The organism is Acinetobacter sp. YH12235 (assembly GCF_013417705.1).
Classification (GTDB): Bacteria; Pseudomonadota; Gammaproteobacteria; order Pseudomonadales; family Moraxellaceae; genus Acinetobacter.
The window spans coordinates 1-115343 of sequence record NZ_VPDL01000001.1 but is presented as its reverse complement, the minus strand read 5'-3'; the positions used below and the strand labels follow the sequence as shown (position 1 = coordinate 115343).

The window sequence follows — 115343 nt, the reverse complement described above, 5'->3', positions numbered from 1 at the left end:
CAAACAGCTACAAACGGAAGTCAATAAATCAAAAGATATCGAACTGGAGCTACAACTCAGCAATCAACTACTAGAGCAGAAAGTTCGTGAACGTACTTATGATATTGAACAGATTAATATTGATCTGAAAAACCAGCAGCAAAACCTTGAACTGACTCATGAAATCGCCGGTATCCGTCCATGGGACTGGAATATCAAAGACCGCAGTATTTTGCTGACCAATCATAAAGATGAGAAGGTACAACGGAAATCCAGTGAGCATCATTTGCAGTTACAACATATGATTCATCCCGATGATCTGGCTGCATTCAAAAGCAATATGAAACAGCATCTGCGTGGGAAAACTGAGCGCTATGAAGTAACTTACCGGATTCAGCAAGCGCCGGGAGTCTGGAGTTGGGTACATGATGTAGGTCGGGTGATCAGTCGCGATCCCGAAACTCACCGTCCTTTACGCATGGTGGGAATTTTGCGTGATATTCAACAGGAACGTAGTTCTCAAGAACGCCTGAAACTGGCAGCCAGTGTAATTGAGCAAGCAGCTGAAGGGATCTTCATCCTAAATGATGAATTACGTTATATCGAAGTGAACCCTTATTTCGAAAATTTGTCCGGTTTTGAACGTAATGAAATTCTAGGTAAATATCTGTTTGATATTACTGCAAGTCATAAGTCACAGCAGCGCAGCATTCATTCCAATATCATCAAGCAAGTCGTGAAAATCGGTTCCTTTGATGGCGAACTGAGTGAAAAATTCCTGTCCGGCAAAGAAATGCCACTCTGGTTGCATATCAATGCGATTACCGATGATGAAGGCCGTATCACCCATTATATCGGCATTGTCTCTGATCTGACTGAGCGTAAATTACAGGAACAGCGCCTGTCTTATCTGGAAAATTACGACACACTGACTGATTTACCGAACCGTTTTTACTATAACTACCAGCTGCATCAATATCTGATGACGCAAAAAGATTCCATCAAGAAAATGGCGGTGATCCGACTCAATATCGACCGTTTCCGTCCATTGAATGAATACCTGTCTAATAATGGTGGTGATGAGCTGTTGCGTCAGGTGGCACAGCGCTTACGTCTGACTAATGCTGAAGCCCTGTTTGTGGCCCATCTAAATGGTGACGATTTTGCGATTCTGTATGAAATCTCGCATATTCGCCCGTCTGTACAGGAACACTGTCAACGAATTGCTGAAGCCTTCCAGGCTCCTTTCCATATTTTTGGACAAGATTATGTGATTACCCTATCGATGGGCGTGGCCTTCTATCCGGATCATGGTCGTCAGCTAGATTATTTGAATAACTGTGCTGAACAGGCGCTGAGTGAAGCCAAAAATCTCGGCGGGAATACTATCCATTTCTACTCCAATGAAAATACAGCTTTGCTAGAGCAAGGAATTTTCATTGAACGCGATCTGCGTAAAGCCATCCAGAATGGCGAACTGATAGTTTATTATCAACCGAAAATTAATTTCAATGACCAGCATATTTATGGCTTTGAAGCTTTAGTGCGCTGGAAACATCCAGAAAAAGGCATCATCCCACCTAGCTTGTTTATTCCTTTAGCCGAACAGACCAGCCTGATTTCCGAGATCGGCCGTCTGGTGATTCAGCAAACTGCCAAACAGATTCGTGAATGGAATGATCTTGGCTTTCATAATATCTGTGTCTCTGTGAATATCGTGGCACAGCAACTGCGTCGTGGTCAGTTACTCGATGATCTGGATCAGGCCATTAGCGAAAACCAGATTTCTGGCACCAGTCTGGAACTGGAAATTACTGAATCTTCACTGATTGAAAACTCTGAATCTGTCAAAAATCTGCTGAACCAGATCAAGCAGCGCCAGATTAATATCTCGCTGGATGACTTCGGAACCGGTTATTCTTCTTTGTCCTATCTTGCCGATTTTCCTATTGACATTCTCAAAATTGACCGCAGTTTTGTCTCTAAAATTGGCGAACATAAACAGGAAGCGATTGTCAGCGCCATGGTTGCGATGGGTAAAGCCATGGGCATGACTGTCGTCGCTGAAGGTATTGAAACTGAAGAACAGCTGCAATATCTGCGTGATTTAGATTGTGATATTGCCCAAGGCTACTTCTTCTCCAAGCCATTGCCGGAACTGGAAGCAACTGCATATTTAGAACAGAATCGCGTTGCTGAAACTTATATATATCAAGTCTAAGTCTATATCTACCTCGAATAAGATTGTCGCAAAAATGGTCGACTTTGACTGGGCTAAGTGCTTAACAAATGTTATATTCAGAGCCATAAATGCAATTTTTTACCCGCTTTCTGGGTAATCTTTACAACGATAGAGATACAGATGGACGAACAATCTTTAAAGCAGCAGGCTCTTTACTATCACGAATTCCCTACTCCAGGAAAAATCAGCGTTACACCAAGCAAACAATTGGTCAACCAACGTGACTTAGCCCTTGCTTACTCGCCTGGCGTTGCCGCACCATGTCTTGAGATTGAACGCGATCCTTCAACAGCTGCACTTTATACCGCACGCGGTAACCTGGTTGCAGTGGTCAGTAACGGTACAGCAGTTCTTGGTTTGGGTAATATTGGCCCACTGGCGTCTAAACCAGTCATGGAAGGTAAAGGCGTACTGTTCAAAAAATTTGCGGGTGTTGATGTATTCGATATCGAAATTGCTGAAAATGATCCAGACAAGATTGTTGATATTGTCGCTTCTCTAGAGCCCACTTTTGGCGGGATCAACCTGGAAGACATTAAGGCTCCAGAATGTTTCTATATTGAACAGAAACTTCGTGAACGCATGAAAATTCCTGTGTTCCACGATGACCAGCATGGTACTTCAATCATTGTAGGTTCTGCTCTTCTGAATGCATTGCAATTAAATGGCAAAAAAATTGATGAAATCAAGATCATTGCTTCAGGTGCCGGCGCTGCTGCCCTGTCTTGCTTGAACTTGCTTTGTGCCCTTGGCGCGAAAAAAGAAAATATCATCGTTGCTGACTCACGTGGTCTATTAACAACTAAACGTGAAGGTCTGGACGAATCTAAAAAAGCATATGTACAAGACATTGATGCCTCTCAGATCGGTGACGTGATTGCAGGTGCAGATATGTTCTTGGGTCTTTCTGCAGCCGGTATTCTCACCAAAGAAATGGTGAAACTGATGGCCAAAGATCCAATTATCTTTGCCTTGGCGAACCCGGATCCAGAAATTCTGCCTGAACATGCACACGAAGTTCGTGATGACGTCATTATGGCGACTGGCCGTTCTGACTATCCGAACCAAGTGAACAATGCACTGTGCTTCCCTTATATCTTCCGTGGTGCATTAGACGTTGGTGCCACCACTATTAATGAAGAGATGAAAATTGCCTGCGTACACGCGATTGCACGTATGGCACACATAGAAGCAGATGCTGCATCTTATGGCGAAAAATCAGCTTCTTTCGGCCGTGATTACCTGATTCCTGGTCCACTGGATCAACGCCTGATTCTGGAAATTGCGCCTGCAGTTGCTCAAGCTGCAATGGATTCTGGCGTGGCAACTCGTCCAATTCAGGATTTCTCGGCATATCGTCAACGTCTGTCTGAGTTTGTTTACAACTCAGCCTTCATGATGAAACCAATCTTTGCACAAGCTAAAACAGATCCTAAACGTATCGCTTATGCAGAAGGTGAAGACCTGCGTGTACTTCGTGCTGCACAAATTGCAGTGGATGAAGGCTTGGCAAAACCGATTCTGGTAGGTCGTCCAGCAGTCATCGAAGCCAATATCAAGAAATTGGGCTTACGTCTTGAAGATGGTGTCAACATCACCATCGTAGATCAGGAAAAGAACCCGGATTACGAAAAATTTGCAGACGACTATTACAACCTGATGCAACGCAAAGGTGTAACGCCTGAATATGCACACCGTGAAGCGCGTCGCCGTTCTACCCTGATCGCTGCGATGCTGGTTCGTCATGGCATGGCGGACGGTATGTTATGTGGTACTTACTCAAGCTATGACATCCATCTGGACTTTGTCAGCAATGTCATCGGCAAACAGGATGGCCATAATACCTTCTTCACCTTAAACGCATTAATGCTTGAAGAGCGCAACCTGTTTATCGCGGATACCTACATCAACCGTAATCCAACGGCTGAACAGCTTGCTGAGATGACGATTCTGGCTGCTGAAGAAGTACGTCGTTTCGGTATTACTCCACGTGTTGCCCTACTTTCTCACTCTAGCTTCGGTTCAGACCAGCACGATGCCAGCGCACAAAAAATGCGCCGTGTATATGAAATCCTTTCTGAAACTGCACCTGAGCTTGAAGTTGAAGGTGAAATGCATGGTGATGCAGCACTGGACGAAAATATCCGTCAGTTTGCATTCCCGAACTCTCGTTTCAAAGGTTCTGCAAACTTGCTGATCATGCCAAATCTGGATGCAGCCAATATTTCGTTTAACCTGTTAAAAGCAACTTCAGGTAATAACGTGACCATTGGTCCTATCCTGCTTGGTGCTGCGAAACCTGTTCATATCCTGACACCAACTGCAACGACTCGTCGCGTAGTGAATATGACAGCGTTAACTGTTGCTGAAATTCAGGAAGCAGAAAAAAACGCGCTTTAAGGAATGTACGCATCAGCGTAACTTCTTGACTTGAGAAAACCTCTATTCTGTAGCATGATGCTTGTAAGAATAGAGGTTTTTTCATGCAAGTTTATTTAGTAGGCGGTGCAGTTCGGGATCATTTACTTGGACACCCCTATCACGAAAAAGATTATGTGGTTGTCGGCGCGACGCCGGAACAATTGCTTGCTAAAGGTTTTCAACCTGTTGGCAAGGACTTCCCTGTTTTTCTTCATCCTGAAACCAAAGACGAATATGCTCTGGCACGTACCGAACGCAAGTCTGGCTATGGTTATCATGGTTTCGAATTTTATACCGATATCAATGTCACCTTGGAAGAGGATCTGATCCGCCGTGACCTGACCATCAACGCCATGGCCATGGATGATTCAGGTAAGATTTATGATCCTTATGGCGGTCAAAAAGATCTGGCTGATCGTGTACTGCGTCATGTATCAGAAGCTTTTGTCGAAGATCCTTTACGTGTTTTAAGGATTGCCCGCTTTGCTGCGCGTTATCAACATCAGGGTTTTAGCATTGCAGAAGAAACGTTGGTGCTGATGAAGCAGCTGGCGGAATCGGGCGAGCTTAATGCATTGACACCTGAGCGGGTCTGGAAAGAAACCACACGCGCACTGATGGAACAGGATGCAGATGTGTATTTTGAAGTATTACGTAGTTGTGGTGCTTTAAAAGTACTGTTCCCGGAACTGGATGCCTTATATGGCATTCCGCAACGTCCTGAATATCATCCGGAAATTGACTGTGGTATTCATACCATGATGTCTTTACAGCAAGCCTGCCGCCAAAATTATACTCTGGATGTTCGTTTTGCAGTTCTGGTTCATGACCTAGGTAAGGCATTAACCCCTGTTGAAGAATTGCCACGCCATATCATGCATGAAGAACGTGGGATCAAACCGGTAAATGAGCTATGTGAACGTTTAAGAGTTCCAACTCATACCAAACAGCTGGCATTGGCAGTTTGTAAAGAACACTTAAAATGTCACCAGGCTTTTAACTTAAAACCTGGCACTTTATGGCGTTTATTACAGCGTCTAGATGTTTTACGTCGTCCTGAACGTGTTGAAGCGTTTGTACAGGCTTGTGAATGTGACTCCCGTGGACGTTTGGGTCTAGAAAATCGTGCTTATCCTCAGGCTCAATATGTGCTGGATGCCATGCAGGTCGTACGTAGCATTAAAGCACAAGACTTGCCTCCAGAGATTCAAGGTCCAGATATTGGTGAAATGCTAATTGAACGACGGATTGCGGCTTTAGCAGAACTGAAAGAACAGCATAGTGCCATACTTTAAACATCAGGCTCCTTCAAGGGGCCTTTTTTAATATCTGAAATCTCATTCATCTCGATTTTCTATATAGATAGCAATAATTCTTTGAAGCTACTGTGCACTTGCAACACTTCAGCAAAGTAAATATTGATTATGATTGATATTATTTTTAGCTAAGAATATGTCTAATGACTTATCTCATCCGTCAACTGGATCTTGAAAAAGACCTGTATGACGTTCATCAACTCACGATTCAGCTTGGCTATCCCTCTACGCTGAAAAATATCAAACAGCGTTGGGAGCATCTCCATCAAGACAGTCATTATCAGACACTAATTATTGAACAGGATTCACATGTGATCGGCTATGCCGGTTTTATTCAGGAATACACCTGGGAATTTGACGGTGGATATTTAAGGATTCAGGCTTTTATAATTGATCAGGCCTATCGTGGAAAAGGTATAGGCAAGCAATTAATGGCTGCTATTGAACAGATTGCAAAAGAGCAAGGCTTCAAGATGATTCAGCTCAACAGCGGAAATCGCGAAGAACGCTATCCTGCGCATGCCTTTTATCAAGGACTGGGATTTGACAGTTACAGTATTGGATTTCGCAAGCATCTGGAATGATCAGCCAGTCATAACCAGCTGATCAATCGTGGATTTAATTTATGAAATTTCAGCAGGGAAAGTAATCACTTTTTCCAATTTCATCTGATTGGTTGCAATCATCAACAAGCGATCAAGACCTAAGGCAATACCCGAACATTCCGGCATTTGTGGCAATGCCGCCAGCAAATACTCATCAATCGGCATGACATGCAAGCCAAGCGCTGCCCGTTCTGCATTATCTGCTTCAAAGCGGGAACGCAAAACTTCAGCATCAATCAGCTCATCATAAGCATTGGCCAGTTCCAGCCCTTCTATATACAGCTCGAAACGGGCAGCAACCAGCTCCCCATCTTCATCGATTCTGGTTTTAGCCAATGATGCCAGTTCCGGTGGGAAATCTGTCAGAAATACAGCCGCATCGAAACCCAGGCTTGGCTCGACCATATGCGAGAATAAAAGGTCGATATACCCTAAACGGTCATCCCCCAAGTCCAGATTGAGACCTACCCTGCGACAGCAATCTTTGAGTTGCTGCAAAGTGGCCTGTAAAGGATTGAGATCCAGGCGATCCATAAAGGCATGTTTATAGCTGAGCACAGTGGGGCGGATTTCTCCAAAACGTGCCTTAAGCGTCACATTTAACAGATCTGTCACTTCAAACATCAGATCTTTCAGACTAAAGGCCGGACGATACCATTCCAGCATGCTGAATTCACTATTGTGCTTGCGGCCGTGTTCATCATCCCGAAACACCTTACAGATCTGGTAAATCGGTCCACTACCACTCGCCAATAAACGTTTCATGGCAAATTCAGGTGAGGTCTGTAGATAATGTGTGCCGAGCTTACCCATGACATGACGCTGGGCCTGAATCGAAGCCAGGTGCACATCGGTCACACCAGCCTGAGATAAAATCGGTGTTTCTACTTCCAGCACGTCACGTTCAGCAAAAAACTGACGGAGCTGGGCATACATGTTGGCACGTGCTTTAATGGCTTTTAAGTCGCAGGTCGGTTGATAAGATACAATCTGACTCATGCCTTTGGCCCTCCATGAGCGGCCCATTCACGGCGTAAAGGATAAGTCTTGCGTAAATGATCAAATGCTTTCTGATCGACTTTGCCATCTTTTAAACAGGCACGCAGATTGGTATCATCACGGGCAATATCATAGATCTGGGTTAAATGCTGTTGTAGCGCCAGTTTTAAATCCTGGTTCTGGAAAAACTGTACACAGACAGGCAACTGGCTTTCAAACTGCTTATTAATCTCAAAGCCAAAAGTCTGGCAAAATGCCTCGTAAATCATTTGAGTACCGCGTGCCTTACCTTCCAGACTATAACCTGCAATATGCGGCGTCACCAAAGTAATCAGATTCAGCAGCTGTTCAGAAATTTCCGGTTCATGCTCAAAGACATCCAGTACCACCTGACGTTGAGTTGCCTGAATATCAGCAATTAGCGCCGCTTCTTCAATGACTGGCCCACGCGCTGAATTAATTAAAATGGCTTCAGGTTTCATTTGTCCAAGAGCATTAGCATTAATTAAATGATAAGTTGGATGCTGACCTGTTTTGGTTAAAGGTACATGAATGGAAATGGCATCTGCAGTTTTTAGCAGTTGTTCAAATTCAACCTGATGAACCTGATCGCGCTGCACAAAGGGATCGTAGGCAATCACATTCCAGTCCAGCAATTTGGCCATTGTTGCCAAACGCGAACCGACATTTCCTAGACCAATAATGCCCAAGGTGAATTCTTTATTTGCATTGATCAATTGGGGTTGTAAATATAATAAAGCCGTAATCACATATTCAGCCACTGCCTGTGCATTACAGCCGGGCGCATTGCTCCAGCGGATGTTCTGTTGTTCTAGTGCAGCAATGTCCAGATGATCTGTACCAATGGTGGCACTGCCGACGAATTTAATCTGACTGTCCTGTACGAATGCTGCATTGACTTTGGTCACGGAACGGACCAATAAAGCCTCGGCATCTTTTACATCTTCCGAAGTGAGAGTTCTTCCTGCACGATGCTGAATATCGCCAAATTCTGCAAAGAAATAATCGGTAAATGCCAGATTTTCATCTGCGACAATTTTCATAATCTGTTCCAACGCCTGAATCTGTCTATCATACCGCGTCAACCGGGATGTGACTATTTTCACTCAAGCTTTAGATGAATTCTTATAAACATAGAGATATAAAAAATGCCGAAGTCAAACATCACTTCGGCAAAGGAGTGTAATTGGAGTAAGAAAATGACGCAAGGTTAGGCGATTGAAAACCATACCCTGCACAAAAATGTTTCCTTTTTTAATTGGAGAATGCAGCAATACCTGTTTGCGCACGTCCTAGAATTAAGGCATGTACATCGTGTGTACCTTCATAAGTGTTCACCACTTCAAGATTAACCAAATGACGTGCCACACCGAATTCATCAGAAATGCCGTTACCGCCCATCATGTCACGCGCTAAGCGGGCAATATCCAGTGCTTTACCACAGTTATTACGCTTGATCAGTGAAGTACCTTCAACTGATGCAATGCCTTCATCTTTCATGCGGCCAAAACGTAAAGCCACTTGTAGACCTAATGCAATTTCAGTTTGCATGTCTGCCAGTTTTTTCTGGATCAGCTGATTCGCAGCCAATGGACGACCGAACTGTTTACGGTCCATGGTGTATTGATGTGCTGTATGCCAACAGAATTCAGCTGCACCCATCGCCCCCCAAGCAATACCATAACGGGCACTATTCAGGCAGGTAAATGGACCTTTTAGACTACGAATTTCCGGAAATGCATTTTCTTCTGGAACAAAAACGTTGTCCATCACGATTTCACCGGTGATCGATGCACGCAGACCTACTTTGCCATGAATCGCTGGTGCAGAAAGCCCTTCCCAGCCTTTTTCTAGAATAAAGCCACGAATATCACCGACATTGCCTTCAGGAGACACTTCTTTTGCCCAAACCACAAAGACATCAGCAATCGGACTGTTGGTAATCCACATTTTCGCGCCCGTCAGACGGTAACCACCATCGACTTTTTTGGCACGGGTAATCATGCTGCCCGGATCTGAACCATGATCTGGTTCAGTCAGACCGAAACAACCGATGTATTCACCGGTCGCCAGTTTTGGCAAATATTTCTGTTTCTGTTCTTCAGAACCAAATTCATTGATTGGCACCATCACAAGAGAACTTTGCACACTGGCCATTGAACGGTAACCCGAATCTACACGTTCTACTTCACGAGCAATCAGACCATAGCTGACATAGTTTAAACCTGCACCGCCGTATTGTTCTGGAATGGTTGGACCCAGCAGACCCAGTTCACCCATTTCACGGAAAATAGTGGGATCGGTTTTTTCATGACGGAACTGCTCTAATGCACGCGGCTGTAACTGCCCCTGACAATATGCACGCGCAGATTCCATGATCATGCGTTCTTCTTCAGTCAGCTGCTGCTCCAGTAAGAACGGATCTTGCCAATTAAAATAGACTTTGCTGGTTTTTTTCGTATCGACCATTTGATTCATAATATTCCCTGCCAATCCTTCATCTATTAGATGATGTTGTTTTATCCTTCAGATTGACTCTAGGCATGAATCATGACTTGTTCAAACGATAAATTAGCATGTAGCTATGCACTTTATGCATACCTTATATAAGTCGCTATTTCTAGAAATTATTTTCATAGCTAATTTGCCTATTTTTTATACCAAAGTCGTATAGTAGTATTAGATTGATATACCATTTATTGATATCTGACCATTTTAAGTTCAAGGAGGAACAGGTGCGTAGAAAAATACCTTCCCTGCAAGCGCTGATCTGTTTCGAAACTGCTGCACGTCATGCCAGTTATACCTATGCTGCACAGGAACTGTTTTTAACCCAAAGTGCAGTTTCACGCCAGATCCAGCAACTGGAGGAGTATTTAGGCACGGCTTTATTTACCCGTACGCGGCATGGTGTAGAACTCAATCATGCTGGACAGCAATATTTAAAAAGTATCACTCCGCATCTCAAAGGACTGGAACAGTCAACCCTAGACGTCATTACGCATCAAGGGCGCGGCGGTACTTTAAAACTGGGCGTAGTGCCTACGTTTGCGACTCGCTGGCTATTACCTAAACTCCAGAGCTTTAATCGGCTGTATCCTGAAATTACGATACATCTGGAAACCAGCACCCGCCCTTTTCTGTTTCAGGAACAGATTTTCGATGCTGCTATTTATGCAGGAACACCTCAACAGGTCGAACAATGGCCTGGTACGCATAGCCATTTTCTAATGCATGAAGATGTAGTTGCTGTCTGTGCACCTGACCTGATTCAACAGTATTTTCCTGATGCACAGAAGATTAATGACTACAGCTATGACTTAAGTGCTGAACAACTGGTTCAACTCCCTTTATTACAGCAAACCACCCGGCCGAATATCTGGGAAGACTGGTTCAAGCTACATCAGATCCAACATCCAAATCCTTTGCAGGGGCAACGACATGAACTGTTTTCTATGCTCGCTGTAGTGGCTAGCCATGGCATGGGAATGGCCTTGATCCCGCAAATGCTAATTGAAAAAGAATTAAAGCGACAGGAATTGGTGCTGGTATCCAGTAAGACCTTAGAAAAGAAACGAGGCTATTATCTGGTTCATTCCAGTCAGGAAAGCTCACCGCTGATTGAAAAATTTGTTGCATGGATACAACAGGAAATTCAAGGCAGCCTTCCATCTGAGTCTGAGCGCTATAAACCCCAATGAATAGGCAATAAAAAACCCCGATCAATGATCGGGGTTTTTCGTATCTGGCGGAAGCGGTGAGATTCGAACTCACGGAGGGGTATAAGCCCTCGTCGGTTTTCAAGACCGGTGCATTAAACCGCTCTGCCACGCTTCCATGGCCGCCATCATATAAATATTTCTGTTTCTTGGCAATAAATTTTCGCAAAACTTCTGTAAAAATCAGTTCATTCAGTTAAAAATCAGACGAAAATTTTAGAGTAGATAAAATTTTATACATAAGATTTAGGGGCTGATATTTTTATTTTCAGAATGAATTTAGCCTTAATGTTCACATCATTTTGAACAATGAAAATTTAAAATCATTTTAATGAGTTAAAAATAAAAACCCCGATCAATGATCGGGGTTTTTTATATCTGGCGGAAGCGGTGAGATTCGAACTCACGGAGGGGTATAAGCCCTCGTCGGTTTTCAAGACCGGTGCATTAAACCGCTCTGCCACGCTTCCATGGCCGCCATCATATAAATAAAAATTGCGCTTGGCAAATATTTTTCCAATTTCTCTGCATCAACTGCGCAAAATAAAATCAATTTCATTAATCTTCTGAATTTTCTGGCTTTTCATAGCGAATTGAATTGATAAACCAGAGTTTCTTGCCGGATGGTGTCATCACCTCAGCTTCATCATCTACTGACTTGCCTAACAGGGCACGTGCCATGGGTGAATCAATCGAAATATGCTGCGGATGATGATCATAAATTTCATCGACACCCACAATCCGAAGACTCTTCTGCTCACCCTGTTCATTTTCAATTTCGACCCAGGCACCAAAATAAACTTTGCCTTCCTGTTCAGGAGAAAAATCAACAATTCGCAGCTCTTCCAGACGCTTGCCCAGATAACGAACCCGACGATCAATTTTACGTAAAAGCTGTTTGTTATACTGGTAATCTGCGTTTTCCGAACGGTCGCCGAGACTGGCTGCCCAGTTCACTTTTTTGGTAATTTCAGGACGTTCCTCATGCCAGAGATTTTTAAGTTCTGCCACCAATTTGTCGTGTCCACCACGGGTAATCAGGTTAGATTTCATGTGTTTTAATTGCCAATTTTGAACCAGTTTTTAGACATTAAGAGCTTATTTTATTTGGAGTTTTAGGACAAGCCAGAATATGCAATTTTTTTCTTCAATAAATTTAATAACTTAAATTACATTTAAAAAATAAATTATGTACAAAATTTGACAATTCATTTTTTGATCTTTAATATGCACCCTACTTTTGGAATCGCTTATTTTTTAATCTATGTAGTTTTTCTACATATTTCCCGATCAATTTAGTCATTTTTGAATGACGTCATGACTGCCCAACCCTTATTGAATTTATCAAACTTTTAAAAGTTTCTGGCTAGTATTGGCTGTGATTTTTAGGGCATAAATTACTTGTAGCGGAGACAACATGCACAGTAGTTCAACCACTGGGTCGAGGCTTTGCCTTAGCTCTTTTATCTCTTCTCTCCCTGTAAAAGCACTGGTACTGAGTACGGCACTTATCCCCTTTCATAGTATCAATGCCACTAAAACCACATTTCAATATGATCATGTGGTCAATAGCAACAAACTCACCGTCGTCGCAGTTCAAAGTCCAACGACTGTGTTTCAGGATGGACAACATCAGCATGGTTTTGGTTATGACCTGGTTCGCAACTATGCCAACAGCCTGAATGTTAAGCTGGATTTTAAAACTGTTCCGGATAATGCCACGGCCCTGAAATGGGTAGCGCAGGGCAAAGCCAATCTGGCCATGACCACGACTGATCTGGGTACGATTGAACAACAGCGTTTAACGGCTTTTTCTGCCACTTGTGGTGATGAGTCTTCACTGGCCAGTAATGGACTGAATGCCAATCTGAATCTGGTATTTAAATCAGCCAGTGATCCCTTGAGTCAAACCGCCAGTGCTTTTGTATGTCAAGGCAAACAAAGCGGTGCGATCAAGCAGCTTGCATCCTTCTACAATCAGAATGTGGTAGAAGAACATTCTTGGGATGAAATTCAACAGGACCTGAACCAGCGACTCCCCACATACAAGGCGAGCTTCCAGAAATCTGCTCAGCAGTACGATCTGGACTGGCACCTGCTCGCCGCGATCGGTTACCAGGAATCCTATCTAAAGCCAAACTCCGTATCTCCCACCGGTGTCCGCGGTCTGATGATGCTCACAAGCTCTACCGCAAAAGCGATGGGGGTTAGTAACCGGACAGACCCAGGCGAAAGTATTGATGGGGGTGCCAAATACTATGACCAGATGCTGAGCCGTTATGAACATATCCCTTATCCGGATCGTAACTGGTTTGCTTTAGTTGCCTATAACATGGGCCCAGGTGCTGTGAATCAGCTGCAAAAACGTATTCAGGCCCAAGGCAAGAATCCGAATAACTGGGTAAACCTGTATGCTTATCTGGAACAGAATAAAGCCAGTAATGGTCGTTACCGTCAGGCCCTGCAATACGTGACCCGTATCCGTGCCTATCTGGAACACATCAAGACTACTCCACAGCTGGTGAATATTTAAGCCTGATCAATTTAAATCTAGTTATTCAGCCATAAAAAAAGCTTACCTCAGGGTAAGCTTTTTTTGTTACTACAGCTTTTTAGATCAAGACTATTAAGCTGTGGTATTTTCAAGTACTTTCTTGAACAGGTCTTTTTGTGCTTGGCTTGGCTTCGCTGTTTGCAATGCCATCAATTGAGACATATCGCCTTGCACCTTGATTTTACCTGTCATGAAGGCTTGCATTGCAGCCGCCATATCAAACTCAAGGAAAACTTTACGTAAGGTTTCACCATCCATGTTCAATGTTGTTTTCGCATTTGGAGATAAACCTTTTTTAATCGCGCCACCTTCCAAAGATAATTCTGTATTACCTGTAGTGTCTGCAACGACCAAATTAATTGCCAGATTCGCCAAAGCAGGTGGCAAATCCAAATCACCAGCTTGTGCAGTGAGCGTGTCTACAGTCGAAAACCAATCATCAGTTAAAAAAGCAGGCATGATCTTTCCTCAATTTATTTATTCATTTGTGTCGACTATCCAGACGACATCAGGTTGAAGCTATTATGCTTGTGACTTGTTATAACATGATCATTATGGCAAAGGCTAACGAATTTTGTACGCACCGTTCAATTTTTATAGTTCTTATCTTGTGTTATTTTTGATTCAGGCATCGGCCGTAGCCCATGCCTGTATCGGCTTAACTTTATATAGGTCGATTAGTCCGCTGCAAAGCCCAAATTGACCATATTGATGCGGCGGTTCTCACCTTCTACCGCCTCTTCAGTTGAACAGCTGCCTTTGAAATCGAATTCGCGCTGGCTATCCAGAATTTCAAAATCAAATAATTCGCGGTCAACTAACTGAGATGGTGAAACATTTTGCAAGGCACCAAAGATGCTGTGCAGACGTTTTGGATGTGCATTATCCCATTCACGTAACATGTCATTGATAATGGCACGTTGAAGATTTTCCTGAGAGCCACATAAATTACATGGAATAATTGGAAATTGACGCATCTGTGCATATTTGATGATGTCTTTTTCTTCCACATAGGCCAATGGACGAATCAGGATATTCTTTTTGTCAGAAGACAGCAGTTTTGGCGGCATGGCTTTCAGGCTGCCCCCATGGAACAGGTTCAGGAAGAATGTTGCCAAAATATCATCACGGTGATGACCCAGCGCCACTTTAGTCGCCCCAATTTCCTGAGCAAAACCGTACAAAGAACCACGGCGCAGACGTGAACATACTGCACAGTAAGTCTTACCTTCCGGTGTCAGTTTTTTGGTAATGCTGTAGGTATCTTTTTCCAAGATGTAATACGGAATGTTATTTTCTTCTAAATAACGCGGTAATACATCTTCCGGGAAACCGGGCTGTTTCTGGTCCAGGTTAACCGCCACCACATCAAAGTTGATTGGTGCAATGCGTTTAAACTGAAGGAGGATATCAAGCAAGGTATAACTGTCTTTACCACCAGAAATACACACCATGACCTTGTCGCCGTCTTCAATCATCTTGAAGTCGCGAATGGCATGTCCGACCTGGCGGCGAAGCTTCTTCAACAAACGGTAGTAGGCAGAGCTTGTTGGCAGTTCAGGTTTGAAATTAAATCCTTGCTCGGATTCAACTGGCGAGTACATAGACGAGAATAACCCATAAATAGAAATACCGCGCAATTTTAGCTGATTCGGTTCCGTATCGCATCAAAAGAATTTATTTTCATACAAATGCCATATTAGTTTCATTTTCATGTTTTATTTAGATTGATATATTGAACGATTTAGTTCAATTTTTAAGCGAGATGCTTATCTTTTGGACTTTTCCACAGTTGTCCACAAAAGCTGTGGATAACTTTGTGGATTGAAATGGACTTGACAACTTGTTCACCTCAAAATTTAAGGCTTTTCTTTAAATTGATCATTTTTTAATCAATTTATTTTATAATTAAAATCAATAACTTAAAGCTGTCAACCCTAAGGTTTTAAATTAAATAAAAAAAATATTTTAATGTTCAAAATATTGACAGCTGTTCCCGTTTACATACTCGTTTATAAATGCAGCGTATAAGGCTGTGCATTACGTAATTTTTTGTTAAACTCATCCATGAATTTTTCTAGCTTATTATTTATCAAATATAAACAATGAAAATAAAGACGTATTTCTTGGGGTGTCAACTGATCGGTAGCTTGCTTATGCTGGGCTGCAGTCATTTGGTGTATGCCGGCGAAACCATCTATCAGTTGCGTGATAAAAACGGCAGTACCTTATTGACCAATAAGAAGAGCCGTTATAATCATCTTCAGGTCGAAAAGAAGACTTATTATCCGGATAGCAATATTCATAGCTATAGTAACTGGGGCAGCAGCGAGTCGTCAGTTTTGCCTAGCTATAGCAAGAATAAGAACGCTTTTGATTCGATCATTCGTCAGGCCGCCCAGACTTATGGTGTGTCTGAAGGTTTAATTAAAGCAGTCATGCATACTGAATCCGGCTTTAATACCCATGCCCGCTCCCCTGTGGGTGCACAAGGTTTGATGCAGCTGATGCCGGCCACAGCACGTCGCTTTAATGTCAGCAATGCCTATGATCCTCATCAGAATATTATGGCGGGTGCTAAATATCTGGCTTGGTTATTAAAGCGTTTTAATGGCAATACCAGCCTGGCACTGGCGGGCTACAATGCCGGTGAAGGCAATGTCAGCAAATATGGTGGAATCCCGCCTTTCCGGGAGACTCAGGATTATGTACGCCGTGTGACCAGCCGTTATCAAAATCTGTATACTCATGGCCTGAGTGCAAGTACAACCACGTCTAGCACATCATCCAGTGAAGGTCGCATCATTGCCAGTTCAGCGAACTACTCCAATGATAGCAGCAGTACTTCACACATTCAGGCAGCCAAGTATCAGCGTCAGATTATTATGAATTCTGATGGCAGTTATACCGATGCACCGATGGGTTCTTATGCAACGGCGAATGCAACAGCAGCAGCTAAAATTTATTTAAGTGAATAAATAAATCAAAATCATTTGATTCTAAATAGCCTTAGCGAAAATGCAGCAAAAAATAAAGCTGTGTTTTGTGATCTAGGGCCATTTTTTTTCTTGAATTTTTAGTCATTTCACCCCATATTGATTTCAATGATTTTCATTTGCTAATCAGATTATTTTTTTATAATAAGAGGATTTCTCAATGATGCGGATTGGTTTGTTCTTGCTAACCAACCTCGCGGTACTGGTTGTAGCTGGCATTATCCTGTCACTCTTCGGTGTCGGTAGTTACCATGGCGCGGGTGGCTTGAATCTAGGCAACCTGTTGGTGATCTGTTTTGTGTTCGGTATGGTGGGATCACTGATTTCCCTGTTCATGTCTAAATGGATGGCGAAAAAAACAACCGGTACTGAACTGATTGACCCAAATGCCCCTCGTAACCAGGCAGAAGCATGGTTATTACAAGAAGTTGCGCAACTTTCTCAGCGCGCTGGCATTAAAATGCCGGAAGTGGGTATTTTCCCATCTTATCAGTCAAATGCCTTTGCAACAGGCTGGAACAAGAACGATGCGCTCGTGTCTGTGTCCACGGGTCTGCTTGAACGCATGAATAAAGACGAACTTCGTGCAGTACTGGCACACGAGATTGGTCACGTTGCCAATGGCGATATGGTGACACTGGCCTTGATCCAAGGTGTAGTCAACGCATTTGTCATGTTCTTTGCCCGTGTAGTTGGCGACTTTGTAGACCGTACGATCTTCGGTCGTGAAGAAGGTGAGGCACCGGGTATTGGCTATTTTGTGATTACCATTGTGCTGGATATCGTATTTGGTATTATGGCTTCAGCGATCGTGCTGTGGTTCTCACGCTACCGTGAGTATCGTGCTGATGAAGCAGGTGCACGTTTGGCAGGCAAACAGGCGATGATTTCAGCGTTATTACGTTTACAGGCGGAATCAGAAATGCCGGATACTATGCCGAAAGAAATGAAAGCCTTTGCAATTTCTGCTGGTCAGGAACAAGGTTTTAGTCTGGCGGCACTGTTCCAGACTCACCCAACGATTGAACAACGTGTTGCTGCTTTGCAACAACTCGATTGCCCTTAAGCAACGCATTGATTGCTTGATAGAAAAAAGCCTGCATTTGCAGGCTTTTTTATTAAGTTTAGGTTTATAAACCTTCAGGCTTTAAACCATTGAAAGAGCTGCATTGTGCCCCAGCCAATGGCCATAATTAACAGAATCAAAAAGAAAGTTCCTAAGATATCTGGTAGATGAATCCAGATCCAGGCCACCACAGGATTACGCCAGAAAGCAGATTGCTGTTGTCTGCGTTCCAAACTTTCATGCAGAAATGGATGTACCACATGATGATCGGTACGGATCTGGTATTCGTCCCGGATATGCTGATGCACAATATCCAGTGCCTTACGGCTAGGACGAATAAAAATATCAAATATTGTTCCTGCTACAGGAATAAAGCCGACCACAGCATCCATGACGGCCATTTTCAGGACTGGCTTTAATTTTTCACTTGGCACCCCGATCTGACGGGCTTTATAAATCGCATAACTGGTCAATACAAAACCTGCGATATCTCCAGCTACCGGAATGGTACTCAAAGCAGCATCTGCCCCGACGCCCTGCTTGGTAAATGGAATCCGTACCACCGAATCCATCATATTGGCAAACTTGGCCAGATCCCGCTCCAGACGAATGACATCCTGTTGGCTCAATTTATTTTTTTGTCCGGGATCAGGCATAGGTTCTTCCAGAAATGAAGCTGATGTAATTGAGCATAAAGTATTTTTTCTATTTAAGCTGTAATTGCTAGGTATTTAAAACAATAATTGAGAGGCAATAAACAAGTAAATAATCACCCCAGTGGCATCACAAATCGACGTTACCAGCGGTGCTGATGCACTGGCTGGGTCCATTTTCAGCTTGTTGAGAATAAAGGGTAAACTCATGCCAATCAGACAGCCCATCAGCACAATACCTAACATACTTAAAGCAAGTACGATGGCGACCATCCAGTCACCTCGAATATAACCCAAGATTGATACAGCAATGGCCATCGTTCCACCCAGACATAACGCAACCAAGGATTCACGACCCAGCAGGCTAAACCAGTCCTTAAACTGCACATTGCCTGTTGCCAAGGCACGCACCATCAAGGTGGCAGATTGCGAACCAGCATTCCCGCCGCTTCCCACCAACAATGGCAAGAAAAATACCAGCACAATATGGGTGGAAATAATATCTTCAAAATGGGCAATTCCGATTCCGGAGAGCAGACTGCCAAACACCAGAATGACCAGCCAGAATACCCGTTTTTGATACAATCTGAGAATCGGTGCGGTTTTCAGACTCAGTTCATTCAAAGGCGTCACTGCACCGGATTTTAAAATATCTTCAGTACTTTCTGCCTCTGCAATATCCATGGCATCATCATAGGTAATAATCCCGACCAGCTTCTGGGTCGCGTCGACCACTGGCAAGGCAATAAAATCATAATAGGCCAAGGTACGGGCGACCTGCTCCTGATCCTCATCCACCGTGGCATAGACTACATCTGTGGTCATGACCTCATTAATGGTAGCATCCGGCCGTGCCTGAATAATTTGCCTTAAGGAAATTACGCCGAGCAGATGCTGTTTCTCATCCACGATATAGATCAGATATAAAGTGTCATGATTCCCCGCAATATCACGTAGCGTTTCAATCGCCTCCGTCATGCTCAGTTCGGGAGCAAGCGTGACGAAGTCTGAACTCATTAATGCACCGGCTGTTTCTTCCGGATAAGCATGCAGCTCTCGCAGGGTTTGTAGCGACTGGGTAGATAATTTTCCAAGTAACTGCTGCTGCACTTCACAGGGCATCTGCTTGTATAAATCAATGAAGTCATCGGAATGCATGGCATCCATCAGACTGGCCAGTTGCTCCAGAGGAAATTGATAGGCCAGCTGGATTTGCATGGCCAGTGGTAAGTACTCCAGTACTTCTGCCTGACGTTCCAGCTGCTTGAAATGGTGACAGCGTTCTGCTGGTCCAAGCTCAGACAAAATTCTGGCCTGATCGGCAATATTTAGCTTTTGTAGAAGCTGATGAATATTATTTTCCCCTGTCAGCAGAGTCTCATGAAGTTGCTGTATTTTTTCTTGGTACTGCATTTCCCTACCATCATTCCATGCAGGTATGAAACATACCCGCCCTAGAGTGAGTATTCCTCATTTTCCTGATTGATTTGTATAACTTTATTTGTTGCTTTGACACGAAACAGGTTTCGGATTAACACATACATAAACGGGATAAAGAATAATACCAAAATAGTTGCAAAAATGACCCCGCCCAAAACGCTGGCACCAATTTCCTGACGGCTGATCGCACTGACCCCAGAAGCAAAAATCAAAGGAATCACTCCCGCAGCAAAAGCAATAGAAGTCATGAGAATAGGCCGTAAGCGCAAACTTGCTCCTTCTAAGGCTGCAGCTATAGCTGTTTTTCCTGCTTTCTCTGCCTGTGCAGCAAACTCCACAATCAGAATGGCATTTTTACAGGACAGACCAATCGTCGTCAGCAAGGCAATATGAAAAAAGATGTCATTGGCGAAACCAAAGACCCAGCAAAATAAGATACTGCCGCCTACGCCCAATGGAATGGCACTGATCACGGCCGCAGGAATGGTCCAACTTTCATATAAAGCGGTTAAACACAGGAAAATAAAGGCAATCGAAATCACATAAAGAAAAATCGCCTGACCGCTGCTACGCTTTTCTTCCAATGCGGCTCCGCTCCAGGCCAGATTCACGCCTTCCTGAGTATCTACCAATGTTTCAACATCCTGCATGGTCTGACTGGAAAACTTGTCCTTTGGAATCCCGGCATAGACTGGAACAGCGTTATAGCCCATATAGCGGTTAATACTGTTCGGCCCGCCCTGCCAATTCAGACTGCTAAACTGGTTAAATGACAGCATTTCACCTTTTTGATTGCGTACATGCCAGAAGGCCAGATCTTCAGGTTTGGAACGGTATTCTGCTTCACCCTGCATAATCACACGTTTAATCTGCCCGCGATCAATAAAGTCATTGATGTAAGTTCCACCCCACGCTGCGGCCAAAGTACTGTTTACATTTTGCTGAGGAATGGAATGCTTTAACACGCGTTCTGCATCAAGTTTGATATTCAGCTCAGCACTTTCTTTGGGTTGGTCCAGCTGTAAAAATTCAATCGATGATTTGCCTTGGGCACGCGCTTCAATCTGGCCAAATGCCTCCTGTAAAAATTCAGCTCCTTTATAATCCAGGTCTTGCAACCAGAAATCGACTACACGACCATTACTCGACATGGAAGGCGCCATAAAGAAAATTTGGGCATTGGCATGATTGGCAAAGTGTTTCTGTGCTCGATCGACAATGGCAAAGACCGAATCTTCAGGATTTTTACGTTCAGCCCAGTCTTTTAATACCACAAAGAGCTGCCCACGATACGGGCCTACACCAACGTTGTTGCCGCTATACCAGACGCCTACACTCTGAATGCGTTCTGATTCATGTTTCATTAAATAGTCTTGTACTTCACGCCCGACTTTTTCGACTTCTGAACGCGGTGCGTTGCCAGGCATGACGATCTGCCCCATGACAAAGCCCATGTCTTCGGTGGGCATCAAGCCTTCCGGCAAATGCTTATATACCCAGCCGCAGCCCATTATGCACACACCAAACAGTGCCAACATCGTGAATTTCAGACGCATGCTTTGAGCTGAAACTTTTTGGTAACCGGCATTGAGCTGATCCATGCCATGGTTAAAGCACTGCGCCCAGCGAGCCTGATGATGTTTGCGTTTGAGGAGTTGTGCCGCAAATGTTGGAGTAATGATTAAGGCCACGAATAAAGACAGCAACATCGCTACCACCAAAGTGATGGAAAATTGACGATAAATCACCCCAGTAATACTGCCAAAGAAAGCCATCGGGATAAATACTGCAGTAAGTACCAGCGTAATACTGACCAGTGCTCCACTCATTTCCTGCATGGATTTTAAGGCAGCCGCTTTGGCATCCAGATGTTCGTCCTGCATCAGGCGTTCAATATTTTCCACCACTACAATGGCATCATCGACTAGCAGACCAATGGCTAAAATCAGGGCAAATAAGGTAAAACTATTCAGAGTCATATCCAAGACATACAGCACTGCAAAGGTCGCCAAAACCACAATCGGAATCGTAACGGCCGGAATAATCGTGGCACGCCAGTTTTGCAGGAAGATAAACATCACCACAATGACCAGAATAATGGCTTCAACCAGAGTTTTAGCTACCTGTTCAATTGAGCTGGTAATAAATGGAGTTTTGTCCATGGTCATTTGCAACTGGTAGTGCGGTGGCAAATTGGCCTGAGCGTTTTTTAATACGTCTTGAATCTGTTTGGACACGGCAATAGCATTACTCCGCGGCGCCAAAGTAATCGATAAAGCTGAAGAGAGCTGTCCGTTAGTATAGTTAATGTGGTTATAACTTTCTGCACCTAGTTCTACCCGTGCCACATCTTTTAAATACAGCAATGAACCGGAATCTGTGGTTTTAACGATGATATTTTCAAATTCTTTCACACTGCTTAAATGTGAACCGGCACTGACCTTGGCATTGAGATATTGATCCTGCATCGTCGGCAAACCACCAATTGCGCCTGAAGCCAGTGGCGCGTTTTGAGTTTCAATGGCATTACGGATATCGCTTGGCATCAGGTTAAACTGGTGCAACTTATGCGGATTTAGCCAAATCCGCATGGCATAACCTGCACCGTACAGGTCAATTTCCCCTACACCTTCAATACGTGACAAACGCGGTTCGACGTGGACCATCAAATAATCTGAAAGTTCGGTAACACTACTCTGTCCACTCTCATCATATAAACTTAATAGTGCAAACTGGTCATACCCTGATTTATAAACATTGACTCCGCCCTGCTGCGTCTCTTCAGGTAAGCGGCTCAATACACCATTCACGGCGTTTTGAACCTGTAACTGGGCTTGATCAAGATCGACCCCTTGCTCAAATTGCAGCGTAAGTTGGGCCCGTCCCACCGAACTGCTGGAGTGAAAAGTTTCCAGACCTGCAATGCCTTTTACCGCCTGTTCCAGAATCTGGGTCACCGATTGCTCAACTGTTTCAGCCGACGCACCACGATAACCTGCGGAAACGCCTAAAGCTGGCGTATCCATATTTGGCATATGTTCAATGGGAATTTTTTGAAGTGCAAATACCCCAAGCGCCATCATTAAAATTGCAATGACCGCTGCAAACTTGGGACGATAAATAAAAAAGCGCGACAACATAAATTAGAAATCCCCATCAAATGCATCTTTAGAATGCACACGCCATGAATAGATGATTTCTATAGCAATTTTCACACCATGCTTAAATTTAAGCCAATCTTTACCTTTTTATTTCCGATAAAAAAATCCCCGTTATAACGGGGACTTTAGGAGGCTATATTTTCAAGTGATATTAGGTACGTGATTTCTTCGTCGTCATTTGGCGAATTAAAACGTACATAAATGGAATAAAAATCAGTACCAGTATCGTTCCGAAGATCACTCCACCAAAAACACTGATTCCAATCTCTCGACGACTGGCTGCACCAGCACCAAAAGCAAAGACCAGTGGCAGAATCCCAGCACCAAAGGCCAGAGATGTCATCAGGATTGGGCGCAAGCGCAGTGAAGCACCTTCAAGTGCAGCTTCAACTACCGATTTACCTTTTTCCTGAGCCAATGCCGCAAACTCTACGATTAAAATTGCATTCTTACAGGACAGACCAATCGTGGTCAGCAAAGCAATCTGGAAGTAAATATCATTCGGAAAATTTGCCAGAAAACTAAAAATGATATTCCCACCAATCCCTAGAGGAATAGCGGACATGACCGCAGTCGGAATCGTCCAGCTTTCATATAAAGCGGCCAGGCACAGGAAAATGAAACCAATCGACACCAGATATAACCAGATTGCCTGATTACTGGATTGTTTTTCCTCAAAGGATAAACCGCTCCAGACCACGTCAATGCCATCCTGTTCTGCCACCAGATTTTCAACATCTTGCATCGCTTCACCAGAACTGGAACCTTTGACCATATCCGCTTGCATTTGCAGCGAAGTATAGCCCATAAAACGGTTGACCACCTCAGGACCACCACTCCAGTCCACCTGAGCGAAATTACTGAAAGGCACCATCTCGTTCAGGTCATTACGTACATGCCATTGCGCCAGATCTTCAGGTTTGGAACGGAATTCTGCATCGCCCTGCATAATCACCCGTTTAATCCGGCCACGATCAATAAAGTCATTAATATAATTACCCCCCCAGGCCGCTGAAAGCGTACTGTTGATTGCGGATTGACTCAGACCATTGGCCATCGCCTGTTTCTGGTCAATATTGACTTTCAGTTCGGCTTTTTCCGGATTGGAACGCTTATCCAGATTTTCAAAGCTACTATATTGAGCTGCTCCAGCCTGCATATTCTGGAACTGCTCTTCCAGATACTGACGGCCATTACCGTTAATATCACGAATCCAGAAATCCAGGCCGTCGGTTTGCCCTAAACCATTCACTGAAGCCGGCATGCTGATATTGACTTGAGCATCGCGGTTACTGCGAAAATGCTTCATAGCACGTTCACGAATCGCCTGCGCGGTATTTTCTTCTCCAGCACGGTCATCCCAATGCTTCAAGGCAACAAAACCGGTCGCCAGGTTCTGACCGGTACCTGAGAAGTTACGGCCATAACGTAGCATGACCAAGTCGATATTGTCCTTTTCTTCTTCCAGAAAATACTGACGAATCTGCTCACCGACCTGAATGGTGTTTTTCATTGGCGCGCCTTCCTGCAGCCGGATTTGCAGATTCAGAATACCCTGGTCTTCACTCGGCAAAAAGCTGGTGGGTAAGGCGCGATAAAATAAAGCAAATACGCAGAGCAATCCGGCAAACAGCACCAGACTAATGGCCTTATGTTGTAGAGTGACATTAGAAACTTTCAGATAACGATGCTTCAAACCATCCAGTTTCTGGTTAAACCAACTCGCCCACTTGGCAGGTTTTGGATTTGGTTTTAGAATCAGCGCACAAAGTGCAGGTGTCAGAATCAGTGCGACCATCAGCGACAGAGACATCGCTGCCACGAGCGTAATCGAGAACTGACGATAGATCACCCCGGTTGAGCCACCAAAGAATGCCATGGGAATAAAGACCGCGGTTAAAACCAGGGTAATCCCGATCAATGCTCCGCTAATTTCCTGCATGGATTCCAGTGCTGCTTCTTTGGCTGTAAGCTGCTGCTCATGCATCAGACGTTCAACGTTCTCTACCACCACAATGGCATCATCGACCAGCAAGCCAATGGCCAGTACTAAGGCAAACAAAGTCAGCGTATTAATACTCAGTCCCAAAACATAAAGTACTGCCATGGTTCCGAGTAAAACTACAGGCACAGTTACAGTCGGAATTAAGGTGGCACGCCAGTTTTGCAGGAAGATAAACATCACGATGACGACCAGAATGACCGCCTCGAATAAAGTTTTAACGACTTCTTTAATCGATTCTTTAACAAACGGTGTATTGTCACGCGGATAGGCAATTTTATAGCCTTCCGGCAACTGCTGGGAGAGTCGCTCGATTTCAGCCTTGATCAGACTCGACGTCGCAATTGCATTGGCACCGGAGGCCAGTGAAATGCCCAGACCGGCAGAAGGATAGCCGTTGGTGGTGCTATATGACTGATAATTTTCCGCACCCAATTCAACCCGTGCAACATCTTTTAAGTAGATAAAGCTACCATCCCGGGCAGACTTCACAATAATATTTTCAAATTCTTCGACTGTTTTTAAACGGCTGCCTGATGTGACTTTGGCATTCAGATACTGATCATCGGCTGTTGGCAAGTCCCCAATTGCGCCGGCTGCCACTTGAGTATTTTGTGATTCAATCGCTGCCCGCACATCACTTGGCATCAGGTTATATTGTTTCAATTTTGCTGGATTCAGCCAGATGCGCATTGCGAACTGTGAACCAAAAACATCCACTTCCCCAATGCCATCAATTCGGGAAATATCCTGTTCCAGATGCGTGGTCAAATAATCAGACAGTTCAATATTGCTGCTACGCCGTGACTCATCATACAAACCGATGACCATATGGGTATCGCCAAGAGATTTGAAGACATTCACGCCCTGTCGCTGGACATCATCTGGCAAACGATTGAGAACCCCGTTAATCGCATTTTGAACCTGTACTTGTGCTGTATCTGGATCGGTACCATTTTCAAAACTGATGCTGATCCGGCTTCGACCTGAGGAATCACTGCTTGAGCTGAAATACAGCAAGCGGTCGATACCTTTAATTTGCTGTTCCAGCACCTGGGTCACGCTTTCTTCTACTGTTTCTGCAGATGCACCGGTATAGGTTGTTGCCACAGTAATACGAGGCGGTGCAATATCCGGATAACGTTCAACAGGTAAATTCATCACCGCAAAAAGTCCAATGGCCATGACTACAATGGCCAGCACACCTGCAAAAATAGGACGATGAATGAAAAACTTAGACAGCATAAGTCTGAATCACTTTGAATTTAATGAATTATGGAAAGCGTTGCATTATTGAGTCAGCTTAAGGATATTCAGGCAGTGGCCTAGAGAATGCAAGGCTTGATCACAGAAAAATATGTATAAAATTGAATCATGAAGAAAATATGAAGATTTTGCCTTTCATCTAGCTATTTCAACAATTTATAAGGTTATTATTTTTATTTTAGGCATAAAAAAACCCTGCTTGCGCAGGGTTTTTTTAGAATCGATTCAGAGCTGATTAAGCAGAGAATTGGTTCATTGTGTTTTTCGCATCGTCACCCGCTTTAAGCGCGTTGTCACCAGCGAAGATTTCTTTGTGGTCGTCACCGATGTCAGAACCAGCCATTGCTTGGTGTTTCACACAAGCGATACCACCGCGGATTTCTTTACGTTGTACGCCAGCAACATAAGCCAACATACCTTCAGAACCGAAGTAACCTTGAGCAAGCTCGTGAGTAGAAAGAGCAGCTGTGTGGTAAGTAGGCAGAGTGATCAAGTGGTGGAACACGCCTGCTTCACGAGAAGCGTCTGCTTGGAATGTACGTACTTTTTCGTCAGCTTCAGCAGCCAATTCAGAATCGTCGTACTCAGCGCTCATCAATTTAGCGCGGTCGTATGCAGATACGTCTTTACCTTCAGCAACCCAACGGTCGTACGCTTGTTGACGGAAGTTCAGTGTCCAGTTGAATGATGGAGAGTTGTTGTAAACAAGTTTCGCATTTGGCACAACTTCACGTACACGGTTAACCATGTGAGCGATTTCAGCTACGTTTGGAGTCGCAGTTTCGATCCAAAGAAGGTCAGCACCGTTTTGTAAGCTAGTGATACAGTCAAGTACAACGCGGTCGATCTGAGTGCCTTCACGGAACTGGTACAAGCCAGAAGCAAGACGTTTAGGACGGTGAAGTTTGCCATCACGTTTGATCAGGATTTCGTCTTCTTGTGCTTCAGAGATGTCAATTTCTTGAGTGTCTAAGTAGCTGATGTATTGAGAAGCGATGTCGCCTGGCTCTTTAACCACTGGGATTTTTTGAGTCAAGTCAGCGCCTTCAGAGTCAGTACGTGCAACGATGATACCGTCGTCAAGACCCATTTCAAGGAATGCATAGCGAAGAGCGTGGATTTTCGCGATGAAGTCTTCGTGTGGAACTGTAACTTTACCAGCTTGGTGACCACATTGTTTCGCGTCAGAAACCTGGTTTTCGATTTGAAGTGCACAAGCACCCGCTTCGATCATTTTCTTAGCTAGTAAGTAAGTCGCTTCTTCGTTACCGAAACCAGCGTCGATGTCCGCAATGATTGGCACAACGTGAGTTTGGAAGTTGTCGATTTGTGAAGTGATTTCAGCAGCTTTAGCTGTATCACCAGCGTCTTGAGCTTTTTTAAGTGCGCGGAACAGGTCGTTCAGTTCTTTCGCATCAGCTTGACGTAAAAATGTGTAGATTTCTTCGATCAATGCAGGAACAGAAGTTTTTTCGTGCATAGATTGGTCAGGAAGAGGACCGAATTCTGAACGAAGTGCAGCAACCATCCAGCCAGAAAGGTAGATATAGCGACGTTCAGTTGTACCGAAGTATTTTTTGTTCGCAATCATTTTTTGCTGAGCGATGAAACCGTGCCAGCAGCCTAGTGATTGAGTGTATTTGCTAGAGTCTGCATCATAAGCAGCCATATCACGACGCATAATCGCCGCTGTATATTTAGCAATGTCTAAACCAGTTTTGAAACGGTTTTGAAGTTGCATACGCGCAGCATCTTCAGGACTGATGTCTGCCCAAGTGTTACCGAATTTCGCTTTTAATTCGCGGATTGCATCAATCGCTGTTTGGTATGTAGTCATGATATATTCCTGTATTAATATTAGGATTTTTCTGCAACGAACCGCTCAAATCACACCCTCAATGACTTGTTCAGATTTTCGACGATCCGTTGGGATAGCTAAAGATTAGTGGGCTTCGAAAAATTAATCCAATATTCTGCAAGAATTATCATTATTTATTTAAAAAATATGTAGATGAAAGTCTAATTATATATTGATCAATTTTTTATAAGTTATTGTATTTTATATTTTATTTTTGAATTTTTGAAATTGGATTTTGTCTAAAACATCAGCAATAAGAGCAAAAAATATTCATTAGACTTAAGTCTTGCAAGACTTTAGCAGCGCCTAATTTCAGCAATTTTTGTTTATTTTATGAGCCTTAAAACCTAGAATACTTATTTCAAAAGAATTATTTTTCATTTATTTGTTGAAATATTTTTTATCAAACCTGGCACATTATTTGCTAATTCCCTCTGTTTCTTAGAAATACTTTTCTTTCGTTTCGAAGGCAGCCAGATTTCCTTTCTGCTCTTAAAAATAGAGAAGGATTCAGACTGGCAAAATCTGCGGTGAAAGAGACTCTAAAAAGGTATTTCAGTACAATCAGCTGGGCTTTTTTTCATCAGTTGCGTACACAAGCTATAGTAGTTATGGCATAATCCATATAATTTCATAATTTTATTTTCGGTATTTTTTTTATGAATCTGGAGCGGGTCGATCTTAATCTCCTCATTTATCTTGACGTACTTTTACGTGAAAAAAATGTCACGCGTGCAGCAGAACAACTTGGGGTAACCCAGCCTGCGATGAGTAACATTTTACGTCGCTTACGAAATTTATTTAATGATCCTCTCCTGATTCGCTCTTCTGAAGGTATGACCCCAACAGAACGTGCGCTAGAACTCCAACCTCGTATCCGTGACGCCTTAGCGGATCTTTCCATGATTCTGGAACCGCGTACCGAGTTCCGCCCTTATACTTCAAACCGTGTTTTCCGCATCATGACTTCAGATTATGCTGAAGCTACACTGGTACCACGCCTGGTGAAAGCATTACGTTCAGAAGCACCGAATGTGGTTCTCGACTTCTTAACCCCAAGTGATGTGTCCTATCGTGACATGGAACAAGGTAAAGTTGATCTGGCGATTAACCGTTTTAATGAAATTCCGCAAAGCTTCCATCAGGTACTGGTTTGGCGTGACAGCTTTTCTTGCCTGTTAAATAACAAGCATCCGGCTGCGGGCAACCTGAATCTGAAAAGCTATCTGGATGCACAGCATATCTGGGTATCGAAAACCGGTATGGGCGTTGGCTTTGGGGTAAACCCTGAGAAACAGGCGGGTCTCGGCTGGATTGATCAGGCTCTTGAACGTATTGGCCAAAAACGTAAGATTTCGGTATTTACCCGTCATTATCAGATGCCTGGTCTTCTGGCTGCCAATGTCGATCTTGTAGCAACATTACCGACCCGTATTGCACGTCTGCAAGCCAAAAACCAGAACTTACTCATTAAAGACCCACCATTCTATATTCCTGAGTTTGAATTGAAGATGGCGTGGTGTCCTTTATTGCATCATCATCCCGCCCATCGCTGGTTACGTCAGCTGATTCTATATGTAGCCCGTCAGATGATCGAAGAAGAAAATCGTGAATTTTTAATGAATAATTCGCAATTTTCGCATTATTGAATTGAATATTAGCTAAATTGCTCATTTTTAAGCTTATACTCTAGAGACTTGAGTTGCTTTATTTGTACCTCAAGTCTTTTTTTGTGTTAAAAATATTTTTAGCTAGATCATATTAATCCACAGGTGGATTCGTGAGCCTCTTTCAAAACATCGTGATTATCTTATTACTCATCGCGGGGGCCGGTTTTTTATCATTAACAGAAATCGCGCTTGCAGGTGCCCGTAAGGTCAAATTAAAAATTTTGGCTGAATCGGGAGATATTCGCGCTCAAAAAGTTTTAGATTTACAAGAAAACTCTGCTGACTTTTTTGCAGCTTCCCAAATCGGCTTAAACGCCGTTGCCATTTTAGGCGGTATTTTAGGTGAAGGCGCCTTCCGCCCTTATATCATCAATTTACTTTCCAGATTTTATCAAGGTCCCTGGACTGAAACGATTGCGTTCAGCCTGTCCTTCACTGCAGTTACTTCATTATTTATTCTGTTTGCGGACTTGATGCCGAAACGTCTGGCCATGATCGCTCCAGAAAAAATTTCTGTCTCGGTGATTAATCCAATTCAGGTATTTATCAAAATCTGTAAACCACTGGCCTGGTTCATCAATGCCATTGCGAACCTGTTGTTCCGCTTATTTAAAGTGAATACCATCCGAGATGATAATATTACCTTTGCGGATATTTCTGCGGTAATGGATGCGGGTGCTCAGGCAGGTGTGTTACAGAAACAGGAACATCACTTTATTGAGAACGTGTTTGAGCTTGAAGAACGTAATGTTCCTTCCAGTATGACGACTCGCGAAAATGTGGTGTTCTTTACCTTGAAAGAATCAGAAGCCAGTATTCGTCAAAAACTGGCTGAATTTCCTTATTCCAAGTTTTTGGTCTGTAATGAAAATATCGACGATGTGATTGGATATGTCGACTCCAAAGATATTCTGGTTCGTATTCTGAATAATCAGTCTTTACTTCAGTTAAATGAAAATACCATCCGTACGGTTCTAACCATTCCAGATACACTGACTCTATCTGAATTACTGGATCGCTTCCGTTCAACCAAGGAAAAGTTCGCCGTCGTTATTAATGAATATGCCTTGGTCGTAGGTGTGATTACCCTTTCCGACATTATGATTACCGTGATGGGCGACTGGGTTACTCCCCTGGAAGAAGACCAGCAGATCATTAAGCGTGACAGCAATTCATGGTTGATTGATGGCAGTACGCCCATTGAAGACATCAAACATGCGCTGGAAATTGATGAAATGCCAGATGAAGAGAACTATGAAACCCTAGCTGGTTTTATGATGTTCAAGCTGCGCAAGATTCCACGTCCTGCAGATATTGTGCTACATGCGGGTTACAAGTTTGAAGTTGTCGATGTTGATCATTTCAAGATTGACCAGTTACTGGTTACACGTATGCTGGAAGTGAAAAAGCCACCGACAGAAGAATCAGAATAATCTGGTTCTTCTTCAATTTTTTTAAAACTCCAAAAACAATAATAATGAGACTTTTATGAATATTGCTGCGTTACTCGCCTGTCTGAGTTTTTATTCGGCCTTATATTTATTCTATTTCTTCTTTATGCAAGATCAACAGCCTATATTTCTGATCCTAGCAATTGTGCTCATTTTACTTTCAATCTGGCTGACTCCCTATCCTTATGAGCGGCGTCGGCAAGGATTTGATTCGACTTTAAGAATAGGCGAATATTTTTATTATCCACTCATCACCTGGTGGCGGCTGTTTATCTTTCCTGTGCGTTGGCTGCTTTCCCTATTTTATTCTCATTAAAAAAGCACCCGAAGGTGCTTCTTTACATTCAATTCAATTTAGATTTTTGATAAAAGTGCTTCAAGGACTGCCTGATAATGGATCTGGATATCTTCCTGCAAAATTTTGTAGGTATTATCAAATTGCACCATTGGCCAGCCTTCTTTCCAGAATGGGAAAATATTATGTAAGTCATGAGTGACGACCGCATCTTCACGTAGAATCGCCTGTGCAATCTGTGCCAGTACAAAGGCAGTTTCCGCACCATCAATTGCAAGGTAATCAATACCACGTGCTTTTAAAATACGGATACGGTCTTTCTTATAGCGGATTTTTTTGATTTGGGCTTCATTCAGATTCAGGGCCAGAGAAACTGCTTCAACAAATTTTTCTTCAAATGACTGATTCAATACAACCAGCGCCTGTTTATGCGCTTCCTGACGACCCGCTTTACCACCCTGACGAATAACTTCTTTTGCTTCCGTATCTAGCTCATCATTCTTCATGGTTTGAAGGATGTCTAAAATTTCGATGTCGCTTAGCGTCGCAGGAGATTGATCAGTCATAAACTGTCCCTAAAAAATAAATATGCAATGGACTATTTTCGCATAAATCCTCACTAAAAAATTAAAATCTTTAGCTTCAACTCTAATAATTGCAAAATCCGGATCATCTCTATCATTCTGGCGTAAATTGGCTATAGTAGGCGGCAAGTTTCTTATTTACTTTTTATCATGCAAACCAAACAGATTGATCTTTTATTGCAGCAACTTAAACTGCTTTATCCCGCTGCCTTCAAAAGAAATTATCTGTTTTATGGCCAGATCAAGACCAAGGGTATTTTAAGTGATCTCAAGGAACTGATTCCCTGGGTGCTGGCTGCCATGATCTTTGTACCGATTAGCCTGGTTCTCAAAGATGTTTATTCCTCTAAGCTATCAACTGCCCCAGACTTTCAGGCGCAAGCTTATGCAATTCTGACTATTCTGTTATTTCTGATGCTGGTGGTTCCACTAGTGATCAAGCAGATCCGGCACTCTTCTCATTCCCTCTATCAGTTTTTAAGACATACACCGATTAAACTCACTGTAGTCATTGTGCTGGAAGCGCTGAATCTGGTTTTTCTACAAAGCAGTATGACCATGTGGATTCTATTCTTTTTCGGGATCAGTTTTGGTTTTGTACGGTTCTATAAAGAAAATATGTTCCGCCCTGCTACCAATAGCACTGAACAATATCAACTGCAGCAGTTACGTCGCATCTGTTTCTGGGCTTATCAACAAACCTGGAAACTACGTCTGAAATTATTTTTTCATTCCAAGCCGACCTCCCCAAATGAAGAATTGAAAAATCAGCTTCAGCACTATGCGGATTTACATACCCGCTTGTTTAAACTGGAACATGAGCAGTGCAAGAAGATTAAATACATCGATATCGATACTTATCTGGACGAGCACCTGTAAATGTTTTATGAATCACGGCCTGAAATAGAAAATTACATGACTTCTCACGCTTATCATCTAGCATTATGGATTTAATTTTTTAATTTAAACTACTGAATTGCTTGAAAATAAAGCAAACGTATTGAAATTTACTTGCCAAGCTTTATTTCGTCCTCTATTATTGCGCACATGCCCGAGTGGTGAAATCGGTAGACACAGGGGATTTAAAATCCCCCGCCCACAAAGCGTGCCAGTTCGAGTCTGGCCTCGGGCACCATTTTAATTCTGATTAGAATGGTGCAATGAAAATCTCCAGCATTCAGCTGGTTTTTTTTATGCGTGATTATCACCAATAGAATGTGCCCTTCCCATGTCTGCATCCCGTTCTTTTGATCTAGCCAGATTGCAATTACGCCATCCTGATGCATTCTTTTGCAGCCTCAGCTATGGCCGTTATAAATATTTGAACCAGACCACTGATCTCTATCTGTATTTACGTATTGGTATTCTGATCATGATCACAGGATTTTGTTGCCTGTGCTTTTCGCTGCCGTTTTACCCTGACTTTGTGACTTCAAAATATCAGGCGCTTAGTGCAGGTACTATTGTAATGATCGGCATGCTCTATCCTTATATCTGGCGCGCCCAGTTTCAGGCGAAATACAGTTCTGTTCGCTATGCCAAGCGTTTGCAACTCTGCCTGTATATGCAAACCCTGATTGCGATTCTGTCATTTATAAATTATCAGTATTTTCACTCAGCATTTATTACCTTGCCTTGTTTGGCCCTGCTTGCTTTCAGTAGCCTCGTACCGGTTTTAGTTGAGCCCTGCTTTAGAGTTTCGACTCGCAGCACCCTATTGGTACGTTTGCAGAAAATCCGTCAGCTGGCTTACTGGTCTTATCAGCAATCGCAAAGCAAAGAGCCGGAACCGGTGCCTTATCAAAAAGATTTAAAACAGTATTATCTGGATTTGCATCATAGCTGCATGCTGGAAGAGCAGAAATTACTGGATGAAATTCATTATAAAAATTTAAAAGACGTATTTTCAGATTATTAAAAAAAAGCCCTGTTTAACAGGGCTTTTTTTACCATTCGCGATTAACGACCAGTTCTTCCATTTCAATATCAAACAGACCCTGCTCTTGCACGACCATCATCATGGCCTCGGCAATATAGTCTGCGGCAGTATCATCCAGAGACGAATCCAGATCTTCAAACTGTGGCTTCATGGCATTGATGTCTGCCACAGTCTCATGGGCCAGCTGATATACATCCTGATCTGATAAACCGGATTTAGATACTTTTGAAGCAAAACGTTCGATGTGTTGCTTGATTTCTGCAACCAGAATATCGGGATAATATTCATCATCGAACATGGGGAGAAGTAAATCTGCAAACATTACAGGCACTCTAAAAGATGACAATCTAACTTAAGCGTGCCTGTATAGCACATTGCTGTTTAAAAGCCAAACAGCTTGTGCTCCTATATGTCTTTCAGCCCAGATTTAGGCATTTTGCATAGCTTTCCAGATTTTGATGGCGTCTGCTGTTACCTTGACATCATGTGCACGAACCATACAGGCACCTTGCTGAATGCTCAGCAAATGTGCCGCAGCCGAGCCTACTGCACGTGCTTGTGGTTCTGCACCATCTAGTGCAGCACCAATAAAACGTTTGCGGGATAAAGCAGACAAAATCGGATAGCCCATTTCTGTCAATTTATAAAACTCTTGCAACAGCTTTAAATTTTGCTGGGCATTTTTTGCAAATCCAAAACCAGGATCAATCATGATATGTTCAGCTTTAACACCCACATCTAGAGCATCTTGAACCCGTTGTGACAGTTCCCGAATCACATCCTGAGTCACATCATCATACTGATCCAGATTATTCATCGTAGTCGGCTCACCACGCATATGCATGATGATCACCGGAATATTCAGTTCTGCTGCCGTCTCTAACGCTTGTGGACGAGTGAGCGCGCGTACATCATTCCAGATATGTGCACCCGCTTTCACGGCTGCTTTAATCACTTCTGGCTGTGAAGTATCAATCGAGATGATCACATCATGCTTGGCCAGTTCTTCAACTACAGGCACAACACGACGGATTTCTTCTTCAACTTCCACGACTGATGCACCTGGACGTGTAGATTCACCACCCACATCAATTACGGTGGCACCATCAGCAATCATTTCCAGGGCTTTTACTACTGCCTGATCTTTCTGATTGTGCAGCCCCCCATCGCTAAAGGAATCCGGAGTCACATTTAAAATTCCCATCACATGCGGCTGAGACAAATCCAGTTTCAAATGACCGAAAGTCCAGATCTGTGGTCGTAGTGGCTTCAGCTGCATGGTTCAATCCTAGTTCACAATAACCCCGGTATTGTCTTATGGAAAGATCAATAAAGCAAAGCTCAATCTATTCAATAGCTAGATTTCAAAATAGTTCTTATTGGAATATTGCATCAGCTTGGATTGCAGTAACGCTTTTACATCAACCCATTCGCTTTTTAAAATACTATAGATATAACTATCTCTGAGTGTCATGCCATCTTTACGCAGCATATGACATCTAATGATGCCATCCTGTTTGGCACCCAGAGCTTCAATAGCTTTTTGACTTTTAAGATTCAGATGATCAGTCCGAAAGCCTACCACTTGAGCATTCAGCTCTTCAAATGCATGCTGCAGCAAAAGATATTTACAGACCCGGTTTACATAGGTTCGTTGATAAGGTTTGGCATACCAGGTAAAGCCAATTTCAACACGTGGAATTTCCGGCTTGATATCATGATAACTGGTAGTACCAATAGCGCGACCCGAATTCAGATCAATCACAGCAAAAGCCATTCTTTCACCTTTGGACTGCTGTTCAAAAGCTTGGGTAAAGTAGTGTTTAAGTTTATGTAGGTAAGGTACCGAATTATATAACACTTCCCCCAAGTCCCCTTCGGCACATGCATTTTCTAAGTCTGCAAAATGTTCCCAGCTCAGTGGCTCCAAACGTAGCTGATAAATACTAGATTCCAGAACAGGTAAAGTCATTCTTATTTTTACTCAGTGATTTTTATGAATTGACTATAGCATTCAACTAGATATGACAAAACAATGGCCATAAAAAAACCACCCGAAGGTGGTTTTAATTTTTAACTTAGTTCGCTGGTAATGGCGGAGGAGTCATTGGACCATCAGTCGGTGTTACATCAATCACTGGATTGTCTGAAACATAAACTTTAGGTGGTTTTGGCTCACGACCTTCCATAATGTCACGAATCTGTTCACGATCAATTGTTTCCCATTCAAGTAGCGCTTTCACCATGGCATGGGCAATATCTTTGTTGTTTTCAAGGATATCGCGCGCAACCTTGTATTGCTCATCAATAATGCGACGAACTTCCGCATCTACCTGTTGTTGGGTGGCCTCAGAAATCGTACGGGTACCAATGCTACCCATGAAAGACTGTTGAGAGTCATCTTCGTAGACCATGACACCTAACTTGTCTGACATACCATATTTGGTCACCATTGCACGTGCCATTTTAGTTGCACGTTCAAAGTCATTCGAAGCACCAGTCGACATCTGGTTAATGAAGACTTCCTCTGCGATACGACCACCGAACAGGATTGAAAGTTCATTCAACATTTTGTCTTTATAATGGCTAGTCTGGTCAAATTCAGGCAACTGCCAGGTGACACCTAATGCCCAGCCACGCGGCATGATGGTGACTTTATGCACAGGGTCTGTACCTGGAAGCATTTCTGCAACAATCGCATGACCTGCTTCATGGTAAGCCGTAGCACGACGTTCTTCTTCACGAAGTACCATCGATTTACGTTCAGGACCCATGTACAGTTTGTCTTTCGCATCTTCAAAGTCATGCATGTCGACTGTGTTCTTGTTACGGCGTGCAGCAAATAATGCCGCTTCGTTTACAAGATTGGCCAACTGTGCACCTGAGAAGCCTGGCGTACCACGAGCAAGAACTTTGACATCTACACCAGTAGTAGAAGGAAGTTTCTTCAAGTGTACATTCAGGATTTGCTCACGACCTTTAATATCTGGTAGACCTACCATGACTTGACGGTCGAAACGACCTGGACGAAGTAAGGCTTTATCCAGTACATCAGCACGGTTAGTTGCAGCGATGACAATAATGCCTTCATTGCCTTCGAAACCATCCATTTCTACCAGCATCTGGTTCAGAGTCTGTTCACGTTCATCATGACCGCCACCTGTACCTGAACCACGATGACGACCGACTGCATCAATCTCATCAATGAAGATGATACATGGCGCATGACGTTTTGCCTGTTCGAACATGTCACGTACACGTGATGCACCGACACCGACAAACATTTCAACGAAGTCAGAACCTGAGATACTAAAGAATGGAACTTTTGCTTCACCTGCAATGGCTTTAGCCAGCAAGGTTTTACCTGTACCTGGAGGACCCACCATCAGGACGCCTTTAGGAATAGTCGCACCCAAGCGTTTGAATTTTGCAGGATCTTTCAGGAAGTCAACAATTTCGACTACTTCCTGTTTTGCTTCATCACAACCCGCCACATCAGTAAATGTTACTTTGATCTGGTCTTCAGATAGCATTTTCGCTTTAGATTTACCAAAGCTCATTGGGCCATTCTTGCCGCCTGCACCACCACCCATGTTGCGCATAAAGAACATGAATAACAAAATGATTAGAAGTACAGGGAAACTTGCAATCAGCAATTGCATGAGCAAGCCTTGACGTTGAGGCGCTTCACCTTCAACGACCACATTATTTTTAATCAGGCTTGGCATCAGTTCTGGGTCTTGAACTGCCGGGCGAATGCTTTCAAACTCTGAACCGTTTGATTTTTCACCGCGAATTCTTTCGCCATCAATTGTAACTTGTTTAATTTGGCCAGCATTGACCGCGGCAACAAACTCCGAATAGTTCATTGTAGTCGGTTGATTGCGGTCACTGACGTTGCTGAAGATTAACACCAGCACACCCAGTATCACGAGCCACAATACGGCATTCTTAAAAAGATCGCTCAAAGCTTTATTTCCCATTCCAATCTAATTTGATCATGCCCTCGAAGGGTGACCTTAATCAATAAGCTGCAAATCAATTTGCAATAATGTAAAAACCTACAAAATGCACAATTTTTAACGTGTTGGCAAGTAAACTTTATTTCAAAGCCTTCTTGCGTCCCTGTCCGACCAGAAACACTTCTTTCGAACGGGCACGTGATGCAGCAGGTTTAATCGTCTTCAATACATCAAAACTGTTGACGACTTCTTTACGAAATTCATCAAAACCTGAACCCTGGAATACTTTCACTACAAACTGTCCTTTGGGACCGAGTACCTTGTTGGCAAAATCCAGAGCAAGTTCACATAAATAAATCTGACGAGGTTGATCTACAGCTCTATTACCTGATGTATTGGGGGCCATATCTGAAATTACAACGTCTACTGTGCGTCCGTTTAAAATATTTAACAATTTATCGAATACTTCTTGTTCACGGAAATCGCCCTGCAAGAAAGTCACATCAGGTAGCGCATCCATTTCTAAGATGTCTGATGCAATCACCAGACCTTTATCACCGACCAGTTTTCCGGCAATCTGGGACCAGCTTCCTGGGGCAGCACCCAAGTCCACTACCGTCATGCCGGGTTTGATAATGCCGTATTTTTCCTGAATTTCTAGCAACTTGTACGCAGCACGGGCACGATAACCTTCTTTTTGTGCTTTTTTCACATAAAAGTCATCAAGATGCTCTCTCATCCACGCACGACTACTTTTAGATAACTTTTGGTTGGTAATGCGTGTTGCCATAACTCTCTAAATAAAAAAAACTTCTAATGATTCATTGTACGGGAAAAACACATTTTTTGCAGTATACATGTGTATCTAAATCTGAGTATTCCGGTGTAATTTGCGATTATTTACAAGTGATTATTTCCTGAGAATTTACAGCGTTTATTTTTCGCTTTTGCTATACTAAGCCGTTTTAAAAATCAGGTTATCTCTCATGGCGTCTTTATCTATTCAGGAACGTAAGCGTTTACGTCAAATTGGACATGCATTAAACCCGGTTGTAATGCTTGGTGACAAAGGCTTAACTGAATCTGTAGTTGAAGAGCTAAATCGTGCCCTTAATGATCACGAACTCATTAAAGTAAAAGTGGTGGCTGAAGACCGTGAAGCACGTGCAGCACTCATTGCTGAACTTTCAGAAACTACAGGTGCTGAAGTGGTACAAACTATTGGTAAAATTGCGCTGCTTTACAAGAAAGCACCAAAGCAAAACCAGAAGTTATCCAATCTTGTCCGTTTTGCCCATCTTTCTAACTAAGTACAGGATTTATGGCCAGTTACGAACTCAGCGCATTTGATCGCCGTTTTCAGGCAATCTCATTGGTCGGTGCCATCGAACAGCAAAATCCATACAGCTTGAATGTCGGATTTTGGTTGCGCGATCCCAACCAGTACGTGCTGTGGCCAGAAATGGTTACTGCACATCCCCGTCGTAATTTTTTGTGGGAACAGACCTGCTTTGAAATCTTTATCGGGGTTCAGGGTGAAGATTATTATCGTGAAATCAATCTCTCTCCTTCTCAGGCTTGGCAAGCCTATCAGTTTGAGGAATATCGCTATCCGGAAGATATGCCGCCACCTGCTGCATACGATATCGAACTGAATCAGCTTAAACGTACCCATTATGGTCTGAATGTCAGTCTGGATCTGACCGAGTTTATGGTTGAGCATAAACTTAAATGGGCAGACCTGTTTATTGGTCTGACAGCAGTATTAAAAACCTCACAAGGTGATCAATACTTTGCGATGCAGCACAGCAGCCCAGAAGCAGACTTCCACAATAAACGGGATTGGCTGCATGTCTTTTAATGCAGATTAAAAGCATTTGCTGGATAACAAAGATATTAAAAAACGTGAGCATTAAAGTCTCACGTTTTTTTATGGGCTTTTCCGGCTCATCCGCTCAAAGTTCGCTGTTATAGCTTGAAGAAAATATTTTTCTGTATTTTCTCTACGTAGATTCAGGTCAATATTAAATTGAAATAATTAGCCTGCTCTCAACACTTAGGGCTGGCTACTTTAATAATAATTTAAACGATATTTAAGCTGATAGACTAAGAGTTCATTTTAATTGTTTTCGACATTTTAGTGATGTAAGCGGTAATTGTCCTGCACTGATTTTACCGCGGCATAAAAAATTACAGTTAACGTGAAGATGATCAGGATAATCGTTCCAAAAGTTAGTCCAAAGAATCCCAGACATAACATCATCACACCGAGATAAAGTGCACGCATCAACCAACTTTCCAGATTAAGCATCATAATCAGCGTCAGTAAACAAAGTACACCTACAAAATAATGCTGCTGCATCGTGACCCCCTTTCATTATTATTGTGAGTCCGTTTTGCCTCAAAAAGACAAAGGAGAACGTATCCAGTTCTCCTTTCATGCAATTTAAGTCAGCGTCTTCCCTTAACTCTTCAGCTCAGGGCTTTTTTCTGAACTTTCAGCTTTTACCATGGGTTTGACCTTTTTTAGAACTTCAATGGTACTATCTTTTGAGCGCTTGAATGTACCAGTCAGATGCTCTTTATGTTTGGTCGAGATCTGGCTGACATCTTCTTTCAGTTCCTTACCCATATTGGATAAGTCTTCAATGACTGCAGTAAATTCGGTTTTGATAAAGCTGGTTAATTCAGTCAGTTCTTTTTGCGAACCAAATAACTGCTCTTTCAAAGTATCGATCCGTTGCAACAGATCCTGTTTCAACTGACGTAACTGCTCCTGCACAGTATCACCCAGCTGTTTCGCTTCGACTTCAAGTTTCTCTTTGCTTTCTTCGATGGTTTCCACCACCTGTTCTTTGGCTTCAGCTGCTACTTTTTCAAGCTGTTCAGTCGTTTCTGAAACCACGGTATTGATCTTTTTCTTGGATTGGGAAGATTTCGCTGCTGTAGTCATGTGTCTTATTCCTATAGTTATATTACGACTCATCCATATTAGTAGTTTTGATAAAAATTAAGATTTGATTTGTTAGACAATTCTTAATTGCTTACATTTTTTTACGTTGTTCGTAAAACAGACTTTCAAGCAAAAAGCAAGCCATTTATCTCATACTTTTGCTGTAAAGCTATTGGACTTGGAGGGTGGTTCTGCGTATAATGCCGTGTTAAGTTCAAGCGAGCAGACATAGGAGGGTAGGTTTAAAAATTAACCTTCCTTTTTTTTCGTCTACTCGCTTTTTTACAGCCTAAATTTCAGGAGCTTTGGTTTGAGCACCCCAGCAATTTTAGCCCTTGCCGACGGAACTATCTTTAAAGGTACTTCAATTGGCGCATCGGGTTGTACGACTGGTGAAGTCGTTTTCAACACTGCCATGACTGGCTATCAAGAAATTTTGACTGATCCTAGTTATGCACAGCAGCTTGTAACGCTAACTTACCCACATATCGGTAACACAGGTTGCAACGAAGAAGACGCTGAATCAGGTCGTATTCATAAAGTATGGGCAAACGGTTTAATTATCCGTGACCTTCCTTTACTACATAGTAACTTCCGTGCGAATCAATCACTCGGTGATTATTTAAAACAGCACAATGTAGTTGCCATTGCTGACATCGACACGCGACGATTAACTCGAATTTTGCGTGATAAAGGTGCACAAAACGGTTGTATCCTTGCGGGTGAAAACATCACTGAAGAAGAAGCAGTCGAAAAAGCACGTGCATTCGGTGGTTTAAGTGGTTTAGACCTTGCGAAAGAATGCTGTGATCCGACCGGTTTCGAATGGACTGAAGGCTCATGGGCACTTGGCAAAGGCTTTACTCAACCTGAACTTAAATTCCATGTGGTTGCATACGACTACGGTGTCAAAACCAACATCTTGCGTATGCTCGCAGACCGCGGCTGTAAATTAACTGTGGTGCCTGCACAAACTCCTGCTGAAAAAGTACTTGCGTTAAATCCAGATGGCGTATTCCTGTCAAATGGTCCTGGCGATCCAGCTGCATGTGACTACGCAATTGAAGCTGTAAAAACAATTGTTGAAACAACTGAAATTCCAGTATTTGGTATCTGCTTAGGTCACCAGATTCTTGCTCTTGCATCGGGTGCTAAAACGGTAAAAATGCCGCACGGTCACCATGGCGCTAACCATCCTGTACAGAACATCGAAACTGGTACAGTGATGATTACTTCTCAAAACCACGGCTTCGCAGTGGATGAAAGCACCCTGCCTGCGGTATTGCGTGTGACTCATCGCTCACTGTTTGATGGTACAAACCAAGGTATCCATCGTACAGACAAACCTGCGTTCAGCTTCCAGGGTCACCCTGAAGCAAGCCCTGGTCCACATGACTGCGCACCATTGTTCGATCATTTCATCGAACTTATCGAAGCATCTAAGAAGTAATTAAGGAAGCATCATGGCTAAACGTACTGACATTAAAAGCATCTTGATCATTGGTGCTGGTCCGATCGTCATCGGTCAAGCATGTGAGTTTGACTACTCAGGTGCTCAAGCATGTAAAGCGCTTCGTGAAGAAGGCTACCGCGTTATTCTGGTGAACTCTAACCCAGCGACCATTATGACCGACCCTGCAATGGCAGATGCAACGTATATCGAACCGATTACCTGGCAGACTGTTGCAGCAATCATTGAAAAAGAACGTCCAGATGCTGTGCTTCCGACGATGGGTGGCCAGACTGCACTGAACTGTGCCCTTGCACTGGATGCCAACGGTATTCTTGAAAAATACAACGTTGAACTGATCGGCGCGACCAAAGAAGCTATCGAAAAAGCAGAAGACCGTAAACTGTTTGACGAAGCAATGCGTAAAATTGGTCTGGAATGTCCAAAAGCGGCTATTGCTGAATCAATGGAAGAAGCACTTGAGATTCAAGCGCGCTTCGGTTTCCCTGTGATTATCCGTCCATCATTTACGATGGGTGGTTCAGGCGGTGGTATTGCTTACAACCGTGAAGAATTCCTGGAAATCTGTGAACGCGGTTTCGACCTCTCTCCTACTCACCAATTATTGATCGATGAATCATTGATTGGCTGGAAAGAGTACGAGATGGAAGTTGTTCGTGACAAAAACGACAACTGTATCATTGTATGTGCGATCGAAAACTTTGACCCAATGGGCGTACACACCGGTGACTCGATCACTGTTGCGCCTGCACAAACACTGACTGATAAAGAATACCAGTTGATGCGTAATGCATCTTTAGCAGTTCTTCGTGAAATCGGTGTTGAAACGGGTGGTTCTAACGTTCAGTTCGGTATTAACCCGAAAGATGGTCGTATGGTAATCATCGAGATGAACCCACGTGTATCGCGTTCATCTGCACTGGCATCTAAAGCGACTGGTTTCCCGATTGCGAAAATCGCAGCGAAACTGGCTGTTGGTTATACCCTTGATGAGCTGAAAAACGACATCACTGGCGGTACAACTCCAGCATCGTTCGAACCAGCAATTGACTACGTTGTTACCAAGATTCCACGTTTCAACTTCGAAAAATTCCCGCAAGCTGATGCGACACTAACTACACAGATGAAATCTGTAGGTGAAGTGATGGCGATCGGCCGTAACTTCCAGGAGTCTGTGAACAAAGCACTTCGCGGTCTTGAAGTTGGCGCAACTGGTTTTGATGAAAAAATCGAAGTGGGTACTGAAGGTGCGCGCGAGAAGATTCTTCAAGAACTTAAAGTTCCAGGTCCAGAACGTATCTGGTATGTGGCTGATGCATTCCGTCACGGTTTCACGCTTGATGAAGTATTTGCGGCAACCAATATTGACCGCTGGTTCCTGATCCAGATCGAAGACATCGTTAAAACTGAAGAACAAATCAAATCTTTAGGTTTTGGTGATCTTAACGCTGACAATATCCGTTCATTTAAACGTAAAGGTTTATCTGACCACCGTATTGCCAACCTGATGGGTATTTCACAAAAACAATTCCGTAAGCACCGTTGGAATCTGGGCGTAACTCCAGTCTACAAACGTGTGGATACATGTGCAGCAGAGTTTGAATCTGATACAGCGTACATGTACTCAACTTACGATGAAGAGTGTGAATCTAATCCGTCTAACCGTGACAAGATCATGGTGATTGGTGGCGGTCCTAACCGTATTGGTCAAGGTATCGAATTCGATTACTGCTGTGTACATGCTGCCCTGGCAATGCGTGATGACGGTTATGAAACCATCATGGTGAACTGTAACCCTGAAACGGTTTCAACTGACTATGACACGTCTGATCGTCTGTACTTCGAACCGATTACACTTGAAGACGTTCTTGAAATCGTACGTACTGAAAAGCCGAAAGGTATTATCGTTCAGTACGGCGGTCAGACTCCACTGAAACTGGCTCGTGCTTTGGAAGAAGCTGGTGCGCCAATTATCGGTACATCTCCAGATGCGATTGACCGTGCAGAAGACCGTGAACGTTTCCAACAAATGATTCAACGTCTGCAACTTCGTCAACCTAATAACAGCATCGTAAAATCTGCTGAAGAAGGTATGGCAGAAGCAGCTAAAGTGGGTTATCCACTGGTTGTACGTCCTTCTTACGTCCTTGGTGGTCGTGCGATGGAAATCGTGTATAACGACGAAGAATTAAAACGCTACTTACGTGATGCTGTACAAGCATCGAATGAAGCGCCTGTTCTTCTGGATCACTTCCTTGATGATGCGATTGAAGTTGACGTGGACTGCGTATCTGACGGTAAAGACGTGGTGATCGGCGGTATTATGCAGCACATTGAACAAGCCGGTATTCACTCTGGTGACTCTGCATGTTCGATTCCTCCATATTCATTGTCTGAAGACGTGCAAAACGAAATGCGTCGTCAAACCATCGCTATGGCTAAAGAGCTTGGCGTTGTAGGCTTGATGAACGTTCAGTTTGCGGTGAAAGGCGATGACGTTTACATTTTGGAAGTGAACCCTCGTGCTTCTCGTACGGTTCCGTTCGTTTCTAAATGTATCGGTGAATCTTTAGCAAAAGTAGCTGCACGTTGTATGGCTGGCCAATCTCTTGAGTCTCAAGGCTTTACCAAAGAGATTATCCCTGCTCACTTCTCTGTGAAAGAAGCAGTATTCCCATTCAACAAATTCCCTGGTGTTGACCCGATCCTTGGCCCTGAAATGAAATCAACAGGCGAAGTAATGGGCGTTGGTAAAACATTTGGTGAAGCGTTCTACAAAGCTGTTCTAGGCTCTAACGATCGTTTACCAGGTCTGCCAACTGAAGGCGAAGTGAAACATGCATTCATCTCTGTACGTGATTCTGATAAACCACGTGCGGTAGGTATTGCGAAGCAGCTTGCTGACTTTGGCTTCAAGATTCTTGCGACTGGCGGCACATACGATGTAATTAAAGCTGCAGGTATTGAATGTGAACGTGTAAATAAAGTAACCGAAGGCCGTCCAAACATTGTAGACCGCTTGAAAAATGGTGAAATTCACCTCATTATCAATACCACTGAGGGTAAACAAGCTCAGCAGGATTCATTCTCGATCCGTCGCTCTGCGCTTCAAGGTAAGGTATACCATACCACTACCCTGAATGGTGCTGATGCTGTATGCCAAGCTTTAGCAATTAAATTGCCAATGGATGTATATCGTTTGCAAGATTTAACAGTAGGTTAATTCGTTACTGAGAAGTCCCGTCACCTTCTCGGTGGCGGGCTTTTTTTCATTTATAGACTTTCATTTTTATTACTGAGGGACAACTATGCAACGTTATCCTATGACTCCCGAAGGCAAACTTGCCTTAGAGAAAGAATTACACCAACTGAAAACTGTGGATCGTCCACGTATTACTGCAGCGATTGCAGAGGCACGTGAGCATGGGGATTTAAAAGAAAACGCGGAATATCATGCTGCGCGTGAGCAGCAAGGTTTCTGTGAAGGCCGTATTCAGGACATCGAAGGTAAACTGGGCGCTTGCCAGGTGATTGATGTTAAAGAACTGGAGCAAAACGGTCGTGTAGTTTTTGGTGTCACTGTGACTATTGAGAATCTAGACACTGAAGAACGCAAAACTTACAAAATCGTGGGTGATGATGAAGCAGACTTTAAGATCAACAAGATCTCTGTGAACTCTCCGATCGCGCGTGGCCTGCTGGGTAAAAACGAAGGCGACGATGTGAAAATCGTGACACCACAAGGTGAAGTCGAATACGAAATTGTAAGCGTTGAATATATCTAATTTTTAACTAGATATTTTAGGCTGTAAGACCCCTCAGATGAGGGGTTTTTTATTGAGCCTAGAAATTCCCATCGATTTTATTTTAAGAAGCCAGATGCCAAGGCTTCAAATGCCTGTAAAGCCTGAGGTAAGACCTGTGCAGGATCCTCACTAGAAGCGACCCATAGTGCTGCATTCATTGCTGCACCATTGAGCAAGACTGCCGCAGCAAGTGCATCAACTGGTTTTAATCTACCTTCAACCATTAACTGTTCTACGCATTCACGTGTCGACTGCAGGCATTTATTTTGACTTGGCCAATGTGCGGGGTCCCCTAATACTGCCGGACCATCACGTAGCACAATCCGTTGGAACTCAGCATTTAAAGCATGTTCGATATAGGTACGCCCTTCAAGCATCAATCCCTCCCATAGATCATCAGGCTGCTCCAGATGTTGCCCGGCATATTCAGCCATTTCTGAATCAATCTGATCGACCACGGCAGCAAATAAGCCCTTTTTATCACCAAAATGATGGTATAGCGCACCCCGGGTTAGCCCTGCTTCTGCCGTGAGCTTATCCATGGAAGTGTCCGCATAACCGTATTCAGCAAATGCACGACGTGCGACTTCTATGAGTTTTTTGCGGGTTTCCGCCATTTTTTGTTCACGTACAGACATATATTGTTTCCATCAGTATTGTGAAAATTTTAATTGACATACGCATCGTATGTCAATTATGTTTACATACGTTACGTATGTGAAAATTTAAACAGCTTTCTAAAATACGTATAAATTAAAATTGAGCGAGAATTATCATGACTAGAACTGCAATATTTCCCCAAAATCGCCATGCTTTGTATGAACAGCATGATTATTCTGCCGCAATCAAATCAGAAGATTTATTATTTGTTTCTGGTCAGGTTGGTAGCCGTGAAGATGGCAGTCCTGAACCTGACTTTGAGAAACAGGTAGAACGAGCTTTTGAAAACTTGGCTGCTACATTGGCAGCGGCTGGTTGTACTTTCGATGATATTGTCGACGTCACGACCTTTCACACCAATCCTGAACAGCAATTTGAAAGCATTATGAAAGTTAAAAACCAGATTTTTACGCAAAAGCCCTATCCGAACTGGACAGCTGTGGGCGTGACCTGGCTGGCAGGTTTTGACTTCGAAATCAAAGTCATTACGCGTATCCCTCAATCCGCTAAGACCATGTAAAACTTAACCCTGCAATCAGGTCTGTTATTGAATGGGATTGTTCTCCAGCTTGAAGATCAATTCGCTATAATGACGCATTAATTGTTATTGAATCCTAGTTATGGCTGAAAAGTTGATTAATTCCCCTGTGAACCATTGGTGTGAGTTCGAATTCCTCTCCAAAACGGTGAAGAATCCAAATATTCATATTAAGGGCAATTACAGTTATTACTCAGCCTATTGGGATCAAGGTTTTGAGCGTTGTGTGGTGCGTTATCTGCATGATAAGCCAGCTACACCAGAGAAGCCGATTGACCAGCTTTATATCGGGAATTTCGTCTGTTTTGGCGCAGAATGCGTAATTATGATGGGTGGTAACCAGTTACACCGAACAGACTGGATTTCTGCGTTTCCATTCGATACACGTAGTTTTGTGCCTGCAGGTGATACAGTCATTGGAGATGGCTGTTGGATTGGCTCACGTGCCATGATTATGCAAGGTGTAAAGCTCGGTGAAGGTGCTGTGGTGGCAACAGGTGCTGTCGTCACAAAAGACGTTCCACCTTATGCGATTGTAGGTGGCGTGCCTGCGAAAATTATTAAATATCGCTTCCCTGAAGAAGATATTAAGAAACTACTTTCTCTAAAGCTCTATGACTTAGATGAAAAGCAGTTTTTAAAAATGCGTGAGCAGTTGCAAACGGATGATGTTAGATCACTGCTACATGCCTTTACTGCGCTTGAATAAAAGGGATTAACGCCAAACTCCGCTGTTTATATTCGTCGATTTTATTATTCTTAAGCCAGTTTATATTCAAATAACTTAAACGCCATTCATAATAAGCCAATCCTACATCTCTATAGCTGATCTTAAGTACGGTCTCCTTCTGATCATCACAATAATTATTCTTTTTATCTTTCATATCTTTGTAGCAGGAAAGTCGATTCTGGTATTCGTAAAAAGGTAAATGCTCGAAGACCAGTTTTGTCTTTCCTTTTGGAAGTAATTGAATAAACTGTGCATTCTGTTCACCTGCATCATTTGAAACCCAGCCATGAATTAAGGCAATAGCATAACTATGCCGATAGAGTGGGTATAAGGCAGGATATATAAATTCTATACCACTCTTATCCTCTTCAAGCGCATAAACCTGTTGATACCTGGTTAGATCCCAATAATCAACGATTTGATACTTTCCAAGATGTTTTGAAAGCTGAATCATTTGTAAATTTTCATTAATTAAATAATATTTTTCAGCTTCAGCAATTTTAACTACCCAAAGTTTTGCACCACTCTCATCACAACTAAGTTTTATTTTCTGACAAATTGATCGTATTTCTGCTTTGGAAATACTTTTTTCTTTAAAAGGAAGTGACTTAATTGAATCTGCAGCAAAAACAGGTAAAGCAATAAAGAAAATCAGAGTTGATAGCATTAAATTTTTAATCATCATACATATTCTTGTTATTTGTTTTATTTTAACTATTGTAAGGCTTTTTAGATTTTTAACCAATGAAGCCACAAAACATTAGCTATAAAAAAAACCCACTCAATCGGAGTGGGTTTTTCAGAATATGGTGGCTATGACGAGACTTGAACTTGTGACCCCCGCATTATGAGTGCGGTGCTCTAACCAACTGAGCTACATAGCCTTAAACTGTGCGCGCATTATGGGATTTTCTGTAAATCACGTCAACCCCATATTGTGCTGTTTGATCAAAATTTGTTGAAGTGAGCCGATAAGCCGGGTTCTGTCGAGAACGATCATTCCTCTAGGCGTACAATCACTCATACGCTCAAGCGACCTACCCGGATCCAGCATGGGCCATGCCTAAAGGATCCCTATTTGGTCTTGCTTCCGGTGGGGTTTACCATGCCATGAACTGTTACCAGCCATGCGGTGCGCTCTTACCGCACCCTTTCACCCTTACCTCCGATTCCGATTGCTCAGAACCATAATGAAGGCGGTCTACTCTCTGCTGCACTTTCCGTCGGCTCACGCCGCCCAGGCGTTACCTGGCACCTTGCCCTATGAAGCCCGGACTTTCCTCCCCTGCTTCAATCACGGAGATCTCCACAGCAGCGATCGTCTGGCTCACTTCGAGCCGCATAGTACCAAATCTGGCGACTAATTGCTTGATGTTTTTTGAGCAGTCAGTTTTTCATACTTGGCCTGAAGCTCCTCACGGGTCTCGGCATGGTTCGGATCAAGCGGGATACAGTCCACAGGACAAAATAACTGGCACTGTGGTTTGTCGTGATGTCCGACGCATTCTGTACATAAGTCCGGGTTAATTTCATAGATGACGTCACCCATAAAAATTGCCTCATTCGGACAGACAGGTTCACAGACATCACAATTGATACATTCATCGGTGATATATAAAGACACTCTACCAACCTTGCTGAAGTTTACGCTCGAAGGCTTCAACCACGTTTGGCGGAACAAACTTGGTCACATCACCTCTTAAACGAGCAATTTCACGCACCAATGTGGATGAAATAAAAGAATATTGCTCTGAAGGGGTTAAAAATACCGCTTCAAAATGAGAATCCAGTTGACGGTTCATGTTGGCCAGCTGGAATTCATACTCAAAATCGGACACTGCACGTAAACCACGTAATACCGCTGTAGCATTCTGCTCGCGGAAGAAGTTCACCAGCAGGCCATCAAATCCTACAAATTCAACATTGTTCAAATGGCTTAATGACGTTTGGGCCAGTTCAACTCGTTCTTCCAGACTAAATACCGGGTTTTTGTGATGTCCGATTGCAATTGCAACTACAACTTCATCAAACATCTTTGCTGCGCGGGTCACCAAATCAATATGGCCATTGGTGATCGGATCAAAAGTTCCCGGATAAATTACACGAGTTTTAGTCATCCATTTGTACTCTGTTTATTGTGTAAGTTTCCATTTTAACAAAATCTTCATTTTTTAGTGAAGAAACTCCATCAATTTAAACACTTCAACTCAATAAAAGTTACGGTACAATAGCTACAACTTTGGAAGTGTCTGATTATGGCGAAAGCAACTGTAGTTAAAAAAAATAACGGCGGAACGATTGCTCTGAACAAACGTGCCCGTCACGATTATTTTATTGAAGAAAAATTTGAAGCTGGGCTTTCCTTGCAAGGCTGGGAAGTAAAATCCCTGCGTGCCGGTCGTATGAGTATTGTGGAGAGCTATATCACCTTTAAAAATGGTGAGGCGTTCCTGTTCGGCGCACAGATTCAGCCTTTACTGAGTGCATCTACCCATGTTGTCCCTGAAGCAACGCGTACCCGTAAACTGCTGCTGAAACGCCGTGAAATTGAAAAACTCATGGGCGCGATCAACCAGAAAGGTTATTCCTGTGTACCACTGGCCTGTTACTGGAAAGGCCCGCATGCCAAGCTGGAAATTGCGTTGGTAAAAGGTAAACAGTTACACGACAAACGTGCATCTGAAAAAGACCGTGACTGGCAACGTGATAAAGCGCGTATTTTCCATAAATAATGCCAGCAATAAAAAAACCTCCAATTGATGGAGGTTTTTTTTATGGATCGAATTAGGCTTTCAGATTCAGACGGGCCAGTGTCAAGGCAATATATTCACCAAACCAGATCGCGGTTTGTAAATCCCCTTCCGGTGGTGTCACTTCAACAGGCGCATTATCAGATTGGGTCATGAGACCCAGAAAGCTCGACATCCGATTCAGATCGGTCACTGCACGTCCTGTCGGCATTAATGGTAAGCCACTCCACAACATGCCATGCTGCATGGCAAATAAGTTGATTTGCTGCAGGACCGCCAACTTGTCGCCACTGAGTCCACCACCATTGGTAAAGGCTGCAGCCAGTTTACCCTGCCAGCTACGTGCCAGCCAGCGCTTGGACGACTGCTCCATAAATAACTTCATGGCAGAAGTCAGACTACCCATATAGGTCGGACAGCCAAATACAATTGCATCGGCAGCGTCCAACACCTCCCAATCCACCTGTTCCACATTCATCATATGCACCTGGACACCAGTTTTTTGTGCGCCTTCGGCAATGAAGTTTGCCACTTTAGCCGTGTGTCCATAAGGACTGTGATAAACAATCGCAGCAGATTGGGAAGATAGGGACATAACAATCAAAAACCAAGAATTTCAATCAAGTTTAACATTTTCATGCCATAAACACGAATGTTGCCATGCGTCCGGTTTTGGCTTCACGGCGATAGGAAAAATATTCATCCGCCTGACGATATGAACACTGATCGCCACCTAGAACAGTCTCAACACCCTGCTGCTGTAAGATGTAACGCGCAATCGCATACAGATCCGCATAGTATTTTCCGGCCTGTTCCCCTGCCTGAAATGCACTGTCCAGTTCAGGATATTTGGAACAGAAAGCTTCTTTTACTTCTGAGCCAATTTCAAAACAAGGCTGGCTGATCGCTACACCGAGCCACGCCCAGGTAGGCTTGGATTGCATCGCGGCAATGGTATTTTCAACGATACCGCCTGCCAGCCCACGCCAACCCGCATGCAGATTGGCTACTTCAGTGCCTTCAGCATTACCCAGTACCACAGGTAAGCAGTCTGCCGTCATCATCATCAAGGCATGGGCCTTGCGCTGTGTGACCAGGCCATCGCCGACCAATGCCTCGAAAGGCATCTGCTCATTGATGGTATGACAAATGGTGCTATGCGTCTGTGTCATCCAGGTAATTTTGTCCACACCAAAAGGCTGGAAGTCTTTCAACAGCTGGATGCGATGCTTCTGTACACGTGCAGCATCATCATTGACATGCAAAGCCAGGTTAAAGCCGGCCAGTTCTGGCTGGGCTGAAGGCTGTACCTGTTCATGATGAACACGGGTCTGACCCACATAAACGCCTTGAGGCAAACCTTGTACAAATTGCATGTCGCTTCCCTTTTTTTAATGACTGCTAATAGAATGAAAAATTAATAGGCCTTGTTTTCGCTACGCAGCACTTCAACCAGATTGGCGAAGTCTTCTGGCCACGGCGCATTAAAGGTCATTTCTTCTTTGGTACGTGGATGTTTCAGGCCTAGAGTCGCTGCATGCAGTGCCTGACGTTTAAAACCACGCAAGGTGTCATCCAGCAATTGCGAAGCACCGGCTGGCATACGCACACGTGGCATATAGACCTGATCACCCACCAGACCATAGCCCAGGTAGCTAAAGTGCACACGAATCTGGTGCGTACGACCGGTTTCCAGACGTGCCTGAATACGGGTGAAATGCTGGAAGCGTTCTTTCACATTGTAGTGCGTCACCGCTTCCTTACCGCCTGGCAGGACTGCCATTTTCACACGATCCACTGGATGACGTTTAATCGGTTCATCAATGGTACCGCCGGCAATGATGTTGCCATATACGATCAGGTCATACACACGGTAGACGGTCTTTTTCTCAAGCTGCTTGCTAAGCGCAAACTGCGCTTCCAGATTTTTAGCGACAACCAATAGACCACTAGTATCTTTATCGATCCGGTGCACTAAACCTGCACGCGCCAGTTCAGAAGATTTCGGATAATGATGCAGCAAGGCATTAACCAGCGTACCGGTCATATTGCCTGCACCCGGATGCACCACCATGCCCACTGGTTTGTTAATGACAATAATGTCATCATCTTCATAGACGATATCCAGTGGAATATCTTCAGGTAGGCTACGAGTTTGTGCCTCCAGTTCAACGTTTAAAGTCAGTGTTTCAAAACCGTCACTTTTAAATTTCGGCTTAACTGGTTGACCATTCACTAATAAATTGCCGTCTTTGATCCATTGTTTGAGCTTTTCTCGAGAAAAATCGCTCCAGACCATGGCCGCAATCTGGTCGATACGTTGCCCGATATAACTTTCATCCAATTGAAATTGCAACGATAAACGTGTTGCAGTTGCGTCTGAAGTATGGTTATCTGCATCCTCAGAATCTTCAAGTAAATTGAAATCAGTATCAGGGATATTAGAATTGGAAGATTGTGCTTGACTCATTTGCTCATTCAGACAAAAGTGGTTTAATAGTGCAATTGTAGCTCATTGCCCGTATTAACAGAGGAATTTTTATGTCGCTACCACATTATAAAATGACAATGCTTGCTGTGACGTTAGGCATTGCATCGGCAATGGTAGGCTGTAGCAGTAATCCAAAAAAAGAAGTCGTGGACAAAGGTCCAGAATCTAGCGAACAGGTTTATATCCAAAAAGCACAGAACGCGCTAGATCGCAAACAATATACTGATGCAGCAAAACAGCTCGAAGCACTGGAAACCTATTATCCAACCAGCCAGTATGCACCGCAGGCGCAACTGGAACTGCTGTATGTCAAATTCCAGCAAAAAGATTATGAAGGTGCAGTGGCACTGGCAGAACGCTTTATCCGTCTGAATCCGCAACATCCAAATGTCGACTATGCTTACTATGTCCGTGGCGTAGCGAATATGGAGCAGAACTATAATGGCCTGCTGCGTTATACCTCACTAAAACAGTCACACCGTGATGTGAGCTACCTGAAAGTAGCTTACCAGAATTTTGTCGATTTCATTCGTCGCTATCCATCAAGCCCCTATGCAGTAGACGCTGCACAACGTATGAAGTTTATCGGTCAGGAACTGGCAGAAAGCGAAATGAATGCGGCCCGTTTCAATATCAAGCGTAAAGCATATTTGGCTGCTGTTGAACGTGGTTTATGGGTAATTGAACACTATCCACAAACGCCACAGATTCCAGAAGCGCTGGCAACCGTTGCTTACGGCTATGACAAGCTAGGTGACAAAGCCACAGCACAGCAATATATCGAAGTACTGAAACTAAACTATCCAGGTCTAGTGAATGCCGACGGTACCGTGAACCTGCGTGCAGCACGTAGTGAAGGCAGCTTCTTCAATCGTGCGACTTTGGGTATTTTCGGTAAAGAAGCCAAAACCGTGACCGATACGTCTAGCCAATCATCTGAAGACCAAGCAGAAAAACGCAGTCTGACCAATCGCATGACTTTTGGTTTACTCGATCGTCCTAAAACCACTGAAACTGAGCTGCCTGAACCGACTGCTGAATAAGCCGACTGTTACAGGTGCATTTTTACAAAGGGCAAGTTATCATACTTGCCCTTTTGCATTTTCTGAGCCATGCTTGAACAAATTGTGCAAACAGGTTATACCAATTAATTCATTTATAGCGTTGGATGAATCATCCTACTCTTAATTTTCAATGATTTAACACCTAAATAACGCAGCACGAGAAGCTTAGCAAACCATGGCCATTCCTCAGCATACGATTGATCAGATTCTCGATCGCACCGATATTGTCGATGTGATTGGTCAATACGTGAAACTAAAAAAAACTGGCCGCACCTATTCGGGCTGTTGTCCTTTCCATCAGGAAAAATCACCTTCTTTTCACGTCTACCGTGACAAGCAGTATTTCCACTGCTTTGGCTGTCAGGCCAACGGCAATGCCATTCGTTTTTTAATGGATATTGGCAGCCGCAATTTCATTGAAGTGATGAAAGACCTGTCCAGCCAGACCGGAATTGAACTGCCTAAAGACAATAAAGATTCCAACCGCTTAAAATACAAACGCGAAGCCAAACCAAAACCGGTTGCTACGCCACCAGTAAAAACTGCGGATACATCTACAAATCCGACGCCTGAACAACCTGCTTATTTTGATCCATTTGCTGAAATTCAGGCACCTGAAGCTGAATTTTATACGGATGACCCTTTTGCTGCTTTTGAGCAAATGCCTGCAGCAGAAGCACAAGCAGATGGCAACTTATACGACCTGCTGGAAAATATCGCGCAGTTTTATGAGCGTCAACTACCCAACAGCCCAAGTGCCCAGCAATATTTTAAACAGCGTGGTCTGACCTCAGAAACGATTGCCTACTGGCGACTCGGTTATGCACCGGAAGACTGGCAACATCTGGAAAAAGCCTTTCCACAGGATATTGAAGGTCTCAAACTTTTAGGTCTGATTCGTACCAGCGACAGTGGTCGGGATTTTGACCTGCTCCGTGATCGGGTTATTTTTCCGATTCGGGATAGTAAAGGCCGTGTGGTCGGTTTTGGTGGTCGTGCACTAAATGACGAAATTAAACCGAAATACATCAACTCACCAGATTCAGAAGTTTTCCATAAAAACCAGTTATTGTATGGCCTGTATGAAGGTCGCAAGCAGAAAGCTCAAGACTGGCTGATGGTGGAAGGCTATATGGATGTCATTGCCTTGCAGCAATATGGCATTCATGGTGCAGTGGCTACTTTGGGAACAGCAAGTAATACTGATCACCTAAATATTCTGTTCAAGCAGAATAACCGGATTACCATTGCCTTTGATGGTGATGCGGCTGGACAAAAAGCGGCACGCCGTACTCTGGAAATTGCTCTACCCTTACTGAACGATGGGCGTGAGTTAAAATTCTTTGTCCTGCCGAATGACCATGACCCAGACTCCCTGATTCGTCGTGAAGGCATTGAAAATTTCCGCCGTCTGCTGGATCAGGCACCGCTGCTCTCTGACTTTGTCTTTGCCCATCTCACCCAGAATCACGACATTGCAACGCCTGAAGGTAAAAGTCAGGTGATGGGAGAGCTACGTCAGCTAACCGAATTATTGCCAAAAGCTGGCTCATTCCGTTATCTACTACAGCAGTTCTTTCGGGAAAAACTCGGTTTTAGCCGCAAATGGCAACCCAAAGTCAATAATGACGCCTCTCTAAGCTTTAGCACCAAAATTGATGCCGAAGAATATGTCATTGCGATTCTGTTGAATCATCCTTATCTGTATATTCATTTTGAACCACTACGTGCACTGGTCAGTGAAGATCAATTGCTATTCAAGATTCTGAATATATTTAATGTGATTTTTGATGAATTGCCGGATGATCCGGAATTGTCGACCTATTATGTACTCGGTGCCTGTGCTGCACATCATCATGAGTTACAGCATATCCTGCAACATGCCAATGTCAGCGATTACACCTCTTCTCCTGAGCAGGCAGACAAACTGGCGGCAGACTTCTCAATCAAGCTGCAATATCAATGCTTACAACACAAATTAAAATCGAAAAAGTTTAGTAGCATCGCGGAGATGAAAAATCTCAAGATGCGGATTTATGAAATTGATAAAAAACGTTCCATGACCTTACTCGAAGATTAAAAACCAAGAAATAAAAAAGGCGTTTATTTTAAACGCCTTTTAAATATCGGAAAGTTATTCCAACATCATTTTAATGTTTAACCTTACGGCGATGCTGAACCACGTCCTGCAAACTGTTCTGTAGCATTTCAAAATAGCTTGGATCTTCAGCTTTGGCAGCTTCACGCAGCATGATTGAGGTCGGATGCAGAAGTTTTTGGGTCAAACGATGCGAAAATTCGGCCAATACTGTTTCAGCACTTTCACCTTTGGCAATACGTTGCATAGCAGTTGCCAGTTCTTCCTGACGTAAGCTTTCCCCATAATCCCGGTAAGCATGAATCGTACTACCCGCCTCACTCACCTTCTGCTGGGTGATCAACTCAGTCGCCAGTTGATTGACCATCACTTCCGCTTCGACCGCTGCCTGACGACGCTGCGCCAGGTTTTCATCAATCACGCTTTGCAGATCGTCCACGCCATAGAGATAAACTCCATCCAGCTTTTCAACTTTTGGATCAATATCACGCGGTACAGCCAGATCGACCAACAGCATTTGCTGGTAACGGCGCTTCTTTAAAGCAGCTTTGACATCCGGATAGTGAATGACTTGATGCAAACTACCGGTACAACTGGAAATCACATCTGCACGATGCAAGTTTGCTGCCAACTGATCAAAATCAATAATCTCGACTTCTGCACGGTGGGCAATTTCCTGCGCCAGATTCTCTGCACGAGCACGAGTCCGGTTACAGATAATGATTTTTCTGACGCCCATTTCTGCCAGATGTTTGGCCACCAGACTGTTCATTTCCCCGGCTGCCACGACCATTACAGTTAACTGCTCAGGCCGGCTAAATACTTGCAATGCTAATTGTGCAACTGCATAGCCCATCGATACTGCATGACTGCCGACTGCTGTTTCCGAGCGCACACGCTTGGCCGCATAAAAGGCATATTCAAAGATACGATTCAGGTTTTGCGAAACGGTTTTAGATTCTTTGGCAAGAGAGAGTGCGGTTTTGACCTGTCCCAGAATCTGCGGTTCACCAAGCATCAGGGAGTCGAGACCACTGGCGACACGCATCAGATGAGTGACGGCTTGCGCATTCTCATAGCAATAAACATGATTCTGTAATTGCTTGGGATCAATACCATTGGTCTGGGCGAGCCAGTTTAGCACCATGTCGACATTGTCCGACATCGCGTAAACTTCGGTCCGGTTACATGTAGACACCACCACCATATCATTCAGTACAGGGTGCTGGCTTTGCTCGGCAAGTAAAATGCTTAACTTTTCAGGGTTAAAAGCAATCTTTTCGCGCAGCTCTACAGAGGCAGTTTGATGGTTGACACCCAATGCAAAGAAAGACATATCAGGTCATCATTTCACTAAATTTATGCTATTGTGCAACATCGGTGTCATAAAAAGCATTACTTGGATAAAGAAAAATTGCGTCTAACAACTAGCCGTATAAACGGCCCTACCATTAAGCAATATTCTACCACATTCTTGCTGGTGGTTAGCATGGCTTCAACTGCTCATCTTTATGCAGCAGAAGCAGTTTACCATGCAAATCAAAATTATGATGCGATAAAACAAAGTATGATAGCCGAGTTCGCACTCGCCTATCGCGATATTCCAAACGCTTTACACAACTATACTGTGCTGGCCATTAAAAGCAATTCCACCGCGGTTAAACAGCGCGCACTCAATATCGCCCTCGAACATGAAGACCTGAATGCAGCGCTGGATATTTCTACCCATTGGGTGGTTCAGGAACCGCAAGATGTTCCGGCGTTATTCTATCTGGCGCATATTGCCTTAAAAGCCCATGAGTATGAACTGGCGGCAGAAACGCTGGAAAAGATCCTGAAAATTGATGATAACGCCGATCTGGAAGAAATTCTGGCCGGGATTGCCCCGGATGAGCCGGATGACCGTGAATATTTAATTCAGGCTCTAAGTACTAGCAAAGCCAAAGACAATCCTTCGATTCTGGTGCTGGTCGCCGGTCTGGAAGCACAAAAAGGTCAGCTAGAACAGGCTCTCAATACCATCAACCGCGCCTTAAAAAAACGTCCAAAGTCGACTGGTTATATCCTGATGAAAGCCAATCTGTTGGCGGCATTGGGTGATGATGCGGAAACGCTGAAATGGTACGAGAAAGCCAGTCGCAAACATCGCAATAACATGGATATACGTCTGGCTGAGGTTAAATACCTGATCAAGCTAAATGAAGCTGAAAAGGCCTTACAGAAACTAGAAACGATCCTGAAAAAATCACCACAACACGAAGAAGCACTGTTTATTGCCGGTCTGACCAGTATTGACCTGCAGCAATATGAACGAGCTGAAAAATACCTGGTTGAGCTCCGTTATTCGGCTCAGTACCAGAATGAAGCCTATTACTATCTGGCGGTCAATGCAGAACGCAAACAGCATTATGAAACCGCCAAGGCGTATTACCGCCTGGTGGATGGCAGCCTGTATACGGTCTCACGACGCAATATCATTGCGATCTTTGCCGAGCAGGATAAACTGCATGATGCACTGCGCTTTCTGACTCAGGAACGGGTCAATTATCCGCAACATGCCAGTTTCCTGTATCTGGCTCAAGCGGATATTCTGAAACGCATGAACAATAAGAACGCAGCGATCCGAATTCTGGAAGAAGCCAGCAAAAACCTGCCGGATGATCCGGAACTGGTCTATGCTCAAGTTTTATTGCTAGATCCACATGAAGATCGTGATCAACTGGATCAGCTGTTAAAAACCCTGCTTAAAATCGAGCCGAATAGTCCAACCTATCTGAATGCTTATGCCTATACGCTGGCCCGTCAAAATCGCCGTCTGGATGAAGCACGGCGCTATGCTGAACAGGCACTGGAATACGCACCAGAACAGGCTTCTATTCTGGATACCTATGGCTATATCTGTTACTTGCAAAATGACTTTACCACGGCTGCCCAAGTCTTGCTTAAAGCCTATGAACTGAATCCAAGTGCAAAAATTGGCGTCCGTTATGCACGTTCGCTTTATATGAAAGGCGATCTACAACAATTCCATCAAGTGTTACAACAATTACAACAAAACCATCCAAATGACCCAGAATTAAACCAACTTAATTCGCTATTGTTAGCACCACAATCCTGAACGAGTCCATTCTTTTATGCGCAACATAAGTACTTTAGGCTGCTGTTTCATTGCTTCTACTGCCCTGTTCATGAGTGGTTGTCAGCAGATGGTGCAGCAAAAAGCGCCTGTCACGCCATCGGTACAGGCTGAAAACCAGTTCCAGCTGCAAGGTAAAATCGGGGTACGTACACCTCAGCAAAGCGGCAGTGCCTTTTTTACCTGGGTGCAGCAGCAGGAAGAGTTTGATATTGAACTGACTGGTATCTTAGGTGCCGGAAAAACCCAGATTTCAGGTACTCCTGGTCAGGTGACGTTGAATAGTGCCAAAACCGGCCTGATCAAGGCAGCAACGGCAGAAGAGCTATTGCAACGTGCAACCGGCTGGCAAGCCCCGATTAGTCATTTAGTTGATTGGGTACAGGCACGTCCTGCGACACAATCTGCCCAGATCCAGAAAGACAGCTCACAGCGTATCAGCCAGATTATTGAACAAGGCTGGACGGTAGATCTGAGTTATAACCAGCAGGCAACTGTTCCAAACCGCTTGATTTTAAAGCAGTCACTTGAGAATGGGGGTGAAAACCGTATTACAATGGTGATTCAAAACCGTTAACTGGTCTGACGCAAGCTTATGATGATTCGTGTTCCCGCACCTGCAAAACTGAATTTGTTTCTCCATATCACCGGTCGCCGTCCGGATAGTTATCACGAGCTGCAAAGTATCTTTCAGTTGATAGATTTGTGTGACTGGCTAGAGTTTGAGCAAACAGATGATCAGCAGATTCAGATTGAAGGTCTAGCCTCAGTCGATCTGGAACAGAATCTCATCTATCGTGCAGCGCAGATTTTGCAGCCTTATACCAAAACGCCTTCTGGTCTGATCATTCGACTAGAGAAGAATATTCCCATGGGTGCAGGTCTTGGTGGTGGCTCATCCAATGCAGCAACGACCCTGATTGTGCTGAACCAGTTATGGCATTGTGGCTTAAATTCTGAGCAACTGGCAGAGCTCGGCGTCAAGCTGGGCGCGGATGTGCCTATTTTTGTTCATGGTCGCAATGCCTGGGCTGAAGGTATTGGTGAACACTTAACATTCATAGACTTAGATCAAAAACAGTTCATTGTGTTAAAACCTGACTGTTTTATCAGCACTCAACAGCTTTTTTCACAAAAAACGTTGACAAGAGACACGAAGCCCTCTAAATTTTGCGCCTATCAGATAAAGCCATCTGATTTCGGAAATAACTTTGAGCCAGTGGCAAGAAGCCTATATCCAGAAGTCGATGAGGCAATGCAATATCTCGATCAATTCGGTGTTGCAAAGCTTACAGGTACAGGTGCTTGTGTTTTTATCGAAGTAACTGATGATATGAATGTGACCGACATTCTTGAGAATGCACCATGTAAATCTTACTTGGTGAACAGTCTACAAGAATCGCCATTACATCATTTCAAGGTTCAATAGGGGTATCGCCAAGTGGTAAGGCACCGGGTTTTGATCTCGGCATCCGTTGGTTCGAATCCAGCTACCCCTGCCATTATTCACCTGTAGATGTACTGTATTAGGGGTATCGCCAAGTGGTAAGGCACCGGGTTTTGATCCCGGCATCCGTTGGTTCGAATCCAGCTACCCCTGCCATCTTACAGTTCATCAAATCTAGGGGCGTCGCCAAGTGGTAAGGCACCGGGTTTTGATCTCGGCATCCGTTGGTTCGAATCCAGCCGCCCCTGCCATTTTCTCGAAAAAAGACAGAACATCATTTGCTGTAAGACTGTTAATTTACCTTGACACAATACCGCAAAAATATTAAAGTTCTGCCGCATTAGGGGTATCGCCAAGTGGTAAGGCACCGGGTTTTGATCCCGGCATTCGTTGGTTCGAATCCAGCTACCCCTGCCATCTACTTCCATACATACCAACCGCCAAGGGTGCTTCATGCCCAATCTTGTCGTTTTTAGTGGAACCGCGCATCCACAATTCGCTCAAAAAGTCGTAAGTCACTTACATATTCCTCTAGGCGCTGCCTCTGTAGGCCAGTTCTCTGATGGCGAAATCGCTGTTGAGATCACTGAAAATGTTCGTGGTAAAGACGTATTCATCGTACAACCTACTTGTGCACCGACCAACGATAACCTGATGGAAATCCTGGTCATGGCTGACGCGTTACGCCGTGCAAGTGCTGGTCGTATTACTGCCGTGATTCCTTACTTCGGTTATGCCCGTCAAGACCGTCGTCCCCGTTCAAGCCGTGTGCCGATTACTGCAAAAGTTGTTGCAGATATGCTGACCACTGTAGGTATTGACCGTGTGGTGATGATTGACCTTCACGCTGACCAGATCCAAGGTTTCTTCGATATTCCTGTAGACAACATCTACGGTACGCCAGCCCTGCTTGCTGATTTACGCCAACAACAGCATCATAACCTGATGGTTGTTTCTCCTGACGTAGGTGGTGTAGTTCGTGCTCGTGCTGTTGCGAAACAGATGGGTGATATCGACCTGGCGATCATCGATAAACGTCGTCAAAAAGCGAATGAATCACAAGTGATGCATTTGATTGGTGATGTGAAAGATCGTGACTGTGTGATCGTTGATGACATGGTGGATACTGCTGGTACGCTTTGTAAAGCTGCTGATGCGTTGAAAACTTTCGGTGCCCGCAAAGTAGTTGCTTACGCGACTCACCCAGTATTATCTGGTAAAGCACTTGAAAATCTGAAAAATTCTGTGATCGATGAGTTGGTAGTTACTGACACCATCCCTCTTTCAGAAGAAGCTTTAGCTCTTGGCAAGATTCGCCAGGTTTCAGTTGCAAGCATGGTTGCTGAAACAATTCGTCGTATCAACAACGAAGAATCTATTAGCGCAATGTTCGATTCTTATCTATAATAGTGCGCTGAATTTCCAAAGCCCTGCCATTTGGCGGGGCTTTCTATCACCGGATCGGTCGCAGGTCCGGTTCATTTAAAACTTAAATAGGATGTCTATCATGGCAAACTTCGTATTAAACGCAGAAGCACGTGAAGTAGCACAACAAGGGAAAGGTTCGAGCCGCCGCCTTCGTCATGCTGCTAAAGTTCCAGCGATCATCTATGGTGGCGAAGCTGCTCCTGTAGCTGTTTCTCTTGAACTTCGTCAGCTTGTTAAATTCTTAGAAAGCAACTCATTCTTCGAAGAAGTAATCGAAATTGATGTAAACGGTAAAGTTGAAAGCGTTAAAATCCAAGCGTTACAACGTCACCCAGCTAAAAACACTCCAATGCACGCTGACTTCAAACGCGCATAAGTGTTAATGGTGTAGATTAGTGTCAAATATTTCACTGATTGTAGGTTTGGGCAACCCAGGTTCTGAGTATGCTCAAACCCGCCATAATGCAGGCTTCTGGTTTGTAGAACGCCTTGCAGATCAATATGGCATTAACCTTAAAAAAGACCCTAAATTCAATGGATTCAGCGGTCGTGGCAATATCGAAGGTCAAGACGTCCGTCTCCTTCTACCTACAACATTCATGAACCTTTCCGGTAAAAGTGTTGTTCCTTTCGCCAAATTCTACAATATCGCACCCGAATCAATCCTGATTGCCCATGATGAACTGGATATGAATCCAGGCATTATTCGCCTGAAAACTGGCGGTGGTCATGGTGGACATAACGGTTTACGCGATATCGTGCCGCATATCGGTCCGAACTTTCATCGTCTACGCATTGGTATTGGTCACCCAGGTTCTAAACACCGTGTTTCTGGTCATGTCCTGAGTAAAGCACCAAGCAGTGAACAAGAGTTAATGGACGATGCAATTGCCCATGCACTTGCTCGCGCCAAAATGCTGGTGAACGGTGAAGTACAACAGGCAATGAATCAAATCAATGCTTATAAACCGAACTAAACATTCATAAATTGCTGGACAATTCCGCTTGCCTTGCTGGCCATTTAGGCGCAAAATGCGCAAGCCTACCCACTTATCCAGTGTCGTAGAAATTGATTCAACCATAAGATCAAAGTCTTAGGTCAACTAAGGGGACGCTAGCCATGCTATCTCGTTTATTAAAATGCAAAATTCATCGCGCTTTTGTTACACATGCAGAATTACACTATGAAGGTTCATGTGCAATTGATGGCGTTTTGATGGATCTAGCTGGCATTCGTGAATACGAAGAAATTCATGTTTGGAACGTGACCAATGGTAAGCGTTTTACTACTTATGCCATTCGTGGTGAAGATAATTCAGGGATTATTTCTGTGAATGGTGGTGCTGCGCACCAGGCTGATGTTGGTGATATCGTGATTATCGCAACATTTGGTGATTTCACTGAAGCCGAAGCCAATGCTCATAAACCACGTCTGGTTTATGCCAACCCGGATAACACTGTGAATCACACTGCAAATTGCATTCCGGTACAGGTTGCCTAAGCTGGTTCAACAAGATTCTCAAAAGCTCGCTTCTCGCGGGCTTTTTTATGGGCTGATTAAAATAAAACTAACGCCCCTGCCACCAGCTTTTTCGGTTCTCACAGTTTAAGGACTTAAGATTTTGATCTACCAGGTCAGCCAACAAAGTTTCTCCATTTTCTTTTAGCTTTAATTCGGCGAATTTAGCATTACGATAACAAGGCTCAAGTCCCTCAGCGAACATAAAACTGTTGGCAGCCGGATATAAGCCTTCAAAGGTATTCCGTGGATTTTTCAGGATTAGTCGCGCTGAGCGTGGCTGATCCAGCGCACTTCGATCAAAACTGGTTTTGACCACTTTTCCTTGCTCATCAAGCTGTACATAGCTTAGTACACGGGACTGGTTTTCAAAATCTTGAATACTGATTTTAGGTTCTGATTGTTCTGATCTATTCTCCGCTGCTAGTGCACTAAAATGCAGATCATAATTCAGCGCCATGTAATCTCCTTGCAGAATTGATCGCGGATCTACTGGTGCCAGCTCCACATAAATACTTTGGCTATCTCGAAGATGCCATTCATGTTGCGCAATCAATCCACAAAATAAGGCAATACTGAAAATAGCTAGATGCAAAGGAAGAAACTTTTTCATCTTGCCTCTCCTTGCTCATGTTGCAGTTTTGATGACTGCTTCAACATATATGCCAACAACAAGACCAGTATCCCAGAAGCAAAGATACTGATGCTTTTTAATAGAAAACTTAAGCCCAGATTGTAATACAGCATCCATAACCAGAAGATTAACAGCAAGATGGTTAAGGCCTGAATCAAGGACTGCTTATAAACAATGGCCCACGCCATAAGCAGCATAATAATAAAAATCTCAAAATAGCCCAACAGAATGAGTAAGATGCCAAATACAGGAATCAGCCAGAGCAATTTTTCAGAAAATTGCTGCCAGTTTTGCCAGATAAAACCAAGCAACAATAAGCTCGGAAGAACATAAAACAGCAGAACGTGGTCAAGGCTGATCTGCCCGATGCCCTGCCAGTGCTCTAATCCAGTCACAGATTGAACCACGGCTGAACCTGTCAGCATAGCAATGATCCAGAGCAGAATACTTTTCTGATAAATTGAGGACTGCCAATATCTAGCGGTTAGAATTAGCCCGATAAAAATGACATAGTTCAAGCTTAGGGCAAGCGTGATTACAATATCATCATGCTTAAAGGAATTCTCTAATGCCAAAACCACAATTGCTAAAGCATGAGCTATCAAGAGCTGTAAGGTTAGAATGAACCAGTGCATCCTTTTGATCACAGTCAGAGCCAGCATCATTAATTGCAACAGCCACACTATAAACAGACTATCGGTGAGCAGTTCCGTATGAATTAATACCGCAGCTTGCCCGCAAACCCAAAGACAATAGGCAAACTGACGTAGAAATATGGAATTCTTTTGACTTAATAATTTCCAAGCGATGCCAATAAAAATGAGACCTAAAACAATTGAAACTGCTTTCCAATAGGTCAGTAATAAGACTGCCAGAATAATTCCAGCTATCCATGCACCAAGTGCCAAAGGAATGACGGAGAATTTGGTTTGTGGAAAAATTTTCTTTAGGGCAAAACTGATCAGCGCAAACCAGCCAAAGATCAGCATTGCCAAGATAAATAAGCCCGCTGCTGAATTGGTAAGCTGATCGTCCACCAGTTCAAACAGCCATAGGCTCAAACTGGCAGCCAAGCCTGCAATCAGTAAAATGGTTTCTAGTGCCTGATGCTTACGATAAAAATAAAATGCAGCCCCTGCTGGTAGAACAACTGAAGAAGCCAGATAGATCAGCTGAAAATGATGGGTAAACTGCATCATGCTGCTGATCGAAATCATGATAATGAATGCAATAAACAGATATCGCAGTAACGAATAATAACGTATGGCAAAGGCAAAGCTGATGGCCGTCAGTAGATTCAAAGTCAGTAGATATAATCCTTCTGCCCGTATCATCCAGAAACTTTGCTTAAAGTAAAAATACAATGCCAGCTGACTGACCACACAAAGCATGGCAAAAACCCCGATATTTGGTCGATATAGCCACGGCAACAGCAATACGGCCCAGAGCAGAAATAACTGATAACTATCCGCACCAGTCTGATATATCTGCCCAATCACCACCAGACTTAAGCCCAGCATCAGGCCAGATACAGTATCCAGACTCTGTCTGATCCATTCCCGCTGATTAAAGTAAATGCTGGCTATTGCACTACAGAGTAAAACCAGCATTGGAATTGCTAACTGTACCTGATTCGGTAGCATCCACCAGTTCGCAGCCATTAAATACAGCAAACTGACTGCAATCAGCGCAACGCCCAAAATATTGAGATAACGCAAAACCTTTGCATCACAAAACAGCAAGGGAGAAAATGGATTATTATGGATCAGCTCGGTTTTCTTCATTGTCAGAATGATTGATCAATTTCTATTGTTAATAGCAACATAACATGTTTCCAGTTTTTTGCTAAAGGACTGTAGTAATTCAGATAATCTGTTTTGCTTATCTGAAATTCTGCAAATTCGTGACTGGCCAAACTATCCCATCTTTTAAAAATCAGGACTATAATGGCCCTACATCGCTTCAGGGCGGGGTGAGATTCCCCACCGGTGGTAATTTCAGGGTAGTAAATCTCTATTCCTAAATCAGCCCACGAGCGGTCAATTTCGATTGATCTGCAGATCTGGTGCAAATCCAGAGCCGACGGTATAGTCCGGATGAAAGAAGACGAAAGCAGTACACCCTGTTTTATGCCTGGCATGAAACTGTTTTGCTATAAGCCTATTTTCACTATGTCCTGAAATGTTCAATCGTACTTTTACTTTACGTGAGCGTTTCAATGTCAAGTTTGATTCAACCCGAAATTTTCTTTTCCGCTTTAGCTCCCGCTGAACAGCGCATCCAACAAGCACTCGAGGACATCCGCCAAGGCAGACCTGTTCTGGTGATGGATGACTTTGACCGCGAGAATGAAGCCGACCTCATCATTGCAGCAGAGACTTTGACTGTAGAAACCATGGCTCGTATGATTCGTGATGGTTCCGGTATTGTGTGCCTATGTCTGACTGATGAACTGGCCAATCATTTAGAACTGCCACCTATGGTGCAGGATAACTCTAGCCAGTTTAAAACTGCATTTACTGTCACCATTGAAGCTGCGGAAGGTGTGACGACTGGTGTATCTGCCAAAGACCGTACCACCACGATTAAAGCAGCCATTAAAGACGGTGCTGTCGCCAGTGACCTGAACCGTCCAGGGCATGTCTTCCCTTTACGTGCACGTGAAGGTGGTGTGTTGACCCGTCGCGGCCATACCGAAGGTACGATTGATCTTGCGCGTTTAGCTGGCTTGAAACCTGCCGGTGTTCTGTGTGAACTGACTAACCCCGATGGCACCATGGCTTCTGGCATTCAGGTATTGTCTTATGCACAGACGCATCAGCTGACCGTGATTACCATTGATGAACTGGTGCGTTACCGCCAGCAGCACAATGTATAAGTATAAGATTTAAAGATAAAAAATCCCGGCTTAAGACCGGGATTTTTTATCTTATATAAATATTTTTAGATGAGTACAGATAATATTCCATAGACTGCGACTACCAATAAAATCAAACCGCACAAACCAAGCAAATACGGATACAACCTGGATTTAGCAAAGCCTTGAAAGCCTAAATAAACTAATGACAGGGTCAAAAAATCCAGGACAATCCAGCTGATCGTCAGAATAACCAAACTTAAATCCAGATTTGGCGTGATGCCAATAAACTGCGGGAAAAACGCAGCAAAGAAAATAATATCTTTGGGGTTGGAGATCCCCACCAGAAAACCGGTTCGGAAGCCACCCTGTACTGGCTGCAAGCCTTGTGAACTGGTTGAACCCTGCCCTTGCCAGACTTCCCGGAAAATCTGGATTCCCAGCCAGGCAATATATAAACAGCCAAGCAGCTTGATGCCATTCAGCCAGTTTTCATTAATGACCAATAAGCCTTTTAAGCTAAAAATAGATAAGGTGATCAATACCAGAGAAGCAAAATTCGTCCCGAAAATGGTCTGCAAAGCATGCTTATAGCCACCTTTCAGTCCAGCACTAGCGACCAGCAACATCACAGGCCCAGGTGTGGCAATCATGATAACGACGGCCAGACAATAGAGAATATATTCACTGATATTCATGCCATTTCCTCAGCTATCATGATTTTACTAAATAAAAAAGAGGACTTAGTCCTCTTCCTGCATATGAATCAAATGCTGACTGATCCCATCCGCCCGTAAAAAAGCCAGGTCATAACTGGCTTTGGCGAGTGCCAGTACCCGACGTTCGAATTCATCCCAAAGCGGGCGCACCTGTTTGTAATGAATGCCTAAACCGCTTTCATCAGTAAAATGACGATTCTTTTCACAGAGTTTTAAGGCATGGTAAAGCTTACGACCTTTAGTCGCATCTTCACGTAGACGCACCCGTTTAGACAGGACAAATGTTTCCACTTTGGCCAGATTCGCCATCGGCAGCATCGGGACCAAAATCTGATCTAGCTGTGCATCCAGCCGCTGCCAGACCGCAGTATGTTGATCTGCGTTATAACTATTCCAGTGAATCACTTCATGATTAAAACGGCGGCAACCACGACAGACCGCATCACCAAATACGGTTGAGCAACGCCCTGCGCAAGGGGTCAAAGATGCAATACGACGATCCGAACTCAAAACTTACTCCAACTGTGCTGCAACTTCCAGCATCTGCATCATTGCATCAAAATCCTGGGTCGGCATGACTATACACGCTCTCCCTATCGATTTGAAGTCCGTTAAAACCCGGCCTTTTACTCGCTTATTCATTCAAATCACGTTAAAATATGCGCCTTTCAAATTATCATGCTACGTTGGAGTATTCCATGAACGCTACTGTAGAACAGCTTGCACCTGTAGAACAGCAAGCGACGACTGGTTGGGTTGTTGCCGCACTTTATCAATTCAAAGAAGTTCAAGATCCTGCGGGTCTGCAACAACGTCTTTTAGAGTTGGTAAAAACCATCAACCTTTGCGGTACTCTAATTGTGGCAGGTGAAGGCATTAACGGGACTGTTGCGGGTAACCGTGAAGCCATCGACAAAGTACATCAGTTTCTGCTTGATGAAGGCTTCAACGAAATGGAATACAAAGAGTCGCATAGCTCTGACAAACCATTCCGTAAAATGAAGATCAAGCTGAAAAAAGAGATTGTGACTTTAGGTGTACCGGTTAAGCCACGTGATCTGGTTGGCCATTATCTTGATCCTAAAGAATGGAACGAGCTGATTGCACGTGATGATGTGATTCTGGTTGATACCCGTAATGATTACGAGTACAAAGCTGGTACCTTCAAAGGCGCAATCGATCCAAAAACTGAAACTTTCCGTGAATTCCCTGAATATGTGAAAAAGAACCTGGAACAGCACAAGGATAAGAAAATTGCCATGTTCTGTACCGGTGGTATTCGTTGTGAAAAATCAACTTCTTTATTGCTTCAGGAAGGCTTTAAAGAGGTGTATCACCTGAAAGGCGGTATTCTGAAATACCTAGAAGAAACTCCAGCTGAAGAAAGTCTTTGGGAAGGTGAATGTTTCGTATTTGATGGCCGTACTGCAGTTACACATGGTGTGGAAGAAGGTCAAAATACCAAATGTCATGCGTGTGGCTGGCCATTAACGCCTGAAGAGGCAGCGCTGCCAAGTTATGAACACGGCGTATCTTGTGTGTACTGCATCGATAAAACTACCGAGAAACAAAAAGAAGGTTTCCGTATGCGTCAATCGCAAATTCTGGCTGCAAAACGTAAACGTCTCTAATTCCAGTTTTGTAACTAAAAATATCTAAGCCCTCTTCGGAGGGCTTTTTGTTTACATAAGCATTACATCTGCAATAAAAAACTTACCAATCCCTTACCAAGAACAGCATATTTTTACAGCTAAGCTTGATAGTCTTTATATCACATTACTTTGTTACCATAAGTCTTTCATTATTAATTAATTTTTTAAATGAAAAGGAAAACAAAATGGCCAATTCACTTGCTCGGGATCCAGATAATATTGTTAGATTCCAACCTAAAGAAAATACAAAACTGGAACGTATTACCCAACTGACAGATGAGCTAGAAGCAGAATCACATCTGTTTATTGTGATCTTGGGAACTATCATTGGTGCCATTCTTGCCCTGTTTATTGGCTACCATATTGAGGCTACAGCAGCACACTATTTACTGCTCAGTGCTCTGCCAGTTTGCCTGGCTTACAGCTTACGTAAAGTTTACATTTATACCTTAACCCATAGTTAATCCACACTTGGCCATTTATATAACTTAACTTTACCCTCTTAAAAATACTGCTTAGGATACAAGCAGTATTTTTTATTTTGCCAATTTTATGAATCTGACTGAATGGATTATTTCTGTCATGGAACAGCTGGGCTACTGGGGCATTGCCTTGCTCATGTTTCTTGACAATGTCTTTCCCCCGATCCCCTCTGAAATTATTATGCCTTCTGCCGGCTATTCCGCATCTCAAGGAGAATTACTGCTGGTTGGAGTCATTATTGCAGGCAGTATCGGTTCGTTATTGGCAGCGGCATTGCTCTATTGGATTGGCTATAAATTTAACCACGACAGTATTTTCAGATTCATAGACCGATATGGAAAATTCTTGTTTATCAAATCTGAAGACGTGAAAAAATCTCTGGAATGGTTCGAGCAGTATGGACACCGGATTGTATTCTTTGGCCGGATGGTTCCGGCAGTACGTTCCCTCATCAGTATCCCGGCTGGCATGAGCCATATGCCTTTCTGGAAATTCATGTTCTATAGTGGACTAGGTACTGTTATCTGGACCACGTTCCTGGCCTGTGTCGGTTTTTATTTTGGTGAAAATCAGGAATTGATGCACAAAATCTTCAGTCAGGTCAGTTATGTGATTATTGCGATTGTCGTGATCATCATGGGCTGGGTTTTATACCGTAGACATCAACGTAAAAATCGTCCATCCTGAAGAGACCTCAGCATAAGGAGGCTAAAACGATGTCGCACTATCTTAAATATTTTGCCACCGTTTATCTGACTCTGGTCTTAATAGTCGGCATACTCATCTACGTGTTCAATCTGGGCGCCATTCTGCTGATTCCTGCCCTGATTGCCTCCGCCTTTCTCAGCGCCCGATACTTTGTGAAAAAAGAACTCCGACTACCCACCCAGGAAGAGAAAAGCAGACTGGTCTGGGGTTCCACGATTATTGCCATGACCTTTGGATTTATCTTTTTGTTTATAGTGATCTGGCTGCATCCACAGACGGAGGAAATCTATAGAAGGATGCCTTATACAGGACGCGGGCCAAATTCGTTTCTGGTAGCTGCAAGTATTGCCTTACATGCCTTGCTGTTGCATATCGCCTACAATGGCTATGCGCGTTATAGCTTGAGCAAGCGTACGGGTGCCGATCATAAACCTTAGACTAGGTAATTAACTAGTCCAAACGTTGTACAAAACACCTGAGCTAAAAAAAGCACCTGACGGTGCTTTTTCATGGCGGGGCATGACTTATTCTGGTGTGTGGTACATCAGATATAATTCATTCAAGTTTTCTGGAATCTCTTCTGCAAGCTCATCCATTAACTGACCATTGCGACGGAAAGATTCCATTTGCGGATCTTCTTCATCGATGCCACTGAATACCATAATTGGCAGCGTTAAATCGACCAACTGTTCTTCAAATTCTTCTGTAAACCAGGCTTCTTCGTTCAGGAACATGGCATCTACAAAGCCCACACTCCAGTCACCTAGACTTGATTCGGTATCTGCTTCTTCAATTTCAAATGGGAAAGTGATCCCTTCTTCATTGGCCAAGCTTTGACGGATTGACTCTAACCATGCTTTAACCTGATTGATGATTTCTGCAGGCACTTTTTTCTGGTTGCCTTCAAAAAGTTCATCCATCCATTTGTCAAATTGCGGGCCTACTGCGATAGCACATAAGAAACCATGAGTTGCCGCAAAATCCAGACCATACTCATTTTGGTCGCCGTCCAGATATTCACTCAACAGGTCTAAATCTAAAGCACTCATTTAACATCCAAACTTAGAAAACCGAAAGGATTAGCATAGCATTTATTCAGGCTATGCTAAATCTGAATTCGTTAATCTTCGTCGTCAAAGTCGTCATCATCGTCGAAGTCATAATCAAAATCTTTGAGTTCGCGTTCCAGACGGCGTTGCGAGAGCAGATCATCAATTAAACGACGTTTTTCCAACGACTCTTTCGCACTTAGCTTACTCGATGCCTCATCGAAATTAACATCATCATCACCGTAGCTATCATCTAGTTCAAAATCTGTCGAAGACACTAAAACTACCTCGTAGTGAAAAATGTAAATGGGTCTAGGCGCTATTTATCTTGCCTTTAAAAACTTGTCAAGTTTTATTTATATATTTTGTATGTTTATACTAGTTAGCTCTTGTTTTTCTACAGCATAATTGTGTATTTATTAGCTGGTTAGATAGTGAACGCTTTTTATCCCATGGATGAGGGACGTTTCTAAAATTAGATTGGGAAATACACTTGAAAAGATAAACTTAGACCCAATATCGATATTCAATTGTTATTCAAACATATTTATAAAATCATGCTTGACTGATCAATTCCAAAACTATTTCAGGTGAATTGTGCTATCATGCACGGTTTTTCACTGCCACAGATTCAACGAAGAGTAAGCAAAGATGAGCGATATGACTTCCCCTACTTCTCAAGTAGCGGCTCTGATTAGCCGAGGCAAAGAACAAGGTTACTTAACCTTCGCTGAGGTTAACGATCATCTCCCGGACTCCATCACAGAAAGCGAACAGATTGAAGATATCATTCAAATGCTGAATGATGTGGGTATTCCTGTCCATGATCGTGCGCCTGAATCTGATGATGCAATGTTCGAGGATACTGCAGAAGCTGCTGATGAAGTTGCAGAAGAAGAAGCTGCGGCTGTACTTGCATCTGTAGAAAACGAACCAGGTCGTACGACTGACCCTGTACGTATGTACATGCGTGAAATGGGTACCGTTGAACTTTTAACGCGTGAAGGCGAAATTAGCATTGCAAAACGCATTGAAGAAGGTATCCGAGACGTTCTTCACTCTATTGCTTACTGGCCGAATGCTGTAGAAGTTGTACTACAAGAATACAAAGATTATGAAGCTGGCGAACGCCGCCTTGCTGACATTCTGTCAGGTTATTTAGACCCTGAATCAGATGAAGAAATTCCAGAAGTGCTGGAAGAAGTCGCTGAAATCGAAGAAGATGAAGAAGCAACGACCAAGTCAACCAAAGATGTAAAACTGGATGATGACGAGGAAGATGAAGAGTCTGATAGCGATGACGATTCTGAAGGTGACTCAGGCCCAGATCCAGAAATTGCCAAAGTTCGTTTTGCCGAACTTTCAGATGCCTGGAAAAATACCAAAGCGGTACTGGAAAAACACGGCCGTAACAGCAAAGAAGCAGAAGAAGCACTTCAAGCGCTTGCAACTGTGTTCATGATGTTCAAGTTCACGCCGCGTTTGTTCGATATCATTTCTGAAATGATTCGTGGTACACATGACCAGATCCGTGGTGCAGAACGTGAAGTGATGCGTTATGCCGTCCGTCGTGGCCGTATGGACCGTACCCAGTTCCGTACTACTTTCCCGGGTCAGGAATCGAATCCAGCCTGGTTAGATGAGCAAATTGCGAAAGCGACTGCTGATCAGAAAGCTTATCTGGAAAAAGTACGTCCTGACGTATTGGCCTTCCAGCAAAAAATTGCAGATATCGAAAAAGATCTTGATCTTAAAGTTCGTGACATCAAAGACATTGCCAAACGTATGGCAGTCGGTGAAGCGAAAGCGCGTCGTGCCAAGAAAGAGATGGTTGAAGCAAACTTACGTCTGGTGATTTCGATCGCGAAGAAATATACCAACCGTGGTCTGCAGTTCCTAGATCTGATTCAGGAAGGTAACATCGGTCTGATGAAAGCGGTAGACAAGTTTGAATACCGTCGTGGTTACAAGTTCTCGACTTATGCCACCTGGTGGATTCGTCAGGCGATCACCCGTTCAATCGCGGATCAGGCACGTACCATTCGTATTCCAGTGCATATGATTGAAACGATTAACAAGATCAATCGTGTATCTCGTCAATTGCTTCAGGAAATGGGCCGTGAACCGACACCGGAAGAACTGGGCGAACGTCTGGAAATGGACGAAGTGAAGGTTCGTAAAGTACTGAAAATCGCTAAAGAACCGATTTCGATGGAAACACCGATCGGTGATGATGAAGATTCGCATTTGGGTGACTTCATTGAAGACAGCAACATCACTTCACCAGTGGATGCTGCTACTTCAGAAGGCCTGAAAGAAGCGACTCGCGAAGTACTGGAAAACCTGACTGAACGTGAAGCGAAAGTCCTGAAAATGCGTTTCGGTATCGACATGCCAACGGATCATACTTTAGAAGAAGTCGGCAAACAGTTCGACGTAACCCGTGAACGTATCCGTCAGATTGAAGCGAAAGCACTGCGTAAGTTACGTCACCCTTCCCGTTCTGAACACCTGCGTTCATTCCTGGAAAATGATTAAGATTTAATACAATTTTGGAGACTTGAAATTTCATCTCTCGTCTCCATTTTGTATTGCAATACACCCAAACGCCTGCGCTATGCAGGCGTTTCGAATAGGGGGACTACATGTTAGACCGCACACCATCTCGTGAACTCCGCGAAGATCTTTGGGTTTTTCCAATGGATTACCCAATCAAACTCATTGGCCTTGCAGGTGAAGAACTGCTGAATGCGGTCGTTGAGATTTTCACCAAACATTTTCCTGACTTTGATGGCGATAGCGTAAGCATCACTCCATCCCGTACTGGTAAATATCATTCGATCACTGCTCAGCTACGCTTCCTTGAACTGGAACAGGTGCATGCCGTATATGCTGATCTTGCAGCTTGCCCACTAATCAAGACTGCACTTTAAGATTATTCTGCTCCAACCTTGGCAAATTAAAAAACACGCTTTCGGGCGTGTTTTTTATGTGTGTGACTAGCTCACCAACAATTACTACGAATCTCTCCCCTATCTATTGCTGAAATCATTATAATTATTTGCAGTATGATCTAATTTTCTAAGGACGCACACTGTGACAGCTGCGGTTCAAAAACCCTCCCTGATTATCCGTCAATATAATAACCTGACTCCCTACGAAGACCGTTTTCTGGAAATGAAAAGCTTCACGGAAAACCGTGATGAAAATACGCCTGATGAGTTATGGATTTTGCAGCACCATGATGTACTGACCCAAGGTCAGGCCGGTAAACCGGAACATATCCTGATTCCAACTGATATTCCTGTCATTCAAACCGACCGTGGTGGTCAAGTCACCTGGCATGGTCCTGGTCAGCTCGTCGCATACTTTATGTTTGACCTGAACCGTCTGGGCTGGAATGTCCGTACATTGGTGTCTTATGCCGAAAACCTGATGATTGAACTACTTAAAAAGCATGAGATTGAAGCCTATGCCAAACCCGATGCTCCGGGCGTCTATGTGAATGAACGTAAAATTGGTTCTCTCGGCTTTAAAATCCGTAAAGGCCGTAGCTATCATGGCTTATCTTTAAATATTGATTGCGACCTGACTGGTTTCCATACCATCAACCCGTGCGGCTATGCAGGCCTGGAAATGGTGCGAATTAATGACCTCGTCAGCAACCCGCCAAAGTTTAATGACTTGTGTGTTGAAATTATTGAAACTTTAAGCAGCAGCGGTTACTTTAAGCAGGTGAACGTCGAGCAAAGATAAAGCCTTTGCATTTTAACAATAAATAAATTAGAGTAATTACTCTAAACCAATAATATCAAGATAGGGATCATCACGTGATTGCGACAAAATCCGTAAAACCCGCTTTGCAGCTTGCCTATGTCAAACTGATGATGGATATCATTGGCCGTGGCCTGGTCATGGCAAGTCAGGTAGACCCAGAAATCAAACAGGAAGTTGCCCAGTTTCCCGCCAATTTTAGGCTTTCAATGAATGTTTTTCCACATGGCCCGGCCTTCGTTGCCCGGGTCACGGAACAACATCAGCTGGAACTGGTCAAAGAAAGCAATATCAAGCCAGACCTGACCATTACCTTTAAGCATCTGCATCATGCCTTTCTGGTGTTTTCCTTTCAGGAAAGCACGTCTCAGGCCTTTGCCAATGACCGCATGATTGCCGATGGTGATATTTCCTATGCGATCCGTCTGGTACGTTGCCTGAACAAAATGGAAGCGCTGATCTTGCCGAAAATGGTGGCGCAACTGGCAGTAAAAGAATACCCGAATAATCTGGGACTCAAAGATAAAATCATGGAAGCGAGCAGCATCTACTTAAAAGTCGCTCAATCTTATTTGAAACGGAGTGTATAACATGGCAAAACCTTATTATGAATTTTTCTGCCCAGTCAAAGTAATTGCTGGTCATGCCGCGTTAGAACACATTCCTTTTGAATTGGCCACTTTAGGTGCCAAACGTCCACTGATCATTACCGATAAAGGTGTACGTGCCAATAACCTGCTGGCGCCGATTGAAGCTGCTTTTGAATCGACCGATGCCAAAATTGCAGCGATTTTCGATGATGTACCGCCAGATTCCAGTTTAGGTACAGTGCGCAGCGCAGCACAGCTTTATCGTGATCATGATTGCGATGCCATTATTGCTGTTGGCGGCGGTTCAGTGATTGATACCTCAAAAGCGACCAATATTTTGGTCTCTGAAGGTGGTGACGACTTACTCAAATATTCTGGTGCGCATAACCTGCCTAAACCGCTGAAGCCATTTTTCGTAATTCCTACGACTTCTGGTACCGGTTCTGAAGTGACCATGGTTGCTGTGGTATCGGATACCGAAAAGAATGTGAAAATGCCATTCGCATCTTATTATCTGATGCCGCATGCAGCGATTCTGGATCCACGTATGACTCAGACCCTGCCACCGCATCTGACTGCCATGACAGCCATGGATGCGATGACACATGCTGTAGAAGCCTACACCTGTATGGCAGCCAATCCAATTTCAGATGCTTATGCCACAGCTGCCGTGAAAAAGGTCAGTGCCAACCTGTTTAACGTACTCGACAACCCAACTGATGCCCAAGGTCGTCTGGAGCTGGCTCAGGCCTCTACCATGGCCGGAATTGCCTTCTCCAATTCAATGGTGGGTCTGGTGCACTCCCTTGGACATGCTCTAGGTGCAGTCGCGCATTTGCCGCATGGCCTATGTATGAATCTGTTCCTGCCTTATGTACTGGAATACAACAAGGAAGTGAATGGCGACAAGATTGCCGAGCTGCTGCTGCCATTGGCGGGTGCAGACATCTATGCACAAACACCAGCACACTTACGTGCAGACAAGACCATTGCTACAATTTTAACCATGCGTGATCGAATCTATAGCTTGACCAAATTACCGCGCACATTAAGTGAAACAGGTAAGATTTCTGAAGCACAGCTGGATGAAGTTGCTGAAAAAGCATTAAATGATGGTTCCATCATTTACAACCCAAAAGAAGCCAGTTTGGAAGATTTGAAATCTATCTTAAAAAAGGCTTGGTAATTACTGAAAAATAAGCCAATATAGCGAAAAATTTAAGCCTGATGTTTTTTTAGACATCGGGCTTTTATCTTGCAGGAAATCGCCGTTTTTTGCTTCGAATGGCACATTTCGTGCAGGCCTAAATTCAAAAAATAGCTAGTAAAAGCCGTAATTTTAAAGTAGATTGGCGCGCTTTTATAGAAAATTGTAGGGGGGATCGTTCGTCTCAAACGATCCTTATTAAATATGACTGATCCTTGATCAACGATTAAGAGGATAACGCCGTTGACAAATTTCTCTGGGACTCAATCGGCAGCTAAACTGCAAAAAACGCTAGGGCTCTGGCACATCATTATTATTGGTTTAGCTTACATTCAACCAATGACCTTATTTGATACTTTTGGTTTGGTATCTGAAGAAAGTCATTTGCATGTTCCTACTTCTTACATCATTGCCCTAATTGCAATTTTGTTTACATCGATCAGCTATGGTCACATGATTCGCCGCTACCCTTCTTCGGGTTCGGCCTATACCTATGCCCAAAAATCGATTCACCCGAATATTGGCTTCATGGTGGGCTGGTCTTCCTGGCTGGATTATCTGTTATCACCAATGGTGAACATCATCCTGGCAGTGATCTATCTTGAAGCACTGTTTCCTGATGTGAACCACTGGGTCTGGGTAATCGTGCTGACTGCCTTCATGACCGGGGTAAACCTGCGCGGTGCACGCTTCGTGGCAAACTTTAACAGTTTGATCGTACTGGTACAGTTACTGGTGATCGGTATCTTTACCTGGATGGTCTTTACCAAACTGCAGGCCGGTTTCAATGCTGATGGTCCGATTACAGCTGAACAGCGTTACCAGCTTTGGAGTCTTGAACCGTTCTGGAATGAACTGACTTCGGTAGGCGCCCTGATTACTGGTGCGACCTTACTGTGCTTCTCATTCACCGGTTTTGACTCTTTAAGCTCTCTGGCAGAAGAAACCAAAGATACTGAAAACACCTTGCCTAAAGCGATTTTCTTGACTGCTTTAATCGCTGGTGTGATTTTCATTATCAGCACTTATTTCATGCAGCTGTACTTCCCTTCTACACCGGGTTCTTACTTCAAGAATATTGCTGAAACTCAGCCAGAAATTCTGCTTCTTGTAGGCGGCTCACTGTTCCAGTCTTATGTTCTGACTTTTGCGATCATTACCGTAATGGCGTCTGGTATCTCTGCTCATGCAGGTGTATCTCGTCTGATGTATGTCATGGGTCGTGATGGCGTGATCAACAAGAAAATCTTTGGTCATATCAGTCCGAAAAGCTATACGCCAAACTACAACATTCTGATTGTAGGTGCAGTGGCCTTAACTGCTGGCTTCATGGATCTGGATATCGTGATTTCGATGATCAGCTTCGGTGCCTTGACTGCGTTTACATTCGTGAACCTTTCAGTAATTTCACGTTATGCACTGCGTGATGGCCGTACTAAAACTGCGAAAGATATTTTCAGCTTTGTGGTCATCCCGATGCTTGGTTTTATCAGTATCTTTGCGATGTGGTTGGAAATTGAAGAAACTGCACTGAAATACGGTTTATGGTGGGCGATGTTCGGTATTTTGTACCTCGGTTATAAAACCAAGGGCTTTAAGCACCCTGCTCCACAACATAACGAGTTTGAATAATCGATATTGTTCATACCTAAAAAGGCGCTTTATGCGCCTTTTTTTATTTTCTTGGATAATAGACTGAGCTTATTGTAGGCGACAATCAAAACCCATCTGGGTATTTACCCGGTTATTCTGAAAGCCCAGTTTTTCAATAAACAGATCACGATTGGATAATAGTTTCTGATCTTCCGGACTGAGTCGAGCCTTGTTTTTCACTGCCATTTGATACATTTCATTCACCACGCCCTGAAAAATATCGCAAACTTCCTGACGTTTGGCAGGTTTCATCTGACGTCCACGCCAAGTCCACTCGAAATCATCACGGCTAAGGGTTTTACCCCACTGCTCAATGCGGCTATTCAAGCGCTGTTGCATCGCTGCCAGCCCTTGGCGGATTTCTTCCTGAGTAATGGGCTGAACTGTATCTTGTAATGATACTAATTGCTGTGGCGCTTCTTGAGCCTGTGTCATCATGCTGGCCAGCAACAACGTACTACAGCCTGCTAGAATCCATCCTATTTTCACATCTTGTTCCTTTTTTCTACATTCTCAAGAGCTTATCTGCTAGATTACCTGAAAGAACAAATATGTACCTGCATCTGTTACATAAAATAAAAAAGCTGCCCTTAGGCAGCTTTTTAAATCGGTACGATGAACTTAAAGCGGTTTAAAATCCTGCTGACGCCATGCTTCATAGACAATCACAGCAGTCGCATTAGACAAGTTTAAGCTGCGTGAATTCTCTGCCATTGGCAGACGAATCCAATGCTCTTTCGGGAACATCATACGGACATTTTCTGGCAAGCCACGAGTTTCTGGTCCCATCAACAAGGCTACAGAACGATTTAGATCTGAGGTATGCGGGGTTTCAAAACCTTTGGTGGTCAGCGGATAAACTGCATCTACACCTACGCCCTTAGTAGCCAGATCGGCCAGACAGTCATCAATATTTTCCCAAATCTGCATATTGGCATATTCATGATAATCGAGACCGGCACGTCTTAGTTTTTTATCATCCAGTTCAAAGCCAAGTGGCTTGACCAAATGTAACTGTGCTCCCGTATTTGCGCATAGGCGAATAATATTACCTGTATTGGCAGGAATTTCAGGTTCATATAAAACAACATGGATCACAGCTTTTCTCTACTTTTGGGAGTCCAATGGCCGTTTAGGACCACTTCAATTTTTCACGTAAACGCACCACTTCACCAATAATGGTCAAGGTTGGTGCCTGAATATGGTGCTCATTCACTTTCGATGCAATATCTTGGAGCGTTCCCACCACGACTTTTTGCTCTGGTGTGGTGCCTTTTGAGACTAGGGCTACTGGCATATCTGGACGCTGACCATGCTCAATCAATTGTGCACAGATTTTTTCCAGTCCAACCAGTCCCATATACAGTACTAAGGTCTGGTTTTCATAGACCAGTTCATTCCAAGGCAGCTCTGGTGAACCTTCTTTTAAATGACCTGTCAGGAAGCGCACGCTTTGCGCATAATCACGATGAGTGAGCGGAATACCAGCATAAGCTGAACAGCCTGAAGCTGCAGTAATGCCAGGCACGACCTGAAAGGCCACGCCAGCAGCAAACAGCTCTTCAATCTCTTCACCGCCACGGCCAAAGATAAACGGATCACCGCCTTTTAGACGACAAACGCGCTTGCCTTCGCTGGCATATTTCACCAGTAAGGCATTAATTCCTTCTTGTGGCACTGCATGATTAGACCGCGCCTTACCGACATAGATCTTCTCTGCATCACGGCGACAGAGATCCATGATTGGTGCAGAGACCAAACGGTCATAGATCACCACATCGGCTTGTTGCATCAAACGTAAGGCTTTTAGCGTCAATAACTCTGGATCACCCGGTCCAGCACCGACCAGATAAACCTCACCTTTTGGCTTTTGCCATTCATTTAAAGCTTGTTCAATCAGACGGTCAGCTTCAGCCAGATTGTCATTAAATACCTGTTCTTTCAAAGGACTGGCATATAAATCTTCCCAGAAGATACGGCGTTCATCGGGATTAGTGATCTTGGCTTTAACTGCACTACGCCACTTACCAGAGAACTCAGCCAGTTTACCCATACCATGCGGAATGGTAGCTTCAAGCTGAGTACGGATCTGACGGGACAATACCGGTGAAGTACCGTTACTCGCGACTGAAATAATCAGTGGTGAGCGGTCGATAATCGCTGGTACCATGAAACGGCAATGTGGTGGATCATCAACACTGTTGACCAGCACATTTTCAGCTTCACAGTCTTCAAACACCTGACGGTTGACTCGAGCATCATTGGTCGCTGCAATCACCAGACGGTAGGAACGTAGAGGAATTTCAGAATTGAAAGGTGCCTGAACATATTGACCGGCGGTCGCTTGAACAATCTCAAGCAGACTCGCTTCGATCTCAGGGGCAACCACCGAAATGACTGCCCCTGCTTTCTGTAGCAATACCGCTTTACGGTATGCAATATGTCCACCACCGACAATCAGACAAGGTTGCTGTTGCAACTTTAACGAGATTGGAAAGATATCCACAAAATGCCTCAAAAAGTTTTAAATCTGACTGTCTAAGCAATTTTCATGCACATTTTGGTGCATACACCGACATTTAGTCGATATAAGTTGCACCACCCATATACGGACGCAGTACTTCAGGGATCTCAATTGAACCATCAGCACGTTGATAGTTTTCCATGACCGCCAGTAAAGTACGACCTACAGCCAGGCCTGAACCATTCAACGTATGCACGAATTCAGTTTTTTTCTGGTCAGCACGGTAACGCGCTTTCATACGGCGTGCCTGAAAGTCCCACATATTTGAGCAAGATGAAATTTCACGATACGTATTTTGACTTGGCACCCAGACTTCAAGGTCATAGGTTTTGCATGCACCAAAGCCCATATCACCACCACACAGAATGATTTTACGGTATGGCAGACCTAATGCCTGCAAAATACCTTCTGCATGACCAGTCAACTCTTCCAGTGCCTGCATAGAGTCTTCAGGTTTTACAATCTGCACCATCTCAACTTTGTCAAACTGGTGCTGACGGATCAAACCACGGGTATCACGGCCATAAGAGCCAGCTTCACTACGGAAACATGGGGTATGTGCTGCATATTTTAGTGGCAGACGGTCAGCATCAATGATTTCATCACGCACGAAGTTGGTTACAGGCACTTCAGCCGTAGGGATCAGGTAGAATTCTTTCTCACCTTGCAGCTTGAACAGGTCTTCTTCAAATTTTGGTAATTGACCAGTACCACGTAGAGAATCTGCATTCACCAAATAAGGAACATAGGCTTCGGTATAGCCATTTTTAGTGGTATGCGTATCCAGCATAAACTGGGTAATCGCACGTTGCAGACGCGCTAAAGGACCTTTCAGAACGCTGAAACGTGAACCGGTCAGTTTGGTCGCAGTTTCAAATTCCAGACCGCCCATCATTTCGCCCAAGTCAGTATGGTCTTTGATTTCAAAATCAAATTCGCGTGGTGTACCCCATTTCAGGACTTCCACATTGTCATTTTCATCTTTACCTTCAGGTACAGATTCATCTGGAAGGTTTGGAATAGACAGTGATTTTTCTTCCAGTTCAGCTTGCAGTTCAGCCAGAGCAGCTTCAGCAGCCTTAATTTCATCACCAATCGCAGACATGCGTGCCATAATTTCAGAGGCATCGCCACCTGCTTTTTTGATCTGACCCACTTGCTTGGCACCGGCATTACGCTCAGCTTGCAAGGATTCAGTTTTGGATTGAATCTCTTTACGTCGAGCTTCTAATGATGCCCACTCCTCAACATTCAGTTGAACACCACGTTTTGCCAAGGCTAAATTTACAGCCTCAATATTATTTCTAAGTAATTTCGGGTCGATCATAGCCAATCTTTGGATAAGAAAAAAACTGGCTATAGTGTAAGCTCTTAACGTCAAAAAATACAGTGACTGACCTACCGGCTGGAGTTTATTAGCGCAATATTTAAAGGCTTGTTTGAGGCAGAAGCGATAAATATTCAGGCCGGATGATCTCGCTTAATGCTGTATAAGGTACTTTTAATTCTGCCATGTCACTGATTGGCTTACTCAACTCACCTGCCGGATAAACCAGTACCAAGCCCTGACCGTCAAAATAATAATTGTCGCTCAATGCTAATTTCTGCTGGGTGATTTGATAGCGATCTAGCCAGTCTTTATTTGCTTGATATAGAGCCTGTTTCAGTTTTTCATCTGTATTACCGCGCACAACCTGATGAAGAGCTAGACGTTTCTTCTGTTTTATATCTAGATTGACATATTCACTATGAGATTGTGACTGGGCACGTTCAGGCTGATGAGTAGTTTTGAAGATAAAAGTAGCTAGATGAGCATGCTGATTCAGGTAACTCACCTGAATGGAACGCTGATCAATAAATTTCGGCTCATCCTTTGCTTTAATTTTATTACTGGTCACTTTGCTAAAAGCGACCGGCTCAGTACGCTGGATCCGCTCCATAAAATACTGATCAATCCAGCTGATATTGGTATCTACAGTCTGCAAATCAAAACGCACACAACCTTCGATTTCACACACGACCTGATTAGCATCTTTAACCGGAATTGTTTTGGACTGAATTTGCCCCGTGTCTTCTGATTGCGCGGATGTAGTGACTGAAGAGGTTTGAGGCTGACAGGCAAATAGCCCAAGATTCAGACATAAGATACAATCGATCCAGCCTATTTTACATGAAGTCATTTTCATCCTGAGCTCCTAAAATTTTGCAATTTCATTGACTCAACTTTTGTTTATTCTAAAACGCCCGAACTTCCAGATATACGCTAACCTTGTAATGACTCCAAATCCATCCCGATCAGGAACAAAAAAAAGCAACCCGAAGGTTGCTTTTTTATTTAGGGTGTATTGATGCTTACTGATCAATAATGTCTGTGCCCTTTGGCGGAGTAAAGTTAAACGTAGATGCCGGAATCGTGGTATTCAGTTTTACATTACTAAATTTAATATTCGTAGTCTGGCCTAAGGAATCTTGCAAAATCATCAAGCTAGGCGCTTTGTTCGCACCAAAACTAATAGTCAGGCTTTCAAACACCCCATCGGTATTTTTCGGATAAAGCGTGTAATAGGTTTTAGCTTTATTCGGCTGAGTTACGCGATAAGATTGCATAATCTGGCTGGTATTGCCGGACAATAATAATGCCGGTGTATTTGCCACTTGATCGTCTAGACTCTGACGCACTGCTTGCTGCAAGTCTGGATCATAGATCCATACGGTTTTACCTGTAGTGGCAATGGTCTGTTTAGATGGACTAGAAGTTTCCCAGTAGAATTTACCTGGACGCGCCACCTTCATCACACCTTTAAAGGTCTGGTTCATGTGCTGGGCGGTTAAGCCTTTTTTCTGGGTCGCTTTCGGATTCGTGACTTTAGTGGTTTGTTCAAAATTTGCAGTTAAGCTACGGATATTGCTGAGCTGTTTCACCAGATTCGCAGTAGCTTGCTGCTCCGTCGCTGCAGTTGCGGCAAATACAGTCGTGCTCATGACAGGTGCCAGTGTCGCCGTACCGATTGTTATGGCACATACAGTTTTACGAAGCATACTCATAATCTCACCTTTTTGTATTTGCATATTGCTATTTATCTAATGGCTCATATTAAACCAATTTCTCGAACTAAGATGATAGAAAATAAGAAGTTTTGTATTGTTATTAATGCAGAATTCCTGTTTTTATTCATCATGATGAAGATTCAATAGTGATATTTACATTCGCTGTCACAGCTTTATAAGCCGATAAATCTTCATGCATAAAAAAACCCACAGAAACTGTGGGTCTTTTTTCTATTTCAGCAAATTATGCTTCAACAGATACGTAGCGACGGCCAAATTGACCTTTCACTTCGAATTTTACTACGCCATCAGCAGTAGCAAATAATGTATGGTCACGGCCCATACCTACGTTTTGACCAGCGTGGAATTCAGTACCACGTTGACGAACGATGATGTTACCTGCAGTTACAGTTTGGCCACCGTAAACTTTAACACCTAACATCTTAGGATTCGAATCACGACCGTTCTTAGTCGAACCACCGGCTTTTTTAGTTGCCATGTCTATTTACTCCTAGTAATTAGCCTGAGATACCAGTAATTTTCAACTCAGTGAACCATTGACGGTGACCTTGTTGTTTACGGTAGTGCTTACGACGACGCATTTTGATGATGCGGATTTTGTCGTGACGACCATGGCTAACTACTTCTGCAGTTACTTTAGCGCCAGCTACAACTGGAGCACCGATTTGAATGCTATCACCGTTTACAAGCATAAGTACGTCATCAAACGTAATTGTTGAACCAGTTTCAGCTTTCAATAATTCAACTTTAAGGGTTTCACCCTCAACTACACGGTGCTGTTTACCACCGCTTTGGATTACTGCGTACATAATGTACTCCAAACATGCCCGTGTCGACGTGCCGATAAAGGAATATATCGATCTTAAAACGCGCGCCACTGGGGGTTATACAAGGGCAAAGATTTTAAGGGATATTATAAGAAACAACAAGCCATTTTAAGGAAATAATCATGAACTCCATTACAAAGCCTATAAATCATTAAATTATTCATTCAAAATCAAAGATTAATACCGGATATACTGACCAAAAAACGCTGCTCAATTCCGAGTTTTCCAGCTGCCTGAGAATGTTTAGAAAAAAACTTTAGCGGAAAGATATTGTTCATTTTTTAAATGTCAAAATTTAGGCTAAACTCAAAGAAGTGCTATAAAAAGCTGATTTTTAGTGGAGTTTGTGCTTTTCTTAGCTTTCACTCATGTTATAAATTGTTAAACTACCCGCTGCGATTTACCAAACTAGAGGTTTTCTTTCACATGGCCATCGACTTTAAGCAAGATATTCTCGCTCCTGTTGCTAACGACTTTGCTGCGATGGACACATTCATTAACGAAGGAATTACCTCAAAAGTAGCGCTGGTGATGGCGGTCAGCAAGCATGTGGTTGAAGCTGGCGGCAAGCGTATGCGCCCCATCATGTGCCTGTTGGCAGCAAAAGCCTGTGGTGCCGTAGAACTGGAACAACATCGCAAACTGGCCGCCATTATCGAAATGTTGCATACGGCAACTCTAGTTCATGATGATGTTGTGGATGAGTCAGGCTTACGCCGTGGCCGTCCAACCGCTAATGCCACCTGGAACAATCAGACAGCTGTGCTAGTGGGTGATTTCCTAATTTCGCGTGCCTTTGATTTGTTGGTCGACCTTAACAATATGACCCTGCTCAAAGACTTCTCTACGGGTACCTGCGAAATTGCCGAAGGCGAAGTTCTGCAACTGCAATCGCAACATCAGCCAGAAACCTCAGAAGAAACCTATTTGAGCATTATTCATGGCAAGACTTCTCGCCTGTTTGAACTGGCGACCGAAGGTGCCGCTATTCTTTCCGACAAGACTGAGTTCCGTGAACCGTTACGTAAATTCGCCGGTCACTTCGGTAATGCTTTCCAGATTATTGATGACATTCTGGACTATACATCTGATGCTGAAACCCTAGGTAAAAACATCGGTGATGACCTGATGGAAGGCAAACCGACCCTGCCATTGATTGCTGCCATGAAGAATACTACAGGTGAATCACATGAAATTATCCGTCGCAGTATTGCAACGGGCGGAACAGATCATTTGGCAGAAGTCATCAAGATCGTAAATGATTCTGGCGCCTTGGATTATTGCCGCCAGCGTGCAACTGAAGAAACAGAAATTGCAATTCAAGCCTTGAATGCACTACCCGATTCAGAGTATCGTCAGGCCCTCGTTAATCTAGCCAAACTGGCTCTTCACCGGATTCAATAGCCGCTTACCTCGCCTATGCATATTAATTTTCTTGATATTTTTCAAAGCATGCAGCACCAGCTTGAACAACCACAAGCGGTGCTGGATGAGAATCTGCTCATCCAACTTGTAGAACGTATACGCCCAGAAGACAGCAGAAATACAGAAGAAATCGAAACAAAATTTAATGCATTTATCCGGGCTTTACTGCTCACTCCCAATGCAGTCTTAACCTTACAAAGTTTCACTTTAAGAGTTATCAATCGTTATAAACAAGCCAGCCTGTTTTCCGATACCGGGATTCTTTCTTTGGATGGTTTCTGGAACCAGCTGAATCAGCGAATCGGAGCGCATATCCTGCCGGTGATTCCAGATCATCTGCAGCTTCAGGAATTGTTCCGCAAAATTTTCTATTTACGCACCGATAAATACTGGCTGGATTATTTTGATGAAGCGGATTGGCAGCGACTTTTTGCTGTTGTGAATCAGGGTCATTCTAATCAGGTAGAAAAAACCCGAATCAAAGATCAGATCATTAAAGCACTAACCATTCTGTCCTACCGCGTGAGTGGGATCGGTTTGCATCCTGAATTTATCAATGCCCAGCCTGAGCTCATGGAATATGAATCACCTTTTCTGGTGCAAAACCGTGAGATTATTGAATTTATCCAGGAATATAAAAAACGCTATAACACTGTAGAACTGGTGGATGCGATTACACCGCCAGATGCCTCGCAAGCCCTGGTGATGCTGGAGCAGTGTCATGATGTTGTTGCCAAAATTCGCCGCTCTACCAAACGGATTGGGGTCAGTGTCAGCCTGACCTATATGCTGGCCTTGCTGGAACAGTGTCTGGAACGGATTGAAATCCTGCTGAATATGGTGCTGGATGACGATGACCTGCGTTACCAGTCCATTGGTCTGTTTATCGCAGATATTACCGAAGCGATTTATAGCGAACGCAGTGTACGTGCCTTACTGACTACCAATAGTGAACTCCTGGCTTTGCAGGTAACTGAAAATGCCAGTAAGACTGGTGAACATTACGTAAGTACCGACAAGCAAGGCTTTCTGGCCATGTACAAATCGGCAGCCGGTGCCGGTGTCATCATTGCTTTTATGGCTTCGCTGAAAGTTTTAATGGCGCGTGTCACCATGGCACCTTTAATGCAAGCCTTTAGCTATAGCATGAACTATTCGCTCGGTTTTATGCTCATTCATGTGCTGCACTTTACCGTTGCAACCAAACAGCCGGCGATGACCGCAGCTGCACTGGCTTCTACCGTACAACAGCGTAAGGGTTCGAAAACCGCCCAGATTGCTGAACTGGCTGCACTGATTGTGAATATCATTCGGACCCAGTTTGTCGCGATTCTTGGGAACATTTCAATCGCAATCCCGGTTGCAGCACTGATTGCCCTGATGTGGGAGTTTGCCCTACATGAGCCATTAATGACGCATGCCAAAGCAGCTAAAACCTTATATGACCTGAATCCATTTACTTCTTTGGCAATTCCTCATGCAGCAGTGGCTGGAGTATGTTTGTTCCTGTCAGGCCTATTAGCCGGTTATTTCGATAATATGGCAGTGTATCGGAAGGTTGGTCCTCGTCTGAGAGCTCATGTGCGCCTGTCGCAACTGATGGGACAAGAACGTTTACATCGATTTGCCGATTATATTGAACGTAATCTGGGTGCACTGGCGGGTAATTTTATTTTTGGGGTTATGCTGGGCAGTATGGGTACCATCGGTTTCATTCTCGGTCTGCCTTTAGATATTCGTCATATTGCCTTTGCCTCTGCCAACTTTATCCAAGGACTGATCAATATCAATGGTCCAGATATTGGACTCATCATTATCTCTTTCTTGGGTGTTCTGCTGATTGGCCTGACTAACCTTTTTGTAAGTTTTAGCCTGACCATTATTGTGGCATTACGCGCACGACGGGTGCGTTTCGAACAATGGAAACCGCTCGCTAAACTGGTCATGACCCACTTTCTTACTCGCCCAAGTGAGTTTTTCTGGCCGCCGAAGCAAACCATTGAAATTGACGAAAATCATACATCCACAAAACTGTAAAATTGCGAGAATATTTGGGCATTTAGGTACAAAATCCCATAAATAAAAAATGGAATTTGCATAAAATACGCACTCTTGAAAAAAAGTGTACTGGCAAGTACACTTTAGCGCAGACAGTTAACCGGTTGAATAACGGTTAAAAGGACAAGGATTTTTGGCATGCATTACTTGTTACTTATTGTCGGAATTTTATTTTTAATTTTCAGTGTGTTATTTCTTGATATTGCAACTTTAAGCCAGTTAGATGTGCTTGCAATAGAATGGATTAGCGGCTATCGCACAGAATTTTTAAATCAAATTAATCAGTCCTTATCAGTGATAGGTGGCATGCCATTTGTATTATTTTTATCCACACTATGGTGTATTTTTCTACTGTGGTATAAAAAGTATGCAAGCGTAATTTTTATATGTATCGGAATTATCGGAGGAATTCTCCTAGGCTGGCTTTTAAAATTCAGTATTGCCCGACCTCGACCAGCAGAGTCTTTTCATCTGGTTGAAAGCTATGGAAGCTCCTTCCCGAGTGCCCATAGCGTCTATGCAGCCTGTCTCGGCTGTCTGGCAATATTCATATATCGGCAACATCCCCGACATACCATCATCTGGATGGGTGCAGGTGCATGGATGCTGATTATGGGTATTTCAAGAGTTTATCTAGGTGTACATTTTCCTTCAGATGTCATATCCGGCTGGAGTATAAGTTTTATTTGGATTTCGTTGTGGTATATGGTCTGGATCAGATATTGCACGGCTCACAAATAAAAAAATTTAGATAAGAATCCAATTGAGGTGGAACAATGATGTCTGCAAAGCTTTGGGCACCCGCCCTGACTGCTTGCGCATTAGCAACAAGTCTTGCACTTGTTGGTTGTAGCAAAGATCCTAAAGAGGGCCAGCAAGCTGGTGCTCAGCAGCAAATGCCACCGACTGAAGTCGGTATTCTTGTTGCACAGCCACAAAGTGTCGAGCAGTCTGTAGAGCTCTCAGGTCGTACAACAGCATTTGAGATTTCTGAAGTACGTCCACAGGCTAGTGGTGTGGTGCTTAAACGCTTATTCACTGAAGGTAGCTATGTCCGTGAAGGTCAGGCACTGTATGAAATCGATTCAAGCACTAACCGTACTACTGTCGATAATGCTCGTGCTGCGATTGCCCGTGCTGAAGCGAATCTAGGTGTATTGCGTGTTAAAGAAGGCCGTTACCGTCAACTGGTCGGTACCAATGCCATTTCTAAACAGGAATACGATGACATTGCAGCACAGGTCAAACTGGCTGAAGCTGATTTGAATGCAAACCGTGCAACTTTACGTAATGCTGAAATCAACCTGGGCTATTCAACCGTACGTGCCCCGATTTCTGGTCAAACTAACCGTTCTTCGATTACGGCGGGTGCGTTAGTGACTGCAAATCAGACAGAACCACTGGTTACGATTCAGCGTCTAGATCCAATCTATGTAGATATCAACCAATCCAGTGCTGAACTGCTGCGCCTGCGTCAACAGCTAAGCAAAGGCAACCTCAACAGCTCAAACAACACCAAAGTGAAGTTAAAGCTTGAAGATGGCAGCATCTACCCTGTCGAAGGCCGTCTTGCATTCTCGGATGCCAGCGTGAACCCTGAAACAGGTACTGTGACTTTACGTGCAGTATTCCCGAACAAGAACCATTTACTTCTGCCAGGTATGTTTGCCACAGCGCAAATCGTACAGGGTGAAATTCCAAATGCCTTCATGATTCCACAAGCGGCGTTAACCCGTACGCCTACTGGTCAAGCCATGGCGATGCTGGTGGGTGCTGATAATAAAGTGACTCCACGTCCAGTAACGACAGTCGGGACTCAAGGCAGCAACTGGATCGTAACCGAAGGTCTTAATCCGGGTGATAAAGTGATTGTTGACGGTATTGCTAAGGTAAAACCTGAACAGCAAGTGGTGCCTAAACCTTATCAACCTCAAGCGGCTGCCCCACAAGGTGCTGCTCAACCAGCTGCACAGCAACCTGCAGCAGATGCAAAAAAGGCAGATGATGCAAAGAAACAACCTGAACAAAAACCTGCTGCAAATGCATAAGGAGTAATGGTTCATGGCTCAATTCTTTATCCATCGCCCGATTTTTGCATGGGTGATTGCATTGGTAATTATGCTGGCGGGTATTTTGACCATCAGCAAAATGCCAATTGCTCAATATCCGACGATCGCGCCACCGACAGTCACCATTTCTGCGACTTATCCGGGTGCATCTGCAGCGACTGTAGAAAATACAGTAACGCAGATCATCGAGCAGCAGATGAACGGTCTGGATGGCTTGCGTTATATTTCTTCGAACAGTGCCGGTAACGGTCAGGCATCCATCGCCTTAAACTTTGAACAGGGTGTCGATCCTGATATCGCACAGGTACAGGTACAAAACAAGTTACAGTCAGCGACTGCACTTTTGCCTGATGATGTACAACGTCAGGGTGTACGTGTTACCAAATCTGGTGCCAGCTTCCTTCAGGTATTAGCTTTCTATTCGCCTGATGGCAGCCTGACTGCAGATGACATTAAAGACTATGTGAACTCAAATATTTCTGAACCTTTAAGCCGTGTGGCCGGGGTTGGTGAAGTTCAGGTCTTTGGTGGTTCTTATGCAATGCGTATCTGGCTGGATCCAGCCAAAATGGCTAGTCTGCAAGTGACTCCAAGTGATGTGGCTCAGGCAATCCGTACCCAGAACGCTCAGGTGGCTGTCGGTCAATTAGGTGGTGCGCCACAGATTGAAGGTCAGGTGCTGAATGCGACGGTGAATGCGCAAAGTCTGCTGCAAACACCTGAACAGTTCGAAAACATCTTCTTGAAAAATACCACTTCAGGTGCTCAAGTCCGTCTGGGCGATGTCGCACGTGTAGAACTGGGTGCAGACAACTACCAGTTTGATTCTAAATTTAACGGTAAACCAGCTGGCGGTGTTGCGATTAAACTTGCAACTGGTGCCAATGCGCTGGATACCGCTGAAGCAGTTGAAGAGCGTTTAAAACAGTTACGTCCGAACTATCCTCAAGGGATGGTAGATACACTGGCATTTGATACCACACCATTCATTCAGTTATCGATTGAATCGGTGGTTCATACTCTCATTGAAGCGGTCATTCTGGTCTTCATCGTAATGTTCCTGTTCTTGCAGAACTGGCGTGCAACGATTATTCCAACCATGGCCGTTCCAGTGGTTGTATTAGGTACTTTTGCAATCATTAATATCTTCGGCTTCTCGATCAATACCTTGACCATGTTTGCGATGGTTCTTGCAATTGGTCTGTTAGTCGATGATGCGATCGTTGTGGTTGAAAACGTTGAACGTGTCATGGCTGAAGAGCATCTTGATCCTGTGAGCGCGACTGCAAAGTCGATGAAACAGATCTCTGGTGCGCTGATCGGTATTACCTCTGTACTGTCTGCAGTATTCGTACCAATGGCATTCTTTGGTGGTTCTACAGGGGTTATCTATCGCCAGTTCTCAATCACGCTGGTCACAGCAATGGTTCTGTCTCTGGTGGTGGCCTTAACCTTTACCCCTGCCCTGTGTGCGACCATTCTGAAACAGCATGATCCGAACAAGCCGCAAAGCAACAACCCGGCTGCGCGTTTCTTCCGCTGGTTTAACCATAGCTTTGACCGTGTTTCTGTGAAATATCAGGGCGGTGTCAATCGTATGACCCACCACAAGATTTTCTCCGGTATCATCTATGCGGTGGTGATCGGGATTATTGTGCTGATCTTCCAGAAACTTCCTTCTTCATTCTTACCTGATGAAGACCAAGGTGTCGTGATGACGCTGGTACAGTTGCCACCAAATGCAACCCTAGAACGTACCGATAAGGTCATCAATACCATGACCGGTTACTTCCTGGAAAATGAAAAAGATCATGTCCAATCTGTCTTCAGTGTGGCTGGTTTCTCATTCACAGGTGTAGGTCAAAACGCTGGTCTGGCATTTATTAAACTAAAAGACTGGTCTGAACGTACCACACCAGAATCACAGGTCGGTGCAATTATCCAACGTGGTATGGCACTGAACATGATTGTGAAAGATGCGTCTTACATCATGCCGTTACAATTGCCAGCGATGCCTGAACTGGGTGTGTCTGCCGGCTTTAACATGCAGTTAAAAGCAGCAAGTGGTCAAAGCCATGAGCAACTTTTAGCAGCGCGTAATACTGTTCTGGGTCTGGCTGCACAAGACAAACGTCTTGCAGGTGTCCGTCCAAATGGTCAGGAAGATAACCCGCAGTACCGTGTGATTGTCGATCATGCACAAGCCGGTGCTTTAGGTGTCAGCATTTCTGAAATTAACAGCACCATGAGCATGGCGTGGGGTGGTTCGTACATTAACGACTTCCTTGACCGTGGTCGTGTGAAAAAAGTGTACGTTCAGGGTGAAGCCAGCTCTCGTATGATGCCGGAAGACCTGAACCAGTGGTATGTTCGTAACAACCGTGGCGAAATGGTTCCGTTCTCGGCATTCGCAACCGGCGAATGGACCTATGGTTCGCCTCGTCTGGAACGCTATAACGGCGTATCTGCGATGAACATTCAGGGTACACCAGCACCGGGTGTGAGCTCAGGTGATGCAATGCGCGCAATGGAAGAAATCATTGCCAAGCTTCCTGAAATGGGCATGCAAGGTTTCGACTATGAATGGACTGGTCTGTCTCTGGAAGAACGTGAGTCTGGCGCACAAGCACCATTCTTGTACGCGCTTTCACTGTTGATCGTGTTCCTATGTCTGGCTGCATTGTATGAAAGCTGGTCAATTCCATTCTCGGTTCTTCTGGTTGTACCACTAGGTATCGTGGGTGCATTACTATTGACCTTTGGCGGTATGATTCTGTTTAAAGACCCGAACCTGTCGAATAACATCTACTTCCAGGTAGCGATTATCGCCGTAATTGGTCTTTCTGCGAAAAACGCAATCTTGATTGTGGAGTTCGCCAAAGAGCTGCAGGAACAGGGCGAAGAGTTGTTTGATGCGACCCTGCATGCGGCAAAAATGCGTTTACGTCCAATTATCATGACCACCCTTGCCTTCGGTTTTGGTGTACTTCCACTAGCACTTGCTTCAGGTGCCGGTGCGGGTAGCCAGCACTCTGTCGGTTACGGTGTCCTCGGTGGTGTAATCAGTTCGACGCTTTTAGGTATCTTCTTTATTCCTGTATTCTACGTGTGGATTCGAAGTATCTTTAAATACAAACCAAAACAACAAAATCAGGAGTACTAGTCGTAATGCAAAATATATGGTCTATTACAGGTCGTAGCATTGCGGTATCTGCCCTCGCGCTTGCTTTGACTGCATGTCAAAGCATGCGTGGCCCAGAGCCCGTTGCAGAGGCAAATATCCCAAGCAGTTATACCAATGCTTCAGGTACTTCTGTAGCAGAACAGGGTTATAAAGAATTCTTTGCTGACCAGCGCCTGTTACAGGTACTGGACTTGGCATTGACCAATAACCGTGATTTGCGTACTGCCGCATTAAACATTCAGCGTGCCCAACAGGCTTATCAGATTTCTGAAAATGACCGCCTGCCAACCATTGGTGCGAGCGGCAGCGTGTTACGTCAGGATACTGGCAGTAACAACCCGCAAAGCCGTGGCGCTGTAACGACTTATAATGTCGGTCTAGGCGTAACTGCATTTGAGCTGGATTTCTGGGGTCGTGTGCGTAGCTTGCGTGACAATGCACTGGATACTTATCTGGCGACTCAAAGTGCGCGTGATGCGACTCAGATTTCTCTGATCGGTCAGGTGGCCCAAGCATGGCTGAGTTACTCATTTGCCAATGCCAATCTGGCGCTGGCTGAGCAAACGCTGAAAGCCCAGCTTGAATCTTACAACCTGAACAAGAAACGTTTTGATGTGGGGATCGATAGCGAACTTCCAGTACGTCAGGCACAGATTTCTGTTGAAACTGCACGTAATGATGTTGCCAACTATCGCACCCAGGTGGCTCAGGCACAAAACTTGTTAAATCTGCTTGTAGGTCAACCCGTACCGGCCAACCTGTTACCGGCACAACGTGTTACCCGCATTACCTCTAATGCGGCCCTAGGTGCAGGCTTACCAAGTGACCTGCTGATTAACCGTCCGGATGTACGTGCAGCTGAATACCGTCTGTCTGCGGCAGGTGCCAATATTGGGGCTGCCCGTGCACGTCTGTACCCAACCATCAGTCTGACGGGTTCTGCAGGTTTTGCATCTGCGGATCTGGGTGATCTGTTCAAATCTGGCAGTTTTGCGTGGTCTATAGGCCCAAGTCTGGATATTCCAATTTTCGATTGGGGTACACGTCAGGCCAATATTCGTATTTCTGAAACAGATCAGCAAATTGCGCTGTCAGATTATGAAAAATCCATTCAGACTGCATTCCGTGAAGTGAATGATGCCCTGGCGGTACGTCAGAATATTGGTGACCGTATTGCTGCTCAACGCCGTCTGGTTGATGCGACTAACACGACTTACCGCCTGTCTCTAGCACGTTTCCGTGCCGGTATTGACAGCTATCTGACTGTACTGGATGCACAACGTGCTTCATATGCAGCGGAACAAGGTTTGTTATTACTTGAACAGGCGAATCTGAACAGCCAGGTTGAGCTGTACAAGAGTCTTGGTGGTGGTTTGAAAGTTAACACTTCAGACACCGTACCGTATCGCCCGTCTGTGACCGAACAGCGTCGTGCCGAACAGGCAAAATAAGCTTAATCTCTTTTTCAGAAAAGCTCACTTCGGTGGGCTTTTTTTATACGTTGGTCCAATAGCCGATATATTTTATTGAATCAAGAAATCTGTATACTCAATTGGATGAGACTTAACACTTTATAAAATGTAAATCGATGAAAAAAATATTGTTATCTGCCTTGGTAAGTTCAATTTTCTTAACCGCATGCCAACAAAAAAATACAGTAGATTCAAAACCTGAACCAACAGCGGAAACCGTCGCTGAAAAAGAAAGCTTACCGTTGATTAAGGCTAAAACTGAACGTGTACAGCTCAGTAAAAATGAAGTATGCCATCCAGCCAGTGAGGATGAGTTTGCCAGTTGCACTAAATATCATCTGCAAACAGTGAAAACGAATGTAAATTGGTTAAACCAATATTTTTTGGAGCGTTTACAAAAAGACCATGCTGAAGCTTTCGACAAATCACCTGCTGTAGAGGTCACTCTTGATCCTGAAATGCCATCAACCAACTACAGTACCACTGCTGTACGTTATATCGGTCAGCATTACAATATCGCAAACTTTACATACTTTTCCGAATATTACCCAGCAGGCGCTGCACATGGTATGCATCATAGTGACTACGTTATTTTTGATCTCAATACCAAGCAGCGTTTAAGCCTGAATGATATTTTGGCACCTGCAAGCAAAGAAAAACTCAAAACTGAACTTTACGAACATAATCGTGAGTGGCTTGAACAACATCATATTGAGCAAAATGCATTTGAAGTAAGTGATAATTTCTATTTCAATGCCAATGGAATTGTATTTGTCTATCCATTGTATGAATTGGCTTCTTATGCAGAAGGTATTACTGAACTTGAACTTCCCTATTGGTCAGCTCAAGGGGTGATCCAAACAAAGTATTTACCCCAGCTGCCTGAGTCATCTGAAGAAATTTATAATGACTAAACTATCTATTTTAAGTGTAATAATAATCAAAGTATTTTTTCTAATTTAGGGATATGAATGTTACTAAGCAATCTGGAATCTGTACCGGGACATACCATTCGCCAGCAAATCGATGTGGTCTATGGCAGTACTGTGCGCAGTAAGCATGTTGGACGTGATTTGCTGGCCGGCCTGAAAAATATTGTCGGCGGCGAGTTGACCGCTTATACCGAATTACTGGAAGAATCCCGTCAGGAAGCCATGAACCGGATGATTGAAAAAGCTCGCAGTATGGGTGCCAATGCGATTGTGGGTATTCGTTTTTCTACCTCAAATATTGCCCAAGGTGCTTCTGAACTGTTTGTTTATGGCACAGCAGTCATCGCTGATCCAGTCATGCCTAAACTGCCTGATCCATTTCCACAGGCGAACTAATGCATGGACGGATTGATTATACAGATTGTCATTTTTGCCATTCTGTTCAGCGTGGGTTTCGGTTTTGGTCGCTATAACGAGCGCAAGCATCTGCAATATCTGGATGAGCAGGAACAGCGTTTAGCTTATATCCGGGTCAATAATAGCCGTTTTAACGAATCTACATTCCCCGGTCATATGATCAGCAGCAATGTGGTCATTTCACATGATTACTTTAAATATGCGATTGCTAATGTGCAAAACATGTTAGGTGGTCGTTTGACCAGTTATGAGAGTGTCGTTGAACGGGCACGACGTGAAGCTATAGTACGGTTAAAACTGGAAGCAGAAAAAATGGGCGCTGACCAGATTATGGGAATCCGCCTCAGTACGACTGAACTTGGCATGCAAGGCGGTATGGTTGAAGTCTTTGCTTATGGCACTGCAATTCAGACCAAGTAATTATGCTTCTGCAAGCTTCTCTACAAATAGAATTCCATTCAGGTGGTCAATTTCGTGCTGTACAATTCGTGCCGGAAAGCCTTTGAACACTTGAACCATTTCATTTCCCTCTAACGTAAAATAACGTACCTGAATCTCTTCTGCTCGAACTACCCTCCCTCTTTGCTCGGGCACACTTAAACAGCCTTCCTCACCCAATACTTGTGTAGCTGAAGTACTGATAATCTCCGGATTGATCATGGTCACAGCTTCCATATACGGCGCGTCTGGATAACGTAAATTGGGCCGTGATGCGACAATAATAATGCGTTTAGAGACATAAACCTGCGGTGCTGCAATGCCCACGCCCTGACGTTGTTGCATGGTCTCCATCAAGGCGCTGTTAAATTGCCGCAACCAGTCACTGTCAAATTCAGCCTGTGTGACCGGACTGGCAATTAGGGTTAAAATGGCCTCACCTTGCTGTGCCACCGCCAAGGTATTTGTCATCGCGCTATCCTGTATTTTTTTCATTTAACTCTATCTTAGAGGGAAAATTACAGAATGAACATCATACTAAAATGAATAAATACGTCTAAAAAAGATAAGCTGTGTTTTAAGTAGTATGTCGAAATCCAGCTTATGGTTGCCTTAAAAACTTCACTTAACAGGAAAATAATTAATCAAAATATTCCAAATAATTTCGTTCGTTCAAATTTTAATAACTTTTAGTTTAGATTAAACAAAGAAAGATTGATTATTCAAGAAAATAACCCTTCTTTAAAATCAGCATTCAAGTCATGGATATTAAATAATGGAACGACCACATGAATGCACAACCCTATCTGAGCCGTGCTGATAAACGCACCCTCGGACTATCGTCCCTAGGTGGCGCACTGGAATTCTATGATTTTGTCATTTATGTGTTCTACGCCAAACTAATTTCCGAACTGTTCTTTCCAAGTACCCTGAGTCCATTTTGGGCCATGCTGAATACCTATGGCATCTTTGCTGCAGGCTATTTCTTCCGCCCACTCGGTGGTGTGGTGATGGCACATTTTGGGGATCTGATCGGTCGTAAACGTCTATTCAGTCTATCCATCTTGCTGATGGCGCTACCGACCCTCATGATCGGGATCATGCCAACCTTTGAAAGTATTGGTTATGCTGCACCATTACTGCTGCTATTGATGCGTGTTATTCAAGGTATTGCGATTGGCGGTGAAATTCCGGCTGCCTGGACCTTTGTGTCAGAGCATGTGCCAGAACGCCGAATTGGGATTGCCAATGGTTTGCTGACTGCCGGCCTATCGCTCGGGATTCTACTTGGTGCCCTAATGTCGTTATTTATTTCACTTCAGTTCACTGAAGCGGAAATCAAAGACTGGGCTTGGCGCGTTCCATTCATTCTGGGTGGGATTTTCGGTTTTATTGCCCTTTACCTGCGCAGTTATTTGAAAGAAACTCCAGTTTTTAAAGCCATGCAAGCTCGAAAAGAGCTTTCTAAAGAATTACCGGTCAAGCAAGTGCTGTTAAGCCACAAAACTGCTGTAGGCATCGGGATGTTATTTACCTGGTTCCTGACCGGCTGTGTGGTGGTCTTGATTCTGGCGATGCCGAATCTGCTGGGGGCTAGTTTTGGCTTCGAACGTGCTGATGCATTCAAAATGCAAAGTGCTGCGATCCTGATGCAAATGCTCGGTTGCATTATTGCGGGTGTACTGGCTGACCGTTTCGGTGCAGGCAAGGTCATTTTACTTGGCTCTATTTTTGTCGCGGCAATGGCCGGGATTTTTTATCACAGTCTGGGTCATGTTGAAGCGTCAACGGTGTTCATGCTTTACATGTTGCTCGGTCTAAGCTCAGGAACCGTGGGCATGGTGTCCTATAGCATGGTGAAAATGTTCCCGGCACAAATCCGTTTCAGCGGAATTTCATTTTCCTATAATCTGGCCTATGCGATTGCAGGTGGAATCACCTTGCCACTGGTGCAATGGTTGAGCCTGTATAGTAATATTGGTGCCCTGTACTATATCTGGACTGTGTGTCTAGTGACCCTATTCACTGCCCTGCTTTACCGCAGCAAATTTGAAAAAACAGCCTAAAATAAAAAAGAGCCTGACTCAAAGGCTCTTTTTCTAATCGTAAAAATACGAGCTTAAGCTGTCAGATTCTTGCGTAGCTCATCTTCCACGATGCTGATCTCGATTTCACTGAACTTACGGATTTCACCTTCGGCATGTTTTTCTAGCATGCCACCGACCAAAGGCACTTTCACATTCACCGTCCAGTTTAACTGGAACTGGATCTGCTGTTCATCACCTGTAACGGCACGCTGACATTTGGCTTCAATTGGCAGATTGGCACCTAGTTCCACAACAGAAGTCATTTCTTCTAAATTGCTGACATCGGTACGTTGCAAGCGAAATGCATCTTTTAGCAGTTTTTTGGCAATATCTGGGATTTTGACATCCAGATTGTAGGCACGTTTCAGGGTATACAGGTGTCCCTGCTTTTCTGAAACCAGAATTTCCATATTTTGAGCAGGGATCCGATGACAAACCGCTTCATGCAAACTGATGTCATTTGCCAGACGTTTAAATTCATCAATCGAAACACCGCGAATAATTGCATTTACGGTAAACTGGTGGGCCATATCTATTTTCCTTATTTTTATTAGGGGTTATGGACTCAAATTAAGTCAAATGAATCATCTGACAGAGAAGATAAGCTATTTAAGTCAATTTTACATCGGCTGTCATTATTTTTTTATTGAGAAAAATTGGCATTGAGGTCAATGTTTCCAGGCAATTTTTGCAGATATACAGGGTCCACAGCTGAGTAAAAGCTGAACTTCACGATACTCAATGACCGCATGAAATTCTTCTGCCCCATCATCTAGGCCGGAAGCATACCAGACCGTACCCGCAGGAAATTTCTTTAACCAGCTGGCCTTATAAAAATCAGAAACGGAATCAAACTGTAAATAGTGTTCCGGTTCTGCTTCAACCTGAGTCGCTAAAGCCATAAATTTCTGTAATTGTGCCTGATGAAAATCAATCAGCATGAGGCAGCCCTTCCTTTTGTATGAGGCGATTACATGCCATATAGGTAAGCATAGATGTCATTTACGACTCGTGAGTTTTGACATCATGGCTTAGATCAGATTAAAAATAATATAGATTCACCTCCCCTGATTCAATCCACGTATAAGGATATCCAGTATGCAACAAGGAAAAGTTCAGGTTGAAACCGTGCAGTTTTTGGCAGAAGATGGCTATACCTTAACCGGCAAGCTTTACCGCAGTGAATATGCCAAAGCCAATATTGTCATCGCCTGTGCGACAGGTGTTCCCCAAGCTTTTTACCGGCGCTTTGCCGATTATGCAGCACATGCAGGTTTTCAGGTACTGACTTTTGATTATCGCGGGGTGGCTGATTCTGCACCTAAACGGTTAAAGAATTTTAAGATGTCCTATCTGGACTGGGGGCAATATGATCTCAGCGCTGCGATTGATTATCTCAGCCAAACCGGTCTGGACATCTATATGATTGGCCATTCCTATGGCGGACAGGCCTTGGGATTAAGCAAATATCATGATCGCATTGAAGCAATGTACTGCTTTGGCACTGGTGCTGGCTGGCATGGTTATATGCCTTTAACTGAAAGAATCAAGGTTCAGGTAATCTGGAATATTGTTTTCCCACCGATGGTGGCAGTGACAGGTTATTTGCCATGGAACCGTTTAAATATGGGCGCTGACTTGCCACGTGATGTTTATCGTCAGTGGCGCAAATGGTGTAAAAATCCGACCTATTTCTTTGCCGATCCTGAACTGAAAGACCTGCATGCCCATTATGCCGCGGTAAAAACACCTATTTATGCCGTAGCCGCGCTTGATGATGCCTGGGCCTTACCTGAATCCAGACAAGCCTTTATGCAACATTATCGTCAGGCTCCGTTGCATTATATCAATATTCAGGCAGCTGATTATGGACTCAAGCATATGGGACATATGGGTTATTTCCGTCAGGGCGCAGAACAGCTCTGGGATGAAGTGCTTACCAAGTTCAGCGAATTACATCAACTCAAATATGCAGCTTGATTTTAGTTTCTAGAGCATTTAAGCATTTAGCTGCTTAAGCATAACGTGCCTGTTGAACATTGGTTCGGATTTCCTGACGGTGTTCCTCGCCGAAACGGTCGACATGGGCATAAAATACCCCATAACGGCCGACATAATACTCCAGTGACTGGTCATAAAAATTCCAGAAAATTGACCATTCGCCTAAATCCATCTGACGGATTTGTGTACCGGTATGCATCGGCATCTTACGGAGCAATTCCTGCTGTAACTGCTCTGCTTCATTGCGATCCTGAATCTGAACCTGATGTTGGAAAAATAATTGCGCCACGTCATCAAACAGTTCCAGCTCATAGGCATCGACCACATGCAAGGTTTCCTGAGAATCAGATTGATTCTCTTCAGCATTCCTGGAAATCGGGTCCGCTTTTTTGACACGTTTACTTTTTACATAACGCTGGGTTTTATAGATTTTCATGCCGATAAACCACATCGCATAAATTATCAGGGCTAGACATGAAAAAATCAGGAATTTAAGAATCATTGATCATCTCGTGTGGTTAATTTTATTTTTATCACGGTCTGCCAATTCTTGATTTGGCGATCTTCTTTTAACTTAACACAAGTCTATTTTTTGTACAGCAAACATGAGGATTTTTTTAGATCTTCTTGGATTTTTTCTTCGGTTGAGCCTTATTTCCCATTATTCAATTTGAAATGATAGTCTAAAATCTTGTTAAAAATTAGAATTAAACCAGAAGGCCAATATTGATCAAGATAAATAAATCAGACAAATCACTACAGAATCGATCATCAACTCTTGGTTCTTTAGCAAATGCACTCAAAAAGCTACACGATTGGTATTTGTTTTTCTGAGCATTTTCCTTCAAATAAAAGGTCCCTCTTTATGGTCGAGTAAATGAATAAAATTATGATTCGTGAAGGGAAGATTCAAGATATACCTCAAATAATTCAGGTCATCCACGACAGTATTCAATCCTGTATTTTGGATCATCAACGTGAAGACAGCGTGATCCAGCGCTGGCTGGAGCAGTTTAATCACGCCCAGTTAATTGTGGAAATGCTTTATAACGACTGTTGGGTGTATATTTTGAATGATCAGATTGTCGGCTTTTTGCTGGTCAGTGACACTGGAGAAATCCTGATGCACTATGTGGCTGCACGTTTCCAGCGACTCGGGGTTGGCACCCAGCTTTTTGATCAGATGCACAAATCCTTAGTGCGTAAAAATATCCATAAAATTAAAGTCCAATCGACTCAAACAGCTTTAAGTTATTATCAAAAAAATGGATTTTTCTCACCGAATCCTCAATCGGAAAATGAAGAAAATTATCATTTATATAAATACGCTTTTTAAAATTAAAACTTTTTTATGTCATTTTAAGTTGATCTCGCCCTGCCTGCTTAGCCGCATATAACTGTACATCTGCCGCTTTCATCAGTGCATGAATATCTGGATATGGATGTGTTTGATCCATCCAGGAAATGCCCATACTGACCGTGACATAGGATTTATCATCTGTGCGATTTAAATGTTCAAATTGCTGTTCGCGAATCTTGATTAAGACTTTTTCCAGAGATTGAAATGCTGGCTGGACAGGTACATCAGTAAGTAGAATCGCAAATTCTTCTCCACCATAACGGGCTAAATACGCGGATTCGGGGAGTACCGTCTGAATGACCTTGACCAGATTCTGTAAAATTTCATCTCCTTTTAAGTGCCCATAATAATCATTGTAGTTTTTAAAATAGTCGACATCGAGCATGGCAAAAATCAGTGTACTGTGTGGATGTTGCTGACAGTATAAAAACTGCTGCTGGATTTGGTCATTTAAAGCACGGCGGTTAAAGGCACCCGTCAAAGCATCAATATTCACCTGATGTTCGAGTTTGGCATTCAGTTCACGTAATTGCTCGGTACGTGCTTTGACTTTCTGATCGAGTGAATTATTTAACTCTTTCAGATTCATATTCAACTGCTCTGTCGCATAGGTTTGATGGGCATAATTTTGCGACTGCTGAAACATGATGATCACAGCATACAGACTGGTCGAGATAAAAGACAGATGCACACTTTCAATCACATTGATCAGCAATAAATAGTCATTTATAAAGGTCAGGCATAGAAAAATGACCGCATAGAGAGTCAAGCGCGAATAATTGTCTTTATGATGTAAAGTCTGATAAAAGCCATAGATAAAATTGACCACCACGACTATCCCGAAAATCGCACTATACAAGGCCAGACGTTGAAAATTTTCCGGATCGATCAACAGGGTTACGACACAGTTCAGTAGTAAAAGTCCTGCGGCAACACTATAAATAAATCGATGCAAATAGCGCTGATTAAACAGGTACATATAACTGAGGAAAAATAGAATCGCCAGGAAAGTGAACAGATATTCTAGGCGTGTTCCCCATAGCCAACCGAGCTTAGTCACGATCGAATAGGCATACGGCGCTGCAAAAAAGTTATGCAGGGCCAGAAAAATAATGAACAAGCCAAAGATAAAAATACTTTTGCTATTGCGTTCTGTTGAACCCCGAAACATTGAAAAAAGAATCGTAAAAAAACCCACCCCAAGCACCAGTCCACAGACTATACTGATGCTCATCATAAGCTGCTGATACTGACGGTTAATAGTTCCGGCTGTTCCAATGCGTATAGGCTGTTCAATCCCGCCATGCAGATGGGTATAGTTTGAGGCCTGAATACTCATGGTGAAATATTCACTCTCAGGAACAAAATAACCGATTCGAGGAGCCCTTTCATTTCTCTGCTCTTCCGCTGTTTTCGCAATTTCCCCATGCCGCAGAATAAATTTTCCATCGATATAGATTCGATAGGCACCATATTCAGCCGGAATATGCACGGCGATCCGACGTCCGATAAATTCTGATGGAATTTTGAAATGTCCGATAAAGGTTCCATAGCCAATATTTGAACCGGTCAGGTCTTTAAATGAAGCGGGTAATTGAACCTCTTGCGGAGTAAGTACGGAACTTGGTTCAGTAATAAACTGGTTTGGATAAAACTGCCAATTTTGGGGCAATTGGCTACTATGATCTTCAGTAAAGTGAATTTCGGAAATATGCGGTTGACTGTGCTGCGTGACAGAGGAAGATTCAAGAGATGCCTGGGCGAAAACTGGAATCATCACTAATAGGACCCAGCTAATGCTCCAAATCAATATTACAGAATAGACATTCCTTATCATGTTTTGCAAAGACAGTATTTTCCTGAAAAGTGCTTTATTCTTCTTATAATCTACGTCGAATAGCAGGGAGTGCAAAGCTTTTTTTGTAGCTCATCGGATGAAGTCCATCTAGCTATGACTTCACCCGTTCAACATTCACTCATCACAATGAATGAAGCTTATTTCAGTGAATCAATCACGTGTTTTAACATCATACAGTTCGATTTCAAAAATCAGGTTTGAATTGGCCGGGATGATATTCCCCATTTTACGTTCACCATAAGCCAAATGAGCAGGCACAATTAGTTTACGCTTACCGCCCACTTTCATACCGATAATCCCTTGATCCCAGCCCTTGATCACACGGCCAGTGCCAATCACGGTTTCAAAATAGTTACCACGATCCAGTGATGAGTCAAACTTGGTGCCATCTTCTAGCCAGCCAGTATAGTGAGTCGTAATAAGCGCGCCCTTAACCGCTTCTTTACCTTCACCCACTTTCAAATCAATAATTTCTAGCTCTTTGGTCATGACCAATATCCTTTCTCTGGCAAATACGCATAGTATAAACGGGATTAGACAGAATTCCTTTAGCTTTGAGGCTTAAAGGATTAAAAGCTGAGTTCCTGGATATTTGAATCATTCAGTAAATAGTTAGTCAATTTTTTATGATTTTCGGCGGAGCCAATTAAAATCCAGCGTCCACTAATACGGTGTTCCGTTTTATGCTGCACACTGCGAACGACTTTCATATTATAAGTTTTAAATAATTCTTCGTATTGCTCTAAGGTTTTACGTTGATAAGGACAGATAATTCGGTAGGTTCGTGCCTGACTTAAAGTTTCTATTCCCTCTTGGACATAGATCAGAAAAATCAGCACGATTAATACAATAAAAGTAGCAAACAGACTCAGCCATTCATAACCCGCGCCAGCTGCCATGCCCAGTGCTGCTGTCATCCAGATGGTTGTCGCTGTCGTAATGCCTGAAATCCGGTTTTCATCTTTAAAGATAACTCCCGCACCAACAAAGCCCAAGCCAGTAAGGATATTGGCTGCAATCCTATCCTGACTATCCAGACCAATTTTGATTGACATAATCGTGAACAAGCAGGAACTCAGACTGACCATGATCATAGTCCGCAAACCGGCAGACTTACTGCGATATTCGCGTTCTGCACCAATAATTGCACCAATACCGAGGGCAATGAGCAAACGATAAAGATCCGGATGCATATATTTATCCCTGTTTCATTTTTATTATTGTCAGGTATACGCAATTTCTGAATCAGGATACAAGCCGAGACTTGCATCCTTATTGGCTGTTATTGTAACTGTTCCCATTCAATTACAGCTTGGGCCTGATCACCGATCAAGGTCCATTCGCCATCCATGACATTCAGTTGCAGCTGCATGGTACGTTCACATAACTGTTGTACCGCTTCAGTGCTGGCGGTCGAGATTTTCCAGACCTCAACATTCGACAGCGTTTTCAGTTTGGAATTACGTTTATACCATTCATCAACTGAAGAACCATAAGCAACTACTGCGACCTGTTTGCAACGTGCGCTGGCTTTTTTGACTTTATCTTCGTCAGGACAACCCACTTCGATCCATTTCAATAATTGGCCAGTCAGGTCTTTTTCCCACAGCGCTGGCTCATCAGTCTCAAACAGATCCTTGGTAAATTCAAGCGCTTCGCCAGCAAAACGTGCATAAGCCAGAATACGTACCATCAGACGTTCAATGGTTTCCGAAGGATGTAGTGCCATCGTCAACTGATAGTCTTCATAACGATGGGTATCCATATCGGCAACGTTCAAATCTGCCTTATAAATTGTCGCTTTTAACGCCATAATACAATCCTCAAATTTGGCGCCTAGCATATAAGATTTATTGATTTTTTGCTGGACAGATTTCGTCTTATCTAGCTATTTTCTATACACAGATTCGAAGCTATTTTTCCTGCTCAATCCGGCATTGCATTAAAGCAGTTTCAAACTCCAGCCAGTCACGTGAGGTCTGGTAAATCACTTCTACCCGGTTATCAATGCCTTCTTCGGCAGACTGATAATTAAACTGATCAGGATTGAAATTAAAGCTTTTCCAGCCCTGATTGGTATTAAAAATCCCTTTGATTCTGAGCCAATCCTGCTGCTCACAAAGCAGATCCAGCAGATCATAAAAATCAAACTGCCAGCGTTTTGGCAATTTCCAACCTGCCACCTGATAGCCTTGTGCACTTTCAACATAATGATAAGGCAACTGATGTACGACAGCCGGCACCTCTCCCAACACTTGGCGCTGTTGCTTGAGCAGTGGCTGAATCTGACGTGAAGCACCCTGATAATCCTGTTTGATTTGCTCAATATCCAGCTGTCCGTTTTCTATCATCAGCCAGTGCTGGGCATATGGCTGATACTCAGACTTGAGTTCAGTTAAAGCAGCATGATCAGTTTCAGTCATCAAATCAGCATGGGAAATAACCACGATATTGGCAACTTTCAGCTGATCCGCATACAGGTTCTGATGCGTCCAGTCCCGATCATGTAAACGTGAACCATCGACTACCGTGACCAGAGCCTGCATTTTCAAATGACTCTGCCAATGCGGTTCGGTGAGCTGTTCCAGCAGTTGCCCGGGATGTCCGAGTCCTGTAGGTTCAATAAATAGCCGGTCCGGTTTGGTTTCTGACAATAGCCGGGATAAAGCAATCTGCATTGGCAACTGACTGCTACAACATAAACAGCCGCCCAGCAATTCTTTCACTGCATAGCCCTGATCCTGAGGCAGTAATTGCTGGTCGACGCCAATCTGACCAAACTCATTCATCAGCACAGCCCAGACTTCTTGCTCCGGTTTCTGGCTCAGTAAATATTTTAATAAAGTGGTTTTACCAGCACCCAAGAATCCGGAAATGATGTGTACAGGAATAGGCTGCTGAGCGGCAAGAACTTTCAAAATTGATTCTCTCTCAAAGATAGAATTAGAATGAGTAAACCTGACTATTATAGAACACTGGACTCTTGCAAAAATGTTCATTCTTGGATGATTAGATTCTATTTATCTCGGTTCAAATAAAAATAACAGTCTGTAGTAAGTACTTTTTAACCGTTAACTAGTTCACTTAAACGCTATATTTGAAATATTTACACACATTTCCAGCTAACAATTTCCTATACATTTAACAGAAGAAAACAAATTTCCAATGATTGTATTTGCTTGGTTAACAGCTTCGTGCGGCTTTTGTTAATTGCTTTGCTCCATAAAATTTTCATGCTTAGGATGACTTCCTGCCGGATTGATGTGATGGTCATTCGGCAGTTTATAAATGTAATAAAAAGGATGCTCAACATGAAATATACACAAATCTTACTTGCAACAACGCTTACTGCAGCCGCAGCTACCAGTTTTGCAGCAAACAACACCACTGACACGAAGACCACTGAGGAACAGAAAGTCACTGTGACAACTCAGGAACTTCCTGCAACGAATAACCCAAATCCAAATGTAACCACAGCTGGACCTGCTGACCAGCCTGCTGCGTCTGAAGCTGCTACAGAAGACAAAGATGGTAAAAAAACGACTAAGTCGACATCGACTCGTTAATCAGGTTTAAAGCAACATCTCGTGCAGTAAATCTCCAGTAGGTTTGACCTATGCTGCCGGATGTAGACTAAGGCTGAATCATGCAACTGCGTGATTCAGCTTTTTTATACCTTATAGGCTATTCACTATAGCCAGAAATGATCATAGGATTCATTCATCTTATGAATAAATTTAAATATTATTATTTATTATCAATAACTTATTAAAATAAAATTCTTTTCAACTAAATCTTTTTGATAGACATGACCTACTATGGACTAGCTTGTTTAGCGCTATTGATTGTTCCTTAATAGTCTCAATCCTGAATTGATGGAATGGACATTCGCGATGAGCAATACAAATTACACCACTGAAGTGGCGATTTTGGGGGCCGGCCCGGTAGGTTTAACAATTGCCAACTATTTAAGCAAACAGGGTGTACAGGTCACTGTGGTTGAACAGCTAGATAGTCTGATCGATTATCCGCGTGCCATCGGCATTGATGATGAATCCTTGCGTACCATTCAATCTTTGGGACTGGTTGATCAGGTCTTGCCGCATACGACCCCGAATCATGCCATGCGCTTCCTGACACCCAAAGGCCGTTGCTTCGCAGACATTCAGCCACTGACTCGTGAATTTGGTTTCTCCCGCCGTAATGCTTTCATTCAGCCACAAGTAGATAACGTTCTGCTAGAAGGCCTCAAACAATATAAAAAAACTGAAGTACTTTTCTCTCGCCATCTGACACATTTCAGCCAGGATGCTGAGGGTGTAACTTTAAATGTTCAGACTAAAAATGGCAGCTTAGAAACCATTCGTGCGCAATACCTGATTGCCTGTGATGGTGGAAACTCTTATGTACGCCGTACCCTCAACATTCCATTCGAAGGTGAAACTGCGCCAAACCAGTGGATCGTGATTGATATCGATAATGACCCATTGGCAACCCCACATATTTATCTATGCTGTGACCCGGTGCGTCCTTATGTATCAGCTGCCCTGCCGCATGGCATTCGCCGCTTCGAATTCATGGTTATGCCAGGCGAAACTCAGGAAGAACTCAGTAAACCGGAAAATATTGCTAAACTGCTTTCTAAAGTTTTACCGAATACCGATGGAATCGAAGTAATTCGTCAACGTGTCTATACCCACAATGCACGTATTGCAGATAAATTCCGTGCTGACCGTATCCTGCTTGCTGGTGATGCTGCGCACATCATGCCGGTATGGCAAGGCCAAGGCTATAACAGCGGTATGCGTGATGCCTTTAACTTGGCGTGGAAAGTCGCATTGGTGATCCAGGGAAAAGCAAGTCATGAATTACTGGACTCTTACCAAGTGGAACGTAAGGATCATGCCAAAGCGATGATTGATCTTTCAGTGATGGCAGGCCACGTTCTTGCGCCACCAAAAAAATGGCAAGGTTTTGTTCGTGATGGTATTGCTTATGCATTGAACTATATTAAGCCAATCAAACAGTACCTGCTGGAAATGCGCTTTAAGCCTATGCCGAAGTATCATGATGGTGCCCTGCTGGCCAATACTCAAAAAGACTCTCCAGTCGGCAAGATGTTTATTCAGCCGCAGGTGAAACTGGAGTCTGGTGAAACTGTATTACTCGATGAAGTGATTGGCAATGACTTCGCCATCATTGCCTGGGGGGTGGATCCGAAATGGGGCTTAAGCAAGGAAACGATACAGCAATGGAAAAACCTTGGCGTGAAATTTATCCAAGTCATTCCTGCGGTTCAGTTGTCTAATCAACATCGTAAGCAATACGAAGATGTGATCACCATTGGTGATATCGGTACGGACATTCGTACCTGGTTCGGCAAGACCAAGGACTCTATCGTCATCCTGCGTCCAGACCGCTTCGTGGCAGCCTTAGCGATTCCTCAATCTATAGAAAGCACAAGTCAGGCGCTATTTAACAAGCTCCATGTCAAATAATTGACCTCAGTCAAAAAAACCACGCTACGGCGTGGTTTTTATTTATAGATGAACATAAAAGCTAAGTTCGGTATTGCTCAAACCATGAAATATCTTTGAGAGAATCACGACGTGCCATTTGCTGTAGGAAAGGTTTAAATTCTTCCAACGGCGGCAAAATTTTGGTACTAATTGCGAAGATCAGACAATAGGCCACATATAGATCTGCAGCAGAAACTTTTTCACCTAAAAGATAAGGCTTGGCCTGCGACAAACCTCGTTTAAAAAAATCAAATACCGCGGCTTCGTTACCAAAACTTAAACTGGTTCGGACCTTTTCAATCTGTTCTTGAGATACTTGTAAATTTTTTACATCAATATATTCAGTCAGTGGCCCATGACAGAAGAAAATCCATTTTAAATAAGTACCACGCTTGGGATCATCTAAAGCGGGTGCCAATCCTTTGTCCTGATACTTATCTGCCAGATAGATGATAATAGCCGCCATTTCTGAAATTACGACGCCTTGATCAACCAGACAGGGAACTTTACCCATCGGATTGATCTGAAGATATTCAGGTTGATGCATATCTTTAAAAGGAACTTCCACCTGCTCAAGCTGGTCTTCAATCTGTAGTTCTTTAAGGATAGGCAGCAAGGTCATGCCGCGTGACTGAGGGTTGTTATAGAGCTTCATCATTCTGCTTCAACCGATTTCTTATTTTTTGAATTTCAGTATAAAGCGATTTTCCTCTGCGATTAAAAAGCATGTGCTACAGATCATTTCTGTAGCACATTTCATTTATGGAAGATCAATAATTTACTTAAAAAGGTCTACACAAAACTTTTCTTTAAGCACTTTCAGAATCAGTTCAATCGCAGGATGCTGGTTATTTTTACGGTAACTGACATAGAGAGCAATCATCGGTAAAGGTTCCAGCGTTTTCTTCACCACAATATTATCGCCGAGTAAAGGAATCACATAGGCTGGTACCAGACTCCAGCCAACCCCCATGCCGACCAGATTGACATTCAGCAGAATATTGGTGGAATACTGCACCACATTCACGTTCAGTTTCGATTGCCTAAAAAAATCATCAATAATCTTATGCAGCTGTGGTGAAGCCTGCTCATCACTAATCACAAAGTCCTGATTTTCAAACTTCTTGATGCTGACATAGGGCATTTCTGCGACCGGAGAATTTTTCGGCACAATCAGCGTCAGTGGCTCATCAAAAATCTGAACGGACTCAAACTCATCCGACTGATCTCGGTAGCGGGTAAAGGCAATATCAATACTGCCCTGTCTCAGCGCGCTAAACTGTTCTGCATCGGTCAGGCTATGAAACAGTGCTTTCAGTTCAGGAAAATGTGCACGGATATTCGGCATGATATAAGGAAAAATTTTCATTTCCGCGACCGGTACGAAGCCGATATTCAGCTGACCCTTATGTGCATGGGCGATCTGACGGGCTGCCTGCACGGCACGTTCCGCATGTTCTAAGCTCAACAGAGCTTCCTTTAAAAAAGCCTGTCCAGCCTCGGTCAGCTCAACCTTGCGGTTATTCCGCTCCAGCAATTGCGCATCCACTTCACGCTCCAGATCCTTAATCTGCTGACTGAGTGAAGGCTGAACAGTATTCAGTTTTTCAGCTGCCCGAGTGAAATTCAGCTCTTCAGCCACTGTAACAAAATAGCGTAAATGTCTTAATTCCATTTTATTCTTCCGGTAAGGATGCTGAAATCGAAGGTCGCTTCCTGGCCACATATTGACGGTAGATCAATAAAGTGAAAATCACCATCACTGCACAGAACATATAGGTCTTTTCAAAACCGTATTGCGCAATGATCATACCCATCACTACTGAACCCACTGCCAGTCCAATATCAAACAGGGTAAAAAAGGTAGAAATTGCATAGCCCATACGCTGTTTTTCGACAGATTGAATCGCTAGAGTTTGTAAACATGGAAATAATGAACCGTAACCAATTCCGATAAATACCGCAGACAACCACATAGTCCATTGGCTGGACATGACACTGACAATCATCATGCCAATCGCAAAGAAAATAAAGGAAGGATAGATAACTGCACTTGGTCCTTTACGGTCGTAAATTTTGCCCACCCAAGGCCGTACCAACAACATTGAGGCCGCAAAAACAATAAAGAAGATGCCGGTATAAGCCAGTAGTTGCTTGGTTTCACTAAAGGGCGTGATAAAACTCATGATACTGGAGTAAGCAAAAGCCGTGAGCAGTGCCACAAAACTCACCGCCAGCACTTTGACTTCAATAATGTCATGCAGGCTGAATTTTGATTTTTCGACCACTGTAGCTTGAGGTTTTGCTAATTCGGTAATTTTCAGCATGAAGGAAAAGATCAAGCCGATAGAGATAATCACGGCAAGCAAGCCAAACAGCACTTTAAAGCTGGTGAACTGAACTACGGTTAAGGCCAGTAATGGACCAAATACCACACCCAGATTAGTCGACATGACAAAATAGCCCATGCCCTCACCCTTACGAGATTCCGGAATAAACTCATTTGCAACGGGAACGGTGACCGTCGTCAGGATGCTGAACCAGATCCCATGTAAGAAACGCACTGCCAATAATGACCACATGCTATCGACCAGCAGATAACCAAAGGAAAATAAGGCAAAAATAACTCCGGCTCCGCGCATTGCCAATTTCTTGCCGAGTTTCTCGATGATCATGCCAGAAAAAGGTCGAACAGCGATGGAGGAAACTAAGAACAGGGTCAAAGCTAAACCTGCTTCTTTGACTGATCCGCCCAGATCTTTCATGATATAAACCGGCAGAATGGTCAGTAAGGCAAAGTAATAGACAAACAGGAACAGATTGTTCAATAAACACAGAATAAAGGAGCGATTCCATAAGCGCTCAGGACTAGCAGACATAACACGCAACTTTTAAAAACAAATTTAAGAACTGACTAAACTCAGGGAGAAATCAAAGCTGGGCTTAAGGCCAGATCTACCAGATTCTGGATATATTGATCATCCGGCATGCGGTTGAAGAAAATGATCTGGTAATGAATCGGCCCGTATAAGGTGTCCAGCATCAGATCAAAAGGATAATCCGCACGTAATTCCCCACGCTCGATGGCCTGTTGAATCAATTGGTGGGTTTGTTTTCGACGTGGTAATAGATACTGCTGAAAAAAGTCTGCAGCCAGCTCCCGATGATTGGCCATAACGACCAGCAAAGCTCGGCCTACCGGATGATTAAGCGCCAGAACCAGCAGAGTTAGCTGTTGAACCAGATTGCTGCGCAAGCTTTGTGAAGCATCCAGTTCAAATACCCCTGCTGTGCGCTGCTTAAACGCATCTAGTACCAGTTCAGATTTATGTTTCCACCAGCGGTAAATCGTAGATTTGCCAACCCCTGCCCGTGCAGCCACATCTTCAATCGTTAGCTGATGATATTCACCTTCTGCCAGTGCATCCGAAACCGCCTGTAGAATACTGTGCTGGCGCCGTGAACATTTTTCTTCTTCACTCATGCTTAAAACCAAAAAAACAAAACGATACGTATCGTTTCATAGTAGATTAAAAAACAAGCTTAAGCCAGAGTTAAATGAATTTTATAGGCAAAAAAAAGACCTCTCATTGAAGGTCTTTTTAATAAGCAAATTAAGTTTAGTTCTTAGCTATGCGCTGATTTTTTATAGATACTGCATGAAGGATGATGATTTTCCTGCAGACGGGCAACTTTACGTTGTTCAGCTGCTTCAAAACGGCAACGTTTCCAGTCATTGTCCAGATTCAGCGGTGGAATCTGTTTAGGCTTACCATTTTCATCAACAGCGACCATCGTGAAGTAGCAACTATTGGTATGGCGTACAGTACGTTTCTGAATATTTTGCGCTTCTACACGAATGCCAATTTCCATTGAAGTACGACCTACATGGTTCACACTTGCCAGGAAAGTCACCAGCTCACCCACATGAATCGGTTCTTTGAAATTTACTTTGTCCACAGACAGGGTTACGACATAACTACCCGAATAGCGACTCGCACAAGCATAAGCAACCTGGTCCAATAATTTCAGAATTGTTCCACCATGTACATTTCCTGAAAAGTTCGCCATATCTGGCGTCATAAGGACCGACATCGTTAACTCTGACTGGTCATCCGATGCTGTTGCAATTTGATCTAAAGGGGACATCGTTTTCTCTGAACTCTTTGAATGACAATGATATAGACCATTATTATAGCGTTTTTGGCCTAAATAAAATGTTCAATTCGGCAAATAAAACATCATAATTCTTGATATGAAATTTTTCTCCATACAAAAAAAAAGATATTCCTCTGAGGATCCATAGAAATCATCAGAAAGTTATTTTCAGTAACTATAAAATAAACAGGAATTTATCCACTAGGGCTTGTTGAGAATTAACAAAGGCTACTGATTAATTTATAATAGTACTATGGATAGATACATACTTACTGATGCCCAATGGGCAAAAATGGAACCTTTTTGCCTAGGTAAAGTGACCGATCGAG

111 protein-coding genes, 8 tRNA genes, 1 other RNA gene and 1 riboswitch (1 of these 121 running past the window's edge) are annotated in these 115343 nt (G+C 43.6%); of the genes, 60 read left to right on the top strand and 60 right to left on the bottom strand.

Annotated features, from left to right (window positions below; all coding sequences use genetic code 11):
• The 4 genes from FTV13_RS00595 to FTV13_RS00580 all read left to right on the top strand — a co-directional run.
• On the top strand, nucleotides 1–2200 hold the 3' portion of the coding sequence (locus tag FTV13_RS00595; RefSeq protein ID WP_180010632.1) for a bifunctional diguanylate cyclase/phosphodiesterase. The gene continues 677 nt to the left of window position 1, outside the view; 2200 of the gene's 2877 nt are visible here — the last part of the coding sequence; the start codon falls outside the window, past its left edge; the stop codon is at nucleotides 2198–2200.
• A gap of 141 nt (nucleotides 2201–2341) precedes the next feature.
• A complete protein-coding gene (locus FTV13_RS00590) occupies nucleotides 2342–4621 on the top strand; it encodes an NADP-dependent malic enzyme (RefSeq protein WP_180010630.1) in 2280 nt (759 codons plus the stop codon).
• Between the two features lie 83 nt (nucleotides 4622–4704).
• Entirely contained in the window at nucleotides 4705–5937 is a 1233-nt protein-coding gene (locus FTV13_RS00585) for a multifunctional CCA addition/repair protein (protein WP_180010628.1), read from the top strand.
• Between the two features lie 164 nt (nucleotides 5938–6101).
• Nucleotides 6102–6542: a GNAT family N-acetyltransferase gene (locus FTV13_RS00580; RefSeq protein ID WP_180010626.1), complete on the top strand. Its 441-nt coding sequence runs from the start codon at nucleotides 6102–6104 to the stop codon at nucleotides 6540–6542.
• Nucleotides 6543–6581: 39 nt separating this feature from the next.
• Here the strand turns inward: FTV13_RS00580 and epmA are convergent, their stop codons facing one another.
• From epmA to FTV13_RS00565, 3 genes are all read right to left on the bottom strand, one after another.
• A complete protein-coding gene (gene epmA / locus FTV13_RS00575) occupies nucleotides 6582–7562 on the bottom strand; it encodes an EF-P lysine aminoacylase EpmA (RefSeq protein WP_180010624.1) in 981 nt (326 codons plus the stop codon).
• Nucleotides 7559–8626: a 4-phosphoerythronate dehydrogenase gene (locus FTV13_RS00570; protein WP_180010622.1), complete on the bottom strand. Its 1068-nt coding sequence runs from the start codon at nucleotides 8624–8626 to the stop codon at nucleotides 7559–7561. The genes epmA and FTV13_RS00570 overlap by 4 nt, the downstream gene beginning before the upstream one ends.
• 211 nt (nucleotides 8627–8837) lie before the next feature.
• A complete protein-coding gene (locus FTV13_RS00565) occupies nucleotides 8838–10061 on the bottom strand; it encodes an acyl-CoA dehydrogenase (protein WP_180010620.1) in 1224 nt (407 codons plus the stop codon).
• Nucleotides 10062–10318: 257 nt separating this feature from the next.
• Between FTV13_RS00565 and FTV13_RS00560 the strand changes: the two genes are divergently transcribed.
• On the top strand, nucleotides 10319–11284 hold the full coding sequence (locus FTV13_RS00560; RefSeq protein ID WP_180010618.1) for a LysR substrate-binding domain-containing protein: 966 nt from the start codon (nucleotides 10319–10321) through the stop codon (nucleotides 11282–11284).
• A 45-nt stretch (nucleotides 11285–11329) separates the two neighbouring features.
• Here the strand turns inward: FTV13_RS00560 and FTV13_RS00555 are convergent.
• From FTV13_RS00555 to greB, 3 genes are all read right to left on the bottom strand, one after another.
• A tRNA-Ser gene (locus FTV13_RS00555) sits at nucleotides 11330–11420 on the bottom strand.
• A gap of 261 nt (nucleotides 11421–11681) precedes the next feature.
• Nucleotides 11682–11772: transfer RNA gene (locus FTV13_RS00550), tRNA-Ser, on the bottom strand.
• Between the two features lie 88 nt (nucleotides 11773–11860).
• On the bottom strand, nucleotides 11861–12355 hold the full coding sequence (greB, locus tag FTV13_RS00545; protein ID WP_159123487.1) for a transcription elongation factor GreB: 495 nt from the start codon (nucleotides 12353–12355) through the stop codon (nucleotides 11861–11863).
• A gap of 364 nt (nucleotides 12356–12719) precedes the next feature.
• Here greB and FTV13_RS00540 point away from each other — a divergent pair, with 364 nt between their 5' ends.
• Nucleotides 12720–13835 (top strand): transglycosylase SLT domain-containing protein, encoded by a 1116-nt coding sequence (locus FTV13_RS00540; protein WP_180010616.1) that lies wholly within the window; start codon nucleotides 12720–12722, stop codon nucleotides 13833–13835.
• A 93-nt stretch (nucleotides 13836–13928) separates the two neighbouring features.
• Here FTV13_RS00540 and FTV13_RS00535 read toward each other — a convergent pair whose 3' ends face one another.
• Complete coding sequence (locus FTV13_RS00535) at nucleotides 13929–14315, bottom strand: SCP2 sterol-binding domain-containing protein (protein ID WP_004784757.1); 387 nt, start codon at nucleotides 14313–14315, stop codon at nucleotides 13929–13931.
• A 218-nt stretch (nucleotides 14316–14533) separates the two neighbouring features.
• Complete coding sequence (gene ttcA / locus FTV13_RS00530) at nucleotides 14534–15460, bottom strand: tRNA 2-thiocytidine(32) synthetase TtcA (RefSeq protein ID WP_005236792.1); 927 nt, start codon at nucleotides 15458–15460, stop codon at nucleotides 14534–14536.
• Between the two features lie 501 nt (nucleotides 15461–15961).
• Here ttcA and FTV13_RS00525 point away from each other — a divergent pair.
• Nucleotides 15962–16834, top strand: a complete 873-nt coding sequence (locus FTV13_RS00525; RefSeq protein ID WP_200228892.1) for a lytic transglycosylase domain-containing protein — start codon at nucleotides 15962–15964, stop codon at nucleotides 16832–16834.
• Nucleotides 16835–17012: 178 nt separating this feature from the next.
• Nucleotides 17013–17918, top strand: coding sequence for a protease HtpX (gene htpX / locus FTV13_RS00520; protein WP_166137792.1), 906 nt, complete (start codon nucleotides 17013–17015; stop codon nucleotides 17916–17918).
• A 74-nt stretch (nucleotides 17919–17992) separates the two neighbouring features.
• Here the strand turns inward: htpX and FTV13_RS00515 are convergent, their stop codons facing one another.
• The 5 genes from FTV13_RS00515 to FTV13_RS00495 form a co-directional block, all read right to left on the bottom strand.
• Nucleotides 17993–18574 carry a DUF4112 domain-containing protein gene (locus FTV13_RS00515; protein WP_005236796.1) on the bottom strand — a complete coding sequence of 194 codons (582 nt, stop codon included), beginning with the start codon at nucleotides 18572–18574 and terminating at the stop codon, nucleotides 17993–17995.
• A gap of 75 nt (nucleotides 18575–18649) precedes the next feature.
• Nucleotides 18650–19984: a magnesium transporter gene (gene mgtE, locus FTV13_RS00510; RefSeq protein ID WP_159123485.1), complete on the bottom strand. Its 1335-nt coding sequence runs from the start codon at nucleotides 19982–19984 to the stop codon at nucleotides 18650–18652.
• 41 nt (nucleotides 19985–20025) lie between these two features.
• On the bottom strand, nucleotides 20026–23151 hold the full coding sequence (locus FTV13_RS00505) for an efflux RND transporter permease subunit (protein ID WP_180010614.1): 3126 nt from the start codon (nucleotides 23149–23151) through the stop codon (nucleotides 20026–20028).
• A gap of 172 nt (nucleotides 23152–23323) precedes the next feature.
• On the bottom strand, nucleotides 23324–26419 hold the full coding sequence (locus FTV13_RS00500; RefSeq protein ID WP_180010612.1) for a multidrug efflux RND transporter permease subunit: 3096 nt from the start codon (nucleotides 26417–26419) through the stop codon (nucleotides 23324–23326).
• 256 nt (nucleotides 26420–26675) lie between these two features.
• Nucleotides 26676–28277, bottom strand: coding sequence for an isocitrate lyase (locus FTV13_RS00495; RefSeq protein WP_159123482.1), 1602 nt, complete (start codon nucleotides 28275–28277; stop codon nucleotides 26676–26678).
• Between the two features lie 680 nt (nucleotides 28278–28957).
• Here FTV13_RS00495 and FTV13_RS00490 point away from each other — a divergent pair.
• The 3 genes from FTV13_RS00490 (at nucleotide 28958) to FTV13_RS00480 (ending at nucleotide 31735) form a co-directional block, all read left to right on the top strand.
• Nucleotides 28958–29947, top strand: coding sequence for a LysR family transcriptional regulator (locus FTV13_RS00490; protein ID WP_004784775.1), 990 nt, complete (start codon nucleotides 28958–28960; stop codon nucleotides 29945–29947).
• Between the two features lie 131 nt (nucleotides 29948–30078).
• On the top strand, nucleotides 30079–31401 hold the full coding sequence (locus tag FTV13_RS00485) for a hemolysin family protein (RefSeq protein WP_004784777.1): 1323 nt from the start codon (nucleotides 30079–30081) through the stop codon (nucleotides 31399–31401).
• A gap of 55 nt (nucleotides 31402–31456) precedes the next feature.
• Nucleotides 31457–31735 carry a hypothetical protein gene (locus FTV13_RS00480; protein WP_159123481.1) on the top strand — a complete coding sequence of 93 codons (279 nt, stop codon included), beginning with the start codon at nucleotides 31457–31459 and terminating at the stop codon, nucleotides 31733–31735.
• 38 nt (nucleotides 31736–31773) lie between these two features.
• On the opposite strand, the gene FTV13_RS00475 is transcribed toward FTV13_RS00480, so the two are convergent.
• Entirely contained in the window at nucleotides 31774–32280 is a 507-nt protein-coding gene (locus FTV13_RS00475; RefSeq protein WP_180010610.1) for a hypothetical protein, read from the bottom strand.
• A 168-nt stretch (nucleotides 32281–32448) separates the two neighbouring features.
• Between FTV13_RS00475 and FTV13_RS00470 the strand changes: the two genes are divergently transcribed.
• The 3 genes from FTV13_RS00470 (at nucleotide 32449) to FTV13_RS00460 (ending at nucleotide 34216) form a co-directional block, all read left to right on the top strand.
• The gene (locus FTV13_RS00470; RefSeq protein WP_159123479.1) at nucleotides 32449–33177 is read left to right on the top strand and encodes a hypothetical protein; all 729 of its coding nucleotides are present in this window, start codon (nucleotides 32449–32451) and stop codon (nucleotides 33175–33177) included.
• Between the two features lie 170 nt (nucleotides 33178–33347).
• Nucleotides 33348–33433 (top strand) — tRNA-Leu (locus FTV13_RS00465).
• 93 nt (nucleotides 33434–33526) lie between these two features.
• Entirely contained in the window at nucleotides 33527–34216 is a 690-nt protein-coding gene (locus tag FTV13_RS00460; protein ID WP_005236809.1) for a hypothetical protein, read from the top strand.
• Nucleotides 34217–34244: 28 nt separating this feature from the next.
• Here the strand turns inward: FTV13_RS00460 and FTV13_RS00455 are convergent, their stop codons facing one another.
• The 5 genes from FTV13_RS00455 to rlmE all read right to left on the bottom strand — a co-directional run bounded on the left by FTV13_RS00455 (nucleotide 34245) and on the right by rlmE (nucleotide 38989).
• A complete protein-coding gene (locus FTV13_RS00455) occupies nucleotides 34245–34559 on the bottom strand; it encodes a DUF5713 family protein (RefSeq protein ID WP_125278212.1) in 315 nt (104 codons plus the stop codon).
• Nucleotides 34560–34664: 105 nt separating this feature from the next.
• Nucleotides 34665–35516, bottom strand: coding sequence for a dihydropteroate synthase (gene folP, locus FTV13_RS00450; RefSeq protein WP_180010608.1), 852 nt, complete (start codon nucleotides 35514–35516; stop codon nucleotides 34665–34667).
• Between the two features lie 78 nt (nucleotides 35517–35594).
• Nucleotides 35595–36209 carry a GNAT family N-acetyltransferase gene (locus FTV13_RS00445; RefSeq protein ID WP_180010606.1) on the bottom strand — a complete coding sequence of 205 codons (615 nt, stop codon included), beginning with the start codon at nucleotides 36207–36209 and terminating at the stop codon, nucleotides 35595–35597.
• Between the two features lie 106 nt (nucleotides 36210–36315).
• On the bottom strand, nucleotides 36316–38205 hold the full coding sequence (ftsH, locus tag FTV13_RS00440) for an ATP-dependent zinc metalloprotease FtsH (RefSeq protein WP_034170205.1): 1890 nt from the start codon (nucleotides 38203–38205) through the stop codon (nucleotides 36316–36318).
• A 133-nt stretch (nucleotides 38206–38338) separates the two neighbouring features.
• Nucleotides 38339–38989, bottom strand: a complete 651-nt coding sequence (gene rlmE, locus FTV13_RS00435) for a 23S rRNA (uridine(2552)-2'-O)-methyltransferase RlmE (protein ID WP_004784794.1) — start codon at nucleotides 38987–38989, stop codon at nucleotides 38339–38341.
• Nucleotides 38990–39185: 196 nt separating this feature from the next.
• Between rlmE and yhbY the strand changes: the two genes are divergently transcribed.
• Nucleotides 39186–39509, top strand: coding sequence for a ribosome assembly RNA-binding protein YhbY (gene yhbY, locus FTV13_RS00430; RefSeq protein ID WP_004784797.1), 324 nt, complete (start codon nucleotides 39186–39188; stop codon nucleotides 39507–39509).
• 11 nt (nucleotides 39510–39520) lie between these two features.
• Nucleotides 39521–40060 (top strand): DOMON-like domain-containing protein, encoded by a 540-nt coding sequence (locus FTV13_RS00425; protein ID WP_180010604.1) that lies wholly within the window; start codon nucleotides 39521–39523, stop codon nucleotides 40058–40060.
• 276 nt (nucleotides 40061–40336) lie between these two features.
• On the opposite strand, the gene FTV13_RS00420 is transcribed toward FTV13_RS00425, so the two are convergent.
• Together FTV13_RS00420 and FTV13_RS00415 are read right to left on the bottom strand one after the other, a co-directional pair.
• On the bottom strand, nucleotides 40337–40561 hold the full coding sequence (locus FTV13_RS00420) for a hypothetical protein (RefSeq protein ID WP_159123475.1): 225 nt from the start codon (nucleotides 40559–40561) through the stop codon (nucleotides 40337–40339).
• A 102-nt stretch (nucleotides 40562–40663) separates the two neighbouring features.
• Nucleotides 40664–41152: a hypothetical protein gene (locus tag FTV13_RS00415; protein WP_004784804.1), complete on the bottom strand. Its 489-nt coding sequence runs from the start codon at nucleotides 41150–41152 to the stop codon at nucleotides 40664–40666.
• Nucleotides 41153–41462: 310 nt separating this feature from the next.
• Here FTV13_RS00415 and carA point away from each other — a divergent pair, with 310 nt between their 5' ends.
• The 3 genes from carA (at nucleotide 41463) to greA (ending at nucleotide 46408) form a co-directional block, all read left to right on the top strand.
• The gene (gene carA / locus FTV13_RS00410) at nucleotides 41463–42602 is read left to right on the top strand and encodes a glutamine-hydrolyzing carbamoyl-phosphate synthase small subunit (protein WP_005236823.1); all 1140 of its coding nucleotides are present in this window, start codon (nucleotides 41463–41465) and stop codon (nucleotides 42600–42602) included.
• A gap of 13 nt (nucleotides 42603–42615) precedes the next feature.
• The gene (carB, locus tag FTV13_RS00405) at nucleotides 42616–45846 is read left to right on the top strand and encodes a carbamoyl-phosphate synthase large subunit (protein ID WP_159123473.1); all 3231 of its coding nucleotides are present in this window, start codon (nucleotides 42616–42618) and stop codon (nucleotides 45844–45846) included.
• A gap of 85 nt (nucleotides 45847–45931) precedes the next feature.
• On the top strand, nucleotides 45932–46408 hold the full coding sequence (greA, locus tag FTV13_RS00400; RefSeq protein WP_005236827.1) for a transcription elongation factor GreA: 477 nt from the start codon (nucleotides 45932–45934) through the stop codon (nucleotides 46406–46408).
• A gap of 77 nt (nucleotides 46409–46485) precedes the next feature.
• Here greA and FTV13_RS00395 read toward each other — a convergent pair whose 3' ends face one another.
• Complete coding sequence (locus tag FTV13_RS00395; protein ID WP_180010602.1) at nucleotides 46486–47067, bottom strand: TetR/AcrR family transcriptional regulator; 582 nt, start codon at nucleotides 47065–47067, stop codon at nucleotides 46486–46488.
• 137 nt (nucleotides 47068–47204) lie between these two features.
• Between FTV13_RS00395 and FTV13_RS00390 the strand changes: the two genes are divergently transcribed.
• Nucleotides 47205–47609: a RidA family protein gene (locus FTV13_RS00390; RefSeq protein WP_166137828.1), complete on the top strand. Its 405-nt coding sequence runs from the start codon at nucleotides 47205–47207 to the stop codon at nucleotides 47607–47609.
• Between the two features lie 100 nt (nucleotides 47610–47709).
• Nucleotides 47710–48336, top strand: a complete 627-nt coding sequence (locus tag FTV13_RS00385) for a CatB-related O-acetyltransferase (RefSeq protein ID WP_166137831.1) — start codon at nucleotides 47710–47712, stop codon at nucleotides 48334–48336.
• On the opposite strand, the gene FTV13_RS00380 is transcribed toward FTV13_RS00385, so the two are convergent.
• From FTV13_RS00380 to coaD, 5 genes are all read right to left on the bottom strand, one after another.
• Nucleotides 48320–49042, bottom strand: a complete 723-nt coding sequence (locus FTV13_RS00380; protein ID WP_166137866.1) for a hypothetical protein — start codon at nucleotides 49040–49042, stop codon at nucleotides 48320–48322. The genes FTV13_RS00385 and FTV13_RS00380 overlap by 17 nt on opposite strands.
• A 122-nt stretch (nucleotides 49043–49164) precedes the next feature.
• A tRNA-Met gene (locus tag FTV13_RS00375) sits at nucleotides 49165–49241 on the bottom strand.
• 72 nt (nucleotides 49242–49313) lie between these two features.
• Nucleotides 49314–49691: RNase P RNA component class A (rnpB, locus tag FTV13_RS00370), an RNA gene on the bottom strand.
• A gap of 26 nt (nucleotides 49692–49717) precedes the next feature.
• Nucleotides 49718–49981: a YfhL family 4Fe-4S dicluster ferredoxin gene (locus FTV13_RS00365; RefSeq protein WP_034581081.1), complete on the bottom strand. Its 264-nt coding sequence runs from the start codon at nucleotides 49979–49981 to the stop codon at nucleotides 49718–49720.
• A gap of 1 nt (nucleotide 49982) precedes the next feature.
• Nucleotides 49983–50474, bottom strand: a complete 492-nt coding sequence (gene coaD / locus FTV13_RS00360) for a pantetheine-phosphate adenylyltransferase (protein ID WP_004784820.1) — start codon at nucleotides 50472–50474, stop codon at nucleotides 49983–49985.
• Nucleotides 50475–50612: 138 nt separating this feature from the next.
• Here coaD and smpB point away from each other — a divergent pair, with 138 nt between their 5' ends.
• Nucleotides 50613–51089 (top strand): SsrA-binding protein SmpB, encoded by a 477-nt coding sequence (gene smpB / locus FTV13_RS00355; protein ID WP_004784822.1) that lies wholly within the window; start codon nucleotides 50613–50615, stop codon nucleotides 51087–51089.
• 52 nt (nucleotides 51090–51141) lie between these two features.
• Here smpB and FTV13_RS00350 read toward each other — a convergent pair whose 3' ends face one another.
• From FTV13_RS00350 to rluD, 3 genes are read right to left on the bottom strand one after another with little or no spacing between them, the layout of a single operon-like run.
• Nucleotides 51142–51702: a flavodoxin family protein gene (locus tag FTV13_RS00350; protein WP_180010600.1), complete on the bottom strand. Its 561-nt coding sequence runs from the start codon at nucleotides 51700–51702 to the stop codon at nucleotides 51142–51144.
• 40 nt (nucleotides 51703–51742) lie between these two features.
• Nucleotides 51743–52483: a peptidoglycan editing factor PgeF gene (gene pgeF, locus FTV13_RS00345; RefSeq protein WP_180010598.1), complete on the bottom strand. Its 741-nt coding sequence runs from the start codon at nucleotides 52481–52483 to the stop codon at nucleotides 51743–51745.
• A gap of 41 nt (nucleotides 52484–52524) precedes the next feature.
• Nucleotides 52525–53577, bottom strand: coding sequence for a 23S rRNA pseudouridine(1911/1915/1917) synthase RluD (rluD, locus tag FTV13_RS00340; RefSeq protein WP_004784827.1), 1053 nt, complete (start codon nucleotides 53575–53577; stop codon nucleotides 52525–52527).
• A 71-nt stretch (nucleotides 53578–53648) separates the two neighbouring features.
• On the opposite strand from rluD, the gene FTV13_RS00335 reads away from it, so the two are divergent.
• Complete coding sequence (locus FTV13_RS00335; RefSeq protein WP_166137837.1) at nucleotides 53649–54641, top strand: outer membrane protein assembly factor BamD; 993 nt, start codon at nucleotides 53649–53651, stop codon at nucleotides 54639–54641.
• A 196-nt stretch (nucleotides 54642–54837) separates the two neighbouring features.
• Nucleotides 54838–56742, top strand: a complete 1905-nt coding sequence (locus FTV13_RS00330; RefSeq protein ID WP_180010596.1) for a DNA primase — start codon at nucleotides 54838–54840, stop codon at nucleotides 56740–56742.
• Nucleotides 56743–56812: 70 nt separating this feature from the next.
• Here the strand turns inward: FTV13_RS00330 and hemA are convergent, their stop codons facing one another.
• The gene (gene hemA / locus FTV13_RS00325) at nucleotides 56813–58096 is read right to left on the bottom strand and encodes a glutamyl-tRNA reductase (RefSeq protein ID WP_180010594.1); all 1284 of its coding nucleotides are present in this window, start codon (nucleotides 58094–58096) and stop codon (nucleotides 56813–56815) included.
• Between the two features lie 78 nt (nucleotides 58097–58174).
• On the opposite strand from hemA, the gene FTV13_RS00320 reads away from it, so the two are divergent.
• The 11 genes from FTV13_RS00320 to panD all read left to right on the top strand — a co-directional run bounded on the left by FTV13_RS00320 (nucleotide 58175) and on the right by panD (nucleotide 64272).
• Nucleotides 58175–59878 (top strand): tetratricopeptide repeat protein, encoded by a 1704-nt coding sequence (locus tag FTV13_RS00320; RefSeq protein WP_166137843.1) that lies wholly within the window; start codon nucleotides 58175–58177, stop codon nucleotides 59876–59878.
• A gap of 16 nt (nucleotides 59879–59894) precedes the next feature.
• The gene (gene lolB, locus FTV13_RS00315; RefSeq protein ID WP_179992819.1) at nucleotides 59895–60473 is read left to right on the top strand and encodes a lipoprotein insertase outer membrane protein LolB; all 579 of its coding nucleotides are present in this window, start codon (nucleotides 59895–59897) and stop codon (nucleotides 60471–60473) included.
• Between the two features lie 21 nt (nucleotides 60474–60494).
• Nucleotides 60495–61325, top strand: coding sequence for a 4-(cytidine 5'-diphospho)-2-C-methyl-D-erythritol kinase (gene ispE / locus FTV13_RS00310; protein ID WP_180010729.1), 831 nt, complete (start codon nucleotides 60495–60497; stop codon nucleotides 61323–61325).
• Nucleotides 61324–61398: transfer RNA gene (locus FTV13_RS00305), tRNA-Gln, on the top strand. Before ispE ends, FTV13_RS00305 begins: the two co-directional genes overlap by 2 nt.
• Nucleotides 61399–61424: 26 nt before the next feature.
• Nucleotides 61425–61499: transfer RNA gene (locus FTV13_RS00300), tRNA-Gln, on the top strand.
• Nucleotides 61500–61519: 20 nt separating this feature from the next.
• Nucleotides 61520–61594 (top strand) — tRNA-Gln (locus tag FTV13_RS00295).
• Nucleotides 61595–61685: 91 nt separating this feature from the next.
• A tRNA-Gln gene (locus tag FTV13_RS00290) sits at nucleotides 61686–61760 on the top strand.
• Between the two features lie 36 nt (nucleotides 61761–61796).
• Nucleotides 61797–62750 carry a ribose-phosphate pyrophosphokinase gene (locus FTV13_RS00285; protein WP_004784839.1) on the top strand — a complete coding sequence of 318 codons (954 nt, stop codon included), beginning with the start codon at nucleotides 61797–61799 and terminating at the stop codon, nucleotides 62748–62750.
• A gap of 100 nt (nucleotides 62751–62850) precedes the next feature.
• Nucleotides 62851–63147: a 50S ribosomal protein L25 gene (gene rplY, locus FTV13_RS00280; RefSeq protein WP_004784841.1), complete on the top strand. Its 297-nt coding sequence runs from the start codon at nucleotides 62851–62853 to the stop codon at nucleotides 63145–63147.
• A gap of 19 nt (nucleotides 63148–63166) precedes the next feature.
• The gene (gene pth, locus FTV13_RS00275; protein ID WP_180010592.1) at nucleotides 63167–63748 is read left to right on the top strand and encodes an aminoacyl-tRNA hydrolase; all 582 of its coding nucleotides are present in this window, start codon (nucleotides 63167–63169) and stop codon (nucleotides 63746–63748) included.
• A gap of 143 nt (nucleotides 63749–63891) precedes the next feature.
• A complete protein-coding gene (gene panD, locus FTV13_RS00270) occupies nucleotides 63892–64272 on the top strand; it encodes an aspartate 1-decarboxylase (protein WP_004784844.1) in 381 nt (126 codons plus the stop codon).
• Nucleotides 64273–64339: 67 nt separating this feature from the next.
• Here the strand turns inward: panD and FTV13_RS00265 are convergent, their stop codons facing one another.
• Nucleotides 64340–64903: a GDYXXLXY domain-containing protein gene (locus FTV13_RS00265; protein ID WP_180010590.1), complete on the bottom strand. Its 564-nt coding sequence runs from the start codon at nucleotides 64901–64903 to the stop codon at nucleotides 64340–64342.
• Nucleotides 64900–66708 carry a DUF2157 domain-containing protein gene (locus tag FTV13_RS00260; RefSeq protein ID WP_180010588.1) on the bottom strand — a complete coding sequence of 603 codons (1809 nt, stop codon included), beginning with the start codon at nucleotides 66706–66708 and terminating at the stop codon, nucleotides 64900–64902. The genes FTV13_RS00265 and FTV13_RS00260 overlap by 4 nt, the downstream gene beginning before the upstream one ends.
• A 171-nt stretch (nucleotides 66709–66879) precedes the next feature.
• Nucleotides 66880–67036, top strand: a riboswitch (FMN riboswitch).
• Nucleotides 67037–67142: 106 nt separating this feature from the next.
• On the opposite strand from FTV13_RS00260, the gene ribB reads away from it, so the two are divergent.
• Nucleotides 67143–67802, top strand: a complete 660-nt coding sequence (gene ribB / locus FTV13_RS00255) for a 3,4-dihydroxy-2-butanone-4-phosphate synthase (RefSeq protein WP_180010586.1) — start codon at nucleotides 67143–67145, stop codon at nucleotides 67800–67802.
• A 65-nt stretch (nucleotides 67803–67867) separates the two neighbouring features.
• On the opposite strand, the gene FTV13_RS00250 is transcribed toward ribB, so the two are convergent.
• Genes FTV13_RS00250 through FTV13_RS15645 form a run of 3 tightly spaced genes read right to left on the bottom strand, consistent with a single transcriptional unit; the run spans nucleotide 67868 to nucleotide 69142 of the window.
• Complete coding sequence (locus FTV13_RS00250; protein WP_180010584.1) at nucleotides 67868–68479, bottom strand: LysE family translocator; 612 nt, start codon at nucleotides 68477–68479, stop codon at nucleotides 67868–67870.
• A gap of 45 nt (nucleotides 68480–68524) precedes the next feature.
• Nucleotides 68525–69010 carry a DUF1289 domain-containing protein gene (locus FTV13_RS00245; protein ID WP_179992824.1) on the bottom strand — a complete coding sequence of 162 codons (486 nt, stop codon included), beginning with the start codon at nucleotides 69008–69010 and terminating at the stop codon, nucleotides 68525–68527.
• Between the two features lie 3 nt (nucleotides 69011–69013).
• Nucleotides 69014–69142 (bottom strand): hypothetical protein, encoded by a 129-nt coding sequence (locus FTV13_RS15645; protein ID WP_257218376.1) that lies wholly within the window; start codon nucleotides 69140–69142, stop codon nucleotides 69014–69016.
• A gap of 56 nt (nucleotides 69143–69198) precedes the next feature.
• Between FTV13_RS15645 and FTV13_RS00240 the strand changes: the two genes are divergently transcribed.
• The 4 genes from FTV13_RS00240 (at nucleotide 69199) to FTV13_RS00225 (ending at nucleotide 71780) form a co-directional block, all read left to right on the top strand.
• On the top strand, nucleotides 69199–70131 hold the full coding sequence (locus FTV13_RS00240) for a rhodanese-related sulfurtransferase (RefSeq protein ID WP_159123453.1): 933 nt from the start codon (nucleotides 69199–69201) through the stop codon (nucleotides 70129–70131).
• A 206-nt stretch (nucleotides 70132–70337) separates the two neighbouring features.
• Complete coding sequence (locus FTV13_RS00235) at nucleotides 70338–70616, top strand: FUSC family protein (RefSeq protein ID WP_159123452.1); 279 nt, start codon at nucleotides 70338–70340, stop codon at nucleotides 70614–70616.
• Between the two features lie 88 nt (nucleotides 70617–70704).
• Nucleotides 70705–71322 (top strand): DedA family protein, encoded by a 618-nt coding sequence (locus FTV13_RS00230; RefSeq protein WP_159123451.1) that lies wholly within the window; start codon nucleotides 70705–70707, stop codon nucleotides 71320–71322.
• Between the two features lie 29 nt (nucleotides 71323–71351).
• On the top strand, nucleotides 71352–71780 hold the full coding sequence (locus FTV13_RS00225; protein ID WP_166137855.1) for an ABZJ_00895 family protein: 429 nt from the start codon (nucleotides 71352–71354) through the stop codon (nucleotides 71778–71780).
• Between the two features lie 87 nt (nucleotides 71781–71867).
• Here the strand turns inward: FTV13_RS00225 and FTV13_RS00220 are convergent, their stop codons facing one another.
• Together FTV13_RS00220 and FTV13_RS00215 are read right to left on the bottom strand one after the other, a co-directional pair.
• Nucleotides 71868–72392 (bottom strand): YecA family protein, encoded by a 525-nt coding sequence (locus tag FTV13_RS00220; RefSeq protein ID WP_004784868.1) that lies wholly within the window; start codon nucleotides 72390–72392, stop codon nucleotides 71868–71870.
• A gap of 71 nt (nucleotides 72393–72463) precedes the next feature.
• A complete protein-coding gene (locus FTV13_RS00215) occupies nucleotides 72464–72670 on the bottom strand; it encodes a PA3496 family putative envelope integrity protein (RefSeq protein ID WP_004784869.1) in 207 nt (68 codons plus the stop codon).
• Between the two features lie 373 nt (nucleotides 72671–73043).
• Between FTV13_RS00215 and rpoD the strand changes: the two genes are divergently transcribed.
• From rpoD to FTV13_RS00185, 6 genes are all read left to right on the top strand, one after another.
• A complete protein-coding gene (gene rpoD / locus FTV13_RS00210; RefSeq protein ID WP_004784872.1) occupies nucleotides 73044–74930 on the top strand; it encodes an RNA polymerase sigma factor RpoD in 1887 nt (628 codons plus the stop codon).
• A gap of 107 nt (nucleotides 74931–75037) precedes the next feature.
• Nucleotides 75038–75325 (top strand): YbeD family protein, encoded by a 288-nt coding sequence (locus FTV13_RS00205; RefSeq protein WP_004784874.1) that lies wholly within the window; start codon nucleotides 75038–75040, stop codon nucleotides 75323–75325.
• Between the two features lie 163 nt (nucleotides 75326–75488).
• Nucleotides 75489–76148 carry a lipoyl(octanoyl) transferase LipB gene (gene lipB, locus FTV13_RS00200; protein WP_159123448.1) on the top strand — a complete coding sequence of 220 codons (660 nt, stop codon included), beginning with the start codon at nucleotides 75489–75491 and terminating at the stop codon, nucleotides 76146–76148.
• A gap of 74 nt (nucleotides 76149–76222) precedes the next feature.
• Nucleotides 76223–76756, top strand: a complete 534-nt coding sequence (locus tag FTV13_RS00195) for a hypothetical protein (protein ID WP_159123447.1) — start codon at nucleotides 76223–76225, stop codon at nucleotides 76754–76756.
• 1 nt (nucleotide 76757) lies between these two features.
• Nucleotides 76758–77942 (top strand): iron-containing alcohol dehydrogenase, encoded by a 1185-nt coding sequence (locus FTV13_RS00190; RefSeq protein ID WP_034170151.1) that lies wholly within the window; start codon nucleotides 76758–76760, stop codon nucleotides 77940–77942.
• Between the two features lie 264 nt (nucleotides 77943–78206).
• Entirely contained in the window at nucleotides 78207–79595 is a 1389-nt protein-coding gene (locus FTV13_RS00185) for an APC family permease (RefSeq protein ID WP_004784881.1), read from the top strand.
• A 69-nt stretch (nucleotides 79596–79664) separates the two neighbouring features.
• On the opposite strand, the gene FTV13_RS00180 is transcribed toward FTV13_RS00185, so the two are convergent.
• From FTV13_RS00180 to rplU, 8 genes are all read right to left on the bottom strand, one after another.
• Nucleotides 79665–80054: a hypothetical protein gene (locus FTV13_RS00180; RefSeq protein ID WP_171521858.1), complete on the bottom strand. Its 390-nt coding sequence runs from the start codon at nucleotides 80052–80054 to the stop codon at nucleotides 79665–79667.
• Between the two features lie 183 nt (nucleotides 80055–80237).
• Complete coding sequence (locus tag FTV13_RS00175; protein WP_166137859.1) at nucleotides 80238–80714, bottom strand: tRNA (cytidine(34)-2'-O)-methyltransferase; 477 nt, start codon at nucleotides 80712–80714, stop codon at nucleotides 80238–80240.
• 34 nt (nucleotides 80715–80748) lie between these two features.
• Nucleotides 80749–82122, bottom strand: coding sequence for a siroheme synthase CysG (gene cysG / locus FTV13_RS00170; protein ID WP_166137861.1), 1374 nt, complete (start codon nucleotides 82120–82122; stop codon nucleotides 80749–80751).
• A 73-nt stretch (nucleotides 82123–82195) separates the two neighbouring features.
• On the bottom strand, nucleotides 82196–83467 hold the full coding sequence (gene serS / locus FTV13_RS00165) for a serine--tRNA ligase (protein WP_005236894.1): 1272 nt from the start codon (nucleotides 83465–83467) through the stop codon (nucleotides 82196–82198).
• Between the two features lie 100 nt (nucleotides 83468–83567).
• On the bottom strand, nucleotides 83568–84326 hold the full coding sequence (locus FTV13_RS00160) for a DUF3298 domain-containing protein (RefSeq protein WP_166137863.1): 759 nt from the start codon (nucleotides 84324–84326) through the stop codon (nucleotides 83568–83570).
• A 166-nt stretch (nucleotides 84327–84492) separates the two neighbouring features.
• Nucleotides 84493–85185 carry an outer membrane lipoprotein chaperone LolA gene (lolA, locus tag FTV13_RS00155; protein ID WP_004784895.1) on the bottom strand — a complete coding sequence of 231 codons (693 nt, stop codon included), beginning with the start codon at nucleotides 85183–85185 and terminating at the stop codon, nucleotides 84493–84495.
• A gap of 247 nt (nucleotides 85186–85432) precedes the next feature.
• Nucleotides 85433–85687 carry a 50S ribosomal protein L27 gene (gene rpmA / locus FTV13_RS00150; RefSeq protein ID WP_004784896.1) on the bottom strand — a complete coding sequence of 85 codons (255 nt, stop codon included), beginning with the start codon at nucleotides 85685–85687 and terminating at the stop codon, nucleotides 85433–85435.
• Between the two features lie 19 nt (nucleotides 85688–85706).
• Entirely contained in the window at nucleotides 85707–86018 is a 312-nt protein-coding gene (rplU, locus tag FTV13_RS00145; RefSeq protein ID WP_004784898.1) for a 50S ribosomal protein L21, read from the bottom strand.
• 444 nt (nucleotides 86019–86462) lie between these two features.
• Between rplU and sdsA the strand changes: the two genes are divergently transcribed.
• From sdsA to FTV13_RS00100, 9 genes are all read left to right on the top strand, one after another.
• Nucleotides 86463–87440 carry an All-trans-nonaprenyl-diphosphate synthase gene (gene sdsA, locus FTV13_RS00140; protein ID WP_004784900.1) on the top strand — a complete coding sequence of 326 codons (978 nt, stop codon included), beginning with the start codon at nucleotides 86463–86465 and terminating at the stop codon, nucleotides 87438–87440.
• A 15-nt stretch (nucleotides 87441–87455) separates the two neighbouring features.
• The gene (locus FTV13_RS00135; protein WP_159123405.1) at nucleotides 87456–89498 is read left to right on the top strand and encodes a site-specific recombinase; all 2043 of its coding nucleotides are present in this window, start codon (nucleotides 87456–87458) and stop codon (nucleotides 89496–89498) included.
• Nucleotides 89499–89657: 159 nt separating this feature from the next.
• On the top strand, nucleotides 89658–90260 hold the full coding sequence (locus FTV13_RS00130; protein WP_159123404.1) for a phosphatase PAP2 family protein: 603 nt from the start codon (nucleotides 89658–89660) through the stop codon (nucleotides 90258–90260).
• 35 nt (nucleotides 90261–90295) lie between these two features.
• Nucleotides 90296–91567 carry an efflux RND transporter periplasmic adaptor subunit gene (locus FTV13_RS00125; protein WP_179992619.1) on the top strand — a complete coding sequence of 424 codons (1272 nt, stop codon included), beginning with the start codon at nucleotides 90296–90298 and terminating at the stop codon, nucleotides 91565–91567.
• A gap of 13 nt (nucleotides 91568–91580) precedes the next feature.
• Entirely contained in the window at nucleotides 91581–94751 is a 3171-nt protein-coding gene (locus FTV13_RS00120) for an efflux RND transporter permease subunit (protein WP_159123402.1), read from the top strand.
• A gap of 5 nt (nucleotides 94752–94756) precedes the next feature.
• On the top strand, nucleotides 94757–96223 hold the full coding sequence (gene adeK, locus FTV13_RS00115) for a multidrug efflux RND transporter AdeIJK outer membrane channel subunit AdeK (RefSeq protein WP_103799675.1): 1467 nt from the start codon (nucleotides 94757–94759) through the stop codon (nucleotides 96221–96223).
• Nucleotides 96224–96360: 137 nt separating this feature from the next.
• Nucleotides 96361–97158, top strand: coding sequence for an RsiV family protein (locus tag FTV13_RS00110; RefSeq protein ID WP_159123400.1), 798 nt, complete (start codon nucleotides 96361–96363; stop codon nucleotides 97156–97158).
• Nucleotides 97159–97215: 57 nt separating this feature from the next.
• Nucleotides 97216–97572, top strand: coding sequence for a YbjQ family protein (locus tag FTV13_RS00105; RefSeq protein WP_004784911.1), 357 nt, complete (start codon nucleotides 97216–97218; stop codon nucleotides 97570–97572).
• Between the two features lie 3 nt (nucleotides 97573–97575).
• Nucleotides 97576–98013, top strand: coding sequence for a YbjQ family protein (locus tag FTV13_RS00100; RefSeq protein WP_159123399.1), 438 nt, complete (start codon nucleotides 97576–97578; stop codon nucleotides 98011–98013).
• Here the strand turns inward: FTV13_RS00100 and def are convergent, their stop codons facing one another.
• On the bottom strand, nucleotides 98014–98502 hold the full coding sequence (gene def / locus FTV13_RS00095; protein ID WP_180010582.1) for a peptide deformylase: 489 nt from the start codon (nucleotides 98500–98502) through the stop codon (nucleotides 98014–98016).
• A gap of 317 nt (nucleotides 98503–98819) precedes the next feature.
• Between def and FTV13_RS00090 the strand changes: the two genes are divergently transcribed.
• The gene (locus FTV13_RS00090) at nucleotides 98820–100097 is read left to right on the top strand and encodes an MFS transporter (RefSeq protein WP_180010580.1); all 1278 of its coding nucleotides are present in this window, start codon (nucleotides 98820–98822) and stop codon (nucleotides 100095–100097) included.
• A gap of 53 nt (nucleotides 100098–100150) precedes the next feature.
• Here the strand turns inward: FTV13_RS00090 and FTV13_RS00085 are convergent, their stop codons facing one another.
• Both FTV13_RS00085 and FTV13_RS00080 read right to left on the bottom strand, forming a co-directional pair.
• On the bottom strand, nucleotides 100151–100648 hold the full coding sequence (locus FTV13_RS00085) for a DUF2505 family protein (RefSeq protein ID WP_159123396.1): 498 nt from the start codon (nucleotides 100646–100648) through the stop codon (nucleotides 100151–100153).
• 138 nt (nucleotides 100649–100786) lie between these two features.
• Nucleotides 100787–101059: a hypothetical protein gene (locus FTV13_RS00080; RefSeq protein WP_004784921.1), complete on the bottom strand. Its 273-nt coding sequence runs from the start codon at nucleotides 101057–101059 to the stop codon at nucleotides 100787–100789.
• Nucleotides 101060–101216: 157 nt separating this feature from the next.
• Here FTV13_RS00080 and FTV13_RS00075 point away from each other — a divergent pair, with 157 nt between their 5' ends.
• The gene (locus tag FTV13_RS00075) at nucleotides 101217–102098 is read left to right on the top strand and encodes an alpha/beta fold hydrolase (protein ID WP_180010578.1); all 882 of its coding nucleotides are present in this window, start codon (nucleotides 101217–101219) and stop codon (nucleotides 102096–102098) included.
• A 34-nt stretch (nucleotides 102099–102132) separates the two neighbouring features.
• Here FTV13_RS00075 and FTV13_RS00070 read toward each other — a convergent pair whose 3' ends face one another.
• The gene (locus tag FTV13_RS00070) at nucleotides 102133–102618 is read right to left on the bottom strand and encodes a hypothetical protein (RefSeq protein WP_180010727.1); all 486 of its coding nucleotides are present in this window, start codon (nucleotides 102616–102618) and stop codon (nucleotides 102133–102135) included.
• A 390-nt stretch (nucleotides 102619–103008) separates the two neighbouring features.
• Here FTV13_RS00070 and FTV13_RS00065 point away from each other — a divergent pair, with 390 nt between their 5' ends.
• A complete protein-coding gene (locus tag FTV13_RS00065) occupies nucleotides 103009–103455 on the top strand; it encodes a GNAT family N-acetyltransferase (RefSeq protein WP_180010725.1) in 447 nt (148 codons plus the stop codon).
• A 13-nt stretch (nucleotides 103456–103468) separates the two neighbouring features.
• Here FTV13_RS00065 and FTV13_RS00060 read toward each other — a convergent pair whose 3' ends face one another.
• From FTV13_RS00060 to FTV13_RS00040, 5 genes are all read right to left on the bottom strand, one after another.
• A complete protein-coding gene (locus FTV13_RS00060) occupies nucleotides 103469–105256 on the bottom strand; it encodes a diguanylate cyclase (protein WP_257218385.1) in 1788 nt (595 codons plus the stop codon).
• 231 nt (nucleotides 105257–105487) lie between these two features.
• Complete coding sequence (locus FTV13_RS00055) at nucleotides 105488–105826, bottom strand: FKBP-type peptidyl-prolyl cis-trans isomerase (RefSeq protein WP_159123393.1); 339 nt, start codon at nucleotides 105824–105826, stop codon at nucleotides 105488–105490.
• An 80-nt stretch (nucleotides 105827–105906) separates the two neighbouring features.
• Entirely contained in the window at nucleotides 105907–106530 is a 624-nt protein-coding gene (locus FTV13_RS00050; RefSeq protein ID WP_103799665.1) for an MgtC/SapB family protein, read from the bottom strand.
• An 89-nt stretch (nucleotides 106531–106619) separates the two neighbouring features.
• The gene (locus tag FTV13_RS00045) at nucleotides 106620–107150 is read right to left on the bottom strand and encodes a YaeQ family protein (RefSeq protein WP_103799664.1); all 531 of its coding nucleotides are present in this window, start codon (nucleotides 107148–107150) and stop codon (nucleotides 106620–106622) included.
• Between the two features lie 100 nt (nucleotides 107151–107250).
• Complete coding sequence (locus FTV13_RS00040) at nucleotides 107251–108255, bottom strand: GTP-binding protein (RefSeq protein ID WP_180010566.1); 1005 nt, start codon at nucleotides 108253–108255, stop codon at nucleotides 107251–107253.
• A 393-nt stretch (nucleotides 108256–108648) separates the two neighbouring features.
• Between FTV13_RS00040 and FTV13_RS00035 the strand changes: the two genes are divergently transcribed.
• Together FTV13_RS00035 and FTV13_RS00030 are read left to right on the top strand one after the other, a co-directional pair.
• Nucleotides 108649–108903 (top strand): hypothetical protein, encoded by a 255-nt coding sequence (locus tag FTV13_RS00035; RefSeq protein WP_004784941.1) that lies wholly within the window; start codon nucleotides 108649–108651, stop codon nucleotides 108901–108903.
• 327 nt (nucleotides 108904–109230) lie between these two features.
• Nucleotides 109231–110835, top strand: coding sequence for a bifunctional 3-(3-hydroxy-phenyl)propionate/3-hydroxycinnamic acid hydroxylase (locus FTV13_RS00030; RefSeq protein ID WP_180010564.1), 1605 nt, complete (start codon nucleotides 109231–109233; stop codon nucleotides 110833–110835).
• A gap of 61 nt (nucleotides 110836–110896) precedes the next feature.
• Here the strand turns inward: FTV13_RS00030 and FTV13_RS00025 are convergent, their stop codons facing one another.
• The 5 genes from FTV13_RS00025 to FTV13_RS00005 form a co-directional block, all read right to left on the bottom strand.
• A complete protein-coding gene (locus FTV13_RS00025) occupies nucleotides 110897–111511 on the bottom strand; it encodes a glutathione S-transferase family protein (RefSeq protein ID WP_171505579.1) in 615 nt (204 codons plus the stop codon).
• Nucleotides 111512–111634: 123 nt separating this feature from the next.
• Nucleotides 111635–112531 carry a LysR substrate-binding domain-containing protein gene (locus FTV13_RS00020; RefSeq protein WP_159123387.1) on the bottom strand — a complete coding sequence of 299 codons (897 nt, stop codon included), beginning with the start codon at nucleotides 112529–112531 and terminating at the stop codon, nucleotides 111635–111637.
• Nucleotide 112532: 1 nt separating this feature from the next.
• Complete coding sequence (locus FTV13_RS00015; protein WP_180010562.1) at nucleotides 112533–113735, bottom strand: MFS transporter; 1203 nt, start codon at nucleotides 113733–113735, stop codon at nucleotides 112533–112535.
• Nucleotides 113736–113776: 41 nt separating this feature from the next.
• Nucleotides 113777–114340 (bottom strand): TetR/AcrR family transcriptional regulator, encoded by a 564-nt coding sequence (locus tag FTV13_RS00010; RefSeq protein WP_180010560.1) that lies wholly within the window; start codon nucleotides 114338–114340, stop codon nucleotides 113777–113779.
• A gap of 143 nt (nucleotides 114341–114483) precedes the next feature.
• A complete protein-coding gene (locus tag FTV13_RS00005; protein ID WP_180010558.1) occupies nucleotides 114484–115005 on the bottom strand; it encodes an acyl-CoA thioesterase in 522 nt (173 codons plus the stop codon).
• Nucleotides 115006–115343: the final 338 nt, after the last annotated feature.

What these genes read in the sequence shown, in the direction of transcription:
- FTV13_RS00395 (WP_180010602.1), bottom strand. Translation starts at nt 47,067, where the DNA reads ATGTCTGTACGTGAACAAAAAATGGCGGAAACCCGCAAAAAACTCATA.
- FTV13_RS00265 (WP_180010590.1), bottom strand. Translation starts at nt 64,903, where the DNA reads ATGAAAAAGTTTCTTCCTTTGCATCTAGCTATTTTCAGTATTGCCTTA.
- FTV13_RS00350 (WP_180010600.1), bottom strand. Translation starts at nt 51,702, where the DNA reads ATGTCCCTATCTTCCCAATCTGCTGCGATTGTTTATCACAGTCCTTAT.
- FTV13_RS00240 (WP_159123453.1), top strand. Translation starts at nt 69,199, where the DNA reads ATGAACGCTACTGTAGAACAGCTTGCACCTGTAGAACAGCAAGCGACG.
- FTV13_RS00225 (WP_166137855.1), top strand. Translation starts at nt 71,352, where the DNA reads ATGTCGCACTATCTTAAATATTTTGCCACCGTTTATCTGACTCTGGTC.
- FTV13_RS00055 (WP_159123393.1), bottom strand. Translation starts at nt 105,826, where the DNA reads ATGACCAAAGAGCTAGAAATTATTGATTTGAAAGTGGGTGAAGGTAAA.
- FTV13_RS00420 (WP_159123475.1), bottom strand. Translation starts at nt 40,561, where the DNA reads ATGCAGCAGCATTATTTTGTAGGTGTACTTTGTTTACTGACGCTGATT.
- FTV13_RS00190 (WP_034170151.1), top strand. Translation starts at nt 76,758, where the DNA reads ATGGCAAAACCTTATTATGAATTTTTCTGCCCAGTCAAAGTAATTGCT.
- FTV13_RS00005 (WP_180010558.1), bottom strand. Translation starts at nt 115,005, where the DNA reads ATGTCCCCTTTAGATCAAATTGCAACAGCATCGGATGACCAGTCAGAG.
- FTV13_RS00020 (WP_159123387.1), bottom strand. Translation starts at nt 112,531, where the DNA reads ATGGAATTAAGACATTTACGCTATTTTGTTACAGTGGCTGAAGAGCTG.
- FTV13_RS00130 (WP_159123404.1), top strand. Translation starts at nt 89,658, where the DNA reads ATGCATTACTTGTTACTTATTGTCGGAATTTTATTTTTAATTTTCAGT.
- FTV13_RS00090 (WP_180010580.1), top strand. Translation starts at nt 98,820, where the DNA reads ATGAATGCACAACCCTATCTGAGCCGTGCTGATAAACGCACCCTCGGA.
- FTV13_RS00470 (WP_159123479.1), top strand. Translation starts at nt 32,449, where the DNA reads ATGCAAACCAAACAGATTGATCTTTTATTGCAGCAACTTAAACTGCTT.
- FTV13_RS00390 (WP_166137828.1), top strand. Translation starts at nt 47,205, where the DNA reads ATGACTAGAACTGCAATATTTCCCCAAAATCGCCATGCTTTGTATGAA.
- FTV13_RS00220 (WP_004784868.1), bottom strand. Translation starts at nt 72,392, where the DNA reads ATGAGTGCTTTAGATTTAGACCTGTTGAGTGAATATCTGGACGGCGAC.
- FTV13_RS00260 (WP_180010588.1), bottom strand. Translation starts at nt 66,708, where the DNA reads ATGAAGAAAACCGAGCTGATCCATAATAATCCATTTTCTCCCTTGCTG.
- rplU (WP_004784898.1), bottom strand. Translation starts at nt 86,018, where the DNA reads ATGTACGCAGTAATCCAAAGCGGTGGTAAACAGCACCGTGTAGTTGAG.
- rplY (WP_004784841.1), top strand. Translation starts at nt 62,851, where the DNA reads ATGGCAAACTTCGTATTAAACGCAGAAGCACGTGAAGTAGCACAACAA.
- sdsA (WP_004784900.1), top strand. Translation starts at nt 86,463, where the DNA reads ATGGCCATCGACTTTAAGCAAGATATTCTCGCTCCTGTTGCTAACGAC.
- FTV13_RS00080 (WP_004784921.1), bottom strand. Translation starts at nt 101,059, where the DNA reads ATGCTGATTGATTTTCATCAGGCACAATTACAGAAATTTATGGCTTTA.
- FTV13_RS00230 (WP_159123451.1), top strand. Translation starts at nt 70,705, where the DNA reads ATGAATCTGACTGAATGGATTATTTCTGTCATGGAACAGCTGGGCTAC.
- FTV13_RS00065 (WP_180010725.1), top strand. Translation starts at nt 103,009, where the DNA reads ATGATTCGTGAAGGGAAGATTCAAGATATACCTCAAATAATTCAGGTC.
- FTV13_RS00455 (WP_125278212.1), bottom strand. Translation starts at nt 34,559, where the DNA reads ATGTTTGCAGATTTACTTCTCCCCATGTTCGATGATGAATATTATCCC.
- FTV13_RS00075 (WP_180010578.1), top strand. Translation starts at nt 101,217, where the DNA reads ATGCAACAAGGAAAAGTTCAGGTTGAAACCGTGCAGTTTTTGGCAGAA.
- FTV13_RS00525 (WP_200228892.1), top strand. Translation starts at nt 15,962, where the DNA reads ATGAAAATAAAGACGTATTTCTTGGGGTGTCAACTGATCGGTAGCTTG.
- FTV13_RS00050 (WP_103799665.1), bottom strand. Translation starts at nt 106,530, where the DNA reads ATGCATCCGGATCTTTATCGTTTGCTCATTGCCCTCGGTATTGGTGCA.
- adeK (WP_103799675.1), top strand. Translation starts at nt 94,757, where the DNA reads ATGCAAAATATATGGTCTATTACAGGTCGTAGCATTGCGGTATCTGCC.
- yhbY (WP_004784797.1), top strand. Translation starts at nt 39,186, where the DNA reads ATGGCGTCTTTATCTATTCAGGAACGTAAGCGTTTACGTCAAATTGGA.
- FTV13_RS00180 (WP_171521858.1), bottom strand. Translation starts at nt 80,054, where the DNA reads ATGATGACACAGGCTCAAGAAGCGCCACAGCAATTAGTATCATTACAA.
- serS (WP_005236894.1), bottom strand. Translation starts at nt 83,467, where the DNA reads ATGATCGACCCGAAATTACTTAGAAATAATATTGAGGCTGTAAATTTA.
- FTV13_RS00495 (WP_159123482.1), bottom strand. Translation starts at nt 28,277, where the DNA reads ATGACTACATACCAAACAGCGATTGATGCAATCCGCGAATTAAAAGCG.
- FTV13_RS00105 (WP_004784911.1), top strand. Translation starts at nt 97,216, where the DNA reads ATGTTACTAAGCAATCTGGAATCTGTACCGGGACATACCATTCGCCAG.
- FTV13_RS00415 (WP_004784804.1), bottom strand. Translation starts at nt 41,152, where the DNA reads ATGACTACAGCAGCGAAATCTTCCCAATCCAAGAAAAAGATCAATACC.
- FTV13_RS00445 (WP_180010606.1), bottom strand. Translation starts at nt 36,209, where the DNA reads ATGACTTTACCTGTTCTGGAATCTAGTATTTATCAGCTACGTTTGGAG.
- FTV13_RS00590 (WP_180010630.1), top strand. Translation starts at nt 2,342, where the DNA reads ATGGACGAACAATCTTTAAAGCAGCAGGCTCTTTACTATCACGAATTC.
- FTV13_RS00250 (WP_180010584.1), bottom strand. Translation starts at nt 68,479, where the DNA reads ATGAATATCAGTGAATATATTCTCTATTGTCTGGCCGTCGTTATCATG.
- FTV13_RS00460 (WP_005236809.1), top strand. Translation starts at nt 33,527, where the DNA reads ATGTCTGCATCCCGTTCTTTTGATCTAGCCAGATTGCAATTACGCCAT.
- FTV13_RS00535 (WP_004784757.1), bottom strand. Translation starts at nt 14,315, where the DNA reads ATGCCTGCTTTTTTAACTGATGATTGGTTTTCGACTGTAGACACGCTC.
- pgeF (WP_180010598.1), bottom strand. Translation starts at nt 52,483, where the DNA reads ATGCAATTTGTACAAGGTTTGCCTCAAGGCGTTTATGTGGGTCAGACC.
- FTV13_RS00515 (WP_005236796.1), bottom strand. Translation starts at nt 18,574, where the DNA reads ATGCCTGATCCCGGACAAAAAAATAAATTGAGCCAACAGGATGTCATT.
- ispE (WP_180010729.1), top strand. Translation starts at nt 60,495, where the DNA reads ATGATTCGTGTTCCCGCACCTGCAAAACTGAATTTGTTTCTCCATATC.
- FTV13_RS00580 (WP_180010626.1), top strand. Translation starts at nt 6,102, where the DNA reads ATGACTTATCTCATCCGTCAACTGGATCTTGAAAAAGACCTGTATGAC.
- FTV13_RS00160 (WP_166137863.1), bottom strand. Translation starts at nt 84,326, where the DNA reads ATGAAAATGACTTCATGTAAAATAGGCTGGATCGATTGTATCTTATGT.
- FTV13_RS00010 (WP_180010560.1), bottom strand. Translation starts at nt 114,340, where the DNA reads ATGAGTGAAGAAGAAAAATGTTCACGGCGCCAGCACAGTATTCTACAG.
- FTV13_RS00205 (WP_004784874.1), top strand. Translation starts at nt 75,038, where the DNA reads ATGTTAGACCGCACACCATCTCGTGAACTCCGCGAAGATCTTTGGGTT.
- ribB (WP_180010586.1), top strand. Translation starts at nt 67,143, where the DNA reads ATGTCAAGTTTGATTCAACCCGAAATTTTCTTTTCCGCTTTAGCTCCC.
- mgtE (WP_159123485.1), bottom strand. Translation starts at nt 19,984, where the DNA reads ATGCAGTACCAAGAAAAAATACAGCAACTTCATGAGACTCTGCTGACA.
- FTV13_RS00085 (WP_159123396.1), bottom strand. Translation starts at nt 100,648, where the DNA reads ATGGCCCACCAGTTTACCGTAAATGCAATTATTCGCGGTGTTTCGATT.
- FTV13_RS00570 (WP_180010622.1), bottom strand. Translation starts at nt 8,626, where the DNA reads ATGAAAATTGTCGCAGATGAAAATCTGGCATTTACCGATTATTTCTTT.
- htpX (WP_166137792.1), top strand. Translation starts at nt 17,013, where the DNA reads ATGATGCGGATTGGTTTGTTCTTGCTAACCAACCTCGCGGTACTGGTT.
- FTV13_RS00565 (WP_180010620.1), bottom strand. Translation starts at nt 10,061, where the DNA reads ATGAATCAAATGGTCGATACGAAAAAAACCAGCAAAGTCTATTTTAAT.
- ttcA (WP_005236792.1), bottom strand. Translation starts at nt 15,460, where the DNA reads ATGTACTCGCCAGTTGAATCCGAGCAAGGATTTAATTTCAAACCTGAA.
- rluD (WP_004784827.1), bottom strand. Translation starts at nt 53,577, where the DNA reads ATGAGTCAAGCACAATCTTCCAATTCTAATATCCCTGATACTGATTTC.
- FTV13_RS00480 (WP_159123481.1), top strand. Translation starts at nt 31,457, where the DNA reads ATGAATATTGCTGCGTTACTCGCCTGTCTGAGTTTTTATTCGGCCTTA.
- FTV13_RS00500 (WP_180010612.1), bottom strand. Translation starts at nt 26,419, where the DNA reads ATGCTGTCTAAGTTTTTCATTCATCGTCCTATTTTTGCAGGTGTGCTG.
- FTV13_RS00380 (WP_166137866.1), bottom strand. Translation starts at nt 49,042, where the DNA reads ATGATGATTAAAAATTTAATGCTATCAACTCTGATTTTCTTTATTGCT.
- folP (WP_180010608.1), bottom strand. Translation starts at nt 35,516, where the DNA reads ATGCAGCTGAAGCCACTACGACCACAGATCTGGACTTTCGGTCATTTG.
- FTV13_RS00120 (WP_159123402.1), top strand. Translation starts at nt 91,581, where the DNA reads ATGGCTCAATTCTTTATCCATCGCCCGATTTTTGCATGGGTGATTGCA.
- FTV13_RS15645 (WP_257218376.1), bottom strand. Translation starts at nt 69,142, where the DNA reads ATGAATAAGCGAGTAAAAGGCCGGGTTTTAACGGACTTCAAATCGATA.
- epmA (WP_180010624.1), bottom strand. Translation starts at nt 7,562, where the DNA reads ATGAGTCAGATTGTATCTTATCAACCGACCTGCGACTTAAAAGCCATT.
- rpmA (WP_004784896.1), bottom strand. Translation starts at nt 85,687, where the DNA reads ATGGCAACTAAAAAAGCCGGTGGTTCGACTAAGAACGGTCGTGATTCG.
- FTV13_RS00490 (WP_004784775.1), top strand. Translation starts at nt 28,958, where the DNA reads ATGAATCTGGAGCGGGTCGATCTTAATCTCCTCATTTATCTTGACGTA.
- FTV13_RS00235 (WP_159123452.1), top strand. Translation starts at nt 70,338, where the DNA reads ATGGCCAATTCACTTGCTCGGGATCCAGATAATATTGTTAGATTCCAA.
- lolB (WP_179992819.1), top strand. Translation starts at nt 59,895, where the DNA reads ATGCGCAACATAAGTACTTTAGGCTGCTGTTTCATTGCTTCTACTGCC.
- FTV13_RS00505 (WP_180010614.1), bottom strand. Translation starts at nt 23,151, where the DNA reads ATGTTGTCGCGCTTTTTTATTTATCGTCCCAAGTTTGCAGCGGTCATT.
- FTV13_RS00125 (WP_179992619.1), top strand. Translation starts at nt 90,296, where the DNA reads ATGATGTCTGCAAAGCTTTGGGCACCCGCCCTGACTGCTTGCGCATTA.
- FTV13_RS00585 (WP_180010628.1), top strand. Translation starts at nt 4,705, where the DNA reads ATGCAAGTTTATTTAGTAGGCGGTGCAGTTCGGGATCATTTACTTGGA.
- FTV13_RS00035 (WP_004784941.1), top strand. Translation starts at nt 108,649, where the DNA reads ATGAAATATACACAAATCTTACTTGCAACAACGCTTACTGCAGCCGCA.
- FTV13_RS00425 (WP_180010604.1), top strand. Translation starts at nt 39,521, where the DNA reads ATGGCCAGTTACGAACTCAGCGCATTTGATCGCCGTTTTCAGGCAATC.
- FTV13_RS00285 (WP_004784839.1), top strand. Translation starts at nt 61,797, where the DNA reads ATGCCCAATCTTGTCGTTTTTAGTGGAACCGCGCATCCACAATTCGCT.
- smpB (WP_004784822.1), top strand. Translation starts at nt 50,613, where the DNA reads ATGGCGAAAGCAACTGTAGTTAAAAAAAATAACGGCGGAACGATTGCT.
- carB (WP_159123473.1), top strand. Translation starts at nt 42,616, where the DNA reads ATGGCTAAACGTACTGACATTAAAAGCATCTTGATCATTGGTGCTGGT.
- rpoD (WP_004784872.1), top strand. Translation starts at nt 73,044, where the DNA reads ATGAGCGATATGACTTCCCCTACTTCTCAAGTAGCGGCTCTGATTAGC.
- lolA (WP_004784895.1), bottom strand. Translation starts at nt 85,185, where the DNA reads ATGAGTATGCTTCGTAAAACTGTATGTGCCATAACAATCGGTACGGCG.
- FTV13_RS00025 (WP_171505579.1), bottom strand. Translation starts at nt 111,511, where the DNA reads ATGAAGCTCTATAACAACCCTCAGTCACGCGGCATGACCTTGCTGCCT.
- FTV13_RS00385 (WP_166137831.1), top strand. Translation starts at nt 47,710, where the DNA reads ATGGCTGAAAAGTTGATTAATTCCCCTGTGAACCATTGGTGTGAGTTC.
- FTV13_RS00015 (WP_180010562.1), bottom strand. Translation starts at nt 113,735, where the DNA reads ATGTCTGCTAGTCCTGAGCGCTTATGGAATCGCTCCTTTATTCTGTGT.
- FTV13_RS00060 (WP_257218385.1), bottom strand. Translation starts at nt 105,256, where the DNA reads ATGATTCCAGTTTTCGCCCAGGCATCTCTTGAATCTTCCTCTGTCACG.
- FTV13_RS00110 (WP_159123400.1), top strand. Translation starts at nt 96,361, where the DNA reads ATGAAAAAAATATTGTTATCTGCCTTGGTAAGTTCAATTTTCTTAACC.
- FTV13_RS00330 (WP_180010596.1), top strand. Translation starts at nt 54,838, where the DNA reads ATGGCCATTCCTCAGCATACGATTGATCAGATTCTCGATCGCACCGAT.
- FTV13_RS00135 (WP_159123405.1), top strand. Translation starts at nt 87,456, where the DNA reads ATGCATATTAATTTTCTTGATATTTTTCAAAGCATGCAGCACCAGCTT.
- FTV13_RS00335 (WP_166137837.1), top strand. Translation starts at nt 53,649, where the DNA reads ATGTCGCTACCACATTATAAAATGACAATGCTTGCTGTGACGTTAGGC.
- hemA (WP_180010594.1), bottom strand. Translation starts at nt 58,096, where the DNA reads ATGTCTTTCTTTGCATTGGGTGTCAACCATCAAACTGCCTCTGTAGAG.
- FTV13_RS00475 (WP_180010610.1), bottom strand. Translation starts at nt 32,280, where the DNA reads ATGACTGATCAATCTCCTGCGACGCTAAGCGACATCGAAATTTTAGAC.
- FTV13_RS00045 (WP_103799664.1), bottom strand. Translation starts at nt 107,150, where the DNA reads ATGGCGTTAAAAGCGACAATTTATAAGGCAGATTTGAACGTTGCCGAT.
- def (WP_180010582.1), bottom strand. Translation starts at nt 98,502, where the DNA reads ATGACAAATACCTTGGCGGTGGCACAGCAAGGTGAGGCCATTTTAACC.
- FTV13_RS00540 (WP_180010616.1), top strand. Translation starts at nt 12,720, where the DNA reads ATGCACAGTAGTTCAACCACTGGGTCGAGGCTTTGCCTTAGCTCTTTT.
- panD (WP_004784844.1), top strand. Translation starts at nt 63,892, where the DNA reads ATGCTATCTCGTTTATTAAAATGCAAAATTCATCGCGCTTTTGTTACA.
- rlmE (WP_004784794.1), bottom strand. Translation starts at nt 38,989, where the DNA reads ATGGCAACACGCATTACCAACCAAAAGTTATCTAAAAGTAGTCGTGCG.
- coaD (WP_004784820.1), bottom strand. Translation starts at nt 50,474, where the DNA reads ATGACTAAAACTCGTGTAATTTATCCGGGAACTTTTGATCCGATCACC.
- greB (WP_159123487.1), bottom strand. Translation starts at nt 12,355, where the DNA reads ATGAAATCTAACCTGATTACCCGTGGTGGACACGACAAATTGGTGGCA.
- FTV13_RS00100 (WP_159123399.1), top strand. Translation starts at nt 97,576, where the DNA reads ATGGACGGATTGATTATACAGATTGTCATTTTTGCCATTCTGTTCAGC.
- FTV13_RS00030 (WP_180010564.1), top strand. Translation starts at nt 109,231, where the DNA reads ATGAGCAATACAAATTACACCACTGAAGTGGCGATTTTGGGGGCCGGC.
- greA (WP_005236827.1), top strand. Translation starts at nt 45,932, where the DNA reads ATGCAACGTTATCCTATGACTCCCGAAGGCAAACTTGCCTTAGAGAAA.